Genomic DNA, 115,343 nt, shown 5'->3' with positions numbered 1-115,343 from the left:
ACGTCACCGCGCGGAGCAGGGCGACGGTGGCGTTGCGGGCCAGCGAGCGCAGCATCGGCCGCAACGGCTGGTTGGCCAGCAGGGTGTACAGCACGTTGCGCCGGTCGCGGCGGCGGGCCGACTCGGTGGTCATCCCGATCTCGCGGGCGCCCCGGGCCGCGGCCTCGGCGTGGAAGACGACCGCGTCGCTGGCGGCGACCACCCGGTGGCCGGCCGCGTGGACGCGCCAGCCGAAGTCGACGTCGTCGCGGAACAGCCCGAAGTCCAGGTCGAACCCGCCGACCTGCTCCCAGACGTCGCGGCGGACGAGCATGCCGGCGGTGCTGACGGCCAGCACGTCGCGGACGCCGTCGTGCTGGCCCTGGTCGAACTCGTGCCGGTCGATGCCGGTGTCGCGGCGGCCCGCCCCGTCGAGGGTGACGCCCAGTTCCAGCAGCCGCCGCCGGTCGGTCCAGTCGCGCAGTTTGGGGCCGAGCAGCCCGATGTTGGGGTCGGTTCCGGCCACCCGCAGCAGCAACTCCAGTGCGTCCTGGGCGGGTGCGGAGTCGTCGTGCAGCAGCCAGATCCACTCGGTCGGTGCGCTGCCGTCCTCGGTGGGCGCCACCGGGGTGTGCGCGGCGGGGTGCCGCAGCGCCTCGGCGACCGCCTCGCCGTAGCCGGTGGTGCGGGGCAGCCGCAGCAGCTTGCCCTCGCCGACGACCTCGGTGAGCACGGCGGGGCCGCGGTCGTGGCTGCCGGTGTCGACGGCGACCAGCCGCTGCGCCGGCCGCGTCTGCGTCAGCAACGCCTTCAGCGTCACCGGAAGCCAGCGCGCGCCCTCATGGGCGACGAGAACGGTGGTGACGGCGTGACGATCGGGTATGGGCGACAAGAGTCCGCGCGATCTCGTGTCAACAATGGGTCAGCCGTGCCGGCTCGGGGCCGGCACGGCTGACAACTGTACGCGTACTGTCGGGGACCTGCTCCCCATCTCTCCGAGATGGCCGCCTAGACGGCCTGCCGCTTCAGCTTTCGGCGCTCTCGTTCCGACAAACCGCCCCAGATTCCAAAGCGCTCGTCATGCTGGAGCGCATATTCCAGACACTCCGCCCGCACCTCGCAAGCACGGCACACCTTCTTGGCTTCACGGGTCGAGCCGCCCTTTTCCGGAAAAAATGCTTCCGGATCCGTCTGCGCGCACAGGGCGCGCTCCTGCCAGCCCAACTCTTCGCCGATTGTGCCGTGCGCCAGCGGGATGAGCACCTCGCTCACAGCGCACCTCCTAGCCCGTGGAGCCCCCTGGTCAATGCCTTCCCTCGAGCTCCATCCCCCGAGAAGACACAGAATCACACACCTGAAATTACACGCGTGTGAGACCGGAGCCGTCAAGCGGAACGGATTCGAGGGACTGGGCAGAGAACCTTTTGATCAGGAGTGTGCCGGACTCTGGGCATGATCACCGGCCTTCGCGGTACCAGTCTCCTCCGCCCTGCTGGCCGCCCTGGTCCTGCTGGGGCGGGTACGGCTGCTGGCCCTGCTGGTAACCGCCCTGCTGGCCCTGGTCATAGGGCTGCTGGCCCTCGCCGTACGCCCGGGTCCAGTCGCCGGCGCCCTCGCCGCCCTGGTCCTGCTGCTGGTAGCCGCCCTGCTGGTACTGCTGCCCCTGGTCCTGCTGGTAGCCACCCTGCTGGTAACCACCCTGATCGTAGGACTGCTGGCCCTGCTGGTAACCGCCCTGGTCGTAGGACTGCTGGCCCTGGTCCTGCTGGTAGGCGCCCTGCTGGTACTGCTGGCCCTGCTCCTGCTGGTAGCCGCCCTGCTGGTACTGCTGCCCCTGGTCCTGCTGGTAGCCGTACTCGGGGTAGCCGCCGCCGGGCATCTGCGGCTGCGCCGCCGGCTTGGGCGGCTGGAGGGCCTGGAAGACCGTGAAGATGTACCAGCCCGCGACGCCGATCACCGCGAGCTTGGCCACCCCGAAGAGGAAGGCCGCGAACTTGGCCAGCGCGCCGATGTCGGCCACCAGCGAGCCCAGCCAGACCACCACGGTGAGCAGGGCGGCGAGACCGAGCACGGCGAGCGCGCCGGTGACGATGTTGCGGGCCTGCTTGGTGGGTTGCGACCCGGAGGTGACCAGCAGCACAGCGATCACCAGCAGCGCCACCAGGATCAGGCCGCTGAAGAACTGGGCGTCGGTGAGCTCCCGGGCCGCCCGCGTGCTGAAGTCCGAACCGCCGACCCGCTGGGAGCCCACGCCGGGCACCTCGATCGTGCGGGCACCGCTGTTGAACAGCACCAAAATCCCGGCGAGGAGCTGCAGGGCCGACGAGGCCAGGAGTACCCAGGCGGCCGGCTCGCGCAGACGCTGGACGGCTTCCTTGTTCACGAATCTCTCCAGACAGAGGTGATTTGTTTCACCACAAAGCTTTCCATATCGCGTACGCACCCGTACCCCGTCCGTGGGGCAGCGAACGGTGAACATCGGACGAGCCGTCCCCGGCGGCCGGACGGGAACCACCGGAACACCGGGCGAACCGCGATTTGTCCGAGCTGCAAGACTTGGAGCATGAAGATCGTGGTACCGGCGGGCGGGATCGGTGGAGCCCGCTTCCTGCGCGGGCTCAAGCAAGCGGCCCCCGAGGCCGAGATCACCGTCATCGGCAACACCGGCGACGACATCAGCCTGTTCGGGTTGCGTGTCTGTCCGGACCTGGACACTGTGATGTACACCCTCGGCGGTGGCATCAACGAGGAACAGGGCTGGGGCCGCGCCGACGAGACGTTCGCCGTCAAGGAGGAACTGGCCGCCTACGGGGTGGGGCCGGGCTGGTTCGGGCTGGGCGACCGCGACTTCGCCACCCACATCGTCCGGACGCAGATGCTCGCCGCCGGGTACCCGCTGTCCGCGGTGACCGAGGCGCTGTGCGACCGGTGGCGGCCGGGCGTCCGGCTGATCCCGATGACCGACGACCAGGTCGAGACGCACGTGGTGATCGCCGACCCGGACCGGCGGGCCGTCCACTTCCAGGAGTGGTGGGTGCGGCTGCGCGCCGCGACACCCGCCCTGTCGATCACACCGGTCGGCGCGGCCGACGCCAAGCCCGCCCCCGGCGTGCTGGACGCGATCGAGGCGGCCGACCTGGTGCTGCTGCCGCCGTCCAACCCGGTGGTGAGCGTGGGCACGATCCTGGCCGTGCCCGGGATCCGCTCCGCGCTGGAGGCCAAAACCGTGGTCGGGATCTCCCCCATCGTCGGCGGGGCCCCGGTCCGCGGCATGGCCGACGCGTGCCTGACCGCGATCGGCGTCCAGACGTCGGCGCGGGCGGTCGCCGGGCACTACGGACCGGAACTGCTCGACGGCTGGATGGTCGACACCGCCGACGAGGGGACGGCGGTCGAGGGAATCGCCGTCCAGACCCGGCCGCTGCTGATGACCGACCTGGCCGCCACCGCCGAGATCGCGCGGGCGGCCCTGGAGTTCGCGGCGGAGCTGCGATGACCCGGCTGGAGATCTTCGGAGTGCCCGGCCTGCCCGAGGTCGGGGCGGGCGACGACCTCGCCGGGCTGATCGCCGCCGCGGCCGACCTGCGGCCCGGCGACATCGTCGTGGTGACCTCGAAGGTGGTGAGCAAGGCCGAGGGCCGGGTGCTCGCCGCCGAGAGCCGGGAGGCGGCGATCGACGCGGAGACCGTGCGGCTGGTGGCCCGCCGGTCGCACCCGGGCGGCGAGACCCGGATCGTGGAGACGCGGCAGGGCCTGGTGCTGGCCGCCGCCGGGGTGGACGCGTCCAACACCCCGCCCGGCACCGTGCTGCTGCTGCCGGAGGACCCCGACGCCTCGGCCCGCCGGATCCGCGCCGGCCTGCGCGAGCGGACGGGGACGGACGTGGCGGTGATCGTCTCCGACACGCTCGGCCGGCCGTGGCGCATCGGCCTGGTGGACGCGGCCATCGGGGCGGCCGGGCTGGCCCCTCTCGACGATCTGCGCGGGCGCGCCGACGCCTACGGGAACCGGCTCGACGCCACCGTGACGGCGACCGCCGACGAGATCGCGTCGGCCGCCGAGCTGGTCAAGGGCAAGCTGGCCGGGGTGCCGGTGGCGGTGGTCCGGGGGCTGTCCGATCTGGTGATCGCGGACGAGGGGCCGGGGGCGCGGGCGCTGGTCCGCCCGCCCGAGGAGGACATGTTCCGGTACGGGTCCGCCGAGGTGCCGCGCGCCCGGCGGACCGTCCGCGAGTTCACCGCCGACCCGGTGGACCCGGCGGCGGTGCGCCGGGCCGTGACCACCGCGATCACCGCCCCGGCCCCGCACCACACCACGCCCTGGCGGTTCGTGCTGCTGGAGTCGGAGAAATCCCGTACGGACCTGCTGGACGCGATGCGGGACGCCTGGGAGGCCGACCTGCGCCGCGACGGGTTCAGCGCCGAGTCGATCGCCCGACGGCTGCGCCGGGGCGACGTGCTGCGCCGGGCGCCGTATCTGGTGGTGCCCTGCCTGGTGGCGGACGGCGCGCACGACTACCCGGACGAGCGCCGGTCGGCCGCCGAGCGGGAGATGTTCGTGGTCGCGATGGGCGCCGGGGTGCAGAACCTGCTGGTGGCGCTGGCCGTCGAGGGGCTGGGGTCGTGCTGGGTGTCCAGCACGATGTTCTGCCGTGACGTGGTCCGCGAGCGGCTGGACCTGCCCGCGACCTGGGATCCGATGGGGGCGGTGGGGGTGGGGCACGCCGCCGCCCCACCGCGCGACCGGCCGCCCCGCCCGGCCGACGCCTTCATCACGACCCGCTGACGTCCGTCCACGCCTTGATGGCCCGGTCGAGCTGGGCCTGGGTGGGGAACCGCAGCAGGGCCGGCGGCTCGGCGGACAGGCCGTGCCGGGCGGCGTACCCTTCGGCGAACCGGCCGTCGGGCGGGCGGAAGCCGGCCTGCTGGAGCGCGTCGCGGGCCGGTTTGCCGCGCAGCGCCGGCTCGAACGCCGCGATCGCCTCCCGGCGCAGCGGGTCCCGGGCCAGCACCGCGAACGGGTGGTCGAGGGTCAGCGTGCCCTCGGCCGGCAGCAGCGCCGCCGCGGGGCGCTCCGGGTGCGCCCGGTTGTGCGCCACCACCGCCTGCTCGGTGGTCACCAGCAGGGGACGTCCCGGGCCGGTCAGCCCGGCGAGCAGCGCCGTCGGGGTGGCCGGGGTGCCCCGGCGCAGGTCGCCGACGAGTTTCCCGCCGGCCTCGCCGGTCTGGTCGAGGGCGAGCATCGCGATGGCGCCCGTGGCGTGCCGTGCGGGGTCGAGCACCCGGCGGGACAGCGCGACCTTCCCGGCCCGGCCGTCGCGGAGCAGCCGCCAGCCGGGCTCGCCCCCCGCCCGCCGCAGTTCCGCGGCGACCCGCTGGGGAACGGCCAGGACCACCGGGGTGACGGCGATCTGGGGGGCCATCGGCGGCACCTCCGCCAGCCCCGCCGCCCGGGCGCGGCCCAGCCAGATGGACGACTCGGGCACCCAGGCGTCGGCCTTGCCCGGCTCCGTGCCGTCCACCACCTGGACCCGGACGCACCGGTCGCGCACCCGGTTCTCCGCCAGGGTGTAGCGTTCGGCGACCTCGCGCAGCGCGGGGGCGATCTCGGGATGGGCGACCACTCGCACCGTCAGCGGATCGGCGCAGGGCGGGGCGAGGACACCGGACCGCCAGACGGCCACCGCCCCCGCCGCGAGCAGCACGGCGAGGAGCGCCGCCGCGGCGCGCAGCGGGCCGCGGCGGGTCGGCGGCACGTCCCGCGGCGGGTCAAGCCGGATCTCACCGGGCCAGCCCGGCGCCACCCGCACCTCGGAGGGCTCTGCCGGGAGCTCCTGCGAGGATCCCCCGGGGGACTCCTCGGGAGGTTCCTCCGCAGGCTCCTTGGGGGACTCCTTGGGGGAATCGTCGTCCAACGCGGCCGCCTCACCAGGGGTCAGCAGATCCGCGACAGTCTCTCAGACCTCCCCCGACCGCCGGTACGGGTGATCCGCCGGTTTTTTCAGGTGGCCAGCGGCAGGAAGCGGCCGACGCCGTCGGTGCGGCGGGCCGCCTCGATCCGCTCGGCCGGCACCGGCCCGTAGGTGGTGGTGCGCTGCCGGGCCGGGCGGCCCGCGCGGGCGGCGATCTCCTCCAGCGAACTGATCGTCTTGAACGAGCCGTTGTCGGAGCCGGCCATCCGGCTGATGGTCTCCTCCATCAACGTGCCGCCGAGGTCGTTGACGCCGCCCTGGAGCACCTGGGTGCACAGCTCGTCGCTCATCTTGACCCAGGAGCACTGGATGTTGTCGATCGCGCCGTGCAGCAGGATGCGGGCCAGCGCGTGCACGGCCCGGTTCTCCCGGACGGTGGGGCCGGGCCGGGCCAGCCCCGCCAGGTAGATCGGCGCGTTGTGGTGCACGAACGGCAGCAGCACGAACTCGGTGAAGCCGCCGGTCCGTTCCTGGATGCTCCGCAGCAGCTTGAGGTGGGCCACCCAGTGCGCGGGGGTGTCGACGTGGCCGTACATCATCGTGGACGTGGTCGGCAGGCCGATCTCGTGCGCGGTGGTGACGACCTCGATCCACTGCTCGGCGGGCAGCTTGCCCTTGGTGAGCACCCAGCGCACCTCGTCGTCGAGGATCTCGGCGGCGGTGCCGGGCAGCGAGTCGACGCCGGCCTCCTTGGCCGCCTGCAGCCACTCGCGGATGGACAGGTCGGTGCGGCTGGCGCCGTTGACGACCTCCATCGGGCTGTAGGAGTGCAGGTGGATGCCGGGGGCGCGGCGCTTGACCTCGCGGGCCAGGTCGAAGTAGGCGGTGCCGGGCAGGTCGGGGTGGATGCCGCCCTGCATGCACACCTCGGTGGCGCCGGCCGCCCACGCCTCGTCGATCCGGTCGCCGACCTGCTGGAGGCTGAGGGTGTAGGCGTCGGCGTCGGTGCGCCGCTGGGCGAACGCACAGAACCGGCAGCCGGTGTAGCAGACGTTGGTGAAGTTGATGTTGCGGGTGACGACGTAGGTGACGTCGTCGCCGGCGGTCTGGCGGCGCAGGTCGTCGGCGAGTTGTGCGACCGCGTCCAGTTCGGCGCCCGTGGCGTGCAGCAGCGCCAGCGCGTGGTCGTCGCCCAGGCCGCCCGGGTCCTGCTCGGCGGCGGCCAGCGCGGCCTTGACGTCGGCGTCGAACCGGCGGGGGGCGCGAGCCATCCGCTCCTTGAGCGCGTCCCAGTCGCCGTAGACCTCGTCGAAGTCCTCGCGCCGGTCGCCGGTGCGGCCGGCGGTATCGATCTCCACGTGCAGGTCGGTGCGGCCGGCGGCGTCGGCGAGGCCGCCGTCCGGCTCCTGCCAGGGCAGGCCCCGCGGGACGGCGTCCTCGCGGGCCAGGCCGGTCGCCGGGTCGGCGAGCGCCGCGACGTGGGCGGCCAGCCGGGGGTCGAGCCAGGGCTCGCCGCGCCGGACGTACTCGGGGTAGACGGTCAGCCGCTCGCGCAGCGTGAAGCCCCGCTCGGCGGTGCGCGCGGCGAGTTCGTCGATCTGCGGCCAGGGGCGCTCGGGGTTGACGTGGTCCGGGGTGAGCGGGGAGACGCCGCCCCAGTCGTCGATGCCGGCGTCCAGCATCAGCGCGTACTGCTCGGCGACCAGGTTGGGCGGGGCCTGGATGCGCGCCTTCGGGCCCAGCACCAGCCGGGCCGTGGCGATGGTGGCGGCGAGCTCCGCCAGGTCGGCGTCGGGGGTGTCGCGCATCTTGGTGTCGGGCTTGGCGCGGAAGTTCTGGACGATCACCTCTTGGACGGCGCCGTACTCGCGCATGGTCCGGCGGATCGCGAACAGCGCGTCGGCCCGCTCCTCGACGGTCTCGCCGATGCCGATCAGGATGCCGGTGGTGAACGGGACATTGGTGCGCCCGGCGTCCTCCAGCACCCGCAGCCGGACCGCGGGGTCCTTGTCGGGCGAGCCGTAGTGCGGGCCGCCCTTCTCGCTGAACAGCCGGGTCGCGGTGGTCTCCAACATCATGCCCATGGACGGCGCGACCGGCTTGAGGCGCTGGAAGTCGCGCCAGGTGAGCACGCCGGGGTTGAGGTGCGGCAGCAGCCCGGTCTCTTCGAGGACCTTGATCGCCATCGCCCGGACGTAGGAGAGCGTGTCGTCGTAGCCGTGTGCGTCCAGCCACTCGCGGGCGGGCCGCCAGCGGTCCTCGGGCCGGTCGCCGAGGGTGAACAGGGCCTCCTTGCAGCCGAGTGCGGCGCCCTGGCGGGCGATCTCCAGCACCTCGTCGGGGCCGAGGTAGGCGGAGTCGAGCCGGTGCGGCACGGTGGCGAAGGTGCAGTAGCCGCAGCGGTCCCGGCACAGCCTGGTGAGCGGGATGAACACCTTGCGGCTGTAGGTGATGACGCCGGGACGGCCGGCCGCGTCGAGTCCGGCGTCCCGGGTGCGGGCGGAGTAGGTCAGCAGGGTCGTGAGGTCCTCGCCGCGGGCGTGCAGCAGGGTCGTGGCCTCGGCCTGGTCGAGGCTCTTGCCGTCGCGGGCGCGGGCGAGGGCCCGGCGCATCGCGGACTCGGTCACCGTGCTCATGTCGCGCACTCTATGCCAAACGTCATATTGGCCAATGGACCGGGGGTTCCGCGTAGCGCGGTCGATCCCGTCATGTGCACAGCCACGACCCGCCCGTTTCTATTCCCGGCGCGCGCCTCGGCCGTTCAGTTCAGCTTTGCTAATGAATTGGGTGCAGCAAGAGTCGCTGGACCTTCACAATCCTGGCGGTCACACTGAGGACACGAGGTTCTCCTCGTACCCGCCGGACTGATCACCGGCGGTCTCCCGCGGGATGTCCCGGACCGCCCCGGCGGCCCACCCTCCGACCACCGAGGACACTCCCATGCTGTTCACCCTGCTCTTCCTCATCGCCCTCGCCGTGCTCGGCCCGCTGTTCGGCGCCGACACCCGCGACTCCCTCGACTGGGCCCCCCACGCCTTCTGGCACCGCCGCCGCGACGCCCGGCGCCGCCGCTCCCCCGCCCGCACCTCCCGCCCGGGCGAGACGACCCCCGCCCGCACCTCCCGACCCGCCGTCCTGCGCTCCGAACCATGCAACTGACCCGTGGTCCTTCAGCTTCCAGAGCGTTAGAGCGCCGCGAAAGCTGAAGAATCTGCGAACGTCAGCCCCGGGTGCTGATCCTCCGGGGTCCGGGGTCCGGCCCGGGACGGCGGAAGGCCCGGGATCCGGGCGACGCGGCCGCCCCGGGTCAGAAGGAGCGGTAGTCGCGGATCGGCAGGCGGGGGGCGCGGCGCGGGGCGCGGGAGCCGTGCGCCTCCAGCAGGCGGGTGACGCGGTACCGGTGGCCGGCGTACGGCTCCAGCAGTTCGAGCATGCCGGCGTCGTCGACCTTGCGGCCGATCAGCGCCTGGCCCACCATGCCGGGGACGTGGTAGTCGCCGACCGAGACGGCGTCGGCGTCGCCGAGCGCGCGCTGCCTGGTCTCCGCGGAGGTCCAGACGCCGATCCCGGGGATCGACCTGAGCCGCCGGTCGAGTTCCGCGCTGGTCTCCGCGGTCTCCAGGCGCGAGGCCAGCCGGGCCGCCGTCATGATCGTGCGGGCCCGCACCGCCTCGGCCCCGGACCGGTGCCACGCCCAGGACGGGATGCGCGCCCAGACCCCCGGCGGCGGGGGAACGCGCAGGTCCGGGGCGCCGGGTGCGGGCTGCCCGTACCGGCGCAGCAGGTACCCCCACGCCCGCCAGGCCTCCTCGACCACCACCTTCTGCTCCAGCACGGCCGGGACCAGTGCCTCCCACACCCGGCCGGTCCGCCCGATCCGCAGGCCGGGCTGCCGCCGCACCGCCTCCTTGACCGCCGGATGGTGCGGTTCCAGCCCGGCCGGATCGTCGCCCTCCCCCAGCAGCGCGGGCACCCGCTCCAGCAGCCAGCCGCCCCCCGGCCCGTACCCGGCCGCCTCGACCTCCGCCTCCCGGGCGCGCAGGCGGAGCGTGCCCGGCCCGTCAGGGGTGTGCGAGGCCCGCCAGACGGCCCCGTCCGGAGCCACCGTGAACGCCGGGTCGTGCGGCCCGCGCCGATGCACGTCCACCACCCGCCGCAGGTCCACCGTCCACGGCGCCCGCCACACCCGTACCGACACGCCCCACAGTCTGCCGCCGGGTGTCCGCCAGGACTCGGCCAGGGGACGGAAACGGTCTCGGCTCGTTCCTCCCGGCGCCGGGAAAACAAGCCGAGACCGGCCCGGGAGATCGGGAACAGGGTCCGCAGCACCCCTGATATTGGGCTCCCCGGTTGAGCCCGCAGGCTCATCCGGTATCCGGCCGGCGCCTCTAGCCTCGACCAATCTTCCTTACGGAGTGTTCACCTGATGACTTCAGCCGGTTCGGGGAGCCGTTCCGGCGGGCGGCGAGTGGCGCATGCTCTCAACACTGACCGAACGCAGAGGTGACCGCGGTGAGAGCCACACCTCGTACATAGCCGTGATTCTGCTGATCGGCGGCGTTCTGACGACCATGATCGTGTCCGGCACGGCCGATCAACTGATCAACGAGGCGGAGGCGTCCCTCTGCTACGCCTTCGGGGACGACTGCTACCGCAGCCCGGAGCAGGAGGAGGCGCGGCGGATCGAAGAGGGCGTCAAACACGCCACCTGCCGGTTCTTCGGGACCTGCGACTAGGGCGTGTTTCGAAGTGGGCAGGGTGCTGGTGGCCCTGGTCCGCTCGCGAAAGATCCGGCCACCCCGCCCTACCCCACCCCACCCCACCGACCTGATCAAAAGCCCATCACCGGGCGCATACATCCTCAACGATCACGTCGGCAAGGGAGCGGGGCGGGCCCAGCCGTTGGCGGTACCGCAGGGGCTTGTGACCTCACTTCGAGACAGGCCCTAGGTCCGCCGCCGGGTCAGCCCCAGACACCGGTGGCGGCGGTGGCCTTGGCGTAGTCGGCGAAGGACCTGGGCTCGCGGCCGAGTGCGCGCTGGACCCCGTCACTGACGTGGTCGCCCGCGCCCCCGGCGATCGCGCCGAGCAGGCCGGTCACCATGGCCGCCACCTCCGAGGGATAACCCTGGGCGGTCATGGCCGCGGTGAAGTCGGCGGGCTCGATCGGCGTGTAGGTGATCTCCCGGCCCGTCTCCCGCCCGATCAGCGAGGCGGCCGTCCGCAGCGAGATCGGCTCGGGCCCGGAGATCTCGTAGATCTCGCCCGCGTGCCCGGGGCCGGTGAGCGCCGCCACCGCCACGTCGGCGATGTCGTCGGCGTCCACGAACGCCTCCCGCCCCTCCCCCGCCGGGAACTCCAGCCGCCCGGCCCGGACGGGCTCCAGGAAGATGTCCTCGCTGAAGTTCTGGTCGAACCAGGCCGGGCGCAGGATCGTCCAGTCGATCCCGGACTCCCGGACCGCCCGTTCCTCCGGCGGCTCGCCCGCGTGGTCGGCGCCGCGGTAGGACAGCGACACCAGCCGCCGCACCCCCGCCGCCGCGGCCCGGGCGGTGAACGTCCCGACGACCGACATGTCCAGGTGTTCGGTGGGCGGGACGAGGTAGACGGCTTCGGCGCCGTCCAGCACCGCCGCCCAGGTGTCCTGGTCGTCCCAGTCGAAGCGGAGCGGGGTGGAGCGCGAGACCGCCCGCACGGGACGGCCGAGGTCGCCGAGGCGGGCGGCGACCCGGCGGCCGGTCTTACCCCGCCCGCCGAGCACTGCGATCGGTGAGTTCGTCATGGCCCCAGCCAACCGCGGAAACCGAGACGCGCACATGGCCGAGAGGCGCACCCACCTACGCGATCGTCTCACCGCGGACCACCCGACGCCCATCCGGGATCCGGGCGTACAGCACGCCACTCCACGGGTCGATCTCCGTCCCGCCACCGGCCCGCCGGAACCCGCCCGTTCCGGGTGGCCCCGGTGTGGATACCGCGTTCTCGGAACGGGCGCCGAGGTTCTCGGAACGGGCGCCATTCCCATCTTGTCCAATATGACGAAAATGGCAGGAAGCAGGCGGCGGGAACGGAGCCGATGGACGCGGGACTGATCTGGACGGCGGCCGGCACCCTCGGGACGTGCGCGGCCCTCGGAGTCGCCCTGGCCGAGCGCCGCAACCGGCTCGTGGAACGCCGCGACCGGCTGCGGAACGAGGCCGCGTCCCGCGCGTTCGGGATGCCGGTCGCGCCGCCGACCGGGGACCTGCCCGGCACGCTCCGCGGCCGCGCCGGCCTGCTGCGGGAGCTGCGGGAACTCGCGGACAGGCCGCCCGGGACGGCGATCGTCCTGACCGGCACGGGCGGCCTGGGCAAGTCGACCGTGGCGGCGGCGCTGGCCGACGAGGTGCGGGCCGGGCGCCGGCGCCGGGTGTGGTGGGTGTCCGCCGCCGACCCCGCCGGCCTGGCGGCGGGGATGGTCACCGTGGCCCGGCAGCTGGGGGCGCCCCCGGCGGACCTGGAGGCCATCGCCCTCGGCGCCGCGGACGCCCCGGACCGGCTCTGGCCCCTGCTCGACCGCGCCCGCCGCGGCTGGCTGCTGGTGCTCGACAACGCCGACGTCCCCGAGGTGCTCGCCGCCGCGCGCCCCGGCGGGACCGGGCCGGGGGACGGCACCGGCTGGATCCGCCCGACCCGCCGCGGGCTGATCCTGGTGACCAGCCGGCACACCGAGCCGCGTGACTGGGGGCGGTACGCCCGGACGCTGCCGGTCGAGCCGCTGGACGAGGCCGAAGGCGCCCAGGTGCTGCGCGACCTGGCACCGGAGGCCGGGGACGAGGCCACGGCCCGGGCGCTGGCCCGCCGGCTGGGCGGCCTGCCGCTGGCACTGCACCTGGCCGGAACCTACCTGGACTCCGACATCGCCCGGCTGCCCACCTACGCCGCCTACCTCCGCGCGCTGGACGGCGGCGCCGGGGCGGGGCCGCTCCCCGCAGCAGAACCGACGATCATGCGGACCTGGGAGATCTCCCTGGACGACCTGGCGCGTTGCGGGATCCCGCAGGCCCGGGCGCTGCTGCGGCTGCTGTCGTGCTACGCACCGGCCGTCCCCGTCCCGCTCGACCTCCTCGACTCCCCCGAGGTCGTCCGGACGTTACTGGCGGGAGACGCGGACAGCGCGGACCGCTCGGTGGAGCGGGGGCTCCGCGGGCTGAAGCGTCTGGCACTGATCGAGACCCGGGCGCCGGGCTCCGTCGTCGTCCACCCGGTGATCTCCGACGTCAACCGGGCCCACCTCGACACCGCCGACCCGGACCCGGCGCCGGTCCGCCGGGCGGCCGCCGGCCTGCTGGTCGCCGCCCTCGCCGGGTCGCGCTTCGACGACCCCGGGGACTGGCCGCGGTACCGGGCGCTCGGCCCGCACCTGCGCGCGCTGCTGGACACCGTCGCCGCCCGCCTCGACCGGGAGTGCCTCGCCGAGCTGGTCCGGGCCGTCGTCGTCACCGCCCGCGCCCTCGACCGGAGCGGGGCGGCCGGCGCGGGCGAGGGCCTGTGCCGGGCCGCGCTGGACCGCGCGGCCGAACTCGGTGACGATCATCCTGTGATCCTTTCCGTCCGGCACCAGCACGCCTGGGAGGTCGCCTCCCGCGGCCGGCACGCCACGGCGGAGGAGATCTACGGCGAGGTGCTGCGCGATCGCCGCCGCGTCCTCGGCGACGACCACCCCGACACCCTGGCGAGCCGGCACGAACTCGCCTGGATCGCCGCCTGCCGGGAGCGGTGGGCGGAGGCGGAGGACGGTTACCACCGGCTGCTCCCGGACCTGCGCAGGGTGCTCGGCGACGACCATCCCGACACGCTGACCACCGGCCACGAGCTCGCCTGGGCGATCGCCAACCAGGAGCGGTTCGAGGAGGCCGAGACCGCCTTCCGGCGGATCCACGGCAGGCGCCGTCGCGTTCTCGGCGACGGCCACCCGCAGACCCTGGCCACCCGGCACGAGATCGCCTGGGTCACCGCCCGGCTGGACCGCACCACCGAAGCCGAGACCATCTACCGGGAGGTCCTGGCCGACCGCCGCCGCGTCCTCGGGAACGACCACCCCGACACCCTGACCGTCCGGCACGAGATCGCCTGGGTCACCGCCCGGCTGGACCGCACCACCGAAGCCGAGGCCGCCTACCGGGAGGTCCTGGCCGACCGCCGCCGCGTCCTCGGCGACGACCACCCCGACACGCTGACCACCCGGGCGGCGCTCCGCGAGCTCCGGCACGGCCGGATCGTCGACGCCCGCCACCTCGCCTGAGAGGACCTGCATGACCATCACCGCCGAACGGCTCGCGAAGGCCGTGGACGAGCTCGACCTGGCCGGCCGGCCGGTCATGGTGCACGCGTCGCTGCGCTCGTTCGGGGAACCTGTCGAGGGCGGTCCGGACGCCGTCCTCGACGCGCTGCTGTCGCGGGGATGCACCGTGCTGGTCCCGGCGTTCACCGAAACCCACTTCGGCGCGTTCCCGCCCACCACGATGCGTCCCGCACGCAACGGCATCGACTACGCGGCGCTTCCCGACGAGGGGCCGTGGGCGCCGGTCTACAGCCCTGACTGCGGCCTCATCAACCCGCACCTGGGCGCGGTGCCGGCCGCCCTGATCGCCCGGGACGGCGCCCGCCGCGGGGACCACCCGCTCAACTCGTTCGCGGCGCTCGGACCCCTGGCCGCCGAACTCACCGCCGCGCAGCGCCCGGACGACGTCTACGGCCCGATCCGGGAGGCCGTCCGGCGGGACGGCGAGGTGCTGCTGATCGGCGTGGGCCTGAACCGGATGACGGCGATCCACCTGGCCGAGCATCAGGCGGGCCGCCGCCTGCTGGTCCGGTGGGCGTACCGGCCCGACGGGCGGGTGTTCATGGTCGAGACGGGGTCGTGCTCGGAAGGGTTCCCCCGGCTGGAGCCGTGGTTGCGCCCGCACGAACGGACGGCGGCGGTGGGTGCGTCGCGGTGGCACGCCTACCCCGCCCGGGAGGCGGTGGCGGCGGCCACCGACGCCATCGCGGCGGACTGGTCGGCGACGCGCTGCCCGGACCCCGGCTGCGTCCAGTGCCCGGACGTCACCGCCGGCGGCCCGCTCGGCACCGCCCCGCTGGGCTGATCAAGGCCGGTCGAGTGCCAACGAAGAAGCCGCCCCGACCACCGTGTACGCCATCATGCTTTCGCGGTCGACGGAGTACTTGCGGACCACGGCGGCAGGTGGTTCCATTCCCCACCTGCGCACCTGGTCAAGCACGTCGGTGATGGTTATCGATTATGACAATGGGCTAGGCGTCTGCGGAGAAACGGACCGCCGTGGACGGCAATTCAATGCCCGGCCAGAGGCGAAGGCCACCGACCAGTTCGTTGCCCGGTCCGACAATGGCGGCATCTCCGATGACCGCGTCCTCCAGCACGGCACCGGAACAGATCCGGGCGCCACGGCCGACGACCGAGCGCACGACACGAGCACCGGGCTCGACCATGGCACCGTCGAACAGCACGCTGGATTCGACCAGCGCATCGGCTCCGATCACGGCTCCCGCTCCTACCGTCGTACCGCCGGAGGCCCGGGCGCTCGGGTCCACCGAGGCCCCGCTCAGCAGCAGGAAGCCGTGCTCGGTGGTCGGGACCACCGCAGAGGACATGGCGCCGAGCACCAGGTCGCACGCGCCCCTGATGAACGCGGCCGGCGTGCCGACGTCCAGCCAGTACGCGGCCTCCACGTAACCCATGATCGCCGAGCCGGCGGCCAGGAGCCCGGGAAAGGTCTCGTACTCGGCGGAGACGACCCTGCCGGCGGGAATCGTGTCGATCACCGAACGGCGAAAGATATAGCACCCAGCATTGACCTGGTTGGTCGGCGGGTTCGGTGATTTCTCCACGAAGTCGAGTACCCGGCCGTCCGGCCCGGTCGGCACCGACCCGTAGCGCCGAGCGTCTTCGACCAGCGTGAGATGCAGGGTGACCTCGGCCGCCGTCTTCTCGTGCGCCGATATCTGGGCGGCGAGGTCGTGCCCGGAAAGAATGTCGCCGTTCAGTACGACCACTGTCTCGTCGGGGCCGCACGTGAGCGCGGCAGAGGCGTTTCGGATGGCGCCTGCCGTACCCAGCGGTTCGTCCTCGGTCACATAAACGATCTCCAGGCCGAGCCGGCTTCCATCACCGAACGCCTCGGTGAACATCGACGCGCGATAGGAGGTGGCGAAAACGATCCGTCGTACCCCGGCCGCTCGCGCCCGGGTGAGCTGGTGCTCCAGCAGCGGCACACCGGCCATGGGCAGCAGTGGCTTGGGCGTGGTGGCGGTCAAGGGGCGCAACCTGGTGCCCTTCCCCCCGACCAGCAGGATCGCTTCCACAGATTCCCTTTCGAACGTCGGTGCGAGCGCTAACTTACTGCTCGGTAGCACGGTAGTACGCGGCCAGGTGCGCCTCGGCCGAGGTGGTCCAGTCGAAGTCCCGGGAGCGCTCGTAGGCGGCCGCGGCCAGGGACTCCCGGCGGGGCGCGTCGGCGATCAGCCGGGTCAGTGCAGCTCCGATGCTCTCCACGTCCGGCTCGGTGTAGGCGACGGCCTCGCCGCCGACCTCGGGCAGCGCGGCGTGGCGGCTGGCCAGCACCGGGGCGCCGCAGGCCATGGCCTCCAGCACCGGGAGCCCGAAGCCCTCGTCCCGGCTGGGCAGCACCACCGTCAGCGCCCCGCCGAAGTAACCGGCCAGCGACGGGCTGCTCAGGTAGCCGGGCCGGACCACCCGCAGCCGGTGCGGCACCATGGCCAGCGCGGCGTCGACCTCGTCGTCCCAGCCGCCGCTGCCCGCCAGTACCAGGGCGGGCGGTTCGGGCAGTTCGGCGACCGCCCGGACCCAGCCGCGGATCAGGTTGGGCACGTTCTTGCGCGGCTCCAGGGCGCCCAGGAACGCGATGTACGGGCGGCCGTGCAGGCCCAGCCGGTCGGACACCCGGGCGCGCTCGGCCTCCGTCGGCCGGTGGAACACCTCGTGGTCCACCCCGTGGTAGGCGACGTCGATCCGGGTGGGGTCGGCCGCCAGCAGCCGGACGAGCTCGTCGCGGGTCGCCTTGGAGGGGACGACCAGCCGGGTGGCCAGCCGGGCGGCGGCGCGGGTCGCCGACCTGATGTAGGTCGCCCGGATCGGGTCGTAGGTCTCGGGCTCGGTGAACGCCGCCAGGTCGTGGACGGTGACCACCGTGGGCCGGCCGGCCCGCACCGGCAGCGAGTAGAACGGCAGGTGGATCACGTCGGCGCCCACCTGCTCGGCCACGTACGGCAGCCCGCTCTGCTCCCAGACCAGCCGGTTGGCCCGGTGGGCGAGGGTCGCGGGGCCCGGCACCACCCGGGCGTTCGGGGCCAGCGAGCCGTACCGCTCTTCGTCCGCCCGCTGGCAGGCGACGGCGAGGTCGGCGCCCAGCCCGTCCAGGGCGGCGAGCAGCCCGTCGACGTACCGGCCCAGCGCGCCGCGATCGGCGGGCACGGCTGTGGCGTCGACCAGAATCCGGGGCGCCACGGTCCTCCCTAGCCTCGACGTCTGTGTCGGGGATCACCCCCCGGTGGGGAGCCTACGCGGATCTCGGGTCGCGGGAGAGCACCGTCGGACAAATGCAGCCGGTCTACCGCTTATCGGGTTGAATCAGCCCTATCCGCCGGGACTCCCAAGCCCGAATTCGCGTGATTCCTCCTGCGCCAACGGACCTGAACCGGCGCGGGTTCCCGTTCTTCAGCGCTTGCGCGCCCGGACCAGCACGATGCTCCCCTGCTCGTTCGGAGCGCGCCGGTCGGCCAGCGCGACCAGCGGGGTCAGCGGGGCCGCCGCGTTGAAGCCCACCTTGCCGCCGTACGCCGACAGCGACAGGTAGAGCCGCTCGGTGGCCGCCGTCCGGAACTGGTAGGAGTACTCGACCAGGTCCAGGCCCCGGTCGCCGAGCAGCTCGCCCAGGCTCTCGTGGGTGTAGGTGTGCTGGACGTGGTACTTGGCCTTGTGCGCGTCGCGCAGCTTGGGCCAGGAGTCGGCGCGGCTGAGCACGTCGGCGGACATGTAGATCTCACCGCCGGGCTTGAGCACCCGGGCCATCTCGTCGAGCGACTTGCCGCCGTCGTCGAAGTGCTCGATCGCGCAGACCGACAGGATCGCGTCGAAGCTGCCGTCGTTGAACGGCAGCGCCAGCGCGTCGCACTCGATCAGCGCCGGCGGGTGGGCCAGCGTCTGCCCGTACAGCATCTTGCTCCGGGCCAGGTCGATCGAGACGGCCTCGGCGCCCCGGCGGCGGGCCTGCCCGGCCCAGTAGCCGTCGCCGCCCGCCACGTCGAGCACCCGCTTGCCCTTGAGGTCGCCGCCCATCCAGCGGAGGAGCCTCCCGGCCTCGCGGTAGCGGCAGACGTGCACCTGGTGTCCCATGAAGGCGACCACATCGGAAAGTCTCATAACCGGACCACTCTAGGACGGCCGGGAACGTCGCCGCGCCCCGCGGCGATCCCCCGTAACCGAATGTTCGCCCGGTGGACGCCGGCCCGGCTCCGGCGCGCCCGGCTTGCCCCTAGCCTGGGCAGGTGATTTCCCGGGTGCGCGCGAGCCGCTGGCTGAAGCCGGCGTTCCTGCTGATCGCGCTGGCGTTCTGCGGCTACGGCCTGGCCACCCAGCGGGCCGAGATCGGCGCCGCGCTGACCGACCTGTCCGGGTGGGCACTGGCCGGGGCGCTGGCCGCCGGGCTGGGCGGGCTGGTCGCCTGGATGCTGGCCTGGCGGAGCCTGCTGACCGGCCTGGGCTCGCCGCTGCCGTTCGGCGCGGCGTTCCGCATCATGTTCCTGGCCCAGCTCGGCAAGTACGTGCCCGGTTCGGTGTGGGCGCTGGTCGGCCAGGTCGAGCTGGCCAAGGAGCGGCAGGTGCCGCGCGAGCGGGGGGCGAGCGCCACGCTGCTGGCGATGGCCACCACGATCGCCACCGGATGCGCGATCGCCGCCGTCACCCTGCCGCTGACCTCGGCCGACGCCACCCGCCGCTACTGGTGGCTGCTCCCGCTGGCCCCGCTGCTGCTGGCGGCGCTGCACCCCGCCGTGATCTCTTTCCTGCTGACCCGGGCACTGCGGATCGTCCGGCGTCCCCCGCCGGCCCGTCCCGGCGGCGCGGCGATGGCCCGCGCGATGGCGTGGACGGTGCTGGGCTGGGCACTGTTCGGCATGCACGCCTGGCTGCTGGCCGACGACCTCGGCGGGGCGGGCCCGCTGCTGTCCACCGGGGCGTACGCCCTGGCGTTCGTGGTCGGCTTCCTGGTGATCATCGCCCCCGGCGGCCTCGGCGCCCGGGAAGCCGCCCTGGTGGTGGCCCTGTCCCCGACGCTCCCGGACGGCGGCCCCGTGGTGGTGGCCCTGGCCTCCCGCGTCGTCCTCACCGTGGCCGACCTGCTCTGCGCCGCCGTCGCGTTCGCCCTCGGCCGCACCCCGGCGCCCGTCCCAGCCCCCGAACGCACCCCTCCGGCTCCGGCCGCCCCGGGCCGCCCCGAAGCCTGAGGGATCCCGCGCGTCCGAATCCTCCGGGATACGGGACCCGATGGCGTACCGGCTCCCGCAGCCCGAAGGATCGCCGCCGAGGCGCTACGTCGCCGCGGACTCCGAAGCGTCACGGCCGGACGCGCCCGCCGGCTCAAGGCCGGTGAGAGCCTCCAGGTAGGACGCCCACTGGGGTCCGGGATCCACCGGTCTGACCGCGGCGCGGAGGCGTTCCGGCTCGCCGGGGGCGTAGAAGCGTTCGATCGCGGCGGTGAGCGAGGCCGGGTCGCCGGGGTCGCAGAGCAGGCCGTCCACACCGTCGCGGATCTGCTCGGGGAAGCCGCCCACCCGGGTGGCGATCACCGGTGTCCCGTGCTCGTAGGCCATCCAGACGTTCTGCGAGGCGGTGGCCGAGCGGTACGGCAGCACCAGGGCGTCCGCCGCCGCGAACAGCGCCGGGATCTCGTCGGAGGGCACGTAGCCGGGGCGCAGTTCCACCCGGTCGCCCAGCCCCAGCTCGGCGATCAGCGCCTCGGTCGCGGCCGTGCCGCCCCAGAACTCGCCGGCCGCCGTCAGGGTCACGTCGCCGGGCCCGGCGGCGAGGGCGCGCAGCAGCACGTCCAGGCCCTTGTAGGGGCGGACAATGCCGAAGAACAGCAGCCGGCGGCGCTCGCCGGCGGCCGCCGCGGCCGCCGTCTCGGCGGGGGGCAGGTGCGCGGGCATCTCGGCGACCCGGATGGGGCGGCCGGTCAGCGTGCGGGCCAGCTCGCCCTGCTCCGGGGAGTGCACCAGCACGCCGGAGACCCGCCGCAGCAGCGCCCGCATCAGCGGCACGTCGTAGGACTTGCGCTCGTGCGGCAAAACGTTGTGGCAGAGCGCCACCACCCGGGTCCGCCGGCCGAGCCCGGCCAGGATGACCCGGTAGGCGGGCACCTGGATGGAGGTGAGCACCGCCAGCACCACCAGGTCGGCCCGGCGCAGCCGCCGGCCGGCCCGCCACCAGCCGTCCGGGCGCCGCCACGACAGCCGCCGCTCGGTGGCCGGGAACGGCTCGCCCTCGGGAATGTCGATCGTCTGCTCGCCCGGGTAGAGGAACTCCGGGTACTGCGCCGACCACGACTCCAGCGTCACCTCGTGGCCGGCCGCGGCCAGCCGGTGCGCCAGCTCGGTGGTGTGCCGGACGCCGCCACCCTTGTAGGGGAACGTCGGGCCGACGACGGCGATCCTCACGTGTCTCCTCTGGAGCGGACGATCAGGTCGGCCAGCAGTGCCAGCGAGGCGATCAGCAGCCCGGTGATGAAGAGCATCACGGTGTTGTTCGCGAACCGCACCGGGTGGGCGACCATGTCGTAGACGCCCTTGCCGAAGCCGATCGCCAGCAGCCAGAGCGCGGGCGGCATGAGCACCTTGAGCGGGTTGAAGTACATCACCATCCGCAGCACCTGGAGGATGTAGCGGTAGGCGTCCTTGGTGAAGTGGAACTTCGACTTCCCCGCCCGCTTGTAGTAGTCGATCGGGATGTACCGCACGTCGTGCTGGTTGGACAGGAACGCCAGCGTGATCGTGGTGACGCAGGAGAACCCGGGGGGCAGCAGCCGCAGGTAGGGCAGCGACACCTCCCGCCGGAACGCCCGCAGCCCGGAGTTGAGGTCGGGGATCCGGGTGTTGGTCAGCCGCTCGGCGATCTTGCGGATCACCCACTTGGCGGGCACCCGCAGCGCCTTGTGCGTCCCCATCTCCGAGGTCCGGGCGCCGACCACCTGGTCGACGCCGGGGTCGGTGTCGAGGATCTCGACGAGCTCGGGGATGCGCTCGTTGGGGTAGGTCATGTCGGCGTCGGTCCACACGACGATCTCGCCGCGGGCCTGCTGGGTGCCGATCCGCCGGACCGTTCCCGAGCCGCTGTTGTGGTGAAAGGCGATGATCCGCATATGCGGATAGTCCGGCGCGGCCTCCTGCAGCCGCGCCAGGGTCCCGTCGGTCGAACAGTCGTCGACCGCGAGAAGCTCGTAGGTCTGGCCGCTCGCGTCCATCGCCTTGGAGATGCGCTCGACCTCGTCCAGAACATGATCCTGCTCGTTGTAGCAGGGCAGCACGATGGTGACGTGCACGGAGTCATTGCTCACGGGGCGCGAGAATACAGCGCTCGGCGGCTTTTCGCGGCCGTTGGTTCTAGGCTCTCCTCACCCCACTAGCGGCGGGATTATGCTGGTATACCGCCCCAAACATAACTATTAACCCAAGCTTCACTTGGATGCCCCCTGGAGGGTACGTGACGCGAGCGGTCGGCACCCCTCCTCCCCCCAGGGGCGCCCCGGCCCGGCGGGCGGGATGGGCCCCGGTGCCCGATCCCGACCTGGACGGCCCGCGGCCACCGCGCGGGCGCGGCTGGCGCGTCCTCGGCTGGGTCTCGATCGCCCTCTCCGTGGTGATCGTGGCGGCCAGCCTGACCTCCTACGGCTTCTACCGGCAGTTGCAGGGCAACATCAAGCGCGAGGACGTCTCGGACCGGCTGGGCGCCAACCGCCCGCAGAAGCTCGGCAAGGGCACCAACATCCTGCTGCTCGGCTCCGACAGCCGGGAAGGCGAGAACGCCCGCTACGGGGTGGAGGAGGGCCAGCGCTCCGACACCACGATCCTGCTGCACATCTCCCCCGGCGGCGCCCAGGCGGTCGGCATCAGCTTCCCCCGCGACCTGATGGTGCAGATCCCCAACTGCAAGACCACCAAGGGCCGGGTCGTGCCCGGCGGGCTGGGCATGTTCAACTCCGCGTTCGCCAAGGGCGGAGCGGCCTGCACCTGGCAGACCGTCGAGTCGCTGACCCGGATCCGCATCGACCACTACGTGCAGATCGACTTCACCGGCTTCAAACGGGTGGTGGACGCCCTCGGCGGGGTGGAGATCTGCGTGCCGAAGGCCATCAACGACCCCAAGGCCGAACTGGTCCTGCGCAAGGGCCGGCAGATCGTCCGGGGCGACCAGGCACTGGGTTACGTGCGGACCCGCACCGGCGGGCTGGGCGACGGGTCGGACCTGTCCCGGATCGACCGGCAGAAGAAGTTCATGGCGGCGGTGGCGCAGAAGGCCACCAGCAGCGACACCTTCACCGACCCCGGCAAGCTCTACGGCTTCCTGAACGCCATCACCAAGTCGATCAAGACCGACAGCGAGTTCACCGTCTCGGCCATGCAGGAACTCGCGGGCGGCCTGCGGGGGATGAGCGCGGGCAAGGTCCGGTTCGTGACCGCCCCCTGGGAGGCCTACCCGCCGGACCACAACCGGGTCCAGCTCAACCGGGCCCAGGCGGCGCCGCTGTTCGACGCCGTCCGGCGGGACAACTCGCTGCCCCCACCCGCCCCGCCGGCACCGCCCCCGCCACCCCCCGGCGCCCCGCCGCCCCAGCAGCCACTGCCGAACCAGCAGGTCAAGATCTCCGTCTACAACGCCGCGGGCATCGACGGCCTGGCCGGGCGCACCGTCACGGCGCTGACGGCACAGCGCTTCCAAGCGTCCATCGGCGGCACCGCCCGGCTGACGCGGACCACCAAGATCCTGTACGGGCCCGGCGGCGAGCGCGCGGCGGCCGCCCTGGCCAAGCTGCTGCCCGGCAAACAGCCCACCCTCAAACGCGACGGCCGGCCGGGCCTGGTCTACCTTGTCCTGGGCAGCGACTGGCGGGGCCTGAAGAACACCGGCCCCACCGTCATCCCCAAGGTCGCGGGCGAGGTCCGCGCCGACGCCAACCCCTGCGAAGGCGGCTGAGCCCGTCAGGGGGCGGGAGCGACCGGCGGGCGCACCGGACGGCGTGCCGCGGGCGGCCGCTGCCGGGGCAGCCGCTCCAGCAACCGGACCCGGCCGCCCTTGTACTCCAGCACGGCCACCTCCCGGTACGGCCCGGTGGCGTCCACCGCGGCCCGCCGCATGGCGATCTCCTCCGGCGAGGACTCGGCCAGGTGCCGCTTCATCACGAAGACCCGGTTCCCCTGGAGCAGCCGGGCCCGCAGCAGGGCCGGGACGTGGACGTCGGTGCCGGTGAGCGTGTACGTCCGCTGCGGGCTCGCCGCCAGGGTGATGTCGCGCAGGCCCGTGTACGCGTCGGGGTAGGCGGCGGTGTCCCAGCGCAGCGCGGAGTCGAGGTAGAGCACGGCGTCGCCCGGCCGGGCCCGTTCCCGGACGAACTGGGCGGCCGCGCGCAGGTCGTCGAGCTTGCTGTCCTGTTCCCGGATCCGAACCTGCGAGGGCAGCGAGATCATCACGATCGGGACCAGCGCGGCCGCCATCAGCGGGGCCTTCTGCCGGCCGAGCCAGTCGAGCCCGGCCCCGGCCAGCAGAGCCACCGCGGGCAGGGAGAACACCACGTAGCGGGCTTCCAGCAGCGGCTCGACGAACCCGGCCAGCAGCAGGATCGTGACCGGTGCCAGCGCCCACGGCACGGCCAGCGCCGGCAGGTCCAGGCCGCGCCGGGCCAGTACGGTCGCCAGCGCCCCCGCCCCGGCGATCGCTCCGATCGGCAGCACCAGCCGGTCGTTGCCCGCCATGAAGTCGACCAGCGAGTACAGCCGGCTCGCGTCTTCCGGCGGGATCCAGTCGACCTGCACCCGCTGCCCCGTCACCACCAGCAGGTACGGGATCAGCGCCGCCACCGCCACCGCCACCGCGAGCAGCCAGCGCCCGAGCACCGGCCGCAGCGCCTGACGCCGCCAGTACAGCGTGATCCCGTGCGCCGGCACCAGCAGCAGGGCGTACAGGTGCAGCAGCCCGAGCAGCATGATCGTCACTGAGTAGCCGGCGAACCAGCGGACGGCCCTGGTCTCCGTCCCGCGGACGAAGAGGTAGCTCGCCAGCACCGCCGTGGCGGCCGCGAACGCGTACGAGCGGGCCTCCTGGGCGTACTGCATCACCGTCACGCCGCCGGCGTAGAACAGCCCCGCCAGCAGGCCGGTCCGGGGGTTGGCGTGGCGGCGGCCGAGCACGGCGACCCCGCCCGCCGCGGCGGCGGTGACGAGCACCGTGGGCAGCCGCATGGCGGTCTCGCCGATGCCGAACAGCCCGATGACCACGTGCATGATCAGGTAGTACAGGCCGTGGACGGCGTCCATCTCCTGGAAGACCCGGAACATGTCGCCCAGCGGCCGCTGGGCGATGCTGATGGTGGCGGCCTCGTCAATCCAGAAGGAGGCGCCGGAGATCCCGGTCAGGCCCAGCGCGAGCGCCGCGGCCACCGGCACCAGGGGGACGGCGAGCCGGGCCCGCCGGGTCGTCCAGGGGTCGGCGACGGGCGCGGCGGGCTGCGGAGCGGCGATCACGTTCTCGGTCTTCATGGGGTGCGGAGGACTTCCTCGGTGGGTCGGGGGCCGGAGCGGAGACCGGCGGCAAGCCCGCGGAGCAGGCCACGGGCCAGGACGGCCCGGTCACCGGAGCGGACGAAGGTACGGGCCCAGCGGCGCAGGGTGGACGCCGCGTACAGCGCCCGCTCGGCCGGGGCCAGGCCGGGGCTGCGGGTGAACAGCCAGACCTTGTTGCGCACCTCGTAGAAGAAGCGCTCCCCCGGGTCGGCGTCGGCGCCGCCGAACGTCCGGGTCTTGTGGACGACGACGCTGTCCCGGCAGAGCAGGCCCTTGTTGCCGCGCAGCAACCGGGTGGTGTACTCGAAGTCGTCGTTCCACAGGAAGTAGTCGGCGATCGGCAGCCCGCGCTCGGCGACCACCGCCGCGTCCAGCAGCACGGACACGAAGGACGCCGACCTGACCGGCACGCAGCCGTGCCCGGCGGCGGCGGCCAGTTCGGCCGGGGAGGCGCCGGGCCGGGGCCGGGGGGTGTTCATCGGGTGGTCGCGGCCGTCCGTCCAGACGACCCGGCTGGCCACCAGCGCGGCCCCGGGGGCGACCGCCAGCAGCGCCGCCAGGGCGCCCGGCTCGGGGACGGTGTCGTCGTCCATCACCCAGATCAGGTCCGCGCCCCGTTCCAGCGCCCGGCCGATGCCCGCGGCGAAGCCGCCCGCCCCGCCGGTGTTGCGTGCCAGCCGGTACGCCTCGACCTCGGGAAACCGCTCGCGCAGCAGTTCCGGCGTCCCGTCGGAGGACGCGTTGTCGACGACGACCACGGCGTCGGCGGGCCGGGTCTGCGCGCGCAGCGCGGCCAGGGCCTCGGCCAGCAGTTCCCGGCGGTCGTAGGTGACCACCACGGCCACCACGCGCCCGCTCATCGCGCCCAGACGGTCGGACCGGCCGGCTCCTCCTCGGGCACGGCCCCGGGCTGCTCGCCGCGCAGTCGCTCGACCAGGTGCCAGTACGCCACCCGGGCCCGCATCACCGCCTCGTGGCGCTCGCTCACGTGCCAGGCCACCGCCTTGGGCAGCGGCTTCTCCCGCAACTCGGCCAGTTCCGCGCGGGCGGCGGCGACCTCCGCGTGCAGTTCCGCGATGCGGTCGAGCAGGCCGAGGATGCCGTCGGTGGCCGCCGCCAGCAGTTCGGACTCGGTGACCGGCCTGTGGTCCTGGGGGCCGAAGTCACCGGGACGCAGTTCGGCCAGGTCACCGACGACGTCGTATCCGGCGGACCGCAGGGCCTCGATGAGCTCGTCGGCGCGGGTCCCGGCCCAGCCCAGCCTGTCCTCGGGGAGCGGCACCCGGCGCATCTCCGCGCGCCGGGGCAGCACCTCCTGGGCCAGTTCGTCGCTCACGGTCCGGGTGTACAGCCACAGCGGCGTGCCGGGGGCCACCTCGTGGTTGATCCGGCGCAGCAGTTCGGTCTCCACCACGCCCAGGGAGGGGTTGGCACGCACCTCCTCCAGATCGACCACGCCGGGATCGACCCCGAGGAGGCCGGCGAACCGCCGCCACAACAGGTCTCGGGGGGCGTGCCGCGGTGGCTTCGTCACCACGTGCACCCGTCCCGGCGGCAGTCCCGCCGACCAGCGGCGCAGTACCTCGGCCGCGTCGTGCACCCGCCAGAACCACGCGCCGGACTCGGTCTCGGGACCTCCGTCGATCACCTCGGTCAGCCAGGTGGCGTAGTCCTGGCGGCAGTAGTGCTTGACGTACTCCTGCCATTCGGACGGCAGCAACCCGGCGAGGTCGCGCATCGTGTAGACGACATGCACCTCGGCGTCGCCCAGCGACCCGATCGCCCGGCGCGCCTGCTCCTCGTCCGCCGCCGCCAGCGTCTCGTGCGAGATCACGGCCCTTTCGGGCCGCTCTTCGATCACCTCCGCGACGAGCTCGTCCCAGGCGCCGGCCCAGGCGGGTCCGGGATCGGTCGGGTCCTGCCGCAGTCCCCGCAGGTCGTCGGCCGCCCGTTGCTGCGCCGCGAACGAGCCGCCGGGCAGCAGGACCCCCAGCTCGGCCAGAACCGGCCGGTTCCGCCACAGCACGTTCTGCAGGAACGTGGTGCCGCTCTTCGGCGAGCCGATGTGCAGGTAAACGACGGGCACTCTGGAACCGGGCCGGGATGAGACCACCGTAATCACTCCGGGTGAATTGGCTTTTCGGCGCCGGCTATGACACAAATCACGTTACGTCCATGTCACTAAAAATGTCGTGGCATGGAACGCCGCTCCCACCTGACGACCGACCGGTATCTTAGCCCCGCACCCATCCTGATAACCCGATACCGCCCCTGCCACCCCGCATGAGACGGTTCCATGCCCCCACCGTTCACCCTCCTGCTGACCGTCTACGACGGCGACCAGGACGAATACCTGCGGGATTCCTTCCAGAGCGCCGTGCACCAGCAGACCCTGCGACCCGACCAGGTGGTCCTCGTCCAGGACGGCCCCGTCCCGCCGCTCCTGGCCGGCCGCCTGGCCGAGCTGCGCGCCACCAGCCCGGTGGAGACGGACCTGGTGGTGCTGGAGCGCAACCGCGGGCTGGGCCCGGCGCTGGACGCCGGGCTGCGCGCGGCCCGGCACGACGTGATCGCCCGGATGGACGCGGACGACATCGCCATGCCGCACCGGTTCGCGCGGCAGCTCCCGCTGATCGAGGCGGGGTACGACCTGGTGGGCGCGGGGCTGCTGGAGTTCGGTACCGGCCTGGACGACATCGTCGGGCAGCGCACCCCGCCGGCCGATCCGCGCGACATCGCCCGCTACGCCACCCTGCACGACCCGTTCAACCACCCGACGGTGGTCTACCGGCGCAGCGCGGTGGAGGCCGCGGGCGGGTACGGCGACCTGCCGCTGATGGAGGACTACTGGCTGTTCGTCCGTATGATCGGCAACGGCTCGCGGGCGGTGAACCTCCCCGAGCCGCTGGTGTACTACCGGGTCGGCGACGGCGCGTACGAGCGGCGCGGCGGGCGCGCGCTGCTCCGGTCCGAGCTGCGGCTGCAGCGCGAGCTGCGCCGGGGCGGGTTCACCTCCCGGTCCCAGTACCTGCGCAACGTCATGCTGCGCGGCGGCTACCGGCTGGTGCCGACCTGGATCCGGCGGCCGGTCTACCGGTCGGTGGTGGCGACGTACGGCGCCCGGCGGAACCGGGCCCACGGGACGGCCCTCCCCGCGCCGGCCGTCCGACCGTTCGAAGAGGAAGCACGTGAACGCTGATCTCGTCGTCGTCGGGTCGGGCTTCTTCGGCCTGACCGTGGCCGAGCGCTGCGCGGCAGACCTGGGCCTGCGGGTGCTGGTGCTGGAGCGGCGCGACCACCTGGGCGGCAACGCCTACAGCGAACCCGACCCGGAGACCGGTATCGAGGTGCACCGGTACGGCGCGCACCTGTTCCACACCTCCAACGAGCGGGTGTGGGAGTACGCCAACCGGTTCACCGCCTTCACCTCCTACCGGCACCGGGTGTTCTCGACCTACAAGGGCCGGGTCTACCCGATGCCGATCAACCTCGGCACGATCTGCGCGTACTTCGGCCGGGTCATGTCACCGGACGAGGCCCGGGCGCTCATCGCCGAGCAGTCGGGCGAGATCGCCGCCCCCCGGAACCTGGAGGAGAAGGCGATCTCGCTGATCGGCCGGCCGCTCTACGAGGCGTTCATCCGGGGCTACACGGCGAAACAGTGGCAGACCGACCCGCGCGAGCTGCCGGCCGAGATCATCACCCGGCTGCCGGTGCGGTACACGTTCGACGACCGCTACTTCGACGACGTCCACGAGGGGCTGCCGGTCGACGGCTACACCGCCTGGCTGGAGCGGATGGCCGACCACCCGGACATCGAGGTGCGGCTGGAGACCGACTTCTTCGACGTCCGCGACTCGCTCGGCGGGGTCCCGGTCGTCTACACCGGCCCGCTCGACCGGTACTTCGGGTACGCCGCGGGCGAGCTGGGCTGGCGGACGCTCGACTTCGAGCGGGAGGTCGTGCCGACCGGCGACTTCCAGGGCACCCCGGTGATGAACTACGCCGACGAGGACGTGCCCTACACCCGGATCCACGAGTTCCGGCACTTCCACCCCGAGCGTGACCATCACCCCGCCGACCGCTCGGTGATCGTCCGGGAGTACTCGCGGTTCGCGGGGGCCGGGGACGAGCCCTACTACCCGATCAACACGCCCGGTGACAGGGAGAAATTGTCCCGCTACCGGGACCTCGCCCGGCGCGAGTCGGGCGTCCTCTTCGGTGGACGCCTCGGCACCTACAAGTACCTCGACATGCACATGGCCATCGCGAGCGCGCTCACCATGGTCGACAACCGGCTGCGCCCCCACTTCACCGCGGGCGCGCCGCTCACCGGCGGAGGGAAGGACGAATGAATCGCGGACCGCGCGTACTGCACCGGGTGATCATGCCGGTCGACCGGGACCCCGACGTCCTCGGGCTGTACGTCGAGGGCGAGGTGGTGCACGGCCCGGCCGAGCCCGGCGAGCGCCCGGTCGCGGTCGACAGCGCCGAGATCACCGGCCGCCGTTCCCTGGTGGTCCCGCCCGCCGCCCGGATCTCGTTCTGCACCTACTTCAACGCGTTCCCGGCCGGGCACTGGCGGCGGTGGAGCGTGCTGGGGGAGGTCCGGCTGCGGATCGCGGTGCGCGGCGAGGCGACCGTGATCGTCTACCGGTCCACCGCCAAGGGCCACCAGCAGCGGGTGGAGTCGATCGAGTTCGACTCCGAGGCGACCGTGGGCCGGGAAATCCGGCTCGACCTGCAACCTTTCATCGACGGGGGCTGGTACTGGTTCGACGTCCTCGCCGGGGCCCGGCCCGCCGTGCTGGAGCGGGCCGAGTGGGTCGCCGACGGCGATGTGGCCCAGGGCACCGTCACGGTCGGCATCACCTCGTTCAACCGGCCGAAGTTCGCGCACGACCAGCTCGTCGCGCTGGCCGGGTCCGGTGACGTGCTCGACGTGATCGACGAGATCCTGGTGGTCGACCAGGGCAGCGACCGGGTCGAGGACGCCGACGGCTTCGCCGCCACCGCCGAAGCGCTCGGCGGCCGGCTGCGGGTGGTCGACCAGGCCAACCTGGGCGGCTCGGGCGGCTTCTCCCGGGCGATGGAGGAGACGCTCGCCGCCGGGCGGTCCGGTTACGTCCTGCTGCTGGACGACGACGTGGTCGCCGAGCCGGAGAGCGTGCTGCGGCTGGTGGCCTTCGCCGACCACGCGCGTACCCCGGCCATCGTCGGCGGGCACATGTTCGACCTGTACGACCGGCCGGTGCTGCACGCGATGGCCGAGAACATCGCCCCCTACCGCTGGTGGATGGTGCCGGCCCGCAACACCGAGTACTGGCACGACCTGTCGGAGGAGCCGCTGCGCGAGACCCCCTGGATGCACCAGCGGTCCGACGCCGACTTCAACGGCTGGTGGATGTGCCTGATCCCCGCCGACGTGCTCCGCAAGATCGGGCTGTCGCTACCGGTCTTCATCAAGTGGGACGACATCGAGTACGGGGTGCGGGCCAGGGCCGCAGGCATCCCGACCGTGCCGCTGCCCGGCGCGGCCGTCTGGCACGTGCCGTGGCGCGACAAGGACAACGACCTCGACTGGCAGGCGTACTTCCAGGAGCGCAACCGGATCATCTGCGCGATGCTGCACTCGCCCTACGAGCGGGCCGGCAACATGCTCAAGGAGAGCTTCATCATGGTGACCAAGCACGCCATGGCGATGCAGTACTCCACCGCCGAGCTGATGCTGCGCGGCATCGAGGACGTCTTCCACGGCCCCGAGCACCTGCACGGGTCGATCGGCACCAAGCTGGCGGAGCTGCGGGCCGTCCGGGCCGGGTTCACCGACGCGGAGACCAGGAAGGACCTGGAGGAGTTCCCGACGGTGCGACGGCGCAGGCCGCCGCGGAAGGGCCGCGACGCGGTGTCGCCGCCGTCCGGCCGGCCCGACACGATCCGCCGGGCGCTGGCCGCCGGGGTCAAGCAGCTCACCCCGGTGGACGACTTCGCCCGCCGGCACCCGCAGACCACCGTGCCGCACATCGACCAGCGCTGGTGGGTGCTGTCGCGGTACGACAGCGCGCTGGTCTCGTCCGCCGACGGCACCCGGGCGTCCTGGTACCGGCGCGACCCCCGGCGGTTCCGCGACCTGATGCGGCGCAACACCGCGCTGCACGCCCGGCTCTACCGGGAGTGGGACGAGCTGACCCGCGCCTACCGGCTGGCGCTGCCCGAGATCACCTCGCCGGAGCGGTGGCGCGAGACGTTCGACGCGGCGGGGCCGGCCGCGCGATGACGCTGGTCGAGCCCGGCCTCGGCGGCGGTCTCGTCGAGGTGTTCCGGCGCCGCTACCTGCTGCGGCTGCTGGTCCGGCGGGAGCTGCGCGCCCGGTACAAGGGCTCGCTGCTGGGGCTGGGCTGGTCGTATGTGCGGCCGACGGTGTCGTTCGCCGTCTACTTCTTCGTGGTCGGCGTGTTCCTGCAGATGAGCGACCTGATCGAGGACTTCCCGGTGCACCTGTTCGCCGGGATGGTGTTGATCAACTTCTTTGTCGACACGGTACACGCGGCCACCCGGTCGGTGACCGGCAACGCGGCGCTGGTGCGCAAGGTGTACCTGCCCCGGGAGCTGTTCCCGTCGGCTTCGCTGCTGGTGTCATGCGTGCACCTGCTGCCGGGGCTGCTGATCCTGACCGCCGGTGCGGCCCTGGCGGGGTGGTCGTTCTCGCCCGCCGCGCCGGCCGCGGCGCTGCTGGGCTTCGCGATCGTGGCGCTGCTGGCGGCGGGGCTGGGGCTGTTCTGCGCGGCGGTCAACGTGTTCCTGCGCGACACCGAGCAGGTCGTGGACATCCTGACCATCGTGGTCACCTGGTCGGTACCGATGATCTACTCCTGGGTTCAGGTGCGGGACCACGCTCCGGCCTGGGTGCTGGACGTCTACCTGGCCAACCCGCTGGTGCCGGCGGTCGCCCTGTTCCAGCGGGCGTTCTGGGAGCCGGGGGTGACCGGGCCCGTCGAGGCGCTGCCCGGCCTGTGGGAGCGCGGGCTGGTCGCGCTGGCGGTCGCGGCGGCCGTCTGCGCGTTCGGGCAGTGGACGTTCGCCCGGCTGCAACGGCGTTTCGTGGAGGAACTGTGACCGGACCCGCGATCGTCGTCGACTCGGTGGACAAGCGGTTCACCCTGCGGCACGCCCGCTCGCTGCGGGAGATGACCGTGCGGGCGGCCCGGCGGCAGCCGCTCTCGGCGCGCTTCCACGCGCTGAAGGACGTGAACCTGACCGTCGGGCAGGGCGAGACGGTGGCGCTGATGGGGCTGAACGGCTCGGGCAAGAGCACCCTGCTCAAGCTGGTCTCCGGGGTGATGCGGCCGGATGCGGGGACGGTACGGGTGCGCGGCCGGGTGGCCGGGCTGATCGACGTCGGCGCCGGGCTGCACCCGGAGCTGACCGGCCGCGAGAACGTCTACCTCAACGGCGCCATCCTCGGCATGGGTGAGGCCGAGATCGCCCGCAAGTTCGACGCGATCGTGGACTTCTCCGGCGTCGAGCGTTTCCTCGACAACGAGGTCAAGTTCTACTCGTCGGGGATGTTCATGCGCCTGGCGTTCTCGATCGCCGCGCACACCGAGCCCGACGTCTTCCTGATCGACGAGGTCCTGGCGGTGGGCGACCCCCCGTTCCGGGACAAGTGCCTGGACCGCATCCGCGCCCTGCGCGACGAGGGCCGCACCATGGTCATCGTCGCGCACGACATCGCCATGCTCACCCGGCTGTGCGACCGCGGCGTCATGATGCACGCCGGTGAGATCACCTATGACGGCGACGTCGCCGCGGCGGGCGAGCTGTGGAAGACCGCTCGCCGGGACCGTGACCGGTCGCTCGCCGCCCCGCCTCCCGCGTGATCCGGCGGCGGTTCCGCACCCTGGCGCGAGAAAGTTTCGCGTATTTGTCATGCAGTTAAGGACGCCGGAGTGACGGGGCTTTTAGGATCTTGTCCGAACGGTCCCCTTTCAAGGAAGTCTCTCGCCGTGACAGAGCAGGACCCCCTGAACCCGCAGATCCCGCACTCCGCCCGCATCTGGAACTACTGGCTGGGCGGCAAGGACAACTACCCGGCCGACCGGATGGCCGGGGAGGCCGTGAAAGAGCTGATCCCCGACATCGACGTCTCGGCCCAGGCCGACCGGGCGTTCCTGGCCCGGGCGGTCCGGCACGTGCTCGGCGCGGGGGTCAACCAGTTCCTGGACATCGGCACCGGCCTGCCCAGCGCCGACAACACCCACGAGGTCGCCCAGGCCGTGGACCCGGCCAGCCGCGTCGTCTACGTCGACAACGACCCGCTCGTCCTCACCCACGCCCGCGCCCTGCTGACCGGGATCAAGGGCTCCACCGCCTACATCGACGCCGACGCCCGCGACCCCGAGACGATCCTGCGCGTCGCCGCCGAGACCCTGGACCTCGGCCGGCCGGTCGCGGTGATGATGCTGGGCATCCTCAACCACGTCCTCGACGACGCGGAGGCGCTCTCCATCGTGGAACGGACCATGGCGGGGGTGCCGTCGGGCAGCTTCCTGGCCATCAGCCACCCCACCGCCGAGGTCCACGGCGACGCGATGCACGCCTCGATGGCCCAGGTGATGGAGCAGGGCGGCACCCCGATCAAGGCCCGGAACCCCGCGGAGATGACCGCGCTCTTCGCCGGCCTGGACCTGGTGGAGCCCGGCGTGGTGTCGTGCTCGCGCTGGCACCCGGAGGCGACCCCCTGGGGTCCCCCGAAGGAGGTCGCCCACTTCTGCGGCCTGGCCCGCAAGCCCTGACCGTCCGGCGGGCACACCGGTATCCGCTCAGCCGGGCAGGGCCGCGGCGATGCTGTCGAGGACCCGGGCGAGGCCGTACTCGAACCGGGCGTCGGTGTCCATGTGCGGCTGGCGCGCCTCGATGACGATCCGGGCGAACATGGGGTACTCGCCGGATGAGACGAGCCTGTTCACGTAAGTGCTGTTGGCGGCCATCCACTGGTCCATGTCGAGGCCGGTGCGGCGAGCCTCCTCGGCCCAGCCGACCTCGGTGCGCGAGAAGTTCTCCAGGTACCCGGTCAGCAGGCCGGTCAGGCTGATGAGCTCGTCGATGGGCAGGCCGGTGGCGTCCAGCGTGCCCAGCGCGAACTCCCCCAGCCGCAGCTGGTTGGGGCCGAAAACAGGACGGCGGGCCGGCACCCGGAGCAGCCAGGGATGGCGCAGGTGCAAGGCCCGCCGGCGGTGCGCCAGCAGGGCCAGGTCGGCCCGCCAGTCGCCGGACGGCCGGTCGGGCAGGTCGAGCTCGCCGAGGACGGCGTCGACCATGAGCTCGATCAGCTCCTCGCGGCCCGGGACGTACCGGTAGAGCGACATCGCCCCGGTACCGATCTCGCCGGCGACCCGGCGCATGGACGCCGCCTCCAGCCCCTCCGCGTCGGCGATCTCGATGGCCGCGGCGGTGATGCGCTCCCGGCTGTAGGCCGGGCGCGGCCCCCGGGCGGGACGCTCCGGGCGCATCCAGATGCTGACGGGTTCCGGCATCGGTGATCACCTCCTCGCAGAATCCTAGTTGCGTACATCGTACCCAGTTGCTTAACCTTCAAATGCGTACGACGTACCCAGAGGAGTTCTCATGGAGGAGATGATCGTCGCTGAGGGGCTGCACAAGCGCTTCGGCGACACCCGCGCGCTGCGCGGGCTCGACCTGCGCGTCCCGGCCGGCACGGTCTGCGGCGTGCTCGGCCCCAACGGCGCGGGCAAGACCACCGCCGTCCGGATCCTGGCCACCCTGTCCGACCCCGACTCCGGGCACGCCCGGATCGCCGGCCACGACGTGGTCCGGGAGGCCGACCGGGTGCGCGGGCTGATCGGGCTGGCCGGGCAGTACGCCGCCGTCGACGAGAAACTGACCGGCCGCGACAACCTGCGCATGTTCGGCCGGCTGCACCACCTGTCCCGGGCGGCGGCACGGCGCCGGGCCGACGAACTGCTGGAGCGGTTCGGCCTCGCCGCCGCGGCCGACCGGCTGGTGTCGGGCTACTCCGGCGGCATGCGGCGCCGGCTCGACCTGATCGCCAGCCTGATCGTCCGTCCCCGGGTGCTGTTCCTGGACGAGCCGACCACCGGCCTGGACCCGCGCAGCCGGGGCGAGATCTGGGACGCGGTCCGGGCGCTGGCCGGGGACGGCACCACCGTGCTGCTGACCACCCAGTACCTGGAGGAGGCCGACCGGCTCGCCGACGACATCGCGGTGGTCGACCACGGCCGGGTGATCGCCACCGGCGCCCCCGACGCGCTGAAGGCCACGATCGGCGACCGGCTCGACGTCGTCCTGGAGGACCCCGCGCTGGGGGACCGGGCGGCGGCCGTGCTGTCCGCGCTGGCCGGAGCCGCCGCCGAGGCGGAGGAGGACCGGCTCAGCGTGGCCGTGCGCGGCGGCCGGGTGCGGCTCGCCGACGTCGTCCGCGAGCTCGACCGGGCCGGCGTGGCCGCAGCCGACGTGGCGCTGCGCCGCCCCACCCTGGACGAGGTGTTCCTGCGCCTCACCGACGAGACCCCGAAAGAGGCCGCCCGATGACCGCCCTCTCCCCCGCCCCGCTCGCCACGCCGGCCACCCGCCTGCGCTGGGCCGTCGCCGACGGGCTGACCCTCGTCGGCCGGGAGCTCGGCCGGATCCGCCGCGAGCCCGGCCAGCTGATCGCCGCGCTGATCTTCCCCGCCTTCATGGTGCTGCTGTTCGGCTACGTCTTCGGCAGCGCCATCAAGGTGCCCGGCGGCGGGAACTACCGCGAATACCTGATGCCGGGGCTGTTCACGATGGTCACGTTCACCTCGGTCATGGCGGTCACCCTGAACGTGGCCACCGACGCCGCCAACGGGGTCATGGACCGGTTCCGCTCGATGCCGATGGCCCGTTCCGCGGTGCCGTTCGGCCAGACCGGCGCGGACGCGCTGCTCGGCGTCCTCAACATGGTCATCATGGCCGGGGCCGGGCTGGTCGTCGGCTGGCGGCCGCACCACGGGGTCGTCGCGACCCTGCAGGCGTTCCTGCTGCTGGCGGCGCTGCGGTACGCGCTGAGCTGGGTGGGGTGCTACCTGGGCCTGGTGGTCAAGAACGAGCGGACCGCCGACCAGCTCATCCCGCTGGTCTTCCCCGTCACGATGATCTCCAATGCCTACGTCCCCACGGACGGCATGCCGGCCTGGATGCGGGTCGTCGCCGACTGGAACCCGGTGAGCGCCGCCACCGCGGCCTGCCGCGACCTGTTCGGCAACCCCGGGGTCCCGGCCGCGGACGCCTCCTGGCCGCTCGCCCACCCGGTGGCCGCCGTGCTGCTCTGGACGGTCGTCCTGCTCGCCGTCTTCGTCCCCCTGTCCATCCGCACCTACGGCCGCCGGGGCCGCTGACCGCGACCGCCGGAGGCCCGGGCGTGCCCGGGCCTCCGGCGGTCGCCCCGCTACGCGCGGTGGCGGGAGTGGCTCCGGCCCTGCCACGGGGTCCTGCCCCAGGGCTTGTAGATGGACAGGGCGGTGGCGGCCCACAGCAGACCGCAGAAGAAAACCATCGTCACGGCCAGCTTGACGTCGTCGCCGTGCGCGTCGGCGGCGGGATTGGCGGCGGTCCGCTCGGCCAGATTACAGACCCAGGCGTTCCCGCAGGCCGCGGCGAAGACCACCATTCCCATCGTCAGCCCGAACTTGGTTAAAACCCACCAGTTCCTGGTAAGACCCCATTTGGTTCCCAGCGAAATGACCAGCCCAGTGACGATGGAGAGCACCACCAGTGGGATCACGATCACATGATCAAGCATGTGCAGGATGCCGTAGGCATGGCGCCTGAGCTCCAGGTCATCGGCGAGCATGCCGGTGGTGCTCAGCACGGCCATCGCCGTCCCGACACCTAGCCAGCTCACCGCGAAACCGACATGCAACGTCAGCCAGAATCTGCGCGCTGACGGCCGGAGCCCTCGGAACCGCTGCTCCACGGCGGAAGGGCGGCTCTTCACTTCGGTCATAGATTGGTCCTCTCCAGCGACGACCCGAATAGTCGGACAACGCTGTCAAAGACCTCGCTATAACCCACCACAGGAGACTCTTAATAAGAAATAGCGCAAATTACGACATTCCACATAAAGCGGAAGAGTCACCCGGGGTACGGGTGACTCTCAGCCGACCTCGAGATGGTCGATCTCGGCGAAGCCGGTGTGGTGCCGCAGCCGCAGGGTGTTCCAGCCCACCCGCAGCGGCACCCGGACGGAGAGCGCCCGCCAGTCCCCGGGCTCCGGGTAGCGCAGCATGGCCGCCGGGGCGCCGTTGACCGCCAGTTCATGCATGGCGGGACCGGTGCCGCGGTTGGCGTACCGCACCCGGATCTCGTACTCGCCCGCGCCCGGCGCGTAGACGTCGAGTTCCACCCAGCTGTCGGGGTGGTCGAGGTGCCCGACGATCGCGCCCCCGGAGGCCTGGGCCCGGTCGCCCAGCACCCGCGCGGCGTGCACCCGGCCCTGCTCGGCCTCGTACCGGGCGGCGCTGCCCCGCACGACCGGGCGGGCCCCGGCCCAGCCCAGCCGGGCCACGAACATCCCACGGCGCACCTGCTCGGGCCCCTGTTGCTCCAGGATCCCGTGGAAGACCAGGTGGTCGTCCGTCCCGTCGCTGAAGACGTCGGCGCCTCCGGGGCCGCGCACCCGGCCCGTGTACCCGGTGGTGGACAGCAGCGGCCGGCCGGACCTGACGTACGGGCCGGCCACGGTCGGGGCCGTCGCGTACCCCGTCCGGTAGCTGTCGTCGAAGAACACCCCGCCCGCGTAGAACAGGACGTACCGCCCGCCCCGGCGGACCAGCGCGGGCGCCTCGATCAGCGTCGGCTCCGCGCGGGGGTTCCAGACCAGGATGCGGCGCGGGACGCCCGCCGGGCGCTCGCCGTCGGCGGTCAGCCGCAGCAGGTAGATCGCCGAGGGCCGGCCGGTCCGGTAGCCGTCGCTCTTGAACAGCAGGTAGCGGGCGCCGTCGGTGTCGGTGAAGGCCGCCGGGTCGATCGCCCCGCCGTTCTTCCGCCAGGGGCAGACCAGCGCCTCGGGCCGGGGCCGGAACGGGCCCACCGGCGAGACGGCCACTGCCGCCCCGATGCACTGCGCCTGTCCCCCACGTCGCCGCGCCGTGTAGTACAGCACGTACCGCCCGTCCGGCCGGGCCACGACGTCCGGAGCCCAGGTGTGCCCGCCCTCCGCCCAGCGTCCCAGGGCGGGCAGCGCGTCGACGTCGAGCCGGGTCCACGGCCCGGCCGGGGCGGACGCGGTGGCCACCGGCACGTTCCGCCCCGAGTCGTTGGTCGCGTACGCGTAGAACCCGCCCCCTGCGGCGAGCACGTCCGGGTCGGGGAAGTTGCTCTCGATCACCGGGGTCAGGGCCGGGGACCGCTGGGGGACGTCGGCCGGCGCCGGGGACGGGGCCGGCGCCGGGTCGGCACGCCCCTCCTCCGTACCGGAGCCGGGGACCCCCGAGGAGATCGCCGCGACGAGCGTGAGGGCGACGAGCGCGGCTCCGGCGGACCAGGCCACGTCCCGCGGCGGCCCCTCGGGAACGCGTTCGGGGCGCAGGCCGCCGGAGGCGGCCGGCCGATCGGTTCCGGGAGACACGCCCGAAAGGATAAATGCCGAAAGTGGCCCAAAAAGTTCACTTAACCGATAGTGCAGACTTTGCCCAGGTCAGCGCGCACAACCTGCCGCGACGAGCCGAAGCCCCCGGCTGAACGGTCGCGGAGTCCGGCATCATCATTGCGGACATCCGCCGACGGAGGGCAGCCATGCCGCATCGCCGACCAGCCGGAGCCCTGGCGATCGCGGGCGCCCTGCTGCTGGCCGGCTGCGCGGGTGCGCCGAAGGGTCCTGGCCGGCCCCCGCCGGCTCCGCCGCCCGCCGCCCGGCCCAACATCGTGCTGGTCCTCACCGACGACCTGTCCTGGAACCTGGTCGAGCACATGCCCCGGGTCCAGCAGATGCGGCAGCAGGGGCTGACCTTCAGCCGCTACTTCGTGAGCAACAGCCTGTGCTGCCCGTCCCGGGCCTCGATCCTGAGCGGCCGGTACCCGCACAACACCCGGGTGCTCACCAACGAGGCGCCGACCGGCGGCTTCCAGGCGTTCCTGCGCGACGGCGCCGAGCGCGAGACGTTCGCCACCGCGCTCCAGTCCGCGGGCTACCGCACGGCGCTGATGGGCAAGTACCTCAACGACTACGACCCGGCGAAGGTGCAGGGCGGCTCCCGCGCCTACATCCCGCCCGGCTGGAGCGACTGGCGGGCGACCAGCCTCGCCTACCGGGAGTACGGCTACACGCTGAACGAGAACGGCACCCTGGTCCGGTACGGGAACCGTCCCCGGGACTACCTGACCGACGTGCTCGCCGCCAAGGGCACGGAGTTCCTGACCGGCGCGCCCGCCGGCCGGCCGTTCCTGCTGAAGATCTCGACCTTCGCGCCGCACTCCCCCTACGTGCCCGCGCCCCGGCACGCCCGGTCCTTCCCCGGGCTGCGCGCGCCCCGGCCGCCGAGCTTCAACGAGGCCGACCTCTCCGACAAACCCGGCTGGCTGCGCGGCTACCCCAGGCTGAACCCGGCCCAGATCGCCGACATCGACCGGCGGTACCGCGACCGGGTCCGCATGGTCCAGTCGATCGACGAGCTGGTGGGCCGGCTGCTGGCGACGTTGCAGGCCCGCGGGCTCGACCGCGACACCTACGTCGTCTTCACCTCCGACAACGGGCTGCACCTGGGCGAGCACCGGATGCCCGAGGGGAAGGCCACCGCGTTCGACACCGACACCCACGTGCCCCTGATCGTGAGGGGGCCCGGGGTGCCGCGCGGCAGGACCGTGTCCGCGCTCACCCAGAACACCGACCTCGCCCCCACCTTCCAGGAGCTCGCCGGAACACCGGTCGGCCCCCGGGTGGACGGGCGGTCACTGGTCCCGTTCCTGCGGGGCCGCCCGGTGACCGGCTGGCGGCAGGGCGCCCTCATCGAGCACTTCGACCCGGTGATCAGCCCCACCGACCCCGACCGCCATCGCAGGCTCGCCGGCTACCCCACCCCGCACCGGGCGCTGCGCACCGAGAACGAGCTCTACGTGGAGTACGACGGTGGCGAACGCGAGTACTACGACCTGGTCCGCGACCCCCACCAGCTGGACAACGCCATCGGGCGGTTGCCGCCCGAACGGCAGCTCGCGCTCAGCCAGATGATGTACGCGTTGTACAAGTGCTCCGGCGCGGGTTGCCGGAAGGCCGACCACCGGTGAGCGCCCCCGCCCGGAAGTCCGGCCTGGTAGACGATTTGGGCTACTTGGCGTCGCTATCATCACTTGGCGCACCCCTTACCCGGCGGCGATCAATGACGCCGCGCCGACCAGCATTCAGGAGAGAGCGGGCGTGACCGGAAACGGGAGATCGGATGAGCGGCCCGACGGCGATGCGCTCTACCAGGAGGAGCCCGCGCCCTTCCTGCCCGACTGGCTGAGCGACCCCGCGCTGGCGGGAGCACCACCCGCCCCCGAGCCTGCCGCGGCGACCACCGAGCCGGTCGAGGAGCCCCCGGACGAACCCGTCCCGGACGCCGACCAGACCCGGACCGACCTCGCGGTCTTCGCCGCGCCCGTCCCGGCGCCCGCCGAGGCCCCCGCCGAGGCCCCCGCCGCACCTCCGTCGGCCGAGCCCGACGACCCGGCGCCGGCCGACCAGACCGTTTCCGACGACGCCCCGCCGAGCCCGCCCTCCGACCGGCCGTGGTACGTCCAGGCGGCCGGTGTGCCCGGCCCGCCCTCCGACCAGCCGTCACAGGTTCCGGGCGAGCCCTCCCCGGCGGCGAGCCCGTCCCCCGACCAGCCATGGCAGGCGCAGCCCCCGGCCGGGCCCGGGCAGCCGTGGCAGGCCCAGGAGCCGGAGGAGCCGGCGCCCGCCCAGCCGTGGTACGCCCAGGCGCCCGAAGAGCCCGCCGCCCCCTCACCGGCCCCGCCCTGGCAGGCACAGACCCCGGACGAGCCCTCCCCCGCAACGAGCCCGTCCCCCGGCCAGCCGTGGTACGCGCAGGCCCCGCCCGGCGAGCCGGCGAGCCCGGCCCCGGACCAGCTCTGGCCGGCCCAGGACCCCGCGGCCGAGCAGATCCGGCTCGACCAGCCCGAGGCCCGGCCGTGGGAGTCCCAGAGCCCCGCCGCCGGCCCCTGGCAGGCACAGGCCCCGGACGAGCCCTCCCCGGCGGCGAGCCCGTCCCCCGACCAGCCATGGCAGGCGCAGCTCCCGGGCGAGCAGCCGCCGGCCGGAGCCGGCCAGCCGTGGGGAGCCGGCGGGTACGGGCTGCCCGCTCCGGCCCAGCAGCCGCCTCCCGCCGCGGCCCCGTACGAGCCCTGGCGGCTGGAGCGTCCCGTACGCCAGGGCCCGAAGTTCCGCGCCAAGCCGATCCTGATCACCGTCGCCGGGGCCGCCGTGATCGGCCTGGTCGCCGCCGGAGGCGTGTTCTTCCTGAAGGGCGGCGAACCGGCCGACACCGGCCCCCGGTCCGGCCCCGCCGACAAGCTGTTCGCCACCGCCCCCGGCGGGCCCGACGGCCGCGACCAGGAACTGACCGCCGTCGCGGCGGCCGGTTCGACGGTGGTCGCGGCCGGCGGCGAGTCCGACGCGCTGACCTACCGGGCGCAGTTCCTGGTCTCCGGCGACGGGGGCAACTCGTTCCGCCCCGCCACGGTGCGCGACGCCGACGGCACGGAACCCCCGCACGGCGAGGTCCCCCGGCACGTCGTCGGCTCCGCCCGGGGCTGGGTGGCCATGGGCGACCGGAGCGGCGGCACCATCGTGTGGCACAGCCAGGACGGCAGGTCCTGGACCCGGCTGGCCGGCGGCGGCGTCCTGGACCTCTTCGGCCCGAAGCAGCGGGTGCTCCGGCTGATCGCCGCCGACGCGGGCTTCGTCGCCGTGGGCGAGAGCACCGTCCGGGGCGACTACAGCGATTCCGCCCCGGTGCTGTGGTGGTCTTCGGACGGCACACGCTGGAACCGGATGATCAGCAACCAGCTCAACATCTCCTACGGCAGGGGCCTGCTCCCCCTCACCAACGTCGCCCTCTCCCGCGGCGTCTGGCTCGTCCAGGGCGCCCACCGGACGAGCGCGACGGCGGAACCGCGCAACCGCGTCTGGCGGTCCACCGACAACGGCCGGACCTGGCGGGAGACCCGGATCCCGGTGCCCACCGGCACGGCGGGGCTGTCGATCGGGCTCGGTCCCGCCGGTTTCCTCGCCGTCCGGGACGTTCGCGGCGCGCAGTCCTTCGGGCAGGCGTACGCCTCCGCCGACGGCTCCCGGTGGAGCACCGCGGGCCGCGTCCAGCTTCCCAACTACCAGCGGATGCTCTGGCTCGGCTCGTCCGACCGCGGGTACACCGCCGCGGTCGACGTCGGCGGCAAGGCCGGGCTGGTCCGCAGCACGGACGGCCGGACCTGGGTCGAGGCGGGCGTCGTGCCGGTGACCTCGCACCAGCCGGTACCGCCCCTCGCGGCCAGCGGCGACCGGACCGTGTTCGCCGCCCGCGACCTCAGCGGCCAGGACGGCAACGCGGTGCTGGCCGTCTACGACGCGCAGGGGCATGACACCCGGATCGACCTGACCAAGGTGGCGGGCGTCCGCGGGTTCGACCGGTCCGCGGTGGGCATCGCCGCCGCGGGCGGGCGCGCCCTGGTCCTGGGCGGCAGCAACGGCGACGCCATGGCCTGGGCCGCCGGCGCGGACGGCGAGTGGAAGCGGACCGCGGCCGAGGGCGACGCGCTCGCCCGGCCGGGGCTGCAGCGGCTGTCCGACGCCGTCTCGGGCGGCGCGGGCTGGCTGGCCGTCGGGCATCACGGCACCTCGCCGCGCCAGCCCCTGGTGGTGACCTCAGCCGACGGGAACACCTGGCGGGCCGCCGACGGCGCCGCCATGTTCCGTCCCGGCGGCGGGGGGATGAGCACCAACGGGGCCGCCGCCGGCCCCGCGGGCTACGTCATCGTCGGCACGGACGGTCCCAGCCCCGCCGCCTGGTACTCCTCCGACCTGAAAACCTGGGAGCGCGGCCGCGCGGCCGGCGCGGCCGACCTCGGCCCCGGTGGCTGGATGCAGCGCGCCGCCGCCGGCCCCGCCGGCTTCGTCGCGGCCGGCGGGTACAACGATCCACGGGGCGGCGCCCGCCCCGCGGCGTGGACCTCCACGGACGGCCGCACCTGGACGATGACCCGGCTGCCGCTGCCGCAGGGCGCCGCGGACGGCCATCTCACCCACGTCGAGGCCAAGGACAACCTGCTGGTGGCCCTCGGCCGGAGCACCGTCGCCGGCAAACTCGCCCCGCTGGCCTACATCTCGGCCGACGGCGGCAAGACCTGGGAGAGCGTCCAACTCCCGGCCCCCGCCCAGGGCTCCGACCTGGCCCCCACCGCCCTCGTCGCCACCCCCCGGGGCTTCGCCGCCGCCGGCACCGCCGGCGCGGTCGGCAAGACCGACGTGGTCCTGTGGACGTCCGCGGACGGCCGCACCTGGCAGGCCCAGGCCCCCACCGGCGCCGGCCTCTCAGGGCCGGGCGACCAGGAGGTCACCGACCTCGCCGTCCTCGGCCCGGACCTCCTCGGCGTCGGCACCATGGCCGACCACAAGAGCAAGCACGCCACCTTCTGGCGCCGCCCGCTGCCCTGATCACAACTACATGGTTACGAAAGCCACCATTGGTGCGGCAACGACGACGCCAGGTTCTGGGCCTCCGCTGACGGTCCGTCCCTGTTCCGATCCGGGCCGCAGGGCCTGTTCACCAACGGGGCCGCCACCGGCCCCGCGGGCTACGTGGTCGTGGGCTCGGACGGCCCGAACCCGGCCTCCTGGTTCCCCACCGACCTGCGGACCTGGGAGCGCGGCCGGGGCGCCGGAAACGCCGATCTCGGCACCGGCCCCTGAATATAGCGCGCGGTCGGCGGTCCCTTCGGTTTCGTGGCGGTCGGCGGCTACAACAACCCCGCTTCCAGAACGCGGCTGCCCGTCCCGCGCTGTGGACGTCCCCGGACGGCCGCAAGTTACAGAAGCGCCTCATTGGTTAGAGTGCTGTTTTCTTTCTGCGTGGCCTGAATACACCACACTAGATCGCGGATCTTATTCCCCAAATCCATAAATTAACGCCAGGAAATCACCGCATCCGACCCCGGAAACAAAGGGCAGGCCATCACAACTCGGCTACGATTCATCCAAGTACCGCCCACCCGCGTCAAGCCAATCATTGACGAGTTCCAGCAACCCCCGAGCAGTCCCCTTCGATTCGGAATCGATATCCTGCGCACCCATGAGGAGAAGAAGGGATTCCCTCAACACTTCAACCGAGTAGCGATCGACATGGAGCGAGAGGAAATAATTGGGATCGATTGTCGATCCGAGTAGGCTGTGAGGACCTTCACCGGCGGCCGCGAGCAGCCAATTCGCCTGCTCTTCCGTCATGCCAGGGAAGACGACACTCCAATATCCATCACGATTTTCACTCATAGCACGACCCGCCATGCGACTAGCAACCAATCTCATTAAGCAAGGCATCCGTCGTCGCCGTGCGAGTCGCCTTGCTCCCGAGAGCCTTTATCGATTTTGCAATCTTCCAAGTGCCACCATTGTGAGACCCATCCCCATCACCAACATCTTGGGAAATGAACGTCTTTCCATTTGTGAAGATCTTTTGACCCTTAATAATCTTACCCGTGTCGCGATATCCGAGATAATTGGCCAAATGGGTCGCCTGCCGATTAGTCAACGGCTGATTTTTGCCCTTTTTTTGCGTAGGCAGAGGGTCATCATTGTGTACGAGGACGAGTGCGTCCCCTGCCTCCACATAATACGTGTGCACACCGGCGATGGTGAGGTTGTGTACGCGCTGGAACAGCACAGTACGGGCATGAGTAGCCGCAACCTGAACGCGAGCACCCAGCGAGGTTCGAAGCCACATTCCCGGTTCGAGATCAGCTGCCTTTACCCATCTTTTGATACCACCGGCAACCCAGAAGGCGTGCTCATCAGTGGCGATCACAAGACCAGTCTGGTCACCACGCCCGCTATCGGTATAGACAAATATATCAATCAGGGTCTTTTGCCCGACACCGGTGATGATCGCAGATACGGCATGAACCCCGGTCTTACCGGTCTGAGGGTCTGTAGCAACAACCTTATCGCCAACTTTGACGTCCTCGATGGGTTTGCGGCTGCCATCGGCCATGAGGACCACCGTCCCAGGGACGAAACTATTGCCCCTGCAGCCTTGGCGACCACGACGCTTGGGGAACGCCCGGAGGCCAGCGCCTAGGCCTCCGCCCGCTACCGCAATTCCCCCTATCGAATCCATCCAGTCTGATACCAGCTGACTGAACCATATATTCTTACGGCATTCATCGATTTTTGCGCAGGCTGCGCGCGCAGCGTACAGATCACGCCCAACCTGTGTCGCATGAGAGAGGGCCGGTCCCTTGCCCCTGTTCGCACTGAGATATATCCGCCAGAACTCAGCCCTGAATAGATTGACATCGATGCCGTCGGGAACAACTATGTCGCTTCCGCCGACCAGCCGATCCCTCCCACGGCCCATTCCGGTCGAGTGAGTGATGTTGCCATTGCGGTCGCGGACGTCATAGCCGTTCTTGTCATTAGGAGTTCGGTTGACTCGGTCTCCGTTGGAGCATTCGACGTGGCCATCGAACCGGCGGCACAAGAGCCCATCCTCGTCCATGTTGGCGACGGGGCTGTTGTTGGCGTAGCCGTAGCCGTTCATCTGCTGGGGGTCTTCGTAGTCGAAGACCGGGTCAACCGATATGAAGCGGCCGGTGTTCGGGTCGTACTCACGGGCACCCAAATGGGTCAGGCCGGTGGTGTCCTTCGTTCCGCCGACGAAGCCCTTGTCCATCTCCAGTGGCCAGACGCCGGTGAGCGTGCCGCGTGTTTGCCCGAAGGGCGTGTAGCGGCGCTGGGAGATCTCGTCGAGGTCGTTGGCGTTGATCGTGAGTTGGCTGGTGCCCTGGTGGTCTCCCACCAGGAAGGTCACCCCGTCGCTGGTACGGAGGGCGACGTCCTGACCCGCGTGGCTGTAGTAGCGGGTCGCCGTCGGGGTGGGCTGGGGTGTGGCCTGAGCGGGCTTGTCCAGCAGGAGTTCCATGCCCGGCAAATAGAGCGTGGTGGCGCTGGCCTCCCGGCGGATCAACCGGTCGCCGTTCGCTCCGTAGACGAAGGTGATGTCGCCCTCGGCCGTATCCTGGATCCTGGTTATCTCTCCGTCGGGGCTCCAGGTGAAGTTCTGGGTGCGTCCGCCGACGCCCCGTTTGGTCATGTTGCCGACGGCGTCGTACTCGTAGGCCTCCGCAGCGTCGCCCTGGAGCACGCCGGTGATCGGACTGGTGCCGGTCTGCGCGACGGCGCCCAGCATGTGACCCTTGACCGACGCGTGCAGCCCGCCGTCGCCGAGGTACTTGTACGTGCGGGTCGCCGACACCGTCCCGGTGGGGCCGTATTGGTGTTCGGTCTTCCGGTTGCCGGACGCGTCGTAGGTGTAGGTCACGCGATAGGGATCCGGCCCCCCGATCACCGGAACCGCCTGCGGATCCGACGGGCAGGTTCCGCTCGTCTGCGACCAGGCGTCCGTGAGGCGCTGCTGGTGGTCGTAGCGGAAACACTGCGTATCGGGTACTCCGCCGCGGACGTCCGAGATCCGGGTGATGTTCCCCGAGTCCGTGTACGAGTACGTGGCGTCGCGCGTGTAGCCCGCGACGCCTTCGCGGGTCGCGGTGGCGTGGGTGAGCCGCCCGGTGGGCAGGTCGTAGTCGAAGCCGAGGTCGATGTCCGGCCCGCCCGCGGAGAGCACCAGGCCACGAAGCTGGCCGATGTTCGTGTAGCTCGTTCCGGTGACGTAGGAGGAACTCCCGGTCAGGCCGACGGGCTGCTGCAGGGCGTCGTAGGAGCGGGAGAGGACCTCGGCGGGCAGCCCGCCCGCGGCGGGAAGGCCTGTGGACTTGACGGTGCCGTCGGGGTTGAACACCGTCTCGTACTGGTAGTCGCCGGCCAGCGCGCCCTCGGCACCAGGAATCCTGATCGTGGTACGCGTCGGGCGGTTCAGGGCGTCGTAGGTGTTGACGACCGTCGTGTAGTCGTGCGGTTGCCCGTCCGGTCCGATGCCCCGGGCCGTCGTCGAGTCGAGTTGCCCCTTGCGCAACGCGTCATAGGTCATGACGGTGAGCGCCGCTCCCGGCTCGCCGGCGGCGTTGCTCGCGTAGGAGTGCGTCCTGCGGCCGAGCGGATCGTATGCGTAGAAGACCCGGCCCTTGGTCTTGTCGCCCTCGGTGTAACGCGCATCCGTCACCGAGACGAGCTGGTCGAGTTGGTCGTAGTCGTACACGGTCGTCCCCCGGTCGGGGTCGACCGTCCTCGTCTTGCGGCCGCGGACGTCGTAGGTGAAGGTCCAGATCTTGTCGCCCGGCCCGGTCACCGAGATGAGACGGTCCGCGGGGTCGTACTCGTAGGTGGTGGCCGTGAAGTCGGTGCCGGTGGGCGATGCGGCGTTGTAGTGCCGCAGTTCCCGGGTCCGGCCGCGGGCATCGGTGTAAGTCGTGGTCGGGGTGCCACCGTCCGGAGGGTCGGCGCTGACCCAGTTGCCGGTGGGAAGCGAACCGTACGCGTAGGTCGTCGCGAACACTTCGGAGACGTCGCCCGCCCCGCCGCGCAGCGCCTCGCGGGTCTTGCGCCCGAGGGCGTCATAGGTGAAGTCGGTCTGGCTCTTGACCAGTCCCTGCATCTCGGGGCCGAACAGCGCCGGGGTCGGTGGCGCCTGGTCGTTGTAGTAGTCGCTGTAGCTGAAGTCGACCTGGTTGCGGGCGTCGTAGAACGAATCGGTGATCACCCGGCCACCGTTGGGGCCGGGTTCCTGGGTCTGGCGAGGGCGCAGGAACCCATCGAGGAGCTGGTAGGTGGGGGGCGTCATACTGCCGGAGTTGGTGACGGTCCTGGTGCCGACGGCCACGATCTGTCCTTCGGCGACCTGGTACGTGTGCTCCAGGCTGGGTGACTGGCCGGCCAGCCGGTTGCGGTCGGGCAGCCACACCCTGGTCGACCGGCCGAGTGCGTCGTAGAACTGCTCGGTCCGCTGGCCGCCGGCGTCGATCTTGACGGTCTGCAGGCCCCACGCCGCGTCGAACTGCGCGGTGATCGTGTGGGCGCTGGCAGGGACGTCCGGGTTCGTCGGCGGGGTGGTGGCCACGAGTTTGGTGGTCAGCCCGACTCCCGGAGTCGCCGGGGACTGGGTGTGGACGGTCGTGGAGATCCGTCCCCTGGCGTCCTCGGTCTTCTGGGGTCTGCCGTAGTCGTCGAACTCGTGGACCGCCGACACTTTCTGGTAGGTCGGCTCCGACCCGTCCGCGGCGGCGTGGGAGACCAGCCGCTCGGTGTAGGTGACCCGGCCTCTGGTCGGCGGCGCCTGCCAGGTGGTGCTGCCGTCGTAATAGGTTCGGACGTCCGCCAGGACGTGGATCCGCCGGTCCAGTCCCGTCCAGCCGCAGCTTCCGCGGGTGGTCTCCTGCCGGGCGACGTGGCTGCGCAGCCACGCGGTGGTGTTGTCCGCGTAGGTGTACCGCGTGCACCGGTCGTCGCCGGAGTCCGCCGTGTTCCCGTTGTCGAACACCCAGTGGGTCCGGCCCGTGCTCGCGTCGTAGTCGGTGCGGACCTCGGTTTTCCGCCAGCCGGGGTTGAGGTTGGTGAAGGTGCGGGCGTACTCGGTCTTGACGATGTTCGCCGTGACCGTCCCCCAGCTTCGGGTCCGCGAGGCGGTCTGGTGGCGCACGGGCAGGTTCTGGGTCCAGTTGGCCACCGGACCGTCGACGCCGTTGCGTTGCACGGTCCGCAGCTCGAATCCCGCGAGCGCGTCGTGGTCGGTGACGGTGCCGCCGTCCCCGTTGTCCACGGTGACGGTCTTGCTGCCGCCGCTGGGGGAAGCCCGGTCACCGTGCATGCCGCGCAGGAAGTGGTGGTCGGTCTGCGTCACCATCCCGCCGGTGCCGCCGGTCAGCACGTTGACGTGGCCGTACCCGCGCCATTGCGACCAGGTCTTGTACTTCTCCCGGGTCAGCCCGTCATCGTCGTCGTAGTGCCAGGCCGCGCCCGCCTGGTCGTCGTAGACGTACCGGGTCACCCGTTGCGGTGACAGGCCCGTGCGGTCGCTGGCCACGACCTGGGTGACCACGTACTTGTGGAACCAGTCGAGTTCGGGATCGACGTCGTCGTAGGTCCAGTACACCGGGTAGCAGCGTTTGGTGTTGGTGTGCGGCTCCGGCAGGCTGCCGGCCGTGCACTGGGGAGTGCTGTAGGTGACGTCGATCTGGCCGCCGGACTCGTCGGCGATGTAGTCCAGCCGGTAACGCATGAAGCGGCCGAAGTTGTCCCGCTGGACGCGGTTGTCCCGTTCCTCGTAGTCGAACGTCACCTTCGGCAGCGTGATCGGGCCTGCACTCGCCGCGTGCCCGGTGTGCTGGATGTACGTCGGGAGCAGGGAACGGTCGCTGTCGGCCAGTCCCCACTTGTGTCCCAGCGCCCATGAGTCGACATCGCGCCAGTCGCTGCCGTCGCTTCTGATCACCTGGGTCTTGACGGAGATCAGGCGCTTGCGGGTCCAGAAGGTCGGGGAGACCGTGCCGTTGAAGTCCTTGCACTCCTGACCGGCCGAGCAGGCCAGGTCCCACGGCACGTCCTGCCAGTGGCCCTGGTTGCCGTTGACCTCGTCCGGGTCGCAGTCGAAGGTCTCGGTGGGCAAGCAGCGCTCGCCGCTGGTGAACAGCACCCGGGCGGGGGCCTTCACGTCGTACAGCTTGTCGGAGCGCAGGCCGTACTCGATGCGCTGCAGCGTGCCGCCGCGCTGGTATTCGGTCTCGTCCTCGGGCCTCAGGTTTCGCCCGTAGTGGTTGACTTCGGGCTCGTAGAAGTAGGTGATGGCGTTGCCGTTGGGGTCGACCGCGTAGTCGAGGTTCCACCGCCAGGCCTGCTTGCACCAGGAGTCCTTGAAAGCCGCCTGGTGGCAGGGCTCGGGGTTGCTGCCGCCGTCGTCCCCGAACACCGGGACGGTCCACGCCGAGCGGGTCTCGACCTTCTGCGTCGCCGCGCCGTACCCGGGCAGCCGGTTCTTCCCGAAGTAGAACTGGGTGCCGTCGGTCGTGGTGACGCGCCAGTACTCGTTGTCGTTGTCACCGTTCCCGGTGTCGGCGGCGCTGCCTGTCAGCTTCTCGATGCGAGTACCGTCGTCGTCCTTCAGCCGCCAGACATTCCCCCCGGCCGGAACCAGTTCGCCGCTCTTCCCGTTCCAGCTCAGCGTGGCGTTGTCATATCCCCAGCACATGTCCCCCGGGGAGGCGTTGTAGACAGGGTCCTTCGGTACCCCGTCGTCTTCGCAGGGCCGGTAGCGCCGTTCGATGAACCCCGGCCAGAGCTCGAACCCCTCACCCACCCAGGAGGACTGCGAGTTCGTGTTGGAGGTCCGGCCGTCGACGCTTCCGGACGAGTACCTGAGCGCGACCCCAGGGGCGAGACCACCCGGAGCGGGGGGCACGCGCATCGGGTACGACCAGTTGAACTGCCCGGTGTTCAGCCCGGTGTTCCACGTCGAGGAGGGTGACAGCGACGTCGCCTTGTAGTCGCCCTGGGGTCCCGAGCCACCTGCCTCGGCCGCCAGTACCGTCATCCCCGCGGTCGGGGCGGAAAGCGAACCGGCCTCCGCGCCGCCGGCCGGGGTCGGGCCGGCCTGGACCTGGGCGGTCAGGGTCTTGAGTTTGCCGTCGTTGGCCGTCGGCAGCGGGGTGGCGGTGCGGCAGCGCGCCTGCTCGGGCGTGGTCAGCACGCACGCCGGGTACTGGACGAGCCGCAGCCGGGAGCCGAACGAGCCGCCGAAGGCCGTGGCGAACGGCGCGTAGTCGAGGCCCACCGCGACCTGGCCCGGTTCGGCCGCGTCCGACCGTCCCACGGTGAAGAGGACGCCCTGGACGCCCGCCCGGCGGGTGGCCTGCCGGTCGAGCATCGACACCCGGACGCGTCCGGCCGCGGGGCGGGCCGCGGTGCGCGCGTCCCCGCGGGTCGGGGCGGTGACCCAGACCGGCAGCGTGCCCGCGCGTGCCCGCTTGCCCGCCGCAGGCACGGTGGCCTCGGCGGTGCCCGGCGCCGGCCAGCGGGGGGCCGGGAGCGGGTCCGTGGTGAGGGCGGCGTCGCCGGGTTTACGCGGCCGGGCCTTGAGGTTCTTGCCGTCGACCGGGGCGGCCTCGGTGAACTCGGGGCGCGGGGCTTGGGCGGCCTGGGCCGGTGGGGCCGTCATCAGGCCCACACCGACCGCGATCGCGACCACCGCGGCGATCCACGGTCTGATGCGTCCGGGGCCGGACAGCAGACCCGTAGCGCGCTCTCCCACGACAACCTCCACCTGCTCCGCGCCGGCACGAGGCGGCGCAGTCCATCTCGGTCAGGATCAGCGGCATCGGCTTCCCCCGGCGGGGGCCGCCGGGGGAAGCGGTTCGGATGGATCGGATCGCGCCGGTCGGGAGGAGCTACGGCGTCAGTCGGGATAGATGTAGGGGAGCTGCGGGTTGCCGAAGGCGGTGTCGAGTTCCTGGAGGTTCGCGAAGGCCGCGAGTTGCTCCTGGGTGAGCGCGCCCTTGATCACCCACACGTCGTCCACCAGGCCGGAGAGGTACTCCCGGTTCGGGTGGTCGTCGGTGGTCTGGCCGTCGGCGAGGCGGCGGCCGATCTGGAACCGGGATCCGGCGTGGAAGGCGACCACTCCGGTGCGCCAGGACGTGTTCGTCACCGACTCGTCCAGGTTGCCGTTCACGTAGAGGCTCATCGTGTCGGTGGCGGCGTCGTACACCATCGCGATGTGGTCGGGGCCCTCGTTGATGCAGGTGTTGCACGACTGGCCGTGGTAGGTGGTCAGCCGGGTGGGTGCGGCGCCGTCCTGGGTCGCCATCTCCAGTTCCCAGGCGCCGATGTACTCGTACTCCGGCGGGTCGATGTCGGGATCCCAGTTGGGGTTCCTGGCCGCCCGCGGGTTGAACCGGACGGTGAACGCGCTCTGGGTGGTCCCGGTCACCGCGAACAGCGTCATGGGCACGGTCGGTCTGGCCGCCTCCACCCAGCCGGCCACGGTGAAGCTCTCGTCCGTGCGCACCACGGGGCCGGGGGTCATCGCCCATTCGCCAGTGCCGTCCGGGCGTCTCCCGTCCAGGCTCAGGCACTGGCCGGTCAGGTTGACGCAGGTCAGGTCGTCGGTCTTGATCTCGGCTCCGCCGTACAAGGTCATCGTCCGGTCCGTGCCGCCCGCGTCGGGGACGACGACGCCGACCCCCGCGGGGGAGTTCAGCGTCCACCGGGCCTGGACCGTGGACCGGTACCAGCCCGCGACCTCCGGCCCGGTCACGGTCCGGTTGAACACCCGCACGTCGTCGATCTCGCCGAAGAAAGGATCGACCTTGACTCCGTGGTACTTCCACCGGCCGATGGTGAAGGAGCCCCGGCTGGCGCCGATCCATCCGTCGGCGTTGTAGGGCTCGGTCTCCTGGAGCCGGCCGTCGACGTAGAGGCTGATCGTCTTCGCCACGGAGTCGTACACGCCGACCAGATGGACCCACTGGCCCATCTTGATCTTTTCCAGGGAGTACGCCTGCCCGCCCACGACCGCGTCGTCGCCGTCATGGGAGATCCCCGTCATCGACCAGTGGTCGTTGTGCGAGGCGTACTCGAGACGGAAGGCGCCGAGCCGGGTTCCGTCCTGACCCGCCACCGTGGGGTAGGAGCCCTTGCCGGTCGGCCGTACCCATGCCGAGATCGCGTAGCTCTTGGCCGGGTCGATCACCGGCTCGGTCGTCTCGACGTACCCGAAGGTGGTGGGATCACCGTCCGTGTTGATCCGCAGGGCGTTCGAACCGGTACGCGCCGCGTGCCCGAGGGAGGCGTCCGGGCCCACCAGGACCGCACGGTTGACCTGGGCGAAACGCCAGCGTTCCCAGGCGACGCCGACGCAGTCCCACTGCAGCACGGGCATGCCGTTGTCGTGCAGGCCACCTTGGACGTTCAGGCATTTGTTGCTGTGGACGGCCACCAGTTGGTACCCACCGTCCGCCTCGACGCGTTTCCAGCGCTCGTTGGCGCCCCCGCAGGTCCGCTGGACGGCGTGCGCGCCGTTGTCCAGGGAACCGCCCTCCACCACGAGGCACTTGCCGCTCCTGAGGCTGACCAGGGTGTACTCGCCGCCGCCCTGCTCGACCAGTTTCCAGCGTTCCCAGGCGACGCCGACACAGTCCCACTGCAGCACGGGCACCCCGTCGTCGAGCAGGCCGCCCTCGACGTTCAGGCATTTGCCGCTGTTCTGGCTGATGAGCTGGTAGGTGTCGTTCGCGGCCATCTCGTCGTGCAGCGTGGTGGAGCCCACCGGGTCGTCCAGCCTCCAGTGGGCCGCCTCGCTGCTGACCTGCCGGACCCGGAACTGGTACGTGGGTGCGTGGGATGAGAGGCCGGCCCCGTCGACCGCCCAGACGTCCAGCTTCCAGTCGCCCCTGTTCCCCGGAGTGACGGAGAGGGTGCAACCGGAGCTGGTGCAGCCCGCGGTCTGCCCGGGTGTCAGCCACTGGACCGGGCCGATCGGCTGCCCTGGCGGAGTGAGCTGGTAACCGTACTTGACCGGGTGCTCTCCCGGCGCCGGCGTGATCGTGAACGTACCCGGCTGGCCGACACCGTCGTGTTCCAGGCCGTCATTGGGGTACTTGGTCGACTGGACCGTGGGGGGTGGTGGAGCCGAGTTGTCGTAGACGAAGGCGCACTTGTGCCCGAGCCCGCCGGCCGAGGTCGCCGCGTCGCTGAACGGGCCGACCCCCATCCAGTTGGCGGGGTTGCCGTTCTCCTGCTGGTCCTGGAAGTCGTGGCCCCGGACGATCCAGGAGATGGGGACGTTCTTCGGCAGCTTGGTCTCGGCGCCCCACGCCTCCAGGTCGAACTCGAAGTCCGAGCCGCTGTTCAGCATCGCGGATCTGAGGAAGTTCGTGGCGCCGGGCCCGCCGTAGCGCCACTGGAAGTTGTTGTTGTTCGCGTCGCCCCAGCCGATCCAGTACTCCGCCTGGACCTTGTCGCTCGACTGGGGGTCGCTGATGCGCGCCCGCAGCCTGGGCCACTTCCGGATGCGCGGGCGGGCGGGGTCGCTCACCGCGAGGCACGGGTAGTTGCCCTCGCTGGTGGTGTTGCGCACGTCGGTGGGGGCGCGCGGCGGCAGGTTGTAGAGCACCCGCAGGGTCGCGTCGTTGTCGAAGCGCTTCCACCCGGAGGTGCTGCCCTCGTCACCGGCCCGCAGGCCCAGCCAGATGGTCCCGCCGCCCTTGGCGGTGTTGTGGAGTTCCTCCTTCAGCGCCTCGGACGCGAACACCAGCGTCGCGTCGGCGCAGCCGAGGCCCTCGTTGCCGTGCGCGGCGTTCATGGAGACGAGCCTGCGCTGCCAGAACCCGGAGGCGTTCTGGGTGCCCCAGCTCGTGGAGCCGCTGACGCCCTTGGTCTTCCAGACCTGCACCTGCGAGGGGGTGCAGTTGTACGCCCAGGTCTCGCGGGGCTTGAACTCGGCCCAGACCACGTTGGTGCCCAGCGCGGCCGACGGCAGCGCGAACTTGTAGAACAGCCGCTTGGTGACGGTGCCGCCGCAGCCGCTCATGTACGGGTCGCTGTCCGCGCAGCGGCCCATTCCCTCGTCGGTCCACGAGGCGTCCGTGTACGAGGTGGACACCATGACCGCGGCGGACTCGCCCGGGGCGGTCCAGTCCGGGTCGATGTAGACGGGGAACCTGGTGTCCGGTGCGGTCAGCAGGCCCTGGTCCGGCTCCAGCGTCATCTCCCCGCCGCCGACGCCGACCTTCATCCGCCGGACCTTGGACGCCTCGCCCGGGCCGCGGCCCGAGACGGCGGGGCCGGCCATGGTCCGCGGCTTCGCCGGGGCCGCGGACGGCGCGGGCGCGGCGCTCCGGGCGGGCGGGGCGGCCGGGGCCTCGGTCCCGTCGGACGAGTCCCACATCTCCGGCGCGCCCGCCTGGAAGAGGACGCCGCCCGAGCCGGCGTCGGTCGCCTTCAGCCCGCCCTGGCCGTCAGGGCCGACCGACATCCTCGGGGCGTCCAGCTTCAGCCGGAGCCTGCCCAACTGGGGCAGCCGCGCCGCGGCCGGTGTCTTCACGACGAGGACATGGGTGAAGCCGGACGGGGTGGCGCGCACCACCAGGTCCACGTCCTTGGTGAGCACGCCCGGGTAGGTGGCGCTGTCGCCCTGGACGGTGGGCGCGGGCAGGTTCCCGTACGGCCACTGGAACGCCAGTTCCCGGCCCGCCCGGGTCATCCGGACGAAGGGGCCCTTCCCCCCGCCGGAGAGCACCAGCCCCACGGTGGTGGCCGCCGGGGACCACGAGCCGTCCGGCGACCGCCGGAGCGCGGTGTCGATGGGCGTCCACCTGCCGTCCCGCAGGGTCCGCACGGGGGTGGTGTGGAGCGTCATCTCCAGCCGGCCGTCCGGCAGGGCGACGACGTCGCGCTGCGTGCTCGTCCGGGAGGTCACCCGCACCGGTTTCCGCCACTTGCGGGCGGCGGCCACCGCGTCCGCCTCGGTCAGGGCGGCCTCGGGCGGCTTCCCCGGCTCGGCGTTCGCCGGCCTGGCCCGGGTGGTGGCGACGGCTTGGAGCATCGAACCGGTCAGGGCCACCGCGACCAGGAACGCACCAGCACGACGCACGCGCACGCCGTACCTCCTCATGCCGTGCACGGGAGGCGATCCCGCACCGTGGAAGGTCGTCGTGATCTTGACCGGACATATGGATCAAGGTCAAGAAACTCCAGATGTCGGCTTTCCTGCAATGCACAGGGCGTTCGCGGCCCGGCTCGCCCAGCAGGCGACTCATAACGCCCGAGATTCGGCAATGTGGTTCAGATCACACAGACCATACCCGGCCAGGGCGAACCGGCCCACCCGGATCCCGTCGTCAGGGGAGGCCGGATCCGCCCCCGGACTACCTGTCGGCGGGGTGGGTGAGCCAGACGTCGATGGACAGGGACCAGGTGGCGTTGGGCGGGGTGACGAGGGTCTTCTCGTCCTGGCGGGTGCGCAGCCTGATCGCGCGGTGCGGCGGGCCGTAGGGGGCCACGTCGGCCGCCTCGGCGCCGAGCAGGGCCGGGCGGCGGCCGGCGCGGTGGACGGCGGCGATGACCCGGCGGACGTCACCCCGGGAGGCGCCGTCGGCGCGGGCCGCGGGCAGCCCGCACATGCTGCGGACGACCTGGAGGAAGCGGTCGGCGGTGACCCGTTCGACGATCACGACCGAGCGGCCGGGGCCGATCTCCCGGCACAGGCCGCGGACGGCCGCGACCTCGCCCTGCTCGGTCCGGGCGAACGTCAGCAACGCCGAGGACACCGCGATCGGCACCAGCAGGAGCAGCACGGCCAGGCCGGCGGCGAGCCGCGGCCGCCCCCCTGGCCGGCGCCCGGCGCCCAGTCGCCGCAGCCGGGGCAGCGCCCAGGCCGTCGCCCAGATCGCGAACAGCAGCATCCCGGGGATGACGATCGACAGTAGCCGCCGGGAGGCCCACGGGTGGTCGGGGGTGATCCCCGGCCGCAGCAGCGTGGTCACCGTGGTCCAGCCGAACACTGCGAACGGCAGCGCCCATTCGGTGGACCGGCCCCGCAGCAGCCGCCGGCCGAGCAGCGCCGCGCCGAACGTCGCGGCCAGCAGACCGGGCACGCCGACGTACCAGGCCAGCCAGTAGAGGCTGTCCTCGGAGTACTGGCGGGTCCCGTCGACCGGCAGCCCGGTGAGTCCCTGGAGGTACTCGATGAACTCGGCGTTCAGCCGGTCGTCGGGGCTGTGCGGCACCCGCCGCACGGTCTCCAGGAAGGGGCGGAGCGCAAAGCCGATCATCACCAGCACGGTGCCCATGGCCGCCAGGTCGGGCAGCCGTCCCCCGGCGACCCGGTCTCCCAGCTCACCGAAGGCGTGGCGGCCGAACCCGGTGCGCAGCACCGCCGTCAGCACGGCGGTGCCCGCCACCACCACGGCCGCCAGCAGCAGCAGCGGGTGCAGCGAGCCGCTGAGGTGGTCGAGGTAGGGGCGGGACAGCGCGTACCCCGCGCCGATCCCGGTGCCCGCGCCCAGGACGAGCCCGGCGGCCAGCGGCGGCCCGAGCGTGCGGCGCAGCCCCAGCAGCAGCCCGGCGAACACCACCACCGGGAGCACGTCCCGGATGCCGTCGATCCGGACGAGCACGATCAGCCCGAGCGTCAGCCCGCCGAGGAACGCCTGGACCCGGCCGTCCCGTCGGCCGGCCCGGCCCGCGTCGTGCACCAGCGCCAGCCCGCCGAACAGCAGCACCATGGCGACGGCCTCGCTGTAGGTGGAGCGGGCCAGCCACTGCATCGGCAGCGTCAGCGCCAGCGCCAGGGCGCCCAGCGGCGCCCAGCGCGGCCCGACCAGCCGGGCGGTGAGCCCGCCGAAGGCCAGCACCCCGCAGGCGCCCAGCAGCGGCCCCATCGCCAGCAGCGCGTACGGCCCGCCGACCCAACTGCCCAGCGCGAGGACCAGCGGCAGGCCGGGCATGAACTGCGGCACCACCGCGGTGCCCACCTGGTAGAACGCCGGGCTGTTGAAGCGCAGCGCGGGGTCGTCGCCACCGAAGGCCGCGTGGTCCTGCGGGATGGGCAGTGACCCGTGGTCGGCCAGCCAGAGGGCGTACTGCACGTAGGACGCCGGATCGCGGCGCACGATGATCTGCTGCGAGACCATCGCGAGTTCGAGCGCCAGGAAGCCCAGGGCGACCGCGATCACCCCGCCGGTGCTCCACCAGGAGACGGGTTCGTCGCCGAGCCGGCGGGGCAGCGCCCGCAGCACGAGCACCGCGACCGGTACGAAGAGCACCAGGACCGGCCCGAGCGAGAAGGCCCCGATCATCAGCAGCGGCAGGGACACCGCCAGCCAGGCGACGACCAGCAGCGCCGGGGCCGCAGTCAGCCGCGCCAGCAGTCTCCCGGCGTTCATCGACATCGGAGCAGAGGGTAGCGCCCCGCGTGCACTGGATCGCAAGCTTCGGGACGAACGCTCCGGCCGGCGTCCCGCGTGCGCCGGTTCGCGAGGCTCTACCCTCGTCGGCATGGTTGATCGAGGCATCGCCGAACTGCTGCCCCGGCGGGTGGCCGCCGACCCGGCCCGGCCGCTGGTCACGTTCTATGACGACGCGACCGGCGAGCGGGTGGAACTGTCGGGCCGCACGTTCGACAACTGGGTGGCGAAGACCGCGAACTTCCTGGTGGACGGGCTGGACGTCCAGCCCGGCGGGCGGGTGGCGCTGGCCCTGCCGCCGCACTGGCAGACCGCGGTCTGGCTGTTCGCCTGCTGGGCGGCGGGGGTCGCGGTCGAGCTCGTCGAGCCGGGGGCCGTCCCGGCGGCGGACGTCCTGGCGGCGGCCGAGGGCGCGCTTCCGGACGCGCCCGGCGCCGAGGTCGTGGGGCTCTCGCTGCACGCGCTCGGGGCGCCGCTGCGCGACTGCCCGCCGGGGGTGGTCGACTACGCGGCGGAGGTGCGCGGTTACGGTGACAGGTTCGTTCCGCCGGTTCCGGCCGACCCGGCCGCTCCCGCCCTGATCGTGACGAACACCACATTCACGGGGGTGGCGCTCGCCGCCGAAGCCACCGAGATCGCGGGCCGGTACGGCCTTGACGCGCAGAGCAGGGTGTTCGTCGGCTTTCCGGCGACGACCCGCGAATGGGTGCTCTCTGGGCTGCTTGCACCAATCGCGGCGGGCGGTTCCGTCATAATTCAACGAAACCTCGACAATGGGGTGCTGGATCGACGTCTTTCCCTGGAGCATGTGAGCGCGGTGGCCGGAGTGACCGGATGGAATGATGCATCCGGATCGATACGTCGGCTGCTCTGACCTAAAGTCGCTGGAGCCATGAGCAGCAATCCGATGTACATGGAGTATGTCGACGACGCCGACGAGCCGGCACGTCGACAGGGCTGGCGCATCCTCGGCTGGGTGTCGATCGCGCTGTCCGCCGTGATGGTCGCCGGGAGTCTCGGCGCCTACGGCTTCTACCGGAAGCTGCAAGGCAACATCACCACCGAGGACGTCAACGCCCAGCTCGGCCCCAACCGGCCGAAGAAGCTGAACAGCGCGATGAACATCCTGATCCTGGGCTCCGACACCCGGGCCGGCTCCAACGCCCGGTACGGCCGCGGGCTGAAGAACGAGCCGCCCCGCGCCGACACCACGGTCCTCATGCACCTGTCGCCCGGCGGTTCCCAGGCCATCGGCATCAGCTTCCCCCGCGACCTGATGGTCCAGATCCCCGCCTGCCGGACCAAGAACGGCGGCTCGACCCAACCCCAGCTCGGCATGATCAACTCGGCGTTCACGCTGGGCGGTCCCGCCTGCACGATGAAGACGATCGAGCAGATGAGCAACATCAAGATCGACCACTTCGTGCAGGTCGACTTCTCCGGCTTCAAGAACGTGGTCAACGCGATCGGCGGCGTCGAGATCTGCCTGCCCAAGGACGTCAACGACCCGCAGGCCCACCTGGTCATGAAGAAGGGCCAGCACCTCGTCAAGGGCGAGCAGGCGCTGGCCTACGTCCGCGCCCGCAAGGGCCTGGGCGACGGCTCCGACCTGTCCCGGATCAAGCGCCAGCAGCAGTTCATGGGCTCGGTGGCGTCCAAGGCACTCAGCGGCGGCGTGCTCGCCAACCCGGGCAAGCTGGTCGCGCTGCTCAACGCGGCGACCAAGACGCTGACCACCGACGAGGAGCTCACCACCGGCACCATGCTCAAGATCGGGCAGGGCATGCAGGGGCTGAGCGCGGGCAAGCTCCGCTTCGTCACCGTCCCGTACGGGGCGTACGCGCCCGACCCCAACCGGGTGGCGCTGCGCCAGCCGGCCGCCGGCCAGCTGTTCGCCTCGGTCCGCAACGACAAGACCATCCAGGAAGAGCCCAAGCAGGCCAAGATCCCGGCCGCCCAGGTGCAGGTGCGCGTCTACAACGCCTCCGGGATCCAGGGCCAGGCGCAGCGGGTCTCCGACCAGCTCAAGGCGCAGGGCTTCCAGGTCATCAAGGTCGGCAACCTGCCCGGCGGCGTCTCGCGCCCGCAGACCCAGGTGCTGTACGGGCCCGGCGCCGACCAGCACTCGACCACCCTGGCCGGCCAGCTCAAGAGCAAGGTCGCTCCGGCCGCCGGCGGCGCCCAGGGCGCCCCCGGGGTCGTCGACCTGGTCATCGGCACCGATTGGAGCGGCCTCAAGCCCGCCCAGTCGGGCATTCCCCGCCAGCAGGGCGAAATCCGGGCGGACGGGAACATCTGCAAGGCCACCTAGCCGGCGACGCGGCCAGGTGCGCCGCGTCGAGCGTCACCGCGCTGTACGCTTACCTGCCACACGCCTTTGACCTGCCGGTCGGCACGCCGGAGCCGAAAAGACCGCCCGGCCGTTCACCTCATGTTCGATTCCCGGCAACCCACAGGTGATTTGCCGGTATCGTCCCCGAATGGGCCGAGCAGGTCTTGTCGCATACCGAGCCAGGTGAGCCCCCGGAGCCATGACAGAAACCCTCTCCCGCCAGATACCCGCCGCCCAGGAACGGGCCAAGGAACGCGATCCGTACTTCGACAACGTCAAGTTCCTGACGATCGTGCTGGTGGTGGTCGGGCACACCTGGGCCCAGCTCCGCGGCTACACCGCCGAACACGCGGCCTACATGGTCGTCTACGGCTTCCACATGCCGCTGTTCGTCTTCGTGGCGGGCTACTTCTCCCGCGGCTTCGCCCGCGACGCCGGGAAGTTCGGCAGCATGATCGCCACCGTGGTGGCGCCCTATGTCGTCTTCAGCCTGCTCTACCGCGCCGAGCTCTACTTCGTGAAGGGCGTGCACTTCAACGCGGGCGACTGGCTGGCCCCGCACTACCTGACCTGGTTCCTGGTCGCGCTGCTGTGCTGGCGGCTGACGGCGCCGATCTGGTCGCACCTGCGCTGGCCCGTCACCAGCGCGGTGGCGGTCGCGGTGCTGGTGAGCGGCTGGTACCTGACGGCGGACAGCACCGTCTCCCGGACGGTCTCCCTGCTGCCGTTCTTCGTGCTCGGCCTCACCCTGGCGCCCGAGCGGTTCGAGCGGCTGCGCGGCCGGCTGCACTGGTGGCTGGGCGCGCCGGTGCTGCTCGCCGCGTTCGCCGCGTTCTACCTCTGGTCGGCCGGTGACTTCGCCAAGAGCCTGGTGCCCAGGCTGCTCTACTGGAACGAGGGCTACGAGGACATGAACCTCGCCCTGCCGGTGGGCGTGGCCGGGCGGCTGGCCGCCTACGCGCTGGCCGTCGTCCTCGGGCTGGCGTTCCTGGCCGTGGTGCCGCGGACCCGTACCTGGTTCACCGAACTGGGCACGCGGACCATGTACGTCTTCCTGCTCCACGGACTTGTGATCAAACTGTTCGACTACACGGGGTTGCTCGACGAACCCGCGGTGCAGTCGCTCGCCGGCCAGATACTGTGCACCCTCGCGTCCATCGCACTCGCCGTGGTGCTGGCCACCCGGCCGGTGACGCGCGCCACCCGGTGGGCCGTCGAACCGCCGGTCCGGTGGCTGATCCGGACACCGGCGAGATGATCGAGCTTCCCGGCAGGCCGCTTACGCCCAGGTACAATCCCAACACAAACCAGCAGATCGAATGGTCTAATCAATGAGCGCGGACACCGAAATCTCACTGAGCGTCATTGTTCCTGTGCACAAGGTGCAGGGCTATGTCCGCCAGTGTCTCGAATCCATTCTTGACCCCGAATGCCCAAATTTGGAGGTCATTGCGGTGAACGATTGTTCACCGGATGGTTGCGGGCAGATTCTCGACGAGTTCGCGGAGCGCGACCCGCGGGTGCGGGTCCGGCACCTGGAGCAGAACGTCGGCCTGGGCGAGGCCCGCAATATCGGGCTCGACATGGCCACCGGCGAGTACGTCTGGTTCTTCGACAGCGACGACTACGCCACCGAGGGGGCCGTCCGGTCGATCTTCCACCGGCTGGCGGAGACCCGGCCCGACGTCCTGATCTTCGACTACGCGCGCGGCTACTGGCACGGCAAGGTCCAGCGCAGCGTCATCAACGACCTGTTCCGGGAGCCCCCGGCGCCCGACGTCTTCACGCTCGACGAGCGTCCCAGCGTCCTCCAGCTGATGATGACGGCCTGGAACAAGGCGATCCGCCGGGAGTTCCTGCTCGACCTGAACCTGCGCTTCAGCGGCGGCTACTACGAGGACATCAACGTCACCTACCCGATCCTCATGGCCGCCGACCGGCTGAGCCTGCTGGACCGGGTGTGCTACGTCTACCGGCAGCGGCGGCGCGGCGCGATCACCAAGACCGCGGGCGCCAAGCACTTCGACGCCTTCAGGCAGTACGAGCGCATCTTCGCCTTCATGGACGCGCAGGGGCCGAAGGCCGACAAGTTCCGCCCGCTCATGTTCGACCGGACGATCTGGCATCTGATGGTCATCCTGAACAGCCGCGACCGGCTGCACCCCGACGACAAGCGCCGCTTCTTCGCCGGGCTGGCCGACATCTACCACCAGTACCGGCCCGCCGGGCACGCCATGCCCGAGGACAAGTCGCTGGCCACGAAGTACCGGCTGATCGAGAAGAACGACTACCGGACGTACCGCACCCTCAAGTCCGTCGGCGAGACCCGGGCCAGGGCCCGCACCCGGGCGCGGAAGGTCAAGAAGCGCACCCGGTCCGCGCTCTCCCTGGGCAACGGCAAGGCCAAGGGTCTGTACTACCGGGCCCAGCGGCGGCTGCCGATCGACGAGAACCTGGCCGTCTACGCCGCCTACTGGTACCGCGGGTACGCCTGCAACCCCGCCGCCATCTACGAGCGGGCCCGGGAACTGGCCCCGCAGATCCGCGGCGTGTGGGTGGTCAAGCCCGACGCCGTCAAGTCACTCCCCCCGGGAGTGGAGCACGTGGTCGCGGGCAGCCCCGAGTACCTGCGCCTGATCGCCCGGGCCAAGTACTTCGTCAACAACGTGAACTACCCCGACGACCTGGTCAAGCGCCCGGGCCAAGTGCACGTGATGACCCAGCACGGCACCCCGCTCAAGAAGATGGGCCTCGACCAGATGGACTTCCCGGTCGGCGCCAACAACATGGACTTCCGGGCGCTGATCACCCGGTCCGACCGGTGGAACTTCCTGCTGTCGTCGAACCCGCTGTCCACCGAGGCCTGGGACCGCGGCTTCCCCTGCCGCTACGAGATGCTCGAAACCGGCTACCCGCGCAACGACCGCCTCGTCACCGCCACCGCGGAGGACCGGCTCCGGTTGCGCGCCGAACTCGGCGTCCCCGAGGGCAAGAAGGCGATCCTCTACGCGCCGACGCACCGCGACTACCAGCGCGGCTACTCGCCGATGTTCGACATCGGGCGGTTCATGCGCGAGCTCGGCCCCGACTACGTGCTGCTGCTCCGCGCCCACTACTTCTACAAGGCCGAGGACTACACGACCACCGGCGGCCGGGCCTCCGGCGAGGTGATCGACGTGTCCGGGCACCCATCGGTCGAGGACCTGGCGATCGCCTCCGACGCCCTGCTCACCGACTACTCGTCGATCATGTTCGACTACGCGAACCTCGATCGGCCCATCGTCATCTACGCCAACGACTGGGACACCTACCGCCGCACCCGCGGCGTCAACTTCGACCTGATGGCCACCCCGCCCGGGGTGGTCGCCAGGACCGAGGACGAGCTGGTGGACACGTTCCGGGCCGGCACCGCCTGGGACGACCCGGCCGCCAAGGCTCGGGCCGACTTCCGGGCCCGGTTCTGTCCCTGGGACGACGGGCACGCCGCCGAACGCGCGGTGCGCCGGATCTTCCTCGGCGAGAAAGTGCCCAACCCGCCGCGCTGACACGACGGCGCACGGTGGCTCTCCCCCGAGATCGACACGGCGTCGATCGCCACCACCACATTGAGGAGCAGAACCTTGGTGCCTCACCAGATCAGCGTCGTCGTGCTCGCCCACGGGGCGAAGAACGCGCTCGGCGAGACGCTGGAGTCGCTCGCGGCCCAGACCCACGAGCGGCTCGAGGTACTGGTCATCGACGACGGGACCGGTACGGCGGGCACGACCGGGTTGCCCGACGAGCGCTTCCGGCTGATCCGCCAGGGCGCCCCCAGCCGGGGCGCGGGCCGCAACCTGGGCGCCGCCGCGGCCGAGGGCGAGTACCTGGCCTTCGTCGACGGCGGGGACACGCTGCCCCCCGACGCGCTGGAAGTGCTGCACGCCGGGCTGGTCGCGACCGGTTCCGACCTGGCGACCGGCCAGATCCTGATGACGTCCGAGCGGGGCATGTCCGTGCCGCGGACGCTCAAGGAGACGTTCGCCGAGCCCAGGCCGCGTACCGACGTCCGGCGGCACCCGGACCTGTTGCAAGACCGGCTGATCGTCAACAAGCTGTTCCGGCGGTCCTTCTGGGACCGGCACCGGCTGGAGTTCCCCGACCTCAGCCGGTACGAGGACCTCGCGGTGGTGATCCCCGCCCTCCACCTGGCCGACTCCGTCGACGTGCTGACCGAGACGGTGACGTACCTGTCCCGCCCGTTCTGGCCCGAGCGCACCACCGAGCCGCAGGAGATCGCCGACGGGTTCGCCGCCGTGGCCTCGGTCGCCGAGCGGCTCGACGGCGTCTGGTCCCGCAAGGACCTGCACGGCTTCCAGCTCTCCGTGCTCAAGCGGGAGCTGCGGGTCTTCATCGACGGGCTGCCCGACGCGTCCGACGAGGAGCGCCTGCAGATCGTCGAGCAGGCCGCCGCCTACACCGGGGAGATCGAGGACGGCGTGTTCGCCGAGCTGTCGGCGCTCAACCGGCTGAAGTGGCACCTGGCGAGCCGGCGGCTGAAGAACGAGCTGGTCAAGGTGGTCCGCTTCGAGCGGGGCAAGACCTCGCCCGCGATCGTCCGCGACCCGGTCCGGCGCTACGTCGTCTACCCGTACTGGAAGGACGAGAAGCTGGCCGTCCCCCGGTCGGTCTACCGGGCCCGCGACGAGGTGGCGTTGCGCGGCCAGGTGCACGAGGTGGCCTGGCGCGACGGCAAGATGACGGTCACCGGCGAGGCGTACATCAACTCGGTGAGCATGCGCCGCCGCTGGACGTCGGTCAAGGGCGTCGCGCTGCGGTCCGGGAAGCGCCGTGTGCCGGTGCGCGCCCGGCAGACCCCCAAGCCGGGCAAGTCGTCGGGGCCGTGGACCGGTTTCGAGTTCACCCTGGACCCGCGCCGGCTACAGCAGCGGGGCCGGTGGGTCGACGGCCGGTGGGACGTGCGGGCCGCGGTGTTCAACGCGGGCGTCTACCGCTCGGCCAAACTGCGCGGCGGCAAGGCCGGCACCGGCGCCCACCCGCCGTACCACTACGTCACCGACGACGTGCGGATCGTTCCGGTGGTCGTCGACGAGCGGCTGTACGTCGACGTCGAGACCGTGCGCGTCCGGGCCACCGGGCTGCGCTGGTCCGACGACGGCCTGGAGATCGCGGGGACCGGCGCCGAGGGCGTGCCCGAGGTGGTCCTGACCTGGCGCGGGCTGCGTGTCCCGGCCGAGGTCGCCGCCGGTGAGGGCGGCGCGTTCACCGCCCGGGTCGGGGTCGCCGCGCTGCACGCCGGCGAGTTCGGCCCCGACTCCGTGGACGACACCCGGAACTGGAAGGTGCTGCTCGGCGACCGCCCGCTGGTCCTGGCCGAGGAGGTGGCCGACGCCCACCGGCTGGTCGGCTCGCAGCAGCTGGTGGCGGGCCGGGACGCCTCGGGGTACGTGCGCGTCCAGTTGCAGACCGCGCGGCTGGCGGTCGCCTCCTGCGAGTGGCGCGCGGACGGCACCCTCGCGCTGACCGGCACCCACCCCTCCTACGCCGCCGGTGAGATCGTGCTGCGCAGCAAGGGCCGCCGCAAGGAGCACGCGTTCACCATGGTCGCCGACGGCGGGACGCTGCGCGCCGAGGTGCCGGCGGCCGCGGTGGCGTCCCCGGCCGGTGTGCTGCCGCTGCGGCAGGGCCGCTGGGACGTGCTGTTCCGGCCCACCGGCACGGACGGGCCCGCGCGGGCCCTCGCGGTCAGGCTGGAGAAGTCCGCCGCCACCGGCACCTCCGTGGAGGTGGCGCTGCGCGGCTACTTCGTGGAGGACAACGACGGCCGGCTCGTCGTCCGGGCCACCAACAACCTCCGGCCGGAGGAGCGCGGCGCGGGCACCAAGATGCGCGACGAGGCCCGCCGCCGGGCGGCCAAGGACGGCCTGCGGGACACGGTGCTGTACTCCTGCTTCAACGGCCGGCAGTACTCCGACAGCCCCAAGGCGATCCACGAGGAACTGCTGCGCCGCGGCACCGGCCTCGAACACCTCTGGGTGGTCAACGACGCCCAGACGCAACTGCCCGACACGCTGCAGGAGGTCCGGCTGAACGGGCAGGAGTGGCACGAGGCGCTGGCCTCGTCCCGCTACATCGTGACCAACCACCGGCTGGGCGACTGGTTCCAGCGGCATCCCGACCAGGTGGTGTTGCAGACCTGGCACGGCACCCCGCTGAAGAAGATCGGCCGGGACATGAAGGAGATCCACTTCGCCTACGCGCCGGGGCTGAAGAAGGCGCTCCAGTCGAACGGCCCCAAGACCCCGCAGTTGCCGGAGTGGACGCACCTGCTGTCACCCAACCCCTTCAGCACCGAGATCTTCCGCCGGGCGTTCGGCTTCAAGGGCGAGATCATCGAGGCCGGGTACCCGCGCAACGACCTGCTCTACAGCCCGGACGCCGAGCAGGCCGCCGCCCAGGTGCGGGCGCGGCTGGGCCTGCCGGCCGGCAAGAAGGTGGTGCTGTACGCGCCGACCTGGCGCGACGACCAGTACTACAGCCGGGGCCGCTACAAGTTCGACATGCGGCTCGACCTGGCCCGCGCCAAGGACGCGCTGGGCGACGACCACGTGCTGCTGATCCGGCTGCACTCCAACGTCGTCGACGGGGTGGCCGAGGACGGCAACGGCTTCGTGTACGACGTGTCGCTGTACCCGGACATCACCGAGCTGTACCTGATCGCCGACATGATGATCACTGACTACTCGTCGGTGATGTTCGACTACGCCAACACGCGCCGGCCGATGCTGTTCTTCACCTACGACCTGCCCGACTACCGCGACCGGCTGCGGGGCTTCTACTTCGACTTCGAGAACGAGTCCCCGGGCCCGCTGGTGGAGACCTCCGACGACCTGATCGAGGCGATCCGGGCGGGCGGCGGCTCCGGCTACGAAGACAGGTACGCCGCCTTCGTCGAGCGGTTCTGCCCGCTCGACGACGGCAAGGCCTCCGCCCGCGTGGTCGACCAGGTGTTCCCCGGCTGATCGCCCGTCCGGTTGCGCGGCCGGCTCAGCGGGCGCGCAACCGGGCGGTGGCGCCGCGCAGCCGGGTGCCGGCGACGGCGCCGAGGGTGCGCTCGACGACCCGTACCGAGAGGTCGCCCCGGTCGGTGCGGTAGGGGGTCGCCCGCCAGGAGGCCAGCGGGCCGCGGCGGGTGCTCTCCGGCAGGGCCGGCCCCTCGGGTGCCCGGATCCGCTCGCGGAGGGTGACGCCCGCGGCCGAGGTCAGTTCGAGGGTCAGGTCCCAGCGCCCGTCCCGCCGGCCGGTCACGTCGAGTTCCGCGACCAGGTCGAGCCCGTCGATCGTCACGGTGGCGGGGAGGGTTTCCGCCGTGCCGCGCCGCCGCACCCGGACGGTGGCCGTCGGCGCCTTCCCGTCCGGTACGAGCCCGGTCACCCGGCCGCGCACCCGCAGCAGGGTGCGGGCCGGCCAGTCCACCTCCCGCACGTCGAGCAGCGACGTCCCGGCGTCCCGCTCGACCTGCAGGGTGAGGTTCTCGTACCAGTCCGTCAGGTAGGGCCGCAGATGAAGGTCGGCGAACCCGCTCTCCGGCACCGGCCGCGAGTCCGGCAGGGTGAACCCGTCAGGGCGTTCCCCGCCCACCCGGACCTCGGTCTCGAAGCCCTCGGCCGACAGCAGCAGCCGCAGGTCCCAGTGCCCCTCAGCCAGCGGGCCGCCCGATCCCGCGCCGGCCGGATCGACTTCGGCGGCGTAACCGTCCGGACCCGACCGGACCGGTAGCCGGTGCTCGTCGTCGGAGCCCCGGCGGCGCAGCGACAGCGTGAGCGACTGGCGGTCGATGGAGACGCCGCCGAGGCGGGCCGTGCCGGTCAGGTGCAGCCGGCCCGCCCGCCATTCCACCCGGTCCAGCCCGCGGTCGATCGGCGGGGCGGCGGTGACCTCGTACATCTCGTCGGGGATTCCCGCCGCCGGGTCGCGGAACCGCGGGTGGGCCGCGTACAGCCGTCCCTGCTCCACCACCAGCGGCACCTCCCCGTCCGGCCCGCCCTGGCGGACGAACTCGTCGAGCAGGTCAGGGCGATCGTGGATCAGCGCGTACGCGATCAGCCGGCGGAGTACCGGTGTCCCGGCCATGATGCCCGGCGTGAACCACTCGGTCAGCAACGCCCGTGCCCCCGCCCGCTCGACTTCCTGCTCGGCCGGGGACATCGTCTGGTAGCGCGTCTGGAACCGGGGCAGGATCTCGTTGCGGAAGTGGCGGTTCATCATCCGGTCGCGGACGGGTCCGGCCTCGACCTGATCGGCCGCGTAGCGCATCATCTCGGTCATGGCGCCGTAGAAGGCCGGGCCGTCGGCGCCGCCCTGCTGGAGGACGCTGGTGCCGTCCTCCCGGTCGACCCAGTAGTAGCAGTCGTAGTCGCCGAGCACCGAGATGCCGTCGGCCGCGAAGTAGGCGCGGGCGGCGAAGATCAGATCTTCGTGTGACAGCAGCCCCTGGGCGAAGCGCAGCCCGATCCGCTCGATCATCGACCGGCGATAGAGCTTGAGCACCGACAGGGTGTTGTAAACGCCGGGGTCGGCGTCCAGCACGGTGGTTCGCGGCACATTGCGGCGGAACATCCACCGGGCCACTCCCCGATTGACGCCGACGTACTTCCCGATCACGATGTCGGTGCCGTTCTCGTCGGCCATGGCGCACATTCGTTCCAGCGCCTCGGCGCCGAGATAGTCGTCGGCGTCCAGGAAGAGCAGGTACTCGCCGCGGGCCAGGTCGATCCCGGCGTTGCGCGGCGCGCCCGGCCCGCCTGAATTGGGTTGGTGCACCACCCGGAGCCGCGGCTCGCCGGCGGCGAGCTCGTCGAGCAGTTCCCCGCTGCCGTCGGTCGATCCGTCATCGACCGCAACGACCTCTATCCGGTCCATTCCGAGCGACTGCTGGAATACCGAGGACAGTGCTCGTTCCAGGGACGGCCGGCAGTTGTACACCGGGATGATGACGCTGACCTTCGGGTAATCCATGCTTGCCCTTGAATTTCACTTCACGATAACGCCGCGTCATTCCTACCACGGCGACGGAAATAGCCGATCCGATTTACCGACAACGAATCGGCAGCACACTGAATACGGCCGGCCACAATGCGTGGAAGGCCACGGCACCGGGCACCGGCGGGGGGCGGCCCGAATACGCTCCGCCTCATCGTACGCGGCCGTTTTCCCTGCATACGACGGGCCCCGACGTACGGCGGACACCCGCCCGTCGGGTTCCGTACGCCCCCGGTCACCTCGGCGTTTACCATGTGGGCGGGCTTTCCAGGTTTCCCAGAACCCGCCAGATCCGGGGTTCGACCCGCCGGCCAGATCAGGAGCGAGATGTCCCCACCGAAGGTCAGCGTCATCGTCCCGGTGTACAACTGCCGGGCCACTCTCGAACGCACACTTCGCTCCGCGTTCGAACAGTCACCCGACGTTGATCGAATAGAAATCATCGCGGTGGACGACGGGTCGACCGACGGCGGCGGGGAACTGCTCGACAAGCTCGCCGCCGGCGAGCCGCGGCTCCGGGTGGTGCACCAGCCCAATTCGGGGGGTCCGGGTGCACCGCGCAACGCCGGGATCGACCTGGCCCGCGGCGAGTACCTGTTCTTCCTGGACGCCGACGACTGGCTGGCCCCGGGGGCGCTGGCCCGGATGTGCGCCATGGCCGACGAGAACGGCACCGACATCGTGCTGGGAAAGCTGGTCGGCGTCGGCGGCCGGAACGTCCCCGCGGAGCTGTTCCGGGAGAGCGCCGCCCGCACCTCGGTGCTCGCCCCCGGATCCCGGCTCTACCAGACGATGCCGCTGGCCGCGCTCCAGTTGTTCCGCCGGTCGATGGTGGAGCAGGCCGGGCTGCGGTTCGGAGCGGGGCTGCGGTCACACGAGGACCAGCGCTTCGTGGTGGGGGCGTACCTGCATGCCAGCCTGCGGTCCGGCGGCATCTCGGTGCTCGCCGACCACGACTGCTACTACTGGTCCGAACGCGAGGACGGCACCAGCGTCCTCCAGCAGGGCGGCGCCGGCGCCGAGGACGTGTACCGCACGGTGGCGGACGTGATGGAACTGGTCGCCGACCAGGTCGAGCCGGGTCCGGACCGTGACGGCCTGCTCCACCGCCACCTGCGCATCGACGTCTTCGGCCGGATCCAGCGGCGCTACCTCGACCTGCCCGACGACGAGCGGCGCCGGACGCGGGAGGGCGCCCGGCGGCTGCTCGACGCCTGGCTCACCCCCCGGATCGCGGCCTGGCTCCCGCCGCACTGGCGGCTGATCGCGCACTGCCTGCAGCACGACCGCACCGATCCGCTGGCGGACATCCTCGCCGCGCACCGGGCCGGGCGGCCCCCCGAGGAACGCGACGGCGACCGGATCTTCCTGCGCTACCCGCACTTCCGGGACCCCGCCGTCGCGATCCCCGACGAGTGCTACGAGGTTGTCCGCGAGATCCCGCTCGGCGTGTTGGTCGACGAGGTCTCCTGGGCCGCGCGGGGACGGCTGGCGATCCGCGGGCACGTCCCGGTGCGGCTCCCGCCCGGGGCCCGGCCCCAGGTCTCGGTCCGGCTGCGGCTGCGCGAACCGCGGGAGGACGTCCTGGCCACGGTGACGCTCGACCGGCAGGACGACCGGATCACCCTGGTCGCGGAGTGCGACCTGAGCGATCTGCGGCCCGGCCGCTGGGACCTCTTCGCCGAGGTCGCCGCCGGCCGGCCCGCGTCCCGGACCCGGATCCCGGCCCCCGAGGGGCTCGCGCTGCCGGACCGGGCGGCGACCTCCCGGCTCCGCCGGGCGCTCCCCTACCGGACGGTCAAGGGCGGGCTCTCCGTGCACGTCACCGAGCCGGTCATCGCCCGCCGGGCGCTCCGCCCGGCCCGTGCGGCCCGCCGGGTCCTGGGGCGGGGACTCGCCGGCTCGGCCCGCGGCGCCGCCGCCCTGGCCGCCGGGCGCCCCGCACTGGCCGCCCGCCTGGTCAGGGAACGCAGGCTGCGGGCGGACCTGCTGGGCGCGGCCGCGGACCGCGACCTGGCCGACGGCCGGCGGCCCCGCGACCCGGTGGCCGCCTACGCCGCCGAGCTCGCCTGCGCCGACGCGAGCCTGCGGGCCGGCGAGCCCGGAGCCGCCGCCGCGTCCTTCCTCCGGGCGACCGAACTCGCCTTCCACCGGGTCCTGCACATCGACCGGCTGGACTCCCCGCTGGACGCCGCGCCCGAGAAGTACACCGGGCCGCTGCTGCGCAGCGCCGTGGGCCGGGCCCTGGCCGCTCCGCGCGGCAGGAGCGCCCCGCCCGCACCGCCACCCGGGGACGGCCGGCCGCTGCGGCTGCTGGTCGTCACCCGGGCCAACGCCAACTTCCTCGGCGAGATCAGGGATCGCTACGGGGACCACCCGGGCGTCGAGTTCCGCTTCCTCGACCTCGCCGAGGACCCCGTGCTCGCCCCGCTGGCCAAGGGCCTGCGGCGGATGGTGGAGTTCGCGCTGGGCGGGCAGCCCGGATACGGGCGCCGGCTGGAGGAGGCCCTCCGCCCGTACCTCGACTGGGCCGACACCGTGTTCGTCGAGTGGTGCACGGCCTCCGCGGCGCTGTTCACGCTGGTCGATCCGGGCGCCACCCGGGTGGTGGTCCGGCTGCACAAGTTCGAGGCGTACACCCACTGGCCGCATCTGGTGGACTTCTCCCGGGTCGACGACCTGGTGTTCGTCTCCGAGCCGATGCGCGACCTCGCGGCGGCGGTGCTCCCGCGGCTCCGCGGCGCGGACGCCCCCCGCGTCCACGTCGTCCCCAACGCCATGGACCTGCGTACCTTCCACCGGCCCAAGCGGCCCGAGGCGCGGTTCACGCTGGGGCTGGTGGGTCTCGGGCAGGTCGCCAAGGACCCGCGGTGGGCGCTGGACGTGCTCCGGGCGCTGCGCGCCCACGACCCGCGTTACCGGCTGCTGGTGGTGGGCGGTGACCTCCGGCCCACGGGCACCGCGGCCGCGGCGCGCTACCTCGATCTGCTGCAGCGCGACTTCGCGGAGCTGGAACCGGACGGGGCGGTGCGCCGGCTCGGCCACCGCGACGACATGCCCGCGGTGATGACCGAGATCGGCGTCATCCTGAGCGGTTCGGTCCGCGAGAGCTTCCACTGTGTGGTCGCGGAGGGCGCGGCGAGCGGCGCCGTCCCCGTGGTGCGAGACTGGCCCTGCTTCGCCGGCCGGCCGCGCGGCGCGCGTGCGATCTTCCCCGCCGAGTGGGTCGTCGGCACCCCGCGGGAGGCGGTCGACCGCATCCTCGCCCTGACCGCGGACGAGGATGTCTGGGCGGCGGCCGGAGCGGCCGCGGCCGAGCACGCGCTGTGCACCTGGGACTGGACGGTCGTTCAGCACGAGTTCGACCGGTTGCTGCTGGGCGACCGGATCGTCGAGAGGATTCCATGAGCTATCGGGTCATGCCCACCGCGCAGGTCGACGAGACCGCGAAGATCGGGGCGGGCAGCACCGTGTGGGAGCTGGCGCAGATCCGGGAGAACGCCCGGCTGGGCACGGGTTGCGTGGTGGGCCGGGGCGCCTACGTGGGCGCCGGGGTGCTGATCGGCGACAACGTCAAGCTGCAGAACCACGCGCTGGTCTACGAGCCGGCCGAACTGGGCGACGGGGTCTTCGTCGGCCCGGCGGTGGTGCTGACCAACGACCGCAACCCCCGGTCGGTGGACCCGGAGGGCCGGTTGAAGCGGGGCGGCGACTGGGAGGCCGTCGGGGTGACGGTGGCCGAGGGCGCGTCGCTGGGCGCCCGCTCGGTGTGCGTGGCCCCGATCCGGATCGGCCGGTGGGCCATGGTCGCCGCGGGCGCGGTGGTGACCCGGGACGTGCCCGACTTCGCCCTGGTGGTCGGGGTGCCCGCACGGCAGATCGGCTGGGTGGGCCGGGCCGGCGCCCGCCTGGTCGAGCGCGACGGCGGCGCGTGGGAGTGCCCGGAGACCGGTGCCCGCTACACCGAGCGGCCGTCCCCCTCCGGCGGGACGGAACTGGTCGAGGCATGATCGTGGGCCCGGACCGGCGGGGCCGGTCCGGGCACGATCAGCCGCCGATGACGACCCGCCGCACCCCGGTCCAGCGCGCCGGGTCGGTGACGCGCCGCCCGTCGACCAGCACCCGCACGCCCGGCAGGTCGGCGGGGGCGAGGGTCTGGTACTCGACGTGGTCGGCCTGCACGACGGCGGCGGTGACGGGTTCCCCCGCGTGCGGCGGCAGGCCGAGGGCGGCGAGTTCCGCGGCGGTGTACATCGGGTCCGCGACGTAGGGCACGGCCCCGCGGGCGCGGAGCCCCTCGACCAGCGGGAAGACACCGGAGAAGGCGGTCTCCTTGACCCCGCCCCGGTAGGCGGCGCCGAGCACCAGCACCCCGGCGCCGGACAGGTCCCCGTACGCGGCGGCCAGCAGGTCCACGGCGTAGCCCGGCATGGCGACGTTGGCCTCGCGGGCGGCCCGCACCACCGTGGCGGCCGGGTCGTTCCACAGGTACATCTGCGGGTAGACCGGGATGCAGTGCCCGCCGACCGCGATGCCCGGCCGGTGGATGTGGCTGTAGGGCTGGCTGTTGCAGGCCTCGATCACCGCGGTGACGTCGACGCCGACGGTGTCGGCGTACCGGGCGAACTGGTTGGCCAGGCCGATGTTGACGTCCCGGTAGGTGGTCTCGGCGAGCTTGGCCAGTTCCGCCGCCTCGGCCGAGCCCAGGTCCCACACCCCGTTGGGGCGGGGCAGGTCGTCGCGGGCGTCGAAGTCCAGCACCGCCGCGTAGAACTCCGTGCCCCGGCGGGCGGAGCCCTCGTCGATGCCGCCGACGAGCTTGGGGTAGCGGCGCAGGTCGGCGAAGACCCGGCCGGTCAGCACCCGCTCGGGGCTGAACACCAGCGAGAAGCCGGTGCCGGCGGTGAGCCCGGACCACTGCTCCAGCATCGGCGCCCACCGGGTCCGGGTGGTCCCCACCGGCAGGGTGGTCTCGTAGCTGACCAGGGTTCCCGGGCGCAGTCCCCGGGCGATGTCCCGGGTCGCCGAGTCCATCCAGCCGAAGTCGGGCGTTCCGGCGGCGTCCACGAACAGCGGCACCACCACCACGACCGCCTCGGACTCCGCCACCGCCGCGGCGGTGTCGGTGGTCGCCGACAGCAGCCCCGCCTGGACGGCCCGCTTGAGCTTGACGTCGAGGTCGGCCTCCCCGGGGAACGGCGGCGTCCCCTCGTTGACCAGCCGCACCGTCTCCCCGTCGACGTCGGCGCCGATCACCCGGTGTCCCTTGGCGGCGAACTGCACGGCCAGCGGCAGGCCGATTTTGCCCAGCGCCACGACGCAGATGTTCACGAGCTGCTCATTTCCTTTCTGGCGGCGGGGACCAGGCGCCGCAACCGCTGCCGCACGACCCGGGACGCCCGGATCGGGGCAATGGCGATCAGCAACCTGCCCTTCGGGTTCTCCATGACCGACACCCGGTAGGGGCGGGCCCGGTACCAGCGGCGCAGCTGCGGCGGGAAGCCGGCCATGGGCAGCGGCACCTCGTAGGTCGCGCCGCCCACCACCACGTAGAGCCGCACCGAGTACCGGCCCGGCCGGTCGGCCTGGGCTTCGATGAGCGGGGCCACCGGGATGCCGATCCGGACGTCGGTGCCCGTGCCGTCCGGGGCGGGCGTGCAGGTGACCTGCCGCACCGGCTCGATCTCCGGGGGGACGTCCAGCCGCCGGGGCGCCGGCACGTGCCGGCCCGGCACCGGGACGACCCCGGCCCGGACGACGGCGGGGTCGAGCGCGCCCTCCCCGGCGAGCGGGAGCCGGGCGGTCACCGCCAGCACGGGCTTGCCCTCGCCGTCCTGCCAGGCCAGCGACGAGACGCCGAGCCCCTGGCCGAGGCGGCCCGCCAGGTCGCCGTCGGCCACGAACCAGGCGTCGGGGTACTCCGGGCTTTCCGTACCGAAACCCGAGTAGCGCAGGTGCGCCCGGCCCGCCGCCAGGACGATCGGCGGTCCGGCGCCCTCGGCGTCCTGCCGGATGGCCTCCTTGAGGTCGTCCATCGCCCCCCGCTGCGCCAGGGACAGCCGCACCCGCCACCTGACGTCGATCGCCGCCCGGATCGCCTCGGTGAGGTGGCGGTCGGACAGGTCGCGGATCCGGGCGACCAGCTTCTCCTGCTCGTCGGGCGGGTAGTCCAGGAACTCCGTCCGCAGCGGCTTGGCGACCTCCCAGGTGAAGTGCCGGACCGCGATCGCGTCCCGCGCGGGCCCCGGGGGGAGCAGGCCGGCGGTGAACTCCAGCAGCCGTTCCGCGCAGTCCAGGTGCGCCTGCTGGGTGCTGGCGAAGGTGATGTTGCCGGAGTCGGCGCGGCGCACCGCGTGGTAGTACTCGTAGTCGGCCAGCACGGAGACGCGCCGGGCCCGGAAGCACGCCTCGATGGTGAACGGCTGGTCGCTGCCGACCCGCATGTCCTCGGGGAAGCGCAGCCCGTGCCGTTCCACCAGTTCCCGCCGGAACAGCTTGCAGTTGGACAGCGTCCAGGGCAGGGCCGAGTCGGTGAACGTCACCTCCGGCCGGGTCTCGGTGAAGAGGGCCTGGTGGACGTACCGGCCGCCCGCGCCGACCATCTTGCCGATCACGATGTCGGAGTCGTGCTCGTCGGCCGCCCGTACCAGCCGTTCCAGCGCCTCGGGGCCGAGCCGGTCGTCGGCCCCGACGAAGTAGACGAACCGGCCGGTGGCCTGGTCCAGCGCCCGGTTGCTCGGGGTCGCGGGCCCGCCGGAGTTGGGCTGGTGCAGCACCTTCACCGTGTCCGGGTACCGCTCGGCGTACCGGTCGAGCTCCTCGCCGCTGCCGTCGGTCGAGCCGTCGTCCACCGCGATGATCTCCAGCCGCGGCAGCCCGATGCTCTGCCCGACCAGGGAGTCCAGGCACTCGGTGAGGTAGGGCATCGTGTTGTAGACGGCGACGACGACGCTCACGTCGGGGGTCTGGGTCACAGTGGTCATAGCGCGGCCTCCGCGGCCTCGGTCTCCCGCGGGCCGCCCTGCCCGGCGCCGGGCGGTAGCTCGGTCACCGGCCGGGGGCCCGCCTGCAACAGCCGGGCGTAGACCCGGTCGAGCACCTCGGCCTGCGACTCCCAGGTCCAGCCGTCCAGCAGGCCGGGGGTGTCGTAGACGGCCCGGTAGCGCTCCGGGTCGGCCAGCACGGCACGGACCGCGCGCGCGTAGTCATCGACGTCCTCGGCGGTGAAGACCTCGCCCTGACCGGTCGAGCGGGTCACCCCGGCCATGGTCTTCACGTCGCTGACCACCAGCGGCAGCCGGGCGTGCGAGTACTCGAAGAACTTGGTGATCAGCGCGATCTCGTGGTTGGGCCAGTGGTGGATCGGGATGACGCCGGCGTCCGCCGCCGACAGGAACTGCACCACCTGGTCGTAGGGGACGTAGGGCAGCGCGTGCACCCGGTCGGCGACCCCGAGTTCCGCGGCCCGGTCGAGCAGCCCGGAGACGTACTCGCCGTCGGGCTTGAGCACCACGAGGGCCACGTGCACGCCCGCCAGCCCGGGCAGCGCCTCGATCATGATGTCCAGCCCGCGCTGCGGCGCCGCGGCACCGCTGTAGACCACCAGCGGGACGTCCGGCCCGATCCCGCACAGGTCGCGCAGGTCCGGGACGTCCGGCCGGGAGACGGTCTCCGCCTGTTCGGGGGCGTTCAGCATCACGTCGGGTCGTTCCCGCAGCCCGTGGTGCTCGGCCAGCATGTCGGCGAGGGTCTCGGAGACCGTGAGGACGGCGTCGGCGTAGGGGGCGTACTCGCGCTCGTGGGCGCACTGGGCGGGGTGCCAGCGCGGGTTGTCGTTCCACGGTTTGATGCCCGGCAGGAACTCGTGCGCGTCCCAGACCAGCTTGACCGGCCGGCCCGCGGCGCGGGCGCGCACCGTGGCGCGGGCGCCGACGCCCAGCATCCGGAAGTCGTTGGCGTGGATCAGGTCGGGTCGCAGCTCGTCGATGACCTTGCCGTACGCCAGCTCGTAGTCCCACAGGTGCGGGTCGAGCCTGCGCCAGGCGCGGTCGCCCAGCAGCGACTGCCAGAACCGGAGGACGAAGCGGTCGAACGGGGAGTCGAGCTCCGCCCGCCGCCGCTTCAGCGCGTCGCTCTGCCGGGCGCGCAGCGTCACCCAACGGCTCAGCACCCGTGCGGCGATCCGGGGGACGACCAGCCGGGCCCGGGCGGCCAGCACGGACCACTTCGGCCGGCCCTGCGCCGCCTCCAGTTGCAGGGCCTTGCCCCGCTGCGCCAGTTCCGCCCGCCACGCCTTCATCCGCTGCCGCCGGTATCCGGCGAGCGGGCCGGGCGGGTAGGCCAGCGGCCGGCGCAGCGGGGCGCGGCGGAACTCGTACCGCCGCTTCATCAGCGGCCTGGGGACGGGCAGGTGGCGGACCTCGGCCGCGCCGATGTGCCAGGTGCGCTCTTTCCTGTCGGGGGACCGCCCGAGCAGGATCACCTCCCAGCCGGCCGCGGCGGCGGCCCGGGCGGACTTCTGCACCCGGGAGTCCCCGTGCACCGTGTTGTCGACGAGCATCACCACACGGCCGCGGGAACCACGCCGACCGGAAGCGCGGTCATCCGACATTCAAACGCCCCAATTCATCTGCTCGCTATACGTATCGGGCGAAGGTACCGAAACAGTGACTCCCTGGTCGGCCGATTCGAGGATGGCCGCGGAGATCTCCACGGTCCGCAACCCCTGCCGGAGCGTCACGATGTCGTCGCGGACGCCGAGCACCGCGTCCCGGAACCGCTCGTGCTCGACCAGCAGCGGCTCCCGCTTGGGGATGGCGTAGCGGACCATGTCCCCCTCCGAGACACCCCGGAACGCCCGCAACGCCTCCCACTCGGTGCTGCCGGCCCCGTTGGCGTAGAACGTCAGGTCCGCCGTCAGCGTGTCGGCCACGAAGCAGCCGCGGTCGCCGGTCACCACCGTCGACCGCTCCTTGAACGGGCTCAGCCAGTTGACCAGGTGGTTGACCATCGCTCCGCCGCTGAGCTGCCCGACGACCGCCACCATGTCCTCGTGCGGCCGGCCGCTCTTGGAGACCTTGCGGGCCGACACCGACACGTGCTCCTGGCCGGTCACCCAGCAGGTCAGGTCGATGTCGTGGGTGGCGAGGTCCTTGACCACGCCCACGTCGGCGATCCGGTGCGGGAACGGCCCCTGCCGGCGGGTGACCACCTGGTACACCTCGCCCAGCTCGCCCGCCTCCAGCCGGGCCCGCAGGCTCTGCAGGGACGGGTTGTACCGCTCGATGTGCCCGACTCCGGCGACCAGCCCGCGCGACTCGAACGCCGCCACCAGCCGCCGCGCGGCTTCGACCGAGTCGGCCAGCGGCTTCTCGACGAGCGCGCCCACCCCGGCCGCGGCCAGTTCCAGGCCGATCTCCTCGTGCAGCCCCGTGGGGGACGCCACCACCGCGTAGTCGACGCCCAGGGCCAGCAGCTTCCCGAGTTCCGGCAGGACGGGCACCCCCCAGCGCCCCGCCTCCCCGTTCTCGGCCGGGTCGACGATCCCGACCAGTTCCACCCCCGGCAGCGCCGACAGCACCCGGGCGTGGTTGCGGCCCATCACCCCGAGCCCGACCAGCCCGGCGCGCAGCGTCCGTTCCCCGGTGGCCACGCCGGTCATCGGGCGTCCGCCAGGCCGTTGACGGCATCGGCGATCCGGCCGAGGTCGTCCCCGGTCAGCGTGGGGTGCACCGGCAGCGACAGCACCTCGGCCGCCGCGCGGTCGGTCTCCGGCAGCTCCCATCCCGGCTTCCCGTCGGCCCCCAGGTAGGGCAGCAACCGGTGGATCGGGGTGGGGTAGTACACGGCGCTCTGCACGCCCCGGTCGGCCAGGTGCCGCTGGGCGGCGTCCCGGTCCCCGGCGATCCGCACCGTGTACTGGTGGTAGACGTGCCGGGCCCCCGCCGCCACCGGCGGCGTCTCCACCGAGGTGATCTTCGAGTCCAGGACGGCGGCGTTCGCCCGGCGCCGCTCGGTCCACTCGGGCAGCCGCTTCAACTGCTCCCGGCCGATGGCGGCGGCCACATCCGTCATCCGCATGTTGGCGCCGACGATCTCGTTGGCGTAGCGCTGCTCCATGCCCTGGTTGCGCAGCAACCGCAGGGTGCGGGCCAGGGCCGGGTCGGCGGTGGTGACCATCCCGCCCTCCAGCGCGTGCATGTTCTTGGTGGGGTAGAAGCTGAAACAGCCCGCCGTGCCGAACGCCCCGACCGGCCGCCCGGCCAGTTCCGCGCCGTGCGCCTGGCACGCGTCCTCGACCACGGCGAGGCCGTGCCGGTCCGCGATCGCCTGGATCCGCTCCATCGCGGCCGGGTGCCCGTACAGGTGCACCGGCATGATCGCCGCCGTGCGGGGGCCGATCGCCGCCTCGACCGCGGCGGGGTCCACGCAGAAGCTGCCCGGCTCGATGTCGGCGAACACCGGTTCGGCGCCCACCAGGCGGACCGCGTTGGCGCTCGCCGCGAAGGAGAACGACGGGACCACGACCTCGTCGGACGGGCCGATCCCCAGGGCCAGCAGGGTGAGCTGGAGCGCGGAGGTCCCCGAGTTGACGGCCACGCAGTGCCGGCCGGCCACCAGGCCGGAGAACTCCTCCTCGAAGGCCGCCACCTCCGGTCCCTGCACCACCCGGCCGCTGCGCAGCACTCGTACGGCGGCTTCGATCTCCGCCTCCCCGATGATCGGGCGTGCGGCGGGGATCGTTTCCTGGGTTGAGTCGGGCACAGCCATGCTCCTCCGTGGGGTGGGTGACGCAGGCTGAACCGGTGACGCCTCGACTCGTCTCCGGGGCCCGCCAAACAGCTGTACATAGCTGTATTCCCGGATAAATTCACTTATCCGGACACACCGGTTCGTTTCTTGTTAATACGACCGGTACGGAGGGGACATACTAGCCGAACTCATACCTGCACGTCACCGCGCCAATAGGCCGGTCCACTGGTCACAGACGCCGTCCAGCCCGTACGCCTCCCGGACCTGGGAGCGGCCCAGCCGGCGCTCCTCCTCCCAGCGGCCCTCCCGCACGGTGGCGGCGATCGAGGCGGCCATCGCGCCCGGGTCGGCGTGGATCCACCGCGGGTCGTAGATCGTGTCGGCGCCCGGCCAGGCGAGCAGCGCCGGGACCGCGCCCGCCGCCATGCCCTCGGCCGGGGCGAGGTGGAAGCTCTCGTCGTCGCTGGTCGACAGCACGAAGCCGATCCGCCGCAGCCAGGCGGCCACGTCCCGGCCGTAGGCGTCGAAGACCACGCCGCCCGCCAGCACCGGCGACCGCCGGATCCGCCGGAAGACCTCCTCGTAGTGGGCGCGCTCCTCCTCGCGCTGCCAGATCCACCAGTAGTCCCAGGGCAGCTTGGACTTCACGAAGAGGGTGAACCGGGGGTCCTCCCGGCGCAGCTCCGCCAGCACGTCCAGCGCCAGGTCGAGCCGCTTGCGGGACGGCGCGATGCCGATCATCCCCAGGTGGTGCTGCGCCCCGGCCAGCTTGGGCCGGTCGAACTGGCGGTCGTCGACCCAGTTGGGCACCACCGTGATCTTGTCGGCGGGCCAGCCGGTGATCTTGCGGGTCAGCTCGGCGTAGTGCGGGCTGACGCAGACCACCTCGTCGACCGCGTCGATGTCGAGCCGGTTGGGCCAGCCGGAGTAGAGCTCGAACCGGTGCAGCCGGACCACCAGCCGCTGCCCGGGACGCTTGTTGCGGGCGTACCAGATGGCGTTCGGCCCGCACCACTCGCAGACGATCACGTCGGCCCAGTCGGCGAGTTCCTGGCTGCGCTCGGGGTCGTGCACCTTCAGCGCGGCCCAGTGGTCGACCCTGACCTCCATGTCCGGCCGGGACTTCAGGTAGTCGAGCAGCCGGGTGAAGAACTTCAGGTCGTGCCCGGCCACCCCGACCCGCAGCGCCCGGCCGCCACCACCCCGGGCGCCCGCCGCCGCCCGCACGGCCTCCGACGGCTCGGGGAACGTCCGGTGCAGCTCGGCGCGCAGCCGCTCGGCCGCGGCCTCCAGGGTGTACTCGGCCGCCGCCGCCCGGCAGCGCCGCACGGCCAGCGCGTACTCGGCCGGGTCCTGGGCGGTACCGGTCAGCGCATTCACCACCTCCTCCTCGGTGGAGGCGAACAGCGGGTAGTCGGCGCCGAGCAGCCGCTCGTGCATGGGCGTGCGGTTCAGCACCACGGGCACGCCCAGCGCCCCGCACTCCAGGACCTTGGTCGACAGCTCCAGGCTGGCGTCCAGCTCGGGGTGCCGCCACGACACGCCCACGTCGCAGCCCGCGGTGAGCCGCATCGCCTCCGCCCGGGGGTGCCCGCCGTGCCAGATGACGCCCTGGGCGGTCTCCAGCGCGGTGCGCATCCGCTTGGCGAAGCCCGGGTCGGCCGGATCCTCGTGGATCTTGTCGCCGACCATGTGCATCTCGGCGTCCACCCCGCGGGCGGCCAGCAGCCGCGGCAGCGACGTCATCTCGTAGGTGTTCCAGCGGGGCGCGAACTTGCCCGTGTACACCAGCCGCAGCGCCCGGCCGGCGGGCGGGGTGCGCTCAGGCGGTTCCAGCCCGGCCGGCAGCACCACGACCGGCGGGAACAGCACGCAACGTCCCGCCGCGGCGGGCACCGCGCTCTCCAGGAAGCCGCGCAGCTCCTCGGTCTGGCAGAGCAGGATCCGGGACGCCTTGGCGATGCGGGTCAGCTCACCGTGGGCGCCGCCGTCGAACTCGCCGGCCGACTGCGGCACGTCGGTCAGGTAGGTCCACAGCCGGCCCTGGAACGGCCCGGCCGCCAGCTTCCCGGCGATCCGGCGGCCGCGGACCACCATCAGGTCGTAGGGCTGCTCGGCGTCCATCGCGGTCAGCACCGCGACGGCCTCCTTGGGGGTCATCCCGCGGTCGGCGGTGACCAGGCCCTCCTCGTGCGGGCGGCGCACCGTGACGTTCGGCAGCGCGGCCAGCGGATCCACCAGCCGTCCGGTGCGGACCGGAGCCTTGAGGACGAGGGTCACCTCGCAGCCGGCCAGCGCGAGCGCCTGCACCACCCCCTGGGCCCAGATCGCCGAGCCGTCGATCAGGTTGAGATCGACGTCTCCGTAGACGAGGGCACGTGATCGCACGTGGACTTTCCTTTCCGGACTTCAGTGGACGGGGGTCAGGCCCAGCCGCTCGGCCAGGTCGTCGACCCCCAGGGACGGGACGGTCAGGTCCCAGTCGAGGCGGGCGAGGGCGGGCGGGGGCGACTCGCCCCACAGCACGGCCGGCAGGTTCCGGGACCGGGCGATCTCCAGCACGTTCACCAGCGCCTTCTCGCGGTCGTACATGCCGGGCACGCCCAGGTACGCCCAGGGGCCGCCGGGGGCGCCCGCCGCCGCGTCGACGACCAGCAGGTCGACGTCGGCCGCCTCCAGCACCGACGCGGCATCGTGCGGGTAGAGCGGCGTCACCCGGGCCGTGCCGTCCAGCTCGGCCAGGCCGGCCGGGGAGAACAGCCCGGCGACCGCGAACCCCGTGTAGGGGTCGGCCTTCAACAGCCGGTCCTCGGGCCGGTCGAGCTGGTCGAGCTGGAGCCGCTCACTCTCCCGGCGGGTCGCCGAAGGGGCGGGGTCGTGCCGCCGCCGCCACAGCCGGTACAGCTCGCGCGGCAGCCGCGCGGTACGCCGGCCCGGCCGCCGGGCCGCCCCGGCGACCAGCCGGCCGACCTGCACCGTCGTCGAGCTCTCCAGGGCGATCAGCCGCTGTTCGAGCTCCTGGATGCGCGCGTCGCGCTCGCGCAGCGCGGCGCGCAGCCGGGCGGCCTGGCGGGCGGCTCTGGCGTCGTTCAATGTTCCCACCGGTTCAGGCTGGTAGTGATCACTTCGGCGATGCGGGGGCCGGCGTGGCCGTCCCACAGCGGCGGGGTGCGGGACTCGGTCCGGCCGGCCGACTCCAGCGCCTTGCGGGTCGCCGGGACGAGCTCGTCGAACGTGACGAGCCGGTTGGTGCCGTGCGTGATGGTGATCGGCCGCTCGGTGTTGGGCCGGACGGTCAGGCACGGCACGCCGAGCACCGTGGTCTCCTCCTGGATGCCGCCGGAGTCGGTGACCACCGCGGCGGCACCGCGGACCGCCGCGACGAACTCGATGTAGCCCAGCGGGTCGAGGATCCGCACCCGCGGGTGGTCGGCGAGCCCGGCGGCCAGCAGGTTGGCCCGGCCGCGCGGGTGCACCGGCATCACCAGGTCGGCCAGGTCGGCGACGCCGTGCAGCCGGTTGACCAGCGCCGCCGCGGTCTCGGGCGAGTCGACGTTGGCGGGCCGGTGCATGGTGGCCAGGACGTACCGCTCGGGCAGCCCGTACGCGGCGCGCACGGCCTCGGTGTCGAACTTCCCGAGGTTCCCGAGCAGGGTGTCGATCATCGGGTTGCCGACGAAGTGCACCCGGTCCACCGCGACGCCCTCGGCCGCCAGGTGCCCGACCGCCTCGGGGCTGGTGACGAAGCACAGCTCGGAGAGCTGGTCGGTCAGCCGGCGGTTGACCTCCTCGGGCATGGTCATGTCGAAGCTGCGCAGCCCGGCCTCCACATGGGCGACCGGGATGTGCAGCTTGGCCGCGACCAGGGCGGCGGCGATCGTCGAGTTCACGTCGCCGTACACGATGACGAGTGCGGGTGAACGCTCAGTGAACTCCCGGTCGAGCCCGACCATGAGCGCGGCGGTCTGTTCGGCATGACCGCCGGAGCCGACCCCGAGGTTGACGTCGGGCTCGGGTAGGCCCAGGTCACGGAAGAAGATGTCCGACATCCGCTCGTCGTAGTGCTGACCGGTGTGAATCACCACCTGGTCGGCCCCTGCCGCCCGGAGCGCGTCGATCACCGGGGCGGCCTTGACGAAGTTCGGCCGAGCGCCCAGCACATGGACGAGGAGGCGATGCGCCCCCGCCGGGGCACCATTGGAAGCCAACACTATTTCCCTTCTGTTCATCACGGATGTCTACGCTGACCCGCCGTGCTCACGAAGACACGGCAGCGTGCCAGGGCTGTCGTCCACCTGACCGGTATCGCCTGGCGCCAGATAGCCGACGACCCCCGCCGCGCCCTCCTGCTGGCGCTGCGGCTGTTCCTGCGCGTCGCCCCGGCCCGCCTGCGCCGCGGCCGCCTGGGCAAACTCGCCGTCCCCAAGCCCCGCAACCCGGCCAAAGAGGCCGCCGACCTGCGCGCCCTTCTCAACGCTCCGGCCCGAACCCGGAACGAGGCCACGCACCCGGCGGCCGATGATAGGCGCGTTCTCCAATTCGTCACGAACGCCTTGCCCGCGACCAACGCCGGGTACACCGTGCGGACGCACCGCATCGCGCTGGCGCTGCGCGCCGACGGGTTCGACCCGCACGTGGTGTCCCGGATGGGCCACCCCGTCGCGCAGGGGTCGTTGGACGCCCGCCCGTACGTCGAGGTCGACGGGGTCCCCTACCACCGGTTGCTGCCCTGGCTGCCGGCCCGCGACCCGGTGCACGCGGTCGCCAAGGGCGCGGACCTGGCGGCCCGCCTGGTCGAGGAGCTGCGCCCGGCGGTGCTGCACGCGGTCAGCAACCACCTGAACGCCGCGGTGGCGGTGGAGCTGGGCCGCCGCTACGGGCTGCCGGTGGTGTACGAGGTGCGGGGCTTCCTGGAGGACTCGTGGCTGTCGCGGGACCCCCGGCACTCCCCCGACGACGACTTCTACCGGCTCACCCGGGAGCTGGAGACCCGCCGGATGGCCGAGGCCGACACCGTGGTCACGCTGGGCGAGGCGATGCGCGCCGAGATCGCCGAGCGCGGCATCGACCCGGCGAAGATCATCACGGTGCCCAACGCGGTGGACGAGGCGTTCCTGGCCCCGCTGCCCGACCCGGGGCCGCTGCGCGACCGGCTCGGCATCGCGCCCGGCGCGGTGGTGGTGGGGCTGACGTCGTCGTTCTACGGCTACGAGGGCATCGACACGCTCATCGACGCGGCGGCGCTGCTGCGTGACCGGGGCACCCCGGTCACGCTGCTGCTGGTCGGTGACGGGCCGGAGCGGGGCGCGCTGGAGCGGCGTGCCGCCGGGCACGGCGTCAGCGCCCTGTTCCCCGGCCGGGTTCCCCCGTCGTCCGTCCGTCATTACCAAGCCGTCCTCGATGTGTTCGCCGTCCCCCGCCGGGCGGACCGGGTCTGTCAGTTGGTCACGCCCCTGAAGCCGATCGAGGCGATGGCCGGAGGTATCCCAGTAATAGCAAGTGATGTCAAAGCACTGCGTGAAATTGTGGAACCCGGAATGACCGGAACGTTAACTCTGCCCGAAGACCCGGAAGCATGGGCCGGAGCGCTATCTGAGCTGATTTACAGTCCGGAAAGACGCCGAAAAATCGGGCAGGCCGCCCGCGAGTGGGTTCGGGCGGAGCGCACCTGGCGCGCCGTCGCGGCCCGGTACCGCGAGGCCTACCGCGGCGCCGACCGGCCGGGGGCCGCCTCGTGAGGCTCCGGCCGGACACCGTTCAGGGGGATCGCTCTCGAAAGGAGCCACCGGATGGATCTGGTGGTCATCGGCCTGGGATACGTCGGGCTGCCGTTGGTGCGGGAGGCCGTCCGGGCCGGACTGCGGGTCGGTGGTCTCGACCGTGACGCGCGCGTCGTCGACGGGCTGGCCGCGGGCCGGTCGCACGTCGACGACGTCTCCGCCGACGAGGTGCGGGAAATGCTCGCGGCCGGGTTCGTCCCCACCCTCGACGAGAGCGTCCTCGACGACGCCCGCACCGTCGTGATCTGCGTGCCCACGCCGCTGTCGGCGGACGGCGGGCCGGACCTCACCGCGGTGCGGGGCGCGTCGGAGACCGTCGCCCGGCACCTGTCCGCGGGCACGCTGGTGGTCCTGGAGTCCACCACCTACCCGGGCACCACCGAGGAGATCGTCCGGCCGATCCTGGAGACGTCCGGCCTGGTCGGCGGCGAGCAGTTCCACCTGGCCTTCTCGCCGGAGCGGATCGACCCGGGCAACCCGGTGTACGGGGTGCGCAACACGCCCAAGATCGTCGGCGGGCTGACCCCGGTCTGCGCGGCCGCGGCGGCGGCCTTCTACGGCAAGTTCGTGGAAGAGGTCGTGCAGGCCAAGGGCACCCGCGAGGCCGAGATGGCCAAGCTGCTGGAGAACACCTACCGGCACGTCAACATCGCGCTGGTGAACGAGATGGCGGTGTTCTGCAACGAGCTCGGCATCGACCTGTGGGACGCGATCGACTGCGCCGCGACCAAGCCGTTCGGGTTCCAGGCGTTCCGGCCGGGCCCCGGGGTCGGCGGGCACTGCATCCCGATCGACCCCAACTACCTGTCCTACAAGGTGCGGTCCCTGGGCTACCCGTTCCGGTTCGTGGAGCTGGCCCAGGAGATCAACGACCGGATGCCGCGCTACGTGGTGGAACGCGCCCAGCAGCTGCTCAACCGCGAGGGCCGTGCGCTCAACGGCGCCCGGGTGCTGCTGCTCGGCGTCACCTACAAGGCCGACATCGCCGACCAGCGTGAGTCGCCGGCCCGGCCGGTGGCCCGCAGGCTGCTCCGGCTGGGCGCGGGCCTGAGCTTCCACGACCCGTACGTGGACGCGTGGGAGGTGGACGGTGCGGCGGTGCCGAACGCGGGCGACGACCTCGTCGCGGCGCTCGCCGGCGCCGACCTGGCGATCGTGCTGGCCGACCACACCGCTTACGACCCGGCGACCCTCACCGCCCACGCCCGGCTGCTGTTCGACACCCGGGGCCGGACCCGCTCCGCCGCCGGCCAGGCCGTCGAACTGCTGTGAACACGTGACTTCGGACCGCCGCCCCCGGGCCAGAGTGCACAGGGAGTCCACCGCATGGACGACTGGAATTCATCAGTTCTTTCCCTGGCGGACCAAAGATCCACGGTGGTGAAAAGTCCCGTCTCCGGAGCGAGGAAGATGCGTGTCTGTGTTTGCACGATCGTGCACCATCCTGAAGACGCCAGGATTCTGCACCGGCAAATTCGCGCGCTTCTCGACGCGGGCCACGAAGTCACTTACATAGCCCCGTTCCGGGCCTGCAATGTGACGCCGTGGCGGAACGTCAGCCCGGTCGACGTCCCGCGCGCCGTCGGGCGGCACCGGCTGCAGGCGCTGCGCGCCGCCCACCGGGCGCTGGTCGAGCATTCCGCCTACGCCGACGTCGTGCTACTGCACGACCCCGAGCTGCTGGTCGGGCTGCCCCGCGCGGTGCGCCGCCGCACCGTGGTCTGGGACGTGCACGAGGACACCGCGGCGGCGCTGTCGGCCAAGGGCTGGGTGCCCGGCCCGCTGCGCCCGCTGCTGCGTCCCGCCGTCCGGCGGCTGGAGAACCGGACCGAGCGGCGGCACCGGCTGCTGCTCGCCGAGGAGGGCTACCGGGACCGGTTCGCCGGCGACCACCCCGTGGTGCCCAACACCACCTACGTCTCCGACACCCCGCCCGGCCCGCCGGACGACCGCCGGGTGATCTACGTGGGCAACATCTCCCTCGCCCGCGGCGGGCTCGACATGATCGAGCTCGCCCGGCAGTTGCAGCCCGAGGGCGTCACGGTGGAGCTGATCGGCGCCGCCGACCCGGACGTCCGGCCGCAGTTGCGCGACGCCCAGCGCGAGGGGGTGCTGCGCTGGTACGGGTTCGTCCCCAACGACCGGGCGCTGCGCATCGCCGAGGGCGCCATGGCCGGGCTGTCGCTGCTGCACGACGAACCCAACTACCGGCACTCCATGCCCACCAAGGTCATCGAGTACATGGCCCGCGGCATCCCGGTGATCAGCACCCCCAACCCGCCCGCCGTCGACATCATCGAGCCGGGCGGCTGCGGGCTGGTCGTCCCGTACGGCGACCCCGGTGCGGCGGCCGACGCCGTCCGCAAGCTGCGCGCCGACCCGACGCTCCGCACCGACCTCGCCAAGCGCGGTTACGAGATCGCCCGGGCCCGCTTCCACTGGCCCGTCCAGGCCGACCGGTTCGTCGCCCAGCTGGAGTCCTGGGCCGCCTAGGAGCCTGCCGGGAGCCACCCCACCGGCCTGCCGGGAGTCCCGGGGGCCTGCGGGATGGCCTCCGCCAGGCGCATCGGCGTGGTGCCCACCGGAGTCCCGGGCCGCCCGAGGTCCGTTCAGGGGGCCTGCGGGGGCTGCCGCAGGCCGGCGGCGACGACGCGCGCCACGGGCGCCGCCGCGCTGGGCGAGCCCGAGGCGTTCACCGCGACGACGTGCCGGCCGACCCGGACGGCGATCATCCCGGCGGTGGAGCCCAGCTCGTACGCCTCGTCGCCGCCGATGTCGTCGCGGGCCCGGGCCCGCGGCTGGGTGGCGCGCAGCGCGGACAGCAGCGCGGCCGCGGACCCGGCGTCCGCGGAGACCCACTTCACCGTCACCGTCAGCGTGCCGGCGGGCGCGGACTCCGCACCGGGCGTGCGGCCGGGTTCCGGCGTGCGGGTCGGGGACGGAGTCGGAGTCGGGGACGGGCCGTGGTCGAGCCGGTACGTGCAGCTCACCGGGCGGGGCAGGGCGACGTCCCCGACCTCGGCGCGGCGCGGCCGGGGCCGGTGCGAGCCGAACCGGGCCACGGCCGGGCCGCGCTCCGGCAGCAGCCGGCACGCGTCCGGCCAGTCGGCGGCCGCGGTCCCGCCGAGTTCCACCGGGCCCGGGCCGCCGGCCGCGCCGCGCAGCGCGACCAGCCGGACCCCGCCGCCCGGGCGGGGCTCGGCCTGCGGCACCGCGGCGTACAGCAGGCCCCCGGCCGCCGCCAGCCACGGCCGGGCGCCGTCCAGCCCGGGGTCCACCGCGAACGGGACGGGCACCGTCGCCGCCTCGCCCGTCGCGGGGTCGATCACGTCGACCCCGGCCGGCAGCAGGTCCTCGGCCAGCCGGGGCCGCAGCCCGTACAGCCGGCCCCCGGCCAGCGCCAGCGCCGCGTACCCGGGCGCACCCGGCAGGTCCCGGCGCCACAGCGAGCGGCCCGAGCGGACGTCGATCGCCTCGATCCGTCGGGTCCGGCCGTGCGTGCCGGTCCGGTAGACCACGACCAGGCGGCCGTCGGCGACCGCGACGGGGCACGGGGCGTCGCCGCACACGTCCTCGCCGGGGCGGGTGGCGAACTCCCGCCCGGTGCCGTCGTAGCCGCGCAGCGCGCCGCCGTCCGACACGGTCGTGACGTCGCCGCGGACCGTCACCTCGGGCCGTCCCGCCGTCTTCAGCGGGTGGCTCCAGCGGACCCGGCCGCGGCCGGGGTCCAGCGCCAGCATCCGGGCCCGCCCGGGGCAGTCGAGCGCCAGCGCGGCCAGTTCCTCGTCCCCGCCGGACGCCTGCGCGGCGGACTCGGGCAGCCGGCAGCCGGCCGGCAGCGGCAGCGTCCAGCGCCGGGTCCCGGTGACCGCCGACAGCCCGTACAGGGTCCGGCGCTCGCCGTCGGCGGTGAGCACCACGCCGGAGCCGGCGGGCCAGCGCAGCGTGGGGCGGGCCGGCGCGGCGGGCCGCTCGCCCGGCCGCCGCCACAGCAGCCGGCCGGTGACCGCGTCGAAGCCCACCAGCATCCGCTCGTCCGCGCTCCCCGCACGCTCCAGGTAGGCCGCCAGCACCCCGCCGGTGGCCGCCCAGCCGAGCAGCGTCCACCCGTCGCGCCGGTAGTGCCAGCGCGCGTCGCCGCCGTGCGCGTCGCGGACGTCGAGCCCCACCCCCGAGACCGTCACCAGCCGCCCGGCGACCAGGGCGTGCGCCACCTGGTCGTAGGGCGACGACCGGTCCCGGTGCACCGGGGTCACCCGCTGCCAGGCGTCGGTCAGCGGGCCGGGCGGCGGGCCGACGCCCGCCATCGGCCAGGCGGGGACGGCGGTGACGGAGTGCTCGACCTGCCACCACTCGGCCTGGAGCACGAACCGGTCGATCAGCACTCCGGTCGTGGTGACGGCCAGCACGCCGGCCACGAGCCCGAGCGCCATCCGATGCCGGCTCCCGGCCACGCTCTCCTCCTGTTCGCCCGCCCGTCGCGGCGCCTTTCGCCTCCCTCCACCATGCCGTGTGCCGTGAGCCCGCGCGACCCGGCCCGCCGGTCGGTTGCGCTCGACCTGAATCGTCCAGCAGGCTGCGCGTATGGAGCTCTTCACCTCCTGGCACCGCTGGGACTCGGCCCGGCCCGAACTCGCCGAAGTGACGGACGTGGACCTGCTCGACCGGGCCGTCGAGGCGGCGCTGCGCTGGCACGGCGACCAGCGGCGGCCCACCGGCGCGCCCTACGCCGAGCACCTGTTCGAGGCGCTGGAGGTCCTGGCCCGCGGGGCCGGCGAGACCGACGCCGAGACGCTGGCCGCGGCGCTGCTACACGACGTGGTCGAGGACACCCCGGCCACCGTCGCCGAGGTGGAAGGCGCGTTCGGCCCCGTGGTGGCGGAACTCGTCGACTGGGTCACCAAGCCCCCCACCGGGTCCGGGCGGCAGGACAAGCGCGCCGCCCGGGCCGCCTACCTGCGCCGGTTGCGCGAGGCTCCGCCCGCGGCGATCCGGGTCAAGCTCGCCGACCGGGCGAGCAACGTGCAGACGCTGGACCGGATGCCGGCCGACTTCCAGCGCCGGTACTACGCCGAGACGGTGACCTACATCCTGCCGCTGGCCGAGGCCGAGCCCTGGTTCGCCGGCTGGTTCGCCGACTGGGCCCGCTCTTTCGCCCACCTGCGCTGACCGGAGATGATCCCGTCCATGGAACGCGAGTGGGTGATCGAGGAGAGCGTGGTCGTCGAGGCCGGGCCCAAGCAGGTGTACGAGGCGGTCACGGACCTGCGGCGGATCGGGGCGCGCAGCCCCGAGTGCTTCGCGGTGTGGCTGCGCGGGCGGACGGTCGAACCCGGGACGAAGTTCGTCGGGTTCAACCGGGTCCGCTGGCGGGTGTGGTTCACCAACTGCCGGGTGAGCGCGGCGGTGCCGGACGAGGTGTTCGCCTTCCGGGTCGCCAGCTTCGGGATCCCGGTGGCCCTGTGGGGTTACCGGGTCGAGGGCATCGGCGACGGCGCCACGACCCGGCTCACCGAGTACTGGGAGGACCTGCGCCGGGAGCACCGCGGCGCGCGGCTCGTCTCCCTGCTGGGCCGCGTCGTCACCGGGATGCCGCCGGCCGCCCGGGTCGCGGCGAACCGGCGGGGCATGCGCGCGACACTGGCCCGGATCAAGGCCGAACTGGAGTCCTGAAGAAGATCGGTTCGGTGTCGTCCCGCGCCGAATAAGCTGGGATTTTCGCCGCACGAGGGAGCCCCTTGCATGCCGTCCCCGGTCAAGGACCAGGAGATCGCCGCCGAGCAGCGGTACGTCGATGTGGCGTACCGGCGGCTGGACGAGATGCGCGCCGACGCCCAGGAAATGCTGCGCGAGGGCTTCCGGCAGTCGCTGGCAGGCACCAAGGCGTCGCTGGTCGACCGGGACGCCATGGTGCACCAGGCGGCGCTGCGCGCGCAGGCGCTGGACGTCGCCGACGACGGGCTGGTCTTCGGCCGGCTCGACCTGACCGGCGGCGAGATCCGCTACGTGGGCCGGATCGGTGTGCGCACCCGCGACCACGACTCGCTGGTGATCGACTGGCGGGCCCCGGCGGCCGAGGCGTTCTACCGGGCCACCCCCGAGGACCCGCGTGAGGTGATCCGCCGCCGGGTGCTGCACTCGCGCGGCCACACCGTGATCGACATCGAGGACGACCTGCTCGACCCGGCCGCGGCCGACGGCCTGACCGTGGTGGGCGACGGCGCCTTCCTGGCCTCGCTGGCCCGCACCCGGGAGGGGGCCATGCGCGACATCGTGGCCACCATCCAGCGGGAGCAGGACGAGGTGATCCGGGCACCGGCCGACGGCTCGGTGCTGGTCCGCGGCGGTCCCGGCACCGGCAAGACCGCGGTGGCCCTGCACCGGGTGGCCTACCTGCTGTTCCGGCACCGCCGCCGGTTCGGCGGCCGAGGCGTGATGATCGTCGGCCCCAACCGGCGGTTCACCTCCTACATCGAGCGGGTGCTGCCGTCGCTCGGCGAGGAGTCGGCCGCGCTGCGCTCCCTCGGCGAACTGGTCGAGGGCGCCTCCGCCACCGCGCACGACCCGCCCGCGCTGGCCCGCGTCAAGGGCTCGGGCAAGATGGCCCGGGTGCTGCGCCGGGCCGTCGCCGACCACCCGCCGGGTGCGCCCGACGAGCTGCGGGTGGTGCACGCCGGCGTGGTCGTCCGGCTGGACCGGGGCGCGCTCGACCGGGTCCGCCGCGAGATGCACCGGCGTGGGCACGGCGCGGTCAACGCGGCGCGCAAGCGGGCCGGGCAGGCGCTGGTGGACGCGCTGTGGAACCGGTTCGTCGAGATCGGCGGCGACGAGAACGGGGCCGTCAAGCGTGCCGAGTTCGCCGCGAACGTCCGCGACCAGCGGACTTTCGAGGACTTCCTGGCCGCGTGGTGGCCGGTCCGGCGGCCGGCCGAGGTGCTGCGCTCGCTCGGCGACACCGCCCGGCTGCGCCGCGCCGCCGGCCGCGACCTGTCCCGGGACGAGATCGACCGGGTGGCCGGTTCCTTCCGCGGCGGCGAGGTCACCTACCTGGACGTGGCGCTGCTGGACGAGCTCGACTCCCTGCTGGGCCCGCCGCCGCGGGTCGCCCGTGCCGAGTCCGAGGACGACGACCCGTACGTGGTCGACGGCGTCAACGTGATCACGGGCGAGGAGACCGGCGAGTGGCGGCCCGGGCTGCGCGAGCTGTCCACCTCGATCGAGCGGCTGGAGCGCTCGCGCCGGGTGGACGACGGTGTGCTGGAGGAGCGCCGCGAGTACGCGCACATCGTGGTGGACGAGGCGCAGGACCTGGCGCCGATGCAGTGGCGGATGCTCGGCCGCCGGGGCCGGCAGGCGACCTGGACCGTGGTCGAGGACCCCGCGCAGAGCGCCTGGGAGGACCTGGACGCCGCCCGGCAGGCGATGGACAAGGCGCTGGGCAGCCGCCGTCGGCACGAGTACGAGCTCACCACCAACTACCGCAACTCCATCGAGATCGCCGCCGTGGCGACCCGGGTGCTGGCGCTGGCGGTGCCGTCCGCCCGACCCGCCCGCGCGGTCCGCGCCTCCGGCCACCCGCCGGTCGTCGAGGTCGCCGCCGACCCGCTCGCCGCGGCGCGCACGGCGACCGAGAAGCTGCTGTCCCAGGTGGAGGGCACGGTCGGCGTCATCGTCCCGCTCGCCCGGGACGGCCAGGCCGATCTGTTCTCCGGGCCCGGCTGGGGTCCGGCCGAGCGGGCGGAGCTGGCGGCCGGGCTGCCGGAGCGGGTCCAGGTGCTGGACGTGCTGGAGGCCAAGGGTCTGGAGTTCGACGCCGCCGTCATCGTCTCCCCCGAGACGGTGGCCGCCCAGTCGCCGCGCGGCCTGCGCGTCCTGTACGTGGCGGTCTCCCGGGCCACCCAGCGCCTCACGGTCGTCACCGCCGACCCCGACTGGCACACCACGCTGACCGGCTGAACCCCGGCCTGGACCGGCCGTCCCGCCGCTGACCAGCGAGGACCTGGCCACTCCGTACCAGAATATCCCCTATCTGCATTTATGACCGGCTGTAAAGCAATAGCCGAATTGTCGGATCATGTGAATAATGCCGGTGACGGGATTCGATGAACGCGCCCTCGCGCGCGGCACCGGCACGGGATCCGACACATGAAGTTCGAGCTGATCCATCAGCCCCGCAGCGGCATGGCGGCCGACCGGCCGCCCATCGACGCCGAACCCGCCGAACCCGCCGAGCCCGATCCGATGGCGCGGCTGGAGGCGGCGGCGCTGCGCACCGAAACGGATTTCGCGGCCACCGCCGGCCAACTGGAAAGCGCGGTGGCCGAGTTATCCGCCCTGGTGGCGAACCGGGAACCCGATTCCCGGCAGCGCCCGCCCGGCAATTTCCGTCCCGACCGGTTCTCGTCCAGCACGGCCGACGCGATCGAGGAGCGCTCATGACGGGTTGGTACATCAGGCCGAACGGGGTGGCGACGGTCCTGGGCCGGGTCAAGGAACAGGTGGTCGGCGCGGGCGGCCTGGCCGGCGAGGCCAAGAAGTTCGGTGCGGACGTCAAGGGCGCCGCGCTGGCCGCACAGAGCCCGGTGATCGCCAAGGCGCTGGGCGAGTTCCTGGAGGGCTACGGCAAGACCATCGGCCAGATGGGCACCAAGACCGGCAGTTGCGTCACCGGCGCGGTGAAAGCCACCAAGGCCTACCTGGCGGCCGACCTGGAAATGGCCGCCGAGGCGCAACGCAACGCCGTGAACGCCCCCGCGCCCAGGATCCGCCGGTGACCCACGGAGCGATCGACCCGGACGCGATCCCGATCCCGAAGGTCAACCCCGGCGAGGTGCGCGCCCGGGCCAAGGCGCTCAAAACCGACGGCGCCCGGATCGCCGACACCGGCCACGACATCCACGCCGCCTGGCAGGGCCTGAAGGCGTTCTACAACGCCCCCGAGGAGGGCCTGCTGTTCGCCGCGACCAAACCGGTCGCGGCCGCCGGCGAGGACGTGCGGCGCGCGGCGACCGCGGCGGGGGGCGCGCTGGTCGAGTTCGCCGAGCAGGCCGAGTACAACCTGCAGCGGTTCCACAACCTCAAGCGCTCGGCGACGGCCTTCCGCGCGAAGATCGCCGGCAATGACAACTGGCGCGAGGATGCCGACCTGGCCGAGGAGAACGACGGCCTGGTCCGCGCGGTGGCCCACACGGTGCTGTCCCACAAGGAGGACGAGGCCGCCTGCGCCAACAAGATCTCCGCCCTGGTCGGCGGCACCCGCTTCACCTACACCGACCCCCGCACCAAACTGGACGGCATCCGCACCCCCTGGGGAAACGCCACCGGCCAGGACAAACCCTGGTGGCAGGACGTCGGCGACGGCCTCACCGACTTCATCGGCGGCATCTTCACCGACGCGGGCGCCATGCTCGGCCTCAACAACTCCGAAGGCATGATGACGGGGTTCAACAGCTTCGGCGACTGGTGGAACAACATCACCGACGCCTGGGGCGGCGTGATCACCGGCATCGGCGGCCTGACCGGCTTCCACGGCGAGTACGGCTGGGGCTGGCAGGGCCTGGACACGGCCGGTTCCAACTGGAAAGAACTCGCCCACGCCATGGTCCCCTGGCGTGAATGGGACGACCGTCCCGGCTACGTCGTGACCACCGGCCTGCTCAGCGTCGCCGGAATGGCCGCGGGCGGCGCCAGCGGCATCAAGGCCCTGCTCAACCTCCGCAAGACCCGCGGCGACCACGCCCCCGAACCGGAACCCCCCGACGACCTGTTCGACGGCGACCCGGCCGGCTCCCCGGACCGCCCACCCACACTCGCCGAACTCCAGCGCCGGTTCGAGGAGATCGTCGACGAACTCGACGACGAACACGGCTTCGAGGACCAGTTCCTCCACCTCGACCGCCAACTCGCCGACCTCTACGAACCGGCCCGCGAACCGGCCCTCGTCGGCGGCGGCCGCCCCGACCCCCACGCCTCCCACGACCCACCCCCCGGCAACGGAGGCGACAGTCCACTCCCACCCGGACCTGGCCCGGAAGACCGCCTCCCGGGAGGAGGCAGTCATGATGACAACGGTCCTGACGTCTTCGAAGAACCCCGGGAGGACCTTCCGCAGCACGACGGGCTGGACGAGAGGGCCCTAGCTGATCTACGTAGCGTGGAACAGGACACGCAACGCATTGCCGAGCGATACGGCGTGCATGTCGACTTCACCACTCGCCCCATCGACCCCGCCAACGCCGTAGGGTTTCACCGCGCGATTCAACGAGTTGCAGCCGACTACCCATCGATCTTCCGCGACATGCAGACCATCAGAATCCAGAACTTGGACGAGATGCGTACCATTGACCCCAGTAGCGGTCCGAACGTGATGGGCTTCTCGATCAATGATCGCCAGGGACCAGCCCCCCAGGGAATTTACTTAAATCAGGGGAATTTCACCAACAAGGCAACCACAGACTTCGTTGCCCTTGATCGAGCAATGGAAGGGTGGTCGGTTCCTGGGAGCTTGACCGCCAAAGGGACAATCTATCACGAATTCGGCCATCAAATCGGACATCGCATTTTGACCAACCCATCACTAACAAAAGAACTTGCATTCGAATTCAAAAAGATCGGCATATCAGTCGACGAGCATTCCCTTAGTGCGGGAATACCAAAAGGTATAAAATCACTGGCCGAAGGCCTGGGGGCCTACGGCAAGAAAAATCCCAGCGAAATGCTTGCCGAGGGGTTTGCCGAGTGGCTCCTTAGTCCCTCACCCCGCCCCATCGCCTCCACCATCGGTGAATTTATTGACAAGCACTTCAAGGGGAAATAATGACCACAATCATCCCGCCTGCAAATATTTGCCGCGCATGCGCGCACCTAAGGCGGGCGCCCGATCCCGACCATGACCCTGACGACGGAAATCCGCTCTCCGGAATGTTGAATTTCTGCGAAGCATTCCCGGACGGGATCCCAGATGACATATATTTCGGCGGGTTCGACCATCGCCAGCCATACCCAGGGGACCACAACATTCAATTCTCACTAAAGCAGGGAAAAGATATCCTTGTTCGCGGGTACGAAAGGGAAACACCACCGGAGCAGCGAATTAGGGACGTAAGCGAAAGTTCTCGAGAGTGGCAAGAGAAGGTAGTCAAATTGTGGCGCCGCCGTCTCGCCAGCGTGGAAGCGCTATTGGATGCTCCACGATTGATGGCTCCGATACGCGGTGACGGGTCCCTGGCGTCATGGGATCTTGATGAGTTTATATGGCTGGGGATCTCGACCACAGGGCCTCGCGCGCTCGACTGGGACGATTCTGACGACTTCAAGGAATGGTACTCTCTCTCGGCAGAAGAACTCGCCGGCCTAGTTCCCGATGGCGTCGACCTTTATATCGACCAGCGCGGCCCCTTGCTACCGGCACGCGACCTACACGAAGCCAGCCTTCCCCTGCTACGTGCGTCCCGCGCCCTCCATGTCGGCCAGACTCAGAAAAACGCGTTTATTGAGGAATTTCGCCACGCCCAGGTATACTGCCTCTCAAGTGAGGAACGCGCACCACTGCCCAATTTTCAGAAAATTCCCGCTTTCTCCTCATCGCTCGCCCTTCGAATTTTCGCAGGCGACGTGCCCTACAGTGGGGTTTCTGGACGAGAAGCAGTCGACACGCTCCCCATAGGGCACACACTCATCCTAGATCCCGGCCAGCCGTACGCCCTCGAAGTCCGCTGATCGCACCAGCGCGCTCCGCATTAAATGCGTTCCCTGGGCTTCCTGCGAATGGGCGCGGGCACTGGCTATTGTTGCTGAGCGGGTTAACCGAGCAGCACGATGATCGTGCCCTCCGCTGTTCAAGAACAGTGACACCGCTGGGCGAGTAATTCCACAACGACCTGGCATGGGCGGCGGTGGAGGCGACCATCTCCGCCAAGGTTACCCCTACCACCTCAAGGGAATCGCCGGGGCAGTCGCGATCAAGGCCGCCACGACCCACTCCGCCGCGCTGCGCGGGCTATTGCCTGCCTAGCCGCAAACTAGTCGAGAAGGTGCTCGCCTACATCCCTTCGGCCAGGTACACGACGGGCTGCGGCGCACGCTCGACCTGCTGAACGCCCCGCGGAACAAGCCGCCGAGCTTGGCAGCCGCGCACAGATCAGCGCTCCTGACACCATCCCGTTCGCGCCGTGGGCGGCAGCCACCCACCTGCACGACTACGCGGCGGCCGTACGCGCTTTGCACCCAGGCGGGTGACGACATGGACACCATCGTCGGTGCGTCATCGCAGCCCACCACGGAGCGTCGGCTCCATTCCCGCCGACTGGCCGGCCGCCCACAAGCCACTGCCCGCCTGACGGCCCACCCCGACATAGGACGCCGCAGACGGCCTCCAACCGCTCTGATCGGTTCGTACGACCGTGGAGCAGGCACCGGAACAGGTGGCCTTGTGGGGGAGCGTGACCATCTTCGGTGGACCCGTACTTGCCAGCGTCCTCACGACCGCCTCACCGCCCAGAGCGGCCCAATGTTGCTATGTGCAATCAATCTGCTACTCTTAGAACAGATGTTCGAATAATCTTCTGGAGGCGGGATCGATGCTGTCGGAGACGCTCCCCGAGCGCGGGGTTCACCTGCCGGAAGGGCTGGAGGGCATGCGGCCCGGGCCGCGGCTGGCGGCGATGCTGGCGGGAATCGACCGGTCGCGGTTATCGGGGTTCGACACGGTGGTGGTGCTCCAGGCGCAGGCGCGCCAGGTGGCCCACGAGCAGGCGCGGTTGTACGCGGACATGGCCGTGGTGGCCGATCGGGTGCGGGAAGAGACCGCGCACCTGCCCGGCGTGTGGGACAGCGACCTCCCGAAGTTCGCCACCGCGGAGATCGCGGCGGCACTGACGCTGACCAGACGGGCGGCGGGCGGGGCACTGGAAGACGCCTGGCTGCTGGTCGAGCGCCTCCCGGCCGTGTGGCGCGCCCTGCGCGACGGGCTGATCGACGTTCCCCGGGCGAAGGTGCTGGCACGCGAGACCCGGACTTTGACCGAACCCCTGGCCCGGCGGGTGGTCGCCCGGGTACTGCCGGAGGCACCGGATCTGACCACCGGGCAACTGGCTCATCGGGTGCGCCGCCTGGCGCTGGCGGCCGACCCCGAGACCGCCAGGAACAACTACGCGCTCGGTGTGACCGAGCGCCGGTTGGTTCACGGCACCGACTCCGACGGCACCGCGTATCTGGCCGGGTACCAGTTGCCGGTGGGCGCGGCTGCGGCGGCCTTCGAACGGGTGGACGCCATCGCCCGGGCGACCAAACAGGCCGGCGACTCCCGGCCGATGGACCAGATCCGCGCCGACGTCTACCTCGGCCTGCTGGAGGGCACCTGGGACGGTCCCGGCCCCGTCCACCGGCGCGGGGTGATGGAGCTGACCGCCGACCTGCCCACGCTGCTCGACCTGGCCGACCGCCCGGCGGAACTGGCCGGCTGGGGTCCCGTCATCGCCGACATCGCACGCCAGATCACACGTCAGATGGCCGACCGGCCGGCCAAGGCCGGCAACCCCGTCTGGACCTACTCGATCGCCGACCCCCTGACCGGAGGACTGCTGTACCACGGCACCGCCCGCCGCCCGGTACTCCCCACTCCTGGCTTCGCCCGCCACCCGGTACTCCCCGCTCCCGACTCCGCCCACCACCGCTCCACCCACCTCGGACCGGTCGGCTTCGGCGGTACCGCCCGTTCGCCAGCCACCAGCGCGGCGGGAACCAGCGCTCAGACCGAGCCCCCGACCAGGAACAGCCCCGGAACCCATGGGAAATCGGCTGGGACCGGCGCTGAACCAGAGGCCGGACCAGGAGCCAGGCCAGGGACCGGACCAAGGGCCAGACCAGGAGCCGAACCAAGGGCCAGACCAGGAGGTGGACCAGAGGGCGGGCCCAGCAGGCAGGGCGCCGGAACGGGGCAGACCACTGGGCCGGCGGCCGTCCAGCCGATGGCCGCTGCACCCGGTGAGCATGCGGAATCGACCGGGCGAGACCCGCGCCGTTTCCTCACCCCTCGGAACCGGGCCTACGTCATCGCCCGTGATCGCACCTGCCGCGGGCCGGGCTGTCGCGTCCCTGCCCGCCGCGCCGAGATCGACCACATCGTCCCGCACGCCCATGGCGGCCCCAGCACCCCCGACAACGCCGACGCCAAATGCCGCTACTGCCACGACCTCAAAGACGCCGGATGGACCACCACCCGCACCGCAGGCGGCACCACCCTCTGGACCAGCCCCCTCGGCCACACCTACCGCAAACCCCCCGAACCCATCACCCCACCCACCAACCTCACCCCCGCCGAACAGCACCTCGCAGAGAAACTCGGCCGGTCCACTGAGTCGTGAGGGAACTTCAGGGGCCTGCGGGAAATCCGAGATCTTGAGAAGCCCGAGGTCACCCATGCCCGCCCCGAGGGGCACAGCGCGGTGGGGCGCCGGTGCGGTGGCAAGGCTGATGCGTTCTCATATGGTGAGACCGCATCAGCCCTGGGTGCGGTGGAGCACCGGGCCTCGCCGCAGCCCATGCCGCCACGCTGCGCGGGATTTCCCATACCGCCGTGAATTCGTCGAGATGGCGCTCACCCGCACTTCCTCCGGCCAAGTGCACAACGGGCTGGTTCGATACGCAAAGAAAAACTCTAGCGAAATGATTGCCGAGGTGTTTGCCGAATGGAAATTCAGCTCAAATCCTCGACCCATCGCCGCAGCTATCGGCGAATTTATCGACAATCATTTTAAGGGGAGATAGTGACAACCGTTGTCCCGCCAGCGAGCATCTGCCAGGCGTGCGCACGCCTGAAGATGATCCCAGACCCCGATCACGACCCAAACGACGGAAATCCGTTCTCCGGAACGATCTACCTCTGCGACGCCTTTCCAGACGGTATCCCAAAAGACATCCATTTCGACGGCTTCGATCATCGACTTCCCTACCCCGGGGATCACGGAATTCGATTCCTCTTCAACGAGGAGAGGGAAGTAGTTCTGCGTGGATACGAAAGAGAGATCCCACCGGAAAAACGGGAGAGAGATGTCACCGAAAGCGCCCGTACATGGACACAGGAGATCACCGGTCTTCTGCGCAGGCGCCTCGCCGTCGTAGCAGATCTGCTGGACGCCTCAGCACTAATGGCCCCGGTACGCGAAGACAACTCTCCAGCAGTCTGGAGTTTTGATGATTTCGTCGCCCTGGGAATCTCGACTACCGGCCCTCGGGATCTCGACCTGGACGACTCCGAAGGCTTCAAAGAATGGAAGCCCTTGTCGGCGGAGGAACTTTCCGACCTGATACCCGACGGCGTCGACCTGTACATCGACCAACGGGGCCCCTTGCTGCCCGCACGCGACCTGCACCAGGCCAACCTCCCTTTGCTACGCGCAGCCCGCGCTCTTCAAGCGAACCAGGCCGAAAGAAATACACTTCTCGAGGAAATCCACCGCTCCGCCGTATATCAACTTTCCAGCGAAGAACACGTACCGTCGCCCATTGCTCAACGAGTTCCCATTTTTTCCTCATTGCTGGCCCTTCGCATCTTCGCAGGCGACATGCCTTACATAAGGATTCCAGGAAGAGAAGCAGCCAACGCACTCCCCTCGGGGCATAAACTCATCTTGGATCCCGGCCAACCGTATGCCATTGAGATCAACTAGGCTCACTCTCAAAATATTGATGCAATCACTCTCACACCGGGCAAGCACATGTTGAGGAACGCGGTGCGTGGCGTGGCGGCCGACTACAAGGTGCCGACCAGTTGCAACGGCATGTTCGCGCTCGTCACCGTGGACTTCGAGCCCGCCACGACCTACACCTTCCGCGACGTCGCGCCGGAGCCGCCGCCCGCGCGGCCGGACTGGATGAGCGACGCGACCTGGGCGGAGATCCTGCGCTCGGACGCCGAGACGCTGCGCGCCTACAAGGAGGTCTTCGCCGCGGCGATGTGTGAGGAGCTCGGCGCGCTCCCGGTCGGGGTGCTCCTCACCCGCTTCCGGTACCACCAGGTCGACAGCAGCGAGCGGGGCTTCGCCGAGGCCGCCCGCCGTGCGGTGCGGAACCTGCACCGGCGGGTCCCGGCCAGTCTGGCGGCACCGGTACGTGGCGTCCACGCCCGTAGCGCCGGCACCTACGTCAACGGCAGGGCCTACGTCGCGGACGTCACCGTGGACTTCGAGCCCGCCGAACGGTACGAGTTCACCGACCGGACGGGCTCCCACGAGATCGCGGACGGGCACGCGGCAGCCCTGGATGCGGCCGTCGGCAGGGAACTCGGCGACCCGCCGCTGCGCGTGGTCCTCACCGGTGGCCTGCACCGCGAGGTGAGTGAGCGCGGCTTCGGGGACCTCGCCCTCCCCGTCGTGCGGGAACTGCGCAAGCACCTCTGAGCGGGAACCGCGCAGCCGCCCTGGCCGGGAGTTCTCACGCCTTGGCCGGGCGCCACGGTCACCGGGACCCGCCGGCCGGTTCCGCCTCGTCCGCTCCCGGCCCGTCCGGAACCCGTTCCCGCGCGTCGCCCGGCCGGGGGTGCGGGAGCCGCCGGTCGGTGAGGATGAAATGCACGTCGGTGCGGGCCAGCGGGTCACCGCACGCCCGGCATCGCAGCTGCGGCCGGAAGGTCTTCCCGCAGGTCCGGTGGGTGATGATCAGGTCGGTGCCGGGCGGGGCGGCGTACCATCGCTGCGCCCAGTCGATGGCCAGGGTGAACACCCCGAAGAAGCTCCGCCCCTTCTCGGTCAGCCGGTAGGCGGGGCGCCCGCCGCCGGATTCGTCGGTGGCGAGCACGCCCAGCTCGGTGAACCGCCGCAGCCGGCTGGACAGCACGGACGGGGCCACGCCGAGTTCCGCCTCGAACTCGGCGAACCGGCGCAGGCCGAGCAGGGCCGCCGCGAGGATCACGGTGCTCCACCGGTCGCCGAGCAGTTCGAAGGTCTCGGGAAGGTAGGACAGTGGGTCGCCGTCGTCGCTCCGGACCGTCCGGCGGTGGTGGCGTGGCACCGCCACCCGGGCGAAGGTGTCCTCGCTGCGCCGGGTGTCGGTGTCGCGGGCGCTGACAGGGGCCTCGCCGCAGGACGCGCAGCCCAGTTCCACGTCGGTGCGGTTCCCGCAGCCGTCGTGCATGAGTTCCGGCAGCCCGACGCGGCGCGGCACCCACCGCTGCTCCCAGGACCAGATCTCCACCAGCAGCGACCACAGTTCCAGCGCGCGCTCGGTCAGCAGGTACTCGGTGCGGGTGCGGCCGCCCTCCCGGTAGGGGGACGGGCTCAGCAGCCCGCCGGCGACGAGTTCCTTGAGGCGACCCGCCAGCACCGACTCCGACATGCCCAGTTCGTCGCGCCAGTCGCCGAACCGCCGGACGTGCAGCAGGAAGGCCCGTTGCAGGATCAGCAGCGTCCACTGGTCGCCGATCGCCAGCAGTGCCTGCCCGATCGCGCTGGGACGTCGCTCCTCTGCCACCCGGCCCGCCCTCCGCCAGCTCTTCCCGACTCCGGGGCCACATGCTACGGTTTTCCTGACTTCTTTTATAGTAGCTTCGGGGTGGAGTAGGGAATCGGGGGCGAGATGACCGAGGAGCGGCCGGTGGCGGTGGCCCGGGCTGTCACCGGCACCGGCGAACCCGACCCCTACCTGATGGGCGTGTTCGCCGCCGTCCAGGACGAGCCGGCCCTGGACGACCTGGAGGTCGTCGGCGAGACCCCCCGCGACCTCAACGGCGTCCACCTGCGCAACGGGCCCGACCGCCACCACATGTTCGACGGCGACGGCATGCTCCACCCGATGCACTTCGAGAACGGCCGGGTGCTGCTCCCCTGCTCCGTCCCGTCCGGCTTCCACGCCGCCCGGGTCCGCGCCGGCCAGCTTCGCACCCCGGAGGACATGCGATGACCGATGTCTACGTGCTGTCGACCCTGCGCACCCCCCGCGGGAAGGCCCGCCCCGGCGGCGGGCTCGCCGAGGTGCCGCCGGGGGAACTGGTGCGGCAGTTGCTGAACGGCCTCGCCGAACGCTCCACGGCGCTCCCCGACACGGTCGAGGACCTCCTCCTCGGCTGCACGGTCCAGGTCGGCGAGCGGGCCGGCGAGCCGGGCGGCGACCTGGCCCGCATCGCGGCGCTCGTGGCCGGCTGGTGCAAGCCCGCCGCGGGGCGGGCCGCCGCCCAGACCTGCGTCTCGGGCATCAACGCGATCAACACCGCTGCGGCCCGGATCGCCTTCGGCTCGGCGAGCCTGGTCAGCGCCGGCGGGCTCGGATCGGTCTCCCGGGGTCCGCTCTGGCCCGAGCGGCAGATCGTCGAGCCGACCGGCGCGGTGCAGCTGGGCGTGTCCGCCGACCTGATCGCCACCGTCGAGGGCTTCGACCGCGAGCAGCTCGACGCCTGCGCCCTGCGCAGCCAGTCGCGGGCCGCCGCGGCCTGGGCGCAGGGCAGGTTCGACGGTTCGCTGCTGCCCGTCCGGCACGGCGACGAGATCGCCCTGGACCGGGACGAGACCGTCCGGCCCGGCACCACCGCCGGCGGCCTGGCCGCGCTGCGGCCGGTCTTCGCCGTGCCCGGCGCCGAGGGGGAGGACGACCTCGTCCGGCGGCACCACCCCGAGGTCGGCGAGATCCGGCACCTGCACACCATCGGGACCTCACCCGCGTCCACGGACGGCGCCGGGCTCGCCGTGCTCGGCGACGCCGCGGCCGCCACGGCGACCGGGCTGCGCCCGCGGGCCCGGGTGGTCGCCTCCGCCACGGCCACGGTCGAACCGATCCTCACGCTCACCGCCGGGCAGGCCGCCGTGGAGAAAGCCCTGAAACGGTCCGGGCTGTCACCCGGCGACGTCGCCGTGTACGAGGTGGCCGAGGCGTTCGCCGCCCCCTGCCTGAAGTTCCAGCGGGACCTGGGCGTCACCGACGAGCAGTTCAACCCCAACGGCGGCACCATCGCGATGGGACACGCCTTCAGCGCCACCGGCCCGATCCTGCTGGCGTCCTGCGTGGACGAGCTGGAGCGGACCGGCGAGCGCTACGGCGTGGTCGCGGTCGCCGGCGCCGGCGGGGCCGGCAGCGCCACCGTGCTGGAGCGTGTCGCGTGACCCACCACCCCCTGCTGACCGTGTCCCTGGGCCTCTGGCAGGACCGCCCGCCCGGCGAGGTCCGGCTGACCGCCCGCACCGCCGACCGGCTCGGCTACCCCGAACTGTGGGTGGGCGAAATGGCCACCTACGACGCCTTCGCCCTCGCCACCGCGCTCGGCACCGAGACCGAGCGGATCCAGCTGACCGTCGGCCCCCTGGCGGTGGCCGTCCGCGACCCCATGACGATCGCCCGCGGCGCGGCGTCGGTCGCCGACCTGACCGGACGGCGCGTCGGCGTCGCGATCGGCACCTCCAGCCCCCTGGTGGTGGGCGAGTGGCACGGGCGCGACCGGGGCCGGCCGGTGACCCGGCTGCGCGAATCCGCCCAGGTCCTGCGGGAACTGCTGGACGGGGGCAAGCCGTCCTTCGCCGGCGAGACCGTCCGGACCCGCGGCTACCACCTGCGCCTGGACGCGCCCGGGTCGGAGCTGACCGTGGCGGCGTTCGGCGAGTCCGCCATCGGCGTCGCCGCCACCACCGCCGACCGGATGGTCCTGAACCTGATCACGCCCGCCTCCGCCGCGACCCTGGTCGGGCACCTGCGCCGCGCCGCCGCCGAGGCCGGCCGCCCCGCACCCCGGGTCGCCGCCTGGGTCACCGCCGCCGTGGACCCGACCGAGGACGCCGTCGAGCAGATCCGCCGCGCCGTCGTCGGCTACCTGGCCGCACCCGGGTACGGCGAGATGTTCGCCGAGGCGGGCTTCGGAGACGTCGTCGAGTTCGCCCGCACCCGACCGCACCCCCGGGACCTGCTCGCGGCCGTCCCCGTCGAACTCGTCCAGGCGGTCGCCCTGGTCGGCGACGAGGCCGCGATCCGCACCCGGCTCGCCGAGTACGGCCACGCCGGGGTGGACGAGGTGGCCCTCGTCCCCGTCTCCGTGGACGCCGACCCCGGCGGGGAGAAGACCCTCACCGCCCTGCGCCCCGCGGACGCCCCCTGACCGGCGGCGCGGGCGGATCCCCGCCCGCGCCACCCACCATCCGCCCGCCTCGCGGCACCGCGGCAAGGTCGTCTGGTCCCGCCTCCCGCCCGTGAGCCCCCCGTTCCCCGCACGCGAACTCCCGGTTCCACCGCGGCAGCCCGTCTGCCCGCCATTCCACGTGGACCCGCCGGCCTTCCCGTGGAACCGGATGAGGGCGGATCACGTCCATGGGGGCATGCCCTCGCGAGCGCTGGCCCGTGTTCTGGTCACGGCGGCGATCGTCCCCCTGCTGGGGCTGGCGGCGCCGCAGCACGCCTGCGCGTGCAGTTGCAGGATGATCACCGAGAAGGAGGCGTACGCCGGCGCCGACGCGGTGTTCGTCGGGCGGGTCGTCCGGCGCGAGGAAGTCCGGCGAGAAGTCCAGAGCAGCGGCGACCCGGTGATCCTCGTCTTCGAGGTGCGCATCGTCCACAAGGGCAGGGTCGCGCGCCGGCAGGACGTCCACACGGTGTCGTCCAGCGCCAGTTGCGGCTTCGAAGCGCAGCCGGGGGCCGAGTACCTGGTCTTCCTCGACCAGAGCGACGGCGAGTTGCATGCGAGCGCGTGCAGCGGAACCCGTGGCGCGGACAAGCCCCTCGCGGTGCCCTCCGCACCGTCCTACCCGCCCGTTCTCGGCTACGCGGACTACGACCTGGAAGGCGACACGTGGTCGCCGGTGCGCGCGGCCGTCGGCGGAGCCGCGGTGGTGGCGGCCGTGGTCGCCGCGTTCCTGCTCCTCCGCCGGCGCGGGCGCGGCGGCCCGGAGCGCGGCTGAGCCGCGGCCCGGCGCCCGCCGGTGGCGGCGGGCGCCGGGGTCCGCGGATCGGTTCCGGTCAGCGGGCGGCGGCGCGGGTGCGGGCGACTTCGGCGGCGGTCGCGCGGAAGGCGGGCATGGTCTCGCCCGCGTCCCCGGTGGTGATCAGAGTGGACTTGACGATGACCACCTTGTGCCGGGGGGACACGTAGATGGTCTGGCCGAGGAAGCCCTGGGCCATGAACTCGCCGTCCTCGCCGAGCCACCAGTGCAGGCCGTACCCGGGGCTGGGCGCCGAGGGCCGGGTGGACGCCTCCACCCAGGAACGGGGGACGACCTGGCGGCCGAGGGCCTGCCCGCCGTTCAGGTAGAGCAGGCCGAACCGGGCGAAGTCCCGGGCGGTCGCGTAGTAGCAGCAGTAGCCCATCGAGTTGCCCTTGGAGTCGTTGCCCAGGTAGGCGGCGGACCCCATCCCGGCCGGCTGCCACAGCTTCCGCTCGACGTACCGCTCGTAGGGGACCCCGGTGGCCTTGGTGACCGCCCAGGCCAGGACGAACGAGTTCATGCTCGTGTAGTTGAACCGGGTGCCGGGCTCCCAACCGCGCACCCGCTGCGCGGCCATCCGGGGCAGCGGGACGCCGATGCTGGCCCCGACGTGCACCCCGGGGACGTCGAGGGTCTCGTCCCAGGTGACCCCGGACGACATCCACAGCAGGTGCCGCAGCGAGACGCCGGCGTAGCCGGACCCGGCCAGTTCGGGGATGTACTTGGTGACCGGGTCGTCGACGGACCGGATGTGCCCTTCCCCGATCGCGATGCCGATGGCGGCGGAGGTGAACGACTTGGCCATCGACCACGACTGGAACCGGGTGTTCCGGTCGGCCAGGTGGTACCGCTCGACCAGGAGTTCCTGGGTCTGCCCGTCCAGGACGACGAACCCCTGGGTGCTGCTGCTGGACAGGAAGTTCTCCAGCGTGCGCGTCCGCCCGTCGTAGGTGTAGCTCACCTGGAGTTTGCGGGACGACGTGCGCAGTTCGACTGTCTGGCCCCCCGGCTTGACCAGGTCGAAGTTCGGGAACTCGATGTTCGGGTACGGGGCGGGCTCGGCACGGGCCGGGGTGGCGGTCAGCGTGAGCAGGATCGCGGTCAGGAATGCGAGGAACGGCACCTTGCGCATGGGGCTCCCTGCGATCGGGGGGTGGGATCGGCCCACCGATCGTCAGGGAATTCAGAGCGCGGTTCTAGAGAGAAAATCTCAGCTTTCGTACTAGACAGCCGCGGTCAGATGATGGGAGGGCGGCCCGTGCGGGTCATCCGCCAGACGGTGCCCCAGGAGATGGGGCGGCGGGGCCCGGCCGGTTTGCGCCAGCCCTCGGCGAAGCCCTTGAACCACGGCTTGAGGGCCCGGGGGCGGCGCTCGCGCAGCACCGTCATCGTCATCCACACCGCCAGGTAGGTCAGCGCCAGCGGCCACGGCAGGTTGCGGCGGGCCAGCCAGACCCGGTTGCGCGCGTTGTAGCGGTAGAACATGTCGTGCCGGGTGGGCAGCACCGCCGGGTGGTACATGACCGCCGAGGCGTCGTAGAGGATCCGGTACCCGGCGTTCAACGCCTGCCAGGCCAGGTCGGTCTCCTCGTGCGCGTAGAAGAAGTCCTCCGGCAGCCCGCCGGCCGCGTCCCACGCCGCCCGGCGGACCGCGCACGCCCCGCCCAGGAAGGTGGTCACCTCCGAGGAGCGCTCGGGGTCGCCCGCCCGCAGCCGGGGGACGTGCCGGCGCTCGCCCCGGCCGCCCTCGGGGTCCCGCACCCGGAACGAGATGATCCCCAGCCGGGGGTCGGCGGCGAACCGGTCGCGCAGGTGCGTGCCGAGCCGCGGCGAGCGGTACCAGCCGTCGTCGTCCAGGAACAGGATCAGCTCGCCCGAGGACGCCGCCACCCCCTGGTTGCGTCCGGCGGGGATCCCCACGTTGCGGGGCAGCGCCAGCGTCTTCACCCGCGGGTCGTCGAACGGCGGCTTGGCGGCGGCGTCGCCGACCGGGTCCGTCCCGTTCCCGACGAGCACCACCTCGACGTCCACGTGCTCCTGCTCCAGCGCGCTGCGCACCGCCCGCTCCAGTTCCACGGGCCGGTTGCCCATGGTGAGCACGACGACCGAGAGCAGGCCAGGGGTCACTTCAGCCTCCGCGAGGCGAGGATGCTGACGAGGTGGAGCGCGGTCTGGACGACGGCCACGGCGGCGACCGCGACCGCGAGCACCCGGGTGGCCACGGGGGTGTGGCCGCCCACCAGGGCGTCGAGCACGGCGGCGGCGAGGATCAGCAGCGACAGCTCGACCGCGCCGATGATCCGGTGGAACCGCAGCATCGCCACGGCCTGCCGGGCCAGCGCCAGCCCGGTGGAGCGGGGCCGCAGCGCCCGGTCGCCGCCCGTCGGGTCGGCGGGCAGCCCGGACTTGGCCCGGGCCACCACCACGTTGTCGGTCTCGGCCTTGATCAGGGCGGCGCCGAGCGCGGCCAGCAGCCCCAGCTCGACGTAACCGCCCGACTCCCAGGCGGCCTGGGCCCGCACACCGAGACCGATCAGCAGCGCCACCTCGGACAGGTAGTGGCCGATCCGGTCGAGGAAGACCCCGGCGACGGACGTCTGCCCGGTGTACCGGGCGACCTCGCCGTCGGAGCAGTCGAGCAGCAGGTACGCCTGGATGAGCACCGCCCCGCCGAGCGCCGTCCACACCCCGCCCACCGGCAGCGCCACCACCAGGCCCGCGAGCATCCCGCAGACGATCATCAGGTAGGTGAGCTGGTTGGGGGTGAACCCCAGTCGCAGGAAGAACCAGGAGAAATAGGGCGACAGCGACCGCATGTACAGCCGGCCGGCCCAGTGCTCCTCGTTGCGGCGCTCCTTGAGGCCGGGCGGCTGCCCGCCGGCGCGCACGTCAGCGACGGTGGCCGCCCGCCGGGACGGCCGGCTCGTCTCAGCGTCCGTAGGACTGGACATACTCTCCCACCGCCTTGAGGGCCGCGCCCTCGCCGAGGCCGAGATGTTCCAAGATCGTGTAACGGCCGGGCCGGGTCTGCGGCCCGAACACCACGGCCTGCGCGAACTGCTCCTCAGTGAGCCCGACGTCGCCCGGCAGCATCGGCAGGCCGTGCCGGGACAGGGACTCGGCGACGGCCTCGGCCCGGCCGGGGTCCTCGCCCAGGAACCGCGTCCGCAGGTGCATGCAGAACAGCGCGCCCAGCCCGGCCAGCTCACCGTGGTTGGCGGTACCGGGGAACAGCTGGTCGATCGCGTGCAGGATCTCGTGGTCGCCGCCGCTGCACGGGCGGGACGAGCCGGCGAACGACATCGCCATGCCCGACAGCACCAGCGCCTCGGCCAGGACGGTCAGGAACCCGTCGGCCTCGATCGAGTCGCGCTGCCCGAGCACCGCCTCGGCGGCCATCCGCGAGACGGTCACCGCCAGCCGGTCGATGGGGTCGCCCTGCTTGGCGTGCGACAACTCCCAGTCGTCGATGGCCGACAGGTTGCTCAGCACGTCGCCCACCCCGGAACGCACCAGCCGCTCGGGTGCGGCCCGCACGTAGTCGAGGTCCACGACCATCGCGATCGGCAGGGCGACCCCGAACGAGCCCTTGCCCTTGTCGTGCTCCAGCGAGGCCACCGGGGAGCAGATGCCGTCGTGGGAGAGGTTGGTGGCGACGGACACCATGGGGATGCCGGCCAGCGTCGCCGCGTACTTGGTGGCGTCGATCGTCTTGCCGCCGCCGATGCCGACCAGCGCCTCGTACGACCCGGCGCGCAGGTTGGAGCTGAGGTGGACGGCCGCGTCGACCGTGCCGCCGGGCACCTTGAAGACGTCGGCGAGGCCGAGGGTGGGGGTGATGTGCTCGATGATCGCGTCGCCCTGGCCGGGGCCGACCGCGACGGCGACCCTGCCCTCGGTGGCGATCCGGCGGTCGGCCAGCAGCTCGCCGAGGCCGGCGATGGCGCCGCGCCGGACGTCGATGGACAGGGGCGCGGTGAGCATCCTGGTGAGCAGGGGCATGGGTCAGTAGCCCTTGGCTATCCGGCGGGCCTTCTCCAGGTCGTCGTGGTTGTCGACCTCGACCCAGTCGACGGCGCCGATCGGGGCCACCGCGACCGTCCCGCCGCGGTTCACCAGCTCCTGGTAGCCGTCCTCGTAGTAGAGGTCGGGGTTCCCCTCCCAGGTGGCCCGCAGCGCGTCGGCCAGCGGGGCGGCGGCGGCTGGCTCGATGAGCGTCGCACCGATGTACTCGCCGTACGCCTGCGCGGGGTCCATCAGCTTGGTGATGCGCCGCAGGTGGCCGGCCTCGTCGAGGGTGACCTTCATTTCCTCGTCGGCCAGGCTCTTGACGTCGTCGACCGCCAGCAGGAGGTCCGGGCCCCGCGCGGCCAGCAGCGTCTTCTCGACGCTCACCGGGTGGACGGTGTCGCCGTTGACCATGAGGACGCCCTCGGCGAAGTGGTCGCGGGCGAGCCACATCGAGTAGGCGTTGTTCCACTCCTCGGCCTTGTCGTTGTGCACGAGGGTGATCGAGACGCCGTACCGCGCCTCCAGCGCCGCCTGCCGCGTCTCGACGGCCTCGGCACGGTAGCCGACGACGATGACGACGTCGGTCAGCCCGACCTCGGCCAGGTTGCGCAGCGCGATGTCGAGGATCGTCGTGTCGCCGTCCACCGGCACCAGCGCTTTGGGCAGCGTGTCCGTGTACGGCCGCAGCCGTCGGCCCGCGCCTGCCGCGAGCACCATACCGATCATGATCCGGCCTCCTCCTCAGCCTCCAGGTCGACCATGACGCCGCTCCCGCGTCCGGTCCGGGTCCAGGTGGTCACGCTCTCCACGCCGAACAGCACGCCGAGGTAGACCGCGAGCACGGCGTACGCGAACGGCAGCGCTCCGACGAGGGCGGCGAACGCCACGAGGAGCATCCGCCCCTCCCAGCCGAGCCCGGCCCGGAAGACCCACTCCCGCGGCCAGAGCCGCTGGCGCGTGCGGTACACCGTGTCGTAGTGGTGGTACGCGAGCACCGCGATCAGCCCGTAGACCAGCGGTGCGGAGACGCCGTGCGCGAACCCCAGTACAGCCAGGTAACCATACTCGATCGCCCGGATGAACGGAGGGACAACCCAGTCGATACGGCCATCATGCCGATGGGTTGCGGCCGGGCCGGTCAGCAGCAGCACGACCACCGGTGCGAACAGGGCGGGGCTGCTCTGCTCGCCCACTCCGCTCATCAGCAGGACGGTGACGGTCACCGCGGCGACCAGCACCCCCGGCAGCGGCGGCAGCTGCCCGCGCGCCAGCCGCCCCAGGGCCACGCAGATCGGGCCGTCGTCGCGGTAGGCCTGCAACCGCCGGGTGTGGTACGCCACCTGCTGGTCGTCGATGGACGGCCGGCGCGGCGCGGCGGGTACGCTCCCGCCGGGCAGCACGTGCATTACTGGTCCTTCGCTCGCTCTCGGGGTGCCGGGGTCATCGGCCCAGCGATCTCAGCAGCCGCCCGGTGAGGGTGTACGCGGCGGCAAGCCCGCCCCAGCCGAGCAGCGCGATGAACGTCACCTTCGCGTTGAACAGCGCAGCGGTGATCGAGATCAGCGCGAACCGCTCGCCGATGGGCAGGATGATGATCTTCTTGGCCCAGCGCAGCGCATGGATCTTCTCCGTCCGGTTGGACAGCGCCACGACCACGCCGGCCGGCCCGCGGCGCCGCCGGGGCGGGGCGGGCTCGAAGCCGTCGCCCGGCTCGTCCAGCGGCCGGGTCTGCGGCAGCGGGGCCACGATCCGGCGCTTGGACGCGCCGAACGCGAAGTCGATCATGTGCCGGCAGGTCTGCAGCGCGAGGGCCGCCACGGCCAGCGGCCACACGTCGCCCGCGTGGACCGAGCTGGTGGTCGCCGCGGCGGTGGAACCCACCGCCAGCCCGGCGTACACGACGTACTCCTTGGCCCGGTCGAAGGTCGCGTCCAGCCAGGCGCCGAGCGTGCTGAACTGGCGGGTGTAGCGGGCGAGCTGGCCGTCCACGCAGTCGAGGACGAAGGCGACGTAGAGCAGCAGGGCGCCGAGCAGCATCCCCACCCGGGTGCCGTCGGCGAACCACACCGCCGCCAGCACGGCCACGCCCATCGAGATGGACGTGACCATGTTCGGCGTCAGCCTGAGCCGGGCCGCCAGGCGGGCGATGCGCCAGGAGTAGGTGCTGACCGCGTAGGTGGTGAAGAAGCCGTCGTTGCCCTTGACCGCCGCGGCGAGCCGGGCCCGGTCCTCGTCCACCGCCTCGACCGCCGCCCGGGCCGCGGCCGCCTCGGCCGGGGTGCGGGCCCGGGCGCCGGCCAGGACCTCGCGGTCGCGCGCCGCGACCTGGACGCCCGCGCGGGCCAGGCCGACCAGCAGCAGGCCGGGCACGTCGCCGCCGAGCGCCGTGCCGGGCGTCCCGGCGAGGGCGGCCAGCCGGTCGGCGGCGCCGGCCAGGGCGCGAGCGTCGGCGGCGGCCACCCGGAGCAGGCCGAGGAAGACCCCGGTCGGCGCGGTCACCACGTGGTGGTCGGAGCCGGCCGACTCGACCCGGCCGCCGCGCACCCGGACCTGCGGGCCCGTCCCCTCGGCGGCGACCGCCGCGGTGGTGGTCTTCGCATCGGACACCAGCCGGGTCAGCAACTCGTCGCCGGCCACCAGATCGCCGTGCAGGATCACCAGCGGCGCCTTCGCCGCCCGGGCCAGCCGGGCGACCTCACGCAGGTCACCGGCCACGTCGTCGGATTCGACCACCGTGAAGCCGGGCTCCGGGGCGCCCTCGGGGCAGTCGCGCTTGCGTACCTGGGGGGCGAGATCGGGCCGGGTGACGACATGGACGTCGGGTACGTTGAGCGAGACCAACTGGTCGATCAACCGCTGCAGGAGAGTCGGCGTGCCCGAGGAGTCCCCGTACGGGAGCACGGTACTCGGCCCCGCCTCGGCCTCCCCCCCGACCCGTTCGGTAGCCAGCACCACGGCCACAGTCATCGATCGACGCCCTCCGCCAAGGTCAGGACAGGGAAAATGCACCGCATACGACGGGATGTGAACCGCGGGCGCATCGACAGCGTAGCGGCTCGAACTCGCACAGAAGTTCCACTCGACCCCGCCCACGACCCGAGCGGAGGTGCGCGATGACACCGACGGTGGCGGTGGTGCTGGCGGGGGGCACGGGGCAGCGCATGGGCTCCACGCTGCCCAAACAGCTGCTGGAAGTGGGCGGCCGCCCGGTTCTGGCGTACTCGATCGAGACCTTCGACGCCCACCCCGGAATCAATTCGATCTTGGTCGTGATGGCGGCCGGGCACCGGGCGGCGGCGGAGCGGGTGGCCGCCCCGTACGGCTCCGTCCGCGCGGTGATCGAGGGCGGCGCCACCCGCACCGCCTCGACGCTGGCCGCGCTGGCCGCGCTGGCCGGCGAGCCCGACGACGCGCGGGTGCTGTTCCACGACGCCGCCCGCCCCTTCGTCGATCCCGGCATCGTCGACCGCTGCCTCGCCGCGCTGGAGACCGGTGCGGCCGTCGCGGTCGCGCAGCCCGTCTCCGACACGGTCGTCGCGGTCGGCCCCGGGCCGGTGGTCGCGGCCATGCCGCCGCGCGAGTCCCTGCGCCGGTTCCAGACGCCGCAGGGGTTCCGGCTGGGCACCATCCGCCGGGCGTACGAACTCGCCGGGGCCGACGCGGGCTTCACCGCCACCGACGACTGCGGGGTGGTGCACCGCTACCTGCCCGAGGTGCCGATCCAGGTGGTCGAGGGCGGCGAGCACAACCTCAAGGTCACCCACCCGCTCGACCTGGTCGTCGCCGAGCACCTGGCCCGGGAGCGCGCACAGTCATGATCTTCGAATCGACGCCCGCCGTGATCGGTCACCGGGGTGTGGGGTCGGGCGGGGCCGAGAACACCATCGACTCGCTGCTGGCCGCCGTCGACGCCGGGATCGACTGGGTCGAGATCGACGTCCAGCGCACCGCCGACGACGACCTGGTGCTCCGGCACGACCCGATCACGCCCGACGGCGGCTTCCTGATCGAGTGCACGGCCGCCGAGTGCGGGCTGCCCCGGCTGGCCGACGTCTTCGCCGCGCTACCGCCCGAGGTCGCGCTCGACATCGACGTCAAGACGGTGCTGGAGGACGCGGTGGACGCCCCGTCCCGGCGGACCGGGGCGCTGCTGCTGCCGCTGCTCGCCGCCGAAGCACGCCGCCGGCGGCTGCTGGTGACCTCGTTCGACCCGGCGCTGCTGCTGCACCTCAAGGAGAACCTGCCGGGAGTGCCGCTGGGCCTGCTCACCTGGCTGCGCTTCCCCATCTGGCACGGTGTCGCGGCGGCGGCCGGGCTGGGGCTCCAGGCGATCGGCATGCACACCGGCTCGTCCGGGCTGGGGCGCGCCGACTGGCGGTTCCGCCCGCTGGAGCACACCGTCGAGGTGGCCCACCAGGCCGGGCTGGAGGTGGTGGCCTGGTGCCCCACCGCCGAGGAGGCCGCCGGCTACGCCGCGGCCGGGGTGGACGCCATGGTCGTCGACGACGTCCCCGGCGTGCTCACCACCCTGGCGGCCTAGCCCGACCGCCTGACTCGGCCGCCTAGCTGTACTGCTCATGGACGTTGGTGACGGCGACACGGGCCGGATGTTGTTGAAATAGGGAGGACCTCCCAGGTGTGGTGTGGAGCTACCACACAGCCACTCCGCACCCGTAGGAGGTCCTCGTGCCCCA

General features: G+C 72.1%; 85 protein-coding genes (1 of these 85 running past the window's edge). 45 read left to right on the top strand and 40 right to left on the bottom strand.

The window, feature by feature from the left end; all coding sequences use genetic code 11:
• From DPM19_RS14910 to DPM19_RS35720, 3 genes are all read right to left on the bottom strand, one after another.
• Window positions 1–784, bottom strand: the start of a protein-coding gene (locus DPM19_RS14910) for a glycosyltransferase (RefSeq protein WP_233510162.1). The gene continues 3,059 nt to the left of window position 1, outside the view; the window shows 784 of its 3,843 coding nt (coding positions 1–784); it begins with the start codon at window positions 782–784; the stop codon falls past the left edge of the window.
• A gap of 203 nt (window positions 785–987) precedes the next feature.
• A complete protein-coding gene (locus DPM19_RS14905) occupies window positions 988–1,251 on the bottom strand; it encodes a WhiB family transcriptional regulator (protein WP_111867781.1) in 264 nt (87 codons plus the stop codon).
• 184 nt (window positions 1,252–1,435) lie between these two features.
• Window positions 1,436–2,362, bottom strand: a complete 927-nt coding sequence (locus tag DPM19_RS35720; protein ID WP_199485098.1) for a hypothetical protein — start codon at window positions 2,360–2,362, stop codon at window positions 1,436–1,438.
• A 180-nt stretch (window positions 2,363–2,542) separates the two neighbouring features.
• On the opposite strand from DPM19_RS35720, the gene cofD reads away from it, so the two are divergent.
• Together cofD and DPM19_RS14890 are read left to right on the top strand one after the other, a co-directional pair.
• Entirely contained in the window at window positions 2,543–3,475 is a 933-nt protein-coding gene (gene cofD / locus DPM19_RS14895; RefSeq protein ID WP_111867778.1) for a 2-phospho-L-lactate transferase, read from the top strand.
• Window positions 3,472–4,764 carry a coenzyme F420-0:L-glutamate ligase gene (locus DPM19_RS14890; protein ID WP_111867775.1) on the top strand — a complete coding sequence of 431 codons (1,293 nt, stop codon included), beginning with the start codon at window positions 3,472–3,474 and terminating at the stop codon, window positions 4,762–4,764. Before cofD ends, DPM19_RS14890 begins: the two co-directional genes overlap by 4 nt.
• Here the strand turns inward: DPM19_RS14890 and DPM19_RS14885 are convergent.
• Window positions 4,751–5,893 (bottom strand): substrate-binding domain-containing protein, encoded by a 1,143-nt coding sequence (locus tag DPM19_RS14885; RefSeq protein WP_158566794.1) that lies wholly within the window; start codon window positions 5,891–5,893, stop codon window positions 4,751–4,753. The genes DPM19_RS14890 and DPM19_RS14885 overlap by 14 nt on opposite strands.
• An 86-nt stretch (window positions 5,894–5,979) precedes the next feature.
• Window positions 5,980–8,526 carry a bifunctional FO biosynthesis protein CofGH gene (locus tag DPM19_RS14880; protein WP_111867769.1) on the bottom strand — a complete coding sequence of 849 codons (2,547 nt, stop codon included), beginning with the start codon at window positions 8,524–8,526 and terminating at the stop codon, window positions 5,980–5,982.
• 304 nt (window positions 8,527–8,830) lie between these two features.
• On the opposite strand from DPM19_RS14880, the gene DPM19_RS14875 reads away from it, so the two are divergent.
• Window positions 8,831–9,049 (top strand): hypothetical protein, encoded by a 219-nt coding sequence (locus DPM19_RS14875; protein ID WP_111867766.1) that lies wholly within the window; start codon window positions 8,831–8,833, stop codon window positions 9,047–9,049.
• A 148-nt stretch (window positions 9,050–9,197) separates the two neighbouring features.
• Here the strand turns inward: DPM19_RS14875 and DPM19_RS14870 are convergent, their stop codons facing one another.
• A complete protein-coding gene (locus tag DPM19_RS14870; RefSeq protein ID WP_199485097.1) occupies window positions 9,198–10,088 on the bottom strand; it encodes a DNA-3-methyladenine glycosylase family protein in 891 nt (296 codons plus the stop codon).
• A 340-nt stretch (window positions 10,089–10,428) separates the two neighbouring features.
• On the opposite strand from DPM19_RS14870, the gene DPM19_RS14865 reads away from it, so the two are divergent.
• On the top strand, window positions 10,429–10,626 hold the full coding sequence (locus DPM19_RS14865) for a hypothetical protein (RefSeq protein WP_111867764.1): 198 nt from the start codon (window positions 10,429–10,431) through the stop codon (window positions 10,624–10,626).
• 227 nt (window positions 10,627–10,853) lie between these two features.
• Here DPM19_RS14865 and DPM19_RS14860 read toward each other — a convergent pair whose 3' ends face one another.
• Window positions 10,854–11,672, bottom strand: coding sequence for an NAD(P)H-binding protein (locus DPM19_RS14860; RefSeq protein WP_111867761.1), 819 nt, complete (start codon window positions 11,670–11,672; stop codon window positions 10,854–10,856).
• A 294-nt stretch (window positions 11,673–11,966) separates the two neighbouring features.
• Here DPM19_RS14860 and fxsT point away from each other — a divergent pair, with 294 nt between their 5' ends.
• Both fxsT and DPM19_RS14850 read left to right on the top strand, forming a co-directional pair.
• The gene (gene fxsT, locus DPM19_RS14855; RefSeq protein WP_111867759.1) at window positions 11,967–14,174 is read left to right on the top strand and encodes an FxSxx-COOH system tetratricopeptide repeat protein; all 2,208 of its coding nucleotides are present in this window, start codon (window positions 11,967–11,969) and stop codon (window positions 14,172–14,174) included.
• A gap of 10 nt (window positions 14,175–14,184) precedes the next feature.
• Complete coding sequence (locus DPM19_RS14850) at window positions 14,185–15,018, top strand: AAC(3) family N-acetyltransferase (protein ID WP_111867757.1); 834 nt, start codon at window positions 14,185–14,187, stop codon at window positions 15,016–15,018.
• A gap of 166 nt (window positions 15,019–15,184) precedes the next feature.
• On the opposite strand, the gene manB is transcribed toward DPM19_RS14850, so the two are convergent.
• The 3 genes from manB to DPM19_RS14835 all read right to left on the bottom strand — a co-directional run bounded on the left by manB (window position 15,185) and on the right by DPM19_RS14835 (window position 18,332).
• Window positions 15,185–16,255, bottom strand: coding sequence for a mannose-1-phosphate guanylyltransferase (manB, locus tag DPM19_RS14845; RefSeq protein ID WP_111867754.1), 1,071 nt, complete (start codon window positions 16,253–16,255; stop codon window positions 15,185–15,187).
• A gap of 34 nt (window positions 16,256–16,289) precedes the next feature.
• On the bottom strand, window positions 16,290–17,417 hold the full coding sequence (locus tag DPM19_RS14840; protein WP_111867752.1) for a glycosyltransferase family 4 protein: 1,128 nt from the start codon (window positions 17,415–17,417) through the stop codon (window positions 16,290–16,292).
• A 210-nt stretch (window positions 17,418–17,627) separates the two neighbouring features.
• Complete coding sequence (locus DPM19_RS14835) at window positions 17,628–18,332, bottom strand: class I SAM-dependent methyltransferase (RefSeq protein ID WP_111867749.1); 705 nt, start codon at window positions 18,330–18,332, stop codon at window positions 17,628–17,630.
• 125 nt (window positions 18,333–18,457) lie between these two features.
• Between DPM19_RS14835 and DPM19_RS14830 the strand changes: the two genes are divergently transcribed.
• Window positions 18,458–19,414, top strand: a complete 957-nt coding sequence (locus tag DPM19_RS14830; RefSeq protein WP_111867746.1) for a lysylphosphatidylglycerol synthase domain-containing protein — start codon at window positions 18,458–18,460, stop codon at window positions 19,412–19,414.
• Window positions 19,415–19,498: 84 nt separating this feature from the next.
• Here the strand turns inward: DPM19_RS14830 and DPM19_RS14825 are convergent, their stop codons facing one another.
• Together DPM19_RS14825 and DPM19_RS14820 are read right to left on the bottom strand one after the other, a co-directional pair.
• A complete protein-coding gene (locus tag DPM19_RS14825; protein ID WP_111867744.1) occupies window positions 19,499–20,623 on the bottom strand; it encodes a glycosyltransferase family 4 protein in 1,125 nt (374 codons plus the stop codon).
• Complete coding sequence (locus DPM19_RS14820) at window positions 20,620–21,519, bottom strand: glycosyltransferase family 2 protein (RefSeq protein ID WP_111867741.1); 900 nt, start codon at window positions 21,517–21,519, stop codon at window positions 20,620–20,622. Before DPM19_RS14820 ends, DPM19_RS14825 begins: the two co-directional genes overlap by 4 nt.
• Window positions 21,520–21,734: 215 nt before the next feature.
• On the opposite strand from DPM19_RS14820, the gene DPM19_RS14815 reads away from it, so the two are divergent.
• Window positions 21,735–23,156, top strand: coding sequence for an LCP family protein (locus DPM19_RS14815; RefSeq protein WP_233510161.1), 1,422 nt, complete (start codon window positions 21,735–21,737; stop codon window positions 23,154–23,156).
• Between the two features lie 5 nt (window positions 23,157–23,161).
• Here the strand turns inward: DPM19_RS14815 and DPM19_RS14810 are convergent, their stop codons facing one another.
• Genes DPM19_RS14810 through DPM19_RS14800 form a run of 3 tightly spaced genes read right to left on the bottom strand, consistent with a single transcriptional unit; the run spans window position 23,162 to window position 26,825 of the window.
• Entirely contained in the window at window positions 23,162–24,715 is a 1,554-nt protein-coding gene (locus DPM19_RS14810) for a glycosyltransferase family 39 protein (protein ID WP_111867736.1), read from the bottom strand.
• Window positions 24,712–25,599, bottom strand: coding sequence for a glycosyltransferase (locus tag DPM19_RS14805; protein ID WP_111867733.1), 888 nt, complete (start codon window positions 25,597–25,599; stop codon window positions 24,712–24,714). The genes DPM19_RS14810 and DPM19_RS14805 overlap by 4 nt, the downstream gene beginning before the upstream one ends.
• Window positions 25,596–26,825, bottom strand: a complete 1,230-nt coding sequence (locus DPM19_RS14800) for a hypothetical protein (protein ID WP_111867730.1) — start codon at window positions 26,823–26,825, stop codon at window positions 25,596–25,598. The genes DPM19_RS14805 and DPM19_RS14800 overlap by 4 nt, the downstream gene beginning before the upstream one ends.
• Window positions 26,826–27,035: 210 nt before the next feature.
• Here DPM19_RS14800 and DPM19_RS14795 point away from each other — a divergent pair, with 210 nt between their 5' ends.
• The 6 genes from DPM19_RS14795 to DPM19_RS14770 all read left to right on the top strand — a co-directional run bounded on the left by DPM19_RS14795 (window position 27,036) and on the right by DPM19_RS14770 (window position 33,534).
• Window positions 27,036–27,938, top strand: a complete 903-nt coding sequence (locus DPM19_RS14795; RefSeq protein ID WP_111867728.1) for a glycosyltransferase — start codon at window positions 27,036–27,038, stop codon at window positions 27,936–27,938.
• Complete coding sequence (gene glf / locus DPM19_RS14790) at window positions 27,928–29,094, top strand: UDP-galactopyranose mutase (protein WP_111867726.1); 1,167 nt, start codon at window positions 27,928–27,930, stop codon at window positions 29,092–29,094. The genes DPM19_RS14795 and glf overlap by 11 nt, the downstream gene beginning before the upstream one ends.
• Complete coding sequence (locus DPM19_RS14785) at window positions 29,091–31,016, top strand: glycosyltransferase (RefSeq protein ID WP_111867723.1); 1,926 nt, start codon at window positions 29,091–29,093, stop codon at window positions 31,014–31,016. Before glf ends, DPM19_RS14785 begins: the two co-directional genes overlap by 4 nt.
• Window positions 31,013–31,855 (top strand): ABC transporter permease, encoded by an 843-nt coding sequence (locus DPM19_RS14780; protein WP_199485096.1) that lies wholly within the window; start codon window positions 31,013–31,015, stop codon window positions 31,853–31,855. The genes DPM19_RS14785 and DPM19_RS14780 overlap by 4 nt, the downstream gene beginning before the upstream one ends.
• Window positions 31,852–32,619, top strand: coding sequence for an ABC transporter ATP-binding protein (locus DPM19_RS14775; protein ID WP_233510160.1), 768 nt, complete (start codon window positions 31,852–31,854; stop codon window positions 32,617–32,619). Before DPM19_RS14780 ends, DPM19_RS14775 begins: the two co-directional genes overlap by 4 nt.
• A 126-nt stretch (window positions 32,620–32,745) precedes the next feature.
• Entirely contained in the window at window positions 32,746–33,534 is a 789-nt protein-coding gene (locus tag DPM19_RS14770; RefSeq protein ID WP_111867718.1) for an SAM-dependent methyltransferase, read from the top strand.
• Between the two features lie 27 nt (window positions 33,535–33,561).
• Here DPM19_RS14770 and DPM19_RS14765 read toward each other — a convergent pair whose 3' ends face one another.
• Window positions 33,562–34,275: a TetR/AcrR family transcriptional regulator gene (locus tag DPM19_RS14765; RefSeq protein ID WP_111867715.1), complete on the bottom strand. Its 714-nt coding sequence runs from the start codon at window positions 34,273–34,275 to the stop codon at window positions 33,562–33,564.
• Window positions 34,276–34,366: 91 nt separating this feature from the next.
• On the opposite strand from DPM19_RS14765, the gene DPM19_RS14760 reads away from it, so the two are divergent.
• Window positions 34,367–35,311 carry an ATP-binding cassette domain-containing protein gene (locus DPM19_RS14760; protein ID WP_199485095.1) on the top strand — a complete coding sequence of 315 codons (945 nt, stop codon included), beginning with the start codon at window positions 34,367–34,369 and terminating at the stop codon, window positions 35,309–35,311.
• Window positions 35,308–36,141, top strand: a complete 834-nt coding sequence (locus DPM19_RS14755; RefSeq protein WP_111867712.1) for an ABC transporter permease — start codon at window positions 35,308–35,310, stop codon at window positions 36,139–36,141. The genes DPM19_RS14760 and DPM19_RS14755 overlap by 4 nt, the downstream gene beginning before the upstream one ends.
• A gap of 50 nt (window positions 36,142–36,191) precedes the next feature.
• Here the strand turns inward: DPM19_RS14755 and DPM19_RS14750 are convergent, their stop codons facing one another.
• Together DPM19_RS14750 and DPM19_RS14745 are read right to left on the bottom strand one after the other, a co-directional pair.
• A complete protein-coding gene (locus DPM19_RS14750; RefSeq protein WP_111867710.1) occupies window positions 36,192–36,749 on the bottom strand; it encodes a DUF2269 domain-containing protein in 558 nt (185 codons plus the stop codon).
• 150 nt (window positions 36,750–36,899) lie between these two features.
• Window positions 36,900–38,372 carry a family 43 glycosylhydrolase gene (locus DPM19_RS14745; protein WP_111867707.1) on the bottom strand — a complete coding sequence of 491 codons (1,473 nt, stop codon included), beginning with the start codon at window positions 38,370–38,372 and terminating at the stop codon, window positions 36,900–36,902.
• A gap of 167 nt (window positions 38,373–38,539) precedes the next feature.
• Between DPM19_RS14745 and DPM19_RS14740 the strand changes: the two genes are divergently transcribed.
• Both DPM19_RS14740 and DPM19_RS14735 read left to right on the top strand, forming a co-directional pair.
• The gene (locus DPM19_RS14740; RefSeq protein ID WP_111867705.1) at window positions 38,540–40,027 is read left to right on the top strand and encodes a sulfatase family protein; all 1,488 of its coding nucleotides are present in this window, start codon (window positions 38,540–38,542) and stop codon (window positions 40,025–40,027) included.
• Between the two features lie 130 nt (window positions 40,028–40,157).
• Window positions 40,158–43,436 carry a hypothetical protein gene (locus tag DPM19_RS14735; protein WP_111867702.1) on the top strand — a complete coding sequence of 1,093 codons (3,279 nt, stop codon included), beginning with the start codon at window positions 40,158–40,160 and terminating at the stop codon, window positions 43,434–43,436.
• Between the two features lie 528 nt (window positions 43,437–43,964).
• Here the strand turns inward: DPM19_RS14735 and DPM19_RS34845 are convergent.
• The 4 genes from DPM19_RS34845 to DPM19_RS14720 form a co-directional block, all read right to left on the bottom strand.
• Window positions 43,965–44,222 (bottom strand): hypothetical protein, encoded by a 258-nt coding sequence (locus tag DPM19_RS34845; RefSeq protein WP_146778877.1) that lies wholly within the window; start codon window positions 44,220–44,222, stop codon window positions 43,965–43,967.
• 64 nt (window positions 44,223–44,286) lie between these two features.
• Window positions 44,287–51,126, bottom strand: coding sequence for an RHS repeat-associated core domain-containing protein (locus DPM19_RS14730; protein WP_111867699.1), 6,840 nt, complete (start codon window positions 51,124–51,126; stop codon window positions 44,287–44,289).
• 207 nt (window positions 51,127–51,333) lie between these two features.
• Complete coding sequence (locus tag DPM19_RS14725) at window positions 51,334–55,536, bottom strand: RICIN domain-containing protein (RefSeq protein WP_111867697.1); 4,203 nt, start codon at window positions 55,534–55,536, stop codon at window positions 51,334–51,336.
• Between the two features lie 268 nt (window positions 55,537–55,804).
• On the bottom strand, window positions 55,805–57,829 hold the full coding sequence (locus DPM19_RS14720) for a hypothetical protein (protein WP_325050237.1): 2,025 nt from the start codon (window positions 57,827–57,829) through the stop codon (window positions 55,805–55,807).
• Between the two features lie 106 nt (window positions 57,830–57,935).
• Here DPM19_RS14720 and DPM19_RS14715 point away from each other — a divergent pair, with 106 nt between their 5' ends.
• From DPM19_RS14715 to DPM19_RS14695, 5 genes are all read left to right on the top strand, one after another.
• Window positions 57,936–58,718 (top strand): TIGR03089 family protein, encoded by a 783-nt coding sequence (locus DPM19_RS14715; RefSeq protein ID WP_111867694.1) that lies wholly within the window; start codon window positions 57,936–57,938, stop codon window positions 58,716–58,718.
• 18 nt (window positions 58,719–58,736) lie between these two features.
• Window positions 58,737–60,155: an LCP family protein gene (locus DPM19_RS14710; protein ID WP_111867691.1), complete on the top strand. Its 1,419-nt coding sequence runs from the start codon at window positions 58,737–58,739 to the stop codon at window positions 60,153–60,155.
• A gap of 220 nt (window positions 60,156–60,375) precedes the next feature.
• Window positions 60,376–61,434, top strand: coding sequence for an acyltransferase family protein (locus DPM19_RS14705; RefSeq protein WP_111867688.1), 1,059 nt, complete (start codon window positions 60,376–60,378; stop codon window positions 61,432–61,434).
• Between the two features lie 73 nt (window positions 61,435–61,507).
• Window positions 61,508–63,721, top strand: coding sequence for a bifunctional glycosyltransferase/CDP-glycerol:glycerophosphate glycerophosphotransferase (locus DPM19_RS14700; RefSeq protein ID WP_111867685.1), 2,214 nt, complete (start codon window positions 61,508–61,510; stop codon window positions 63,719–63,721).
• 78 nt (window positions 63,722–63,799) lie between these two features.
• Window positions 63,800–67,195 carry a CDP-glycerol glycerophosphotransferase family protein gene (locus DPM19_RS14695; RefSeq protein ID WP_233510206.1) on the top strand — a complete coding sequence of 1,132 codons (3,396 nt, stop codon included), beginning with the start codon at window positions 63,800–63,802 and terminating at the stop codon, window positions 67,193–67,195.
• Window positions 67,196–67,220: 25 nt separating this feature from the next.
• Here DPM19_RS14695 and DPM19_RS14690 read toward each other — a convergent pair whose 3' ends face one another.
• Window positions 67,221–69,191: a glycosyltransferase family 2 protein gene (locus DPM19_RS14690; RefSeq protein ID WP_111867680.1), complete on the bottom strand. Its 1,971-nt coding sequence runs from the start codon at window positions 69,189–69,191 to the stop codon at window positions 67,221–67,223.
• Between the two features lie 351 nt (window positions 69,192–69,542).
• On the opposite strand from DPM19_RS14690, the gene DPM19_RS14685 reads away from it, so the two are divergent.
• Window positions 69,543–72,623, top strand: a complete 3,081-nt coding sequence (locus DPM19_RS14685) for a glycosyltransferase (RefSeq protein ID WP_158566793.1) — start codon at window positions 69,543–69,545, stop codon at window positions 72,621–72,623.
• Window positions 72,620–73,225, top strand: a complete 606-nt coding sequence (locus DPM19_RS14680) for an acyltransferase (protein WP_111867675.1) — start codon at window positions 72,620–72,622, stop codon at window positions 73,223–73,225. The genes DPM19_RS14685 and DPM19_RS14680 overlap by 4 nt, the downstream gene beginning before the upstream one ends.
• Window positions 73,226–73,262: 37 nt before the next feature.
• On the opposite strand, the gene DPM19_RS14675 is transcribed toward DPM19_RS14680, so the two are convergent.
• The 8 genes from DPM19_RS14675 to wecB form a co-directional block, all read right to left on the bottom strand.
• A complete protein-coding gene (locus tag DPM19_RS14675) occupies window positions 73,263–74,546 on the bottom strand; it encodes a nucleotide sugar dehydrogenase (RefSeq protein ID WP_111867672.1) in 1,284 nt (427 codons plus the stop codon).
• Window positions 74,543–76,198 (bottom strand): glycosyltransferase family 2 protein, encoded by a 1,656-nt coding sequence (locus DPM19_RS14670; RefSeq protein WP_111867670.1) that lies wholly within the window; start codon window positions 76,196–76,198, stop codon window positions 74,543–74,545. The genes DPM19_RS14675 and DPM19_RS14670 overlap by 4 nt, the downstream gene beginning before the upstream one ends.
• Complete coding sequence (locus DPM19_RS14665) at window positions 76,195–77,775, bottom strand: glycosyltransferase family 4 protein (protein ID WP_111868382.1); 1,581 nt, start codon at window positions 77,773–77,775, stop codon at window positions 76,195–76,197. Before DPM19_RS14665 ends, DPM19_RS14670 begins: the two co-directional genes overlap by 4 nt.
• Before the next feature lie 51 nt (window positions 77,776–77,826).
• Window positions 77,827–78,876: a Gfo/Idh/MocA family protein gene (locus DPM19_RS14660; RefSeq protein WP_111867667.1), complete on the bottom strand. Its 1,050-nt coding sequence runs from the start codon at window positions 78,874–78,876 to the stop codon at window positions 77,827–77,829.
• Window positions 78,873–79,979 (bottom strand): DegT/DnrJ/EryC1/StrS family aminotransferase, encoded by a 1,107-nt coding sequence (locus DPM19_RS14655; RefSeq protein WP_233510159.1) that lies wholly within the window; start codon window positions 79,977–79,979, stop codon window positions 78,873–78,875. Before DPM19_RS14655 ends, DPM19_RS14660 begins: the two co-directional genes overlap by 4 nt.
• A 189-nt stretch (window positions 79,980–80,168) precedes the next feature.
• Window positions 80,169–82,355 (bottom strand): glycosyltransferase, encoded by a 2,187-nt coding sequence (locus tag DPM19_RS14650; protein ID WP_111867659.1) that lies wholly within the window; start codon window positions 82,353–82,355, stop codon window positions 80,169–80,171.
• A gap of 21 nt (window positions 82,356–82,376) precedes the next feature.
• A complete protein-coding gene (locus tag DPM19_RS14645; RefSeq protein WP_111867657.1) occupies window positions 82,377–83,060 on the bottom strand; it encodes a hypothetical protein in 684 nt (227 codons plus the stop codon).
• Entirely contained in the window at window positions 83,057–84,196 is a 1,140-nt protein-coding gene (wecB, locus tag DPM19_RS14640) for a non-hydrolyzing UDP-N-acetylglucosamine 2-epimerase (RefSeq protein ID WP_111867654.1), read from the bottom strand. Before wecB ends, DPM19_RS14645 begins: the two co-directional genes overlap by 4 nt.
• Window positions 84,197–84,220: 24 nt before the next feature.
• Here wecB and DPM19_RS14635 point away from each other — a divergent pair, with 24 nt between their 5' ends.
• The 3 genes from DPM19_RS14635 to DPM19_RS14625 all read left to right on the top strand — a co-directional run bounded on the left by DPM19_RS14635 (window position 84,221) and on the right by DPM19_RS14625 (window position 88,240).
• Window positions 84,221–85,705 (top strand): glycosyltransferase family 4 protein, encoded by a 1,485-nt coding sequence (locus tag DPM19_RS14635; RefSeq protein WP_199485094.1) that lies wholly within the window; start codon window positions 84,221–84,223, stop codon window positions 85,703–85,705.
• 51 nt (window positions 85,706–85,756) lie between these two features.
• Window positions 85,757–87,019 (top strand): nucleotide sugar dehydrogenase, encoded by a 1,263-nt coding sequence (locus tag DPM19_RS14630; RefSeq protein ID WP_111867651.1) that lies wholly within the window; start codon window positions 85,757–85,759, stop codon window positions 87,017–87,019.
• A 138-nt stretch (window positions 87,020–87,157) separates the two neighbouring features.
• Entirely contained in the window at window positions 87,158–88,240 is a 1,083-nt protein-coding gene (locus tag DPM19_RS14625; RefSeq protein WP_111867649.1) for a glycosyltransferase, read from the top strand.
• 116 nt (window positions 88,241–88,356) lie between these two features.
• Here the strand turns inward: DPM19_RS14625 and DPM19_RS14620 are convergent, their stop codons facing one another.
• Window positions 88,357–90,180, bottom strand: coding sequence for an outer membrane protein assembly factor BamB family protein (locus tag DPM19_RS14620; protein WP_111867646.1), 1,824 nt, complete (start codon window positions 90,178–90,180; stop codon window positions 88,357–88,359).
• A 151-nt stretch (window positions 90,181–90,331) separates the two neighbouring features.
• Here DPM19_RS14620 and DPM19_RS14615 point away from each other — a divergent pair, with 151 nt between their 5' ends.
• The 11 genes from DPM19_RS14615 (at window position 90,332) to DPM19_RS14570 (ending at window position 102,144) form a co-directional block, all read left to right on the top strand.
• Window positions 90,332–90,916 carry an HD domain-containing protein gene (locus DPM19_RS14615; RefSeq protein ID WP_111867643.1) on the top strand — a complete coding sequence of 195 codons (585 nt, stop codon included), beginning with the start codon at window positions 90,332–90,334 and terminating at the stop codon, window positions 90,914–90,916.
• Between the two features lie 18 nt (window positions 90,917–90,934).
• A complete protein-coding gene (locus DPM19_RS14610) occupies window positions 90,935–91,420 on the top strand; it encodes an SRPBCC family protein (RefSeq protein ID WP_111867641.1) in 486 nt (161 codons plus the stop codon).
• 69 nt (window positions 91,421–91,489) lie between these two features.
• Window positions 91,490–93,703, top strand: a complete 2,214-nt coding sequence (locus DPM19_RS14605) for a HelD family protein (RefSeq protein WP_111867638.1) — start codon at window positions 91,490–91,492, stop codon at window positions 93,701–93,703.
• A gap of 189 nt (window positions 93,704–93,892) precedes the next feature.
• On the top strand, window positions 93,893–94,186 hold the full coding sequence (locus DPM19_RS14600) for a hypothetical protein (protein ID WP_111867635.1): 294 nt from the start codon (window positions 93,893–93,895) through the stop codon (window positions 94,184–94,186).
• Window positions 94,183–94,521 carry a DUF6507 family protein gene (locus DPM19_RS14595; protein ID WP_111867632.1) on the top strand — a complete coding sequence of 113 codons (339 nt, stop codon included), beginning with the start codon at window positions 94,183–94,185 and terminating at the stop codon, window positions 94,519–94,521. The genes DPM19_RS14600 and DPM19_RS14595 overlap by 4 nt, the downstream gene beginning before the upstream one ends.
• Window positions 94,518–96,563 carry a hypothetical protein gene (locus DPM19_RS14590; RefSeq protein WP_111867630.1) on the top strand — a complete coding sequence of 682 codons (2,046 nt, stop codon included), beginning with the start codon at window positions 94,518–94,520 and terminating at the stop codon, window positions 96,561–96,563. The genes DPM19_RS14595 and DPM19_RS14590 overlap by 4 nt, the downstream gene beginning before the upstream one ends.
• Window positions 96,563–97,465: an SseB family protein gene (locus tag DPM19_RS35715; RefSeq protein WP_199485093.1), complete on the top strand. Its 903-nt coding sequence runs from the start codon at window positions 96,563–96,565 to the stop codon at window positions 97,463–97,465. Before DPM19_RS14590 ends, DPM19_RS35715 begins: the two co-directional genes overlap by 1 nt.
• An 860-nt stretch (window positions 97,466–98,325) precedes the next feature.
• Window positions 98,326–100,110 (top strand): HNH endonuclease signature motif containing protein, encoded by a 1,785-nt coding sequence (locus DPM19_RS14580; protein ID WP_111867627.1) that lies wholly within the window; start codon window positions 98,326–98,328, stop codon window positions 100,108–100,110.
• Between the two features lie 226 nt (window positions 100,111–100,336).
• A complete protein-coding gene (locus DPM19_RS35260) occupies window positions 100,337–100,513 on the top strand; it encodes a hypothetical protein (RefSeq protein ID WP_158566792.1) in 177 nt (58 codons plus the stop codon).
• The gene (locus DPM19_RS14575; RefSeq protein WP_146778874.1) at window positions 100,513–101,415 is read left to right on the top strand and encodes a hypothetical protein; all 903 of its coding nucleotides are present in this window, start codon (window positions 100,513–100,515) and stop codon (window positions 101,413–101,415) included. Before DPM19_RS35260 ends, DPM19_RS14575 begins: the two co-directional genes overlap by 1 nt.
• A gap of 63 nt (window positions 101,416–101,478) precedes the next feature.
• Window positions 101,479–102,144 carry a hypothetical protein gene (locus DPM19_RS14570; protein ID WP_146778873.1) on the top strand — a complete coding sequence of 222 codons (666 nt, stop codon included), beginning with the start codon at window positions 101,479–101,481 and terminating at the stop codon, window positions 102,142–102,144.
• 58 nt (window positions 102,145–102,202) lie between these two features.
• On the opposite strand, the gene DPM19_RS14565 is transcribed toward DPM19_RS14570, so the two are convergent.
• Window positions 102,203–103,213: a winged helix-turn-helix transcriptional regulator gene (locus DPM19_RS14565; protein ID WP_158566791.1), complete on the bottom strand. Its 1,011-nt coding sequence runs from the start codon at window positions 103,211–103,213 to the stop codon at window positions 102,203–102,205.
• 105 nt (window positions 103,214–103,318) lie between these two features.
• Here DPM19_RS14565 and DPM19_RS14560 point away from each other — a divergent pair, with 105 nt between their 5' ends.
• The 4 genes from DPM19_RS14560 (at window position 103,319) to DPM19_RS14545 (ending at window position 106,614) form a co-directional block, all read left to right on the top strand.
• A complete protein-coding gene (locus DPM19_RS14560; protein WP_111868376.1) occupies window positions 103,319–103,642 on the top strand; it encodes a carotenoid oxygenase family protein in 324 nt (107 codons plus the stop codon).
• Complete coding sequence (locus DPM19_RS14555; RefSeq protein ID WP_111867617.1) at window positions 103,639–104,835, top strand: acetyl-CoA C-acyltransferase; 1,197 nt, start codon at window positions 103,639–103,641, stop codon at window positions 104,833–104,835. Before DPM19_RS14560 ends, DPM19_RS14555 begins: the two co-directional genes overlap by 4 nt.
• Window positions 104,832–105,818: an LLM class F420-dependent oxidoreductase gene (locus DPM19_RS14550; protein ID WP_233510157.1), complete on the top strand. Its 987-nt coding sequence runs from the start codon at window positions 104,832–104,834 to the stop codon at window positions 105,816–105,818. Before DPM19_RS14555 ends, DPM19_RS14550 begins: the two co-directional genes overlap by 4 nt.
• Before the next feature lie 217 nt (window positions 105,819–106,035).
• Window positions 106,036–106,614, top strand: a complete 579-nt coding sequence (locus DPM19_RS14545; RefSeq protein WP_158566790.1) for a hypothetical protein — start codon at window positions 106,036–106,038, stop codon at window positions 106,612–106,614.
• A gap of 58 nt (window positions 106,615–106,672) precedes the next feature.
• Here the strand turns inward: DPM19_RS14545 and DPM19_RS14540 are convergent, their stop codons facing one another.
• The 7 genes from DPM19_RS14540 to DPM19_RS36765 form a co-directional block, all read right to left on the bottom strand.
• Complete coding sequence (locus DPM19_RS14540) at window positions 106,673–107,770, bottom strand: serine hydrolase domain-containing protein (protein ID WP_111867612.1); 1,098 nt, start codon at window positions 107,768–107,770, stop codon at window positions 106,673–106,675.
• Window positions 107,771–107,874: 104 nt separating this feature from the next.
• Complete coding sequence (locus DPM19_RS14535; RefSeq protein ID WP_267900881.1) at window positions 107,875–108,765, bottom strand: glycosyltransferase family 2 protein; 891 nt, start codon at window positions 108,763–108,765, stop codon at window positions 107,875–107,877.
• Complete coding sequence (locus tag DPM19_RS14530; RefSeq protein ID WP_111867609.1) at window positions 108,762–109,589, bottom strand: CDP-alcohol phosphatidyltransferase family protein; 828 nt, start codon at window positions 109,587–109,589, stop codon at window positions 108,762–108,764. The genes DPM19_RS14535 and DPM19_RS14530 overlap by 4 nt, the downstream gene beginning before the upstream one ends.
• On the bottom strand, window positions 109,567–110,640 hold the full coding sequence (locus DPM19_RS14525) for an iron-containing alcohol dehydrogenase family protein (RefSeq protein WP_111867606.1): 1,074 nt from the start codon (window positions 110,638–110,640) through the stop codon (window positions 109,567–109,569). The genes DPM19_RS14530 and DPM19_RS14525 overlap by 23 nt, the downstream gene beginning before the upstream one ends.
• 3 nt (window positions 110,641–110,643) lie before the next feature.
• Window positions 110,644–111,375, bottom strand: coding sequence for a phosphocholine cytidylyltransferase family protein (locus tag DPM19_RS14520; protein ID WP_111867604.1), 732 nt, complete (start codon window positions 111,373–111,375; stop codon window positions 110,644–110,646).
• Complete coding sequence (locus DPM19_RS36770; protein WP_267900880.1) at window positions 111,372–112,055, bottom strand: DUF5941 domain-containing protein; 684 nt, start codon at window positions 112,053–112,055, stop codon at window positions 111,372–111,374. Before DPM19_RS36770 ends, DPM19_RS14520 begins: the two co-directional genes overlap by 4 nt.
• A 34-nt stretch (window positions 112,056–112,089) precedes the next feature.
• Window positions 112,090–113,616, bottom strand: coding sequence for a CDP-alcohol phosphatidyltransferase family protein (locus DPM19_RS36765; protein ID WP_146778871.1), 1,527 nt, complete (start codon window positions 113,614–113,616; stop codon window positions 112,090–112,092).
• Window positions 113,617–113,762: 146 nt separating this feature from the next.
• Here DPM19_RS36765 and ispD point away from each other — a divergent pair, with 146 nt between their 5' ends.
• Both ispD and DPM19_RS14500 read left to right on the top strand, forming a co-directional pair.
• Window positions 113,763–114,467, top strand: a complete 705-nt coding sequence (gene ispD / locus DPM19_RS14505) for a 2-C-methyl-D-erythritol 4-phosphate cytidylyltransferase (RefSeq protein ID WP_111867599.1) — start codon at window positions 113,763–113,765, stop codon at window positions 114,465–114,467.
• Window positions 114,464–115,189, top strand: coding sequence for a glycerophosphodiester phosphodiesterase (locus DPM19_RS14500; protein WP_111867596.1), 726 nt, complete (start codon window positions 114,464–114,466; stop codon window positions 115,187–115,189). Before ispD ends, DPM19_RS14500 begins: the two co-directional genes overlap by 4 nt.
• Window positions 115,190–115,343: the final 154 nt, after the last annotated feature.

It is taken from the genome of Actinomadura craniellae, assembly GCF_003289645.1.
GTDB lineage: Bacteria > Actinomycetota > Actinomycetes > Streptosporangiales > Streptosporangiaceae > Actinomadura_D > Actinomadura_D craniellae.
Note: the sequence above shows the minus strand (reverse complement) of the source record. Positions and strands in the feature narration are given on the sequence as shown.

What these genes read in the sequence shown, in the direction of transcription:
- DPM19_RS14755 (WP_111867712.1), top strand. Translation starts at nt 35,308, where the DNA reads ATGACCGCCCTCTCCCCCGCCCCGCTCGCCACGCCGGCCACCCGCCTG.
- DPM19_RS14555 (WP_111867617.1), top strand. Translation starts at nt 103,639, where the DNA reads ATGACCGATGTCTACGTGCTGTCGACCCTGCGCACCCCCCGCGGGAAG.
- DPM19_RS14715 (WP_111867694.1), top strand. Translation starts at nt 57,936, where the DNA reads ATGGTTGATCGAGGCATCGCCGAACTGCTGCCCCGGCGGGTGGCCGCC.
- DPM19_RS14710 (WP_111867691.1), top strand. Translation starts at nt 58,737, where the DNA reads ATGAGCAGCAATCCGATGTACATGGAGTATGTCGACGACGCCGACGAG.
- DPM19_RS14760 (WP_199485095.1), top strand. Translation starts at nt 34,367, where the DNA reads ATGGAGGAGATGATCGTCGCTGAGGGGCTGCACAAGCGCTTCGGCGAC.
- DPM19_RS14810 (WP_111867736.1), bottom strand. Translation starts at nt 24,715, where the DNA reads ATGAAGACCGAGAACGTGATCGCCGCTCCGCAGCCCGCCGCGCCCGTC.
- DPM19_RS14785 (WP_111867723.1), top strand. Translation starts at nt 29,091, where the DNA reads ATGAATCGCGGACCGCGCGTACTGCACCGGGTGATCATGCCGGTCGAC.
- DPM19_RS14720 (WP_325050237.1), bottom strand. Translation starts at nt 57,829, where the DNA reads ATGTCGATGAACGCCGGGAGACTGCTGGCGCGGCTGACTGCGGCCCCG.
- DPM19_RS14620 (WP_111867646.1), bottom strand. Translation starts at nt 90,180, where the DNA reads ATGGCGCTCGGGCTCGTGGCCGGCGTGCTGGCCGTCACCACGACCGGA.
- DPM19_RS14880 (WP_111867769.1), bottom strand. Translation starts at nt 8,526, where the DNA reads ATGAGCACGGTGACCGAGTCCGCGATGCGCCGGGCCCTCGCCCGCGCC.
- DPM19_RS14750 (WP_111867710.1), bottom strand. Translation starts at nt 36,749, where the DNA reads ATGACCGAAGTGAAGAGCCGCCCTTCCGCCGTGGAGCAGCGGTTCCGA.
- DPM19_RS14610 (WP_111867641.1), top strand. Translation starts at nt 90,935, where the DNA reads ATGGAACGCGAGTGGGTGATCGAGGAGAGCGTGGTCGTCGAGGCCGGG.
- wecB (WP_111867654.1), bottom strand. Translation starts at nt 84,196, where the DNA reads ATGAACAGAAGGGAAATAGTGTTGGCTTCCAATGGTGCCCCGGCGGGG.
- ispD (WP_111867599.1), top strand. Translation starts at nt 113,763, where the DNA reads ATGACACCGACGGTGGCGGTGGTGCTGGCGGGGGGCACGGGGCAGCGC.
- DPM19_RS14740 (WP_111867705.1), top strand. Translation starts at nt 38,540, where the DNA reads ATGCCGCATCGCCGACCAGCCGGAGCCCTGGCGATCGCGGGCGCCCTG.
- DPM19_RS14795 (WP_111867728.1), top strand. Translation starts at nt 27,036, where the DNA reads ATGCCCCCACCGTTCACCCTCCTGCTGACCGTCTACGACGGCGACCAG.
- DPM19_RS14615 (WP_111867643.1), top strand. Translation starts at nt 90,332, where the DNA reads ATGGAGCTCTTCACCTCCTGGCACCGCTGGGACTCGGCCCGGCCCGAA.
- DPM19_RS14705 (WP_111867688.1), top strand. Translation starts at nt 60,376, where the DNA reads ATGACAGAAACCCTCTCCCGCCAGATACCCGCCGCCCAGGAACGGGCC.
- DPM19_RS36765 (WP_146778871.1), bottom strand. Translation starts at nt 113,616, where the DNA reads ATGACTGTGGCCGTGGTGCTGGCTACCGAACGGGTCGGGGGGGAGGCC.
- cofD (WP_111867778.1), top strand. Translation starts at nt 2,543, where the DNA reads ATGAAGATCGTGGTACCGGCGGGCGGGATCGGTGGAGCCCGCTTCCTG.
- DPM19_RS14805 (WP_111867733.1), bottom strand. Translation starts at nt 25,599, where the DNA reads ATGAGCGGGCGCGTGGTGGCCGTGGTGGTCACCTACGACCGCCGGGAA.
- DPM19_RS14630 (WP_111867651.1), top strand. Translation starts at nt 85,757, where the DNA reads ATGGATCTGGTGGTCATCGGCCTGGGATACGTCGGGCTGCCGTTGGTG.
- DPM19_RS14850 (WP_111867757.1), top strand. Translation starts at nt 14,185, where the DNA reads ATGACCATCACCGCCGAACGGCTCGCGAAGGCCGTGGACGAGCTCGAC.
- DPM19_RS14520 (WP_111867604.1), bottom strand. Translation starts at nt 111,375, where the DNA reads ATGATCGGTATGGTGCTCGCGGCAGGCGCGGGCCGACGGCTGCGGCCG.
- DPM19_RS14660 (WP_111867667.1), bottom strand. Translation starts at nt 78,876, where the DNA reads ATGACCGGCGTGGCCACCGGGGAACGGACGCTGCGCGCCGGGCTGGTC.
- DPM19_RS35715 (WP_199485093.1), top strand. Translation starts at nt 96,563, where the DNA reads ATGACCACAATCATCCCGCCTGCAAATATTTGCCGCGCATGCGCGCAC.
- DPM19_RS14780 (WP_199485096.1), top strand. Translation starts at nt 31,013, where the DNA reads ATGACGCTGGTCGAGCCCGGCCTCGGCGGCGGTCTCGTCGAGGTGTTC.
- DPM19_RS14690 (WP_111867680.1), bottom strand. Translation starts at nt 69,191, where the DNA reads ATGGATTACCCGAAGGTCAGCGTCATCATCCCGGTGTACAACTGCCGG.
- DPM19_RS14665 (WP_111868382.1), bottom strand. Translation starts at nt 77,775, where the DNA reads ATGCTCGTCGACAACACGGTGCACGGGGACTCCCGGGTGCAGAAGTCC.
- DPM19_RS14530 (WP_111867609.1), bottom strand. Translation starts at nt 109,589, where the DNA reads ATGTCCAGTCCTACGGACGCTGAGACGAGCCGGCCGTCCCGGCGGGCG.
- DPM19_RS14890 (WP_111867775.1), top strand. Translation starts at nt 3,472, where the DNA reads ATGACCCGGCTGGAGATCTTCGGAGTGCCCGGCCTGCCCGAGGTCGGG.
- DPM19_RS14860 (WP_111867761.1), bottom strand. Translation starts at nt 11,672, where the DNA reads ATGACGAACTCACCGATCGCAGTGCTCGGCGGGCGGGGTAAGACCGGC.
- DPM19_RS14625 (WP_111867649.1), top strand. Translation starts at nt 87,158, where the DNA reads ATGCGTGTCTGTGTTTGCACGATCGTGCACCATCCTGAAGACGCCAGG.
- DPM19_RS14540 (WP_111867612.1), bottom strand. Translation starts at nt 107,770, where the DNA reads ATGCGCAAGGTGCCGTTCCTCGCATTCCTGACCGCGATCCTGCTCACG.
- DPM19_RS14595 (WP_111867632.1), top strand. Translation starts at nt 94,183, where the DNA reads ATGACGGGTTGGTACATCAGGCCGAACGGGGTGGCGACGGTCCTGGGC.
- DPM19_RS14680 (WP_111867675.1), top strand. Translation starts at nt 72,620, where the DNA reads ATGAGCTATCGGGTCATGCCCACCGCGCAGGTCGACGAGACCGCGAAG.
- DPM19_RS14835 (WP_111867749.1), bottom strand. Translation starts at nt 18,332, where the DNA reads ATGAGACTTTCCGATGTGGTCGCCTTCATGGGACACCAGGTGCACGTC.
- DPM19_RS36770 (WP_267900880.1), bottom strand. Translation starts at nt 112,055, where the DNA reads ATGCACGTGCTGCCCGGCGGGAGCGTACCCGCCGCGCCGCGCCGGCCG.
- DPM19_RS35260 (WP_158566792.1), top strand. Translation starts at nt 100,337, where the DNA reads ATGGCGCTCACCCGCACTTCCTCCGGCCAAGTGCACAACGGGCTGGTT.
- DPM19_RS14580 (WP_111867627.1), top strand. Translation starts at nt 98,326, where the DNA reads ATGCTGTCGGAGACGCTCCCCGAGCGCGGGGTTCACCTGCCGGAAGGG.
- DPM19_RS14670 (WP_111867670.1), bottom strand. Translation starts at nt 76,198, where the DNA reads ATGACCACTGTGACCCAGACCCCCGACGTGAGCGTCGTCGTCGCCGTC.
- DPM19_RS14600 (WP_111867635.1), top strand. Translation starts at nt 93,893, where the DNA reads ATGAAGTTCGAGCTGATCCATCAGCCCCGCAGCGGCATGGCGGCCGAC.
- DPM19_RS14700 (WP_111867685.1), top strand. Translation starts at nt 61,508, where the DNA reads ATGAGCGCGGACACCGAAATCTCACTGAGCGTCATTGTTCCTGTGCAC.
- DPM19_RS14685 (WP_158566793.1), top strand. Translation starts at nt 69,543, where the DNA reads ATGTCCCCACCGAAGGTCAGCGTCATCGTCCCGGTGTACAACTGCCGG.
- DPM19_RS14875 (WP_111867766.1), top strand. Translation starts at nt 8,831, where the DNA reads ATGCTGTTCACCCTGCTCTTCCTCATCGCCCTCGCCGTGCTCGGCCCG.
- DPM19_RS14765 (WP_111867715.1), bottom strand. Translation starts at nt 34,275, where the DNA reads ATGCCGGAACCCGTCAGCATCTGGATGCGCCCGGAGCGTCCCGCCCGG.
- DPM19_RS14500 (WP_111867596.1), top strand. Translation starts at nt 114,464, where the DNA reads ATGATCTTCGAATCGACGCCCGCCGTGATCGGTCACCGGGGTGTGGGG.
- DPM19_RS14605 (WP_111867638.1), top strand. Translation starts at nt 91,490, where the DNA reads ATGCCGTCCCCGGTCAAGGACCAGGAGATCGCCGCCGAGCAGCGGTAC.
- fxsT (WP_111867759.1), top strand. Translation starts at nt 11,967, where the DNA reads ATGGACGCGGGACTGATCTGGACGGCGGCCGGCACCCTCGGGACGTGC.
- DPM19_RS14560 (WP_111868376.1), top strand. Translation starts at nt 103,319, where the DNA reads ATGACCGAGGAGCGGCCGGTGGCGGTGGCCCGGGCTGTCACCGGCACC.
- DPM19_RS34845 (WP_146778877.1), bottom strand. Translation starts at nt 44,222, where the DNA reads ATGACGGAAGAGCAGGCGAATTGGCTGCTCGCGGCCGCCGGTGAAGGT.
- DPM19_RS14545 (WP_158566790.1), top strand. Translation starts at nt 106,036, where the DNA reads ATGCCCTCGCGAGCGCTGGCCCGTGTTCTGGTCACGGCGGCGATCGTC.
- DPM19_RS14525 (WP_111867606.1), bottom strand. Translation starts at nt 110,640, where the DNA reads ATGCCCCTGCTCACCAGGATGCTCACCGCGCCCCTGTCCATCGACGTC.